Below are 115,343 nucleotides of genomic sequence, written 5' to 3'. Positions count from 1 at the left end.
AGAACGACGAAGAGGCTATCGGCGAACGGCAGATTGGCGAGATAAAGCGCCGTAACGGTCCAGAGCCTGATCATGCGCCGACCCGCACGATCTTCCGCCCGTCCACTCGCCAGAACACCGAGGCCCATATCACCAGCGCCCCGACCACATGCGTCACCACTTCCGCCATCGCCAGTCCGAGAAGCCCAAGCAGTGCCCCCAGACCGGCGCTCGCTCCAAAACCGACCAGCATGGCCAGCACGGCGGCGACAGCCACGACCCGAAAGCGGCCAAGCCCCTGCGCCGCCTGCCCCAGCGTCTGCGACAGCGCGCCGGTCAGCACCCCGACAGAAAAGAGCGCGGCCACCAGACCCGATTGCGCAAAGGCGCCGCTCATCAGCAAGAAGCAGGAGCTACCAACCAGCATCAAACCAAGCGTCAACGCGATCGCAAGCAACGTCGCCAACCGCTGCGCCTCGAAGCCCGCCCTCAACGTGGTATCACCCAACCGAAGGGCACGGACCATATCGGGAAAATGCGCGCGCCGCACGAACTCCAGGACCTGCGAGGCGGCCGCCGCGATCTGCCTGCCATAGACGAACAATCCCACCCCCGCCTGCCCCAGCACCGCCGCGCAGACCACGATCTGAAAGCGGAACGACAGCTGCCCGGGCAGTATCGCAAGGAGCACGCTCAGGCCCTCACGGGCAGTCGCGCCGCAATCTGCGACGGTGAACGTCACCACACGCATCTGGCAGCCCAGCCGCCAAAGCACAGCCAGTTGCGCAACGACCGCGAAGGCGTAACCAAGCGACAGCGCCACCCCGAGGATCATGCCCGCATCGGCCGAGGCTGATTGTGCACCCGCCGCGACCAGCGCGATGGCGGACGCGATATAGGCGAGCATCCCGGTCAACCCGCTGATGCCGCTAAGCCCCAGCCCATCGAAGATGCCCGCCGCGTTGAATGCCGAGATCAACAGCGCCGGAATGGCCGCCGGGACATAGCCCCGTGAAAACCCGTCTCCGCCGAACCATGCATAGCCAAGGCCAGCCAACGACACAGCGAACGCAACACCGAGCCGAACAGCCGAGGCCTGCCAGTAGCAGCGCCGTGTCACATCCAGGACCTCACCGTCCCCCGCCAGCGAAATCCGCCTCGCGACGACCACGGGCGCGCCGAAGTCGACAACCATCAATGCCAGGATCGCAAAGGAGAAATGCGTCGCGAACGCCGCCAGGAGATCGAGCGCGCCGCGATGGATCAACCATGTCTGCGCCAGGAATATCGAGCCCTGCCCGACTGCGAAGCTCACGATCAACAGCGCCGCGTTGGTCGAGCCGCGTGGCCTCCCGCCCATGGCGGAGAGCCTATCACACTGGGGAAAGCCGCTTCTCACGCAGCGCTCCGTAGAAGCTGGTTTTCGATCCACGCATAGGTCTTCTCCAGGCCGTCCATCAGGCTCTGCGTCGGCCGCCAGTGGAGGGTCTCTGCAATCAACCTGTTGTCCGATCTGCGGCCGCGAACGCCCATGGGGCCAGCGACATGCCGCTTGTGCAGCCGCTTGCCGGCGATCTCGCACACCATGTCGACGAGGCGGTTGATGCTCACCATTTCCTCGGAGCCGATATTGACCGGCCCGGCAAAATCCGAGTGCATCAGCCGGATCGTGCCCTCGATGCATTCGTCGATGTAGAGGAAGGAGCGGGTCTGCAGGCCATCGCCCCAAATCTCGATCTCACCGCCATGATCCGCCTGCGCCACCTTCCGGCAGATCGCCGCCGGCGCCTTTTCCCTGCCGCCGTCCCAGGTTCCCGATGGGCCGAAGATGTTGTGGTAGCGGGCGATGCGGCAGGTCATGCCGTAGTTGCGGGCATAGGACTGATAGAGCCGCTCCGAGATCAGCTTTTCCCAACCGTACTCGCTGTCCGGTGCTGCGGGATAGGCGGACGTTTCCTCGCAGTTCGGGTTGTCTGGATCAGCCTGGTTGACCGCGGGATAGACGCAGGCCGACGACGAGAAGAATACGCGGCCAACGCCGCGCCGGCGGCACAGATCGGCGACGTTGAGATTGATCGTTGCCGAATTGTGAATGATGTCGGCGTCGTGCTGGCCGGTGAAAATATAGCCGGCACCACCCATATCGGCCGCCAGCTGGTACATCTCGTGGAAATCGCGGTCGATCACCCGTTCGCAGACGTCGATCAGCCTCAGATCTCCAACGATGAATTCGTCGGCCACGCTTTCCTCATAATCAGGCAGTTTGAGATCGACGCCGCGAACCCAAAAGCCGTCGCGCTTCAGTCGGCGGACGAGGTGGCTGCCGATAAACCCTCCGGCGCCGCAGACAAGTGCAGTCTTCTCCAGCATGCAACGCCCCCAGCGCTAGATTGCCTGTTTCTCCATCTGATAGAGACCAGCGAAAATCGCCTCGAAACGGTCGGTGATCGGCTCGATCGCGAAATTGGCGCGGGCATAGGCAAGGCCGTTTGCCCCAAACCGGAGGCGCAGCGCGGCATCGCCGGCAAGCGCACGCAGATTGTCGATGAACGCCGCCGCATCACCAGGATCCGACGCAAGACCGGCACCGGCGCGCTCGATGAGCCGCCGGGCAAGGTTGTTGCGTGGCACGGAGGCCAAAACAGGCCGCCCGCAACCGAAATAGGTCAGCACCTTGGATGGCACGCAGAACGCCCCAGCCCCCTCTTCGATCATCGCGATCAGGATATCGGCTGACCCGAGCACATCGGGCAGATCGGCAAACGGCACCCACGGCTTTACGCGCAGATTGCGGACACCTTCCGCCGCCGCCTTGCGCGCCAGGCTTTCGGCAATCGCGCCCTCGGAATGAACGTCGATCGTAACAGGCAGCGCTTTCGCCGCCTGCAGCAGCAGATCGGGATTGTGCTTGTAGCCGAGCGTGCCGGCATAGACCGCCTCGATCTGGCCATCGCCTCTGCCGTTCTCGGACTGTTTCGGTCCGACCGATCGCATCTCATCCAGCGGCGCCCAGTTTTCGATGACGGAGAGCCGACCCGGCGCGATGCCGTTCTGCCGGAGATGTGGAACGAAATCGTCGGTGATCGCGACGACATGATCGCTTGCCCTCAGCAGACCGAATTCGAGCCGCTGATACCGTCGCGCCACCGCATTCCCGATCAGCGGAAACGCAGCGGGCAGGAAGCGGCCGATGGCCTCGCTGTAGATATCCTGCAGCCAGAACACGAACCGCGCTCCGCAGACGCGCGCGGCCTTGTGAATGACGGCCTGCGTGTCGAGCGGCGCATTGGCGGAAAGCACGATGTCAGGCCGAAACCGCCTGATCTCACCGGCCACCATCCGCCCGAACTCGATCTCTTGCGCCCTCCGCTTCAGGAGGCTCGATTTCTGGAACGGCTCGGACAATGAAAGGCCGGCAATACGAAACCCGGACGGATCATCCGGCCGCGCGGCAAGGTCACCCTTCGGCGTCTGGAAGCTTTCGGAATAGACGTGCAGAACCTCATGCCCTCGCCGCGCCAGCGCGCGCGCAAGCTGCACCTGAAACGGATGACCGGAATAATCGTGGACGAGAATGCGCCTTGCATGGACCATGCGTCGCTCTTCAACGAATGAGTGAAATCGCTATTTCAAATGCCTGCAATCAAGCGCCACGGAGAAAAATCGGGGCGCAGCCATGACGTGAATAAGGTTGCATTTATGAATGGATTAAACCTTTAGTAACGCAACCAGCATGTCAAGACGCCGTCACCGTTAAACGCCTGGATTGCACCTAAAGAGGTAGGCCAACGGGTCAACGGACACTGCTGAGACTACCCAGCATAGGCAGTGCGCCACAGCGGCTTGGCCTTGAAGCTGAACCAGCGGCGCTGGTCCTGCCCGTTCAGCACCGCGATCACGGGCGTGCCGCCGCCGACATTCCCCTTCAGCGCCGCCACAGCCTTTCGCGCGACGTTCTGCGGCGTCCGCGCCCAGCGCACCACGAAAAGCGCGACATCGCAGAGCCGGGCCAGATAAAGCGCATCCACCGCCGCCTCGACTGGCGGCGTGTCGATGACGACGTAATCGAAATGCAACCGCGCCCGAGCGAGAAGCGCCCGCACCCGCGCGCTCATCAGCAGCTCGTCGGTGGCAAACTCCGCCGGCCGCGCGCCCAGTATGACGGAGAGGTTCGTGGCGTGGTCGACATCCACCATACTGGCGAACCCAGGATCGGCCTCGCCGCGCAGCAGATTGACGAAAGCGGGCGTCGGCTCGCGATCGACATGGCGGTGAATGCTGGGCTTCCTGAGGTCGCAGTCGATGAGGAGCGTGCGCTTTCCGGCAAGCGCATAGGTCCGAGCCAGCGCGGTGGCGAGCGTCGATTTCCCCTCGCCCGGAAGGCTGGAGGACACCATGATCACGATGCCTTCCTCGCGGGCATCCTCCATCACGGGATGCCGGTTGAGAAGCGCCTGCTCGACCGACACCCGGATACGCCGGATCGATTCTGAAAAGACCGAGAGCGGCGCCGTCATGATCCGGTCGGAGAGCCCGCGCCCATGCGGCCGCTCCAGTTCGCCACCCTCCTCGTGCGGCACCACCGATGCCAACTGGATGTTCAGCACCGCCTCGACCTGGTCCTCCCCGGTAAATCCGCCAACGAAGAACTCCCGCAGGAAACCCGCCCCGATGCCGAAACCAAGCGCGACGAGGCTCATGACGGCAAGGATCGCAGCAACCCTCGGATACGATGGCTCGATCGGTGGCAACGCCTCGGAGATCACCCGACTGTCAGCCAGTTGCAGGCTGGCCTGCGCCTCGAAATCCTGCAGTCGCGTGAGGAGGTTCTGATATTGCGCCCGCGCAATCTCAGCCGATTGCTGCAGGCTGTAGAACTGCGTCAACGTCTCGGACGGTGTGGGCAGCTGCGGCGTGCTCGTAGGTGACGCGGCCGCCCGATTGAGTTGCGCATCGGCGACGCGCAGGCCGATATTGGCGTTCGTGAAGGCGTCGCGCATGCCGGCATTGGAGGCAAGGAAGCCATCCAACCGCCCTTCGTTGCTCGCAAGGCTGTCCTTGGCGGCGCTCACCCGTGCTTGCAGGCTGTTGCGGGCCGCGATCGTGCCCGCCACCTTGGCATCGACCTGATGCCTGATGTAGACCGAAGCCACCCGATTTGCGAGAAGCGCGGCCTTCCCGGCATCCTCGGATGTAACACCAACGGTAATGAGATAGGTCAGCCCCTCACGACGGACCCGGACCGCCTCCTTGAACGAGGCCAGCGTCTTGCGCTCGGCGTCATCGGTAGTGTGAGAGGATGCACCGCCGAAGCGAGCCAAGATGGCCGTAAGGTAGCCGGATCGGGATGCGAATTCCGGGTCATCAACCAGCTTCCCCTCGCGCACGACGTCGAGGAGCACCGCATCGGACTGCGCGATCCGCACCTCTCCTTCGACGCGCGCATTATCGGAAGCATTGGCGATTGCAGCACTATCCGGCGCCAACAGGTTCTTGGCGCTGGTGTCGACGACCACAAGCGCCTGCGCGGTATATCGCGGCGTCAACACCGTCAGGATGATAGCGGTGAGCGAGAGAATGGCTGCCGCGGTGGCCAAGACCACCCATATCTGGCGACGGAGAAGGCCCAAGATCATCCTGAGGTCGGCAATATCGCTCATACGAATGCATTCCTCGGAAAATGAGATCCTATACCCGCTCCAGTATCAATGATGAAAAATTACCACAGAAGATTGAAGGCATGACCCTAGATCAAAGTGGTAGCGCGCAGGAAGCCATCGGGCAGACCCCGAAAGGCCTGCCCGATGATTTGTCCTATCTATATGGCTCAAAGAGCGCCTTGATCGCATCGACCTCGTTCGGCCGGATCTCGTGTCCGCCGGGATGCCACACGGTCGTCACATCAGCCTTCTGGCGCTCATAGTAATCGGCCAGCGCCTTGGTAACCGGCACGGGGCTGATCGGATCGCGCTCGCCGGCGGTGATCAGCACCTTGCGTCCCGCCAGACCTGCGTTGGCCTTCGGCTGGAAGGGAATGAGCGGATGCATCAGCGCCGACGCATCGAACACCCCCTTCTCGATCAGCACGTTGGCGAGAATGTTGGCGCCGTTCGAAAAGCCAAGCCCGAGGATGGCTGACGCCTGGTGCTCCCTTGCGAGCTCGCTGACGTAACCAGCCATCTTGTCGGTCGCCCGCGCCAGATCGGCCATGTCGTAAACACCCTCGCCGGTGCGCTTGAAGAAGCGCGCGGCGCCGTATTCCGAGACATCGCCACGCGGCGAGACGATGGTTGCCTCGGGCAGGAGTTGCCGCACGAAGTCGAAGAACTGGTTCTCGTCTCCGCCCGTCCCATGCAGTGTAAAGAGAATAGGCTTGCCCGCAGCACCGGCATGCAGCCGGTGCACATATCCATGATCGGTCATATCGATATCCTTAGCTTATGCTTCCAGCGGTTCGAGGTGCTGTTCGAGCAGCGCGCGCAGATGCTCGTGCTGCGTCGGCAGCTTCAGCGCTTCGCCGAGATGCGCTGTATCCTCGTCCCGGTCGAAGCCCGGTTCGTTGGTGGCGATTTCAAACAGCACGCCGCCTGGCGTGCGGAAATAGATCGCCCAGAAGTAATCGCGGTCGATAACCGGCGTCACCTGATATCCGGTGTCCATCAGGGCTTTGCGGACCTCCAGCTGCTTCGCGCGGTTTTCGACGGCAAAGGCGACGTGATGCACCGAGCCCGCACCCGGAAGCGCCCGCGAGATGTTCGGCATCGTCTCAAGATCGATCAGATGCGCGCCGTTGCCGCCGGGAATGGTCAGGCGCTTGACGCCATCGCGTTCGTCCTGGACCTGATAGCCCATGAACTGTAAGAGTTCCGATGTCGCGCCGTCGTCGCGCAGCCGCATGGCAACCGAATGGAAGCCGCGGATCGCATGATCCTGATCAACGCCGCCATGCGTCCAGGGCAGACGGGTGTCATCCTTGACCTCGACCAGCGCGAAGCCGTCACCATCGGGACCGGCAAAGTTCAGCCGCTTCTCGCCGAATGTCTCCTCGGTCTTCAGACCCGTCACATTCAGCTTGGCGAGGCGATCGCTCCAGAAGCCGATCGAGCCCTCGGGAATGGAATAGACCGTCGTTCCGACTTCGCCGGTGCCCGGACGGCCCTGCGCCATCTTCGGGAACGGGAAGTAGGTCATGATCGTGCCCGGCGCGCCGTTCTCGTCGCCATAATAGAGGTGATAGACGTCGGGAGCGTCGAAATTGACGGTCTTCTTGACGCGGCGCAGGCCGAGCGCGTTGGTGAAGAATTGATTGTTCGTCTGGGCGTTCGCAGCCATCGACGTAACGTGGTGAAGACCCTTGATCTGGTCGAGCATTTGAGACCCCTTTCTGGCCCGCCTGGCGGGCTGTTCGATGGGTCATAGATGATCCTTATCCGGCCGTTGGAATAGTCCCAGCGACCGGAACGCATTGTCTACTTTTAGTGAACGACAAGGGGATGTCGTTCATCTCAAGCTATTCATCGGCAGGATTCTCGGGAAGCTGCCAGTCGATAGGCGAGCGGCCGTGTTTCTCGAGAAAGGCGTTGGCCTTGGAGAAGTGATGGCAGCCGAAGAAGCCGTTATGCGCCGAAAGCGGCGATGGATGCGGCGATTTGAGAACGAGATGTCTGGATGTATCGACGAACGCGGCTTTGCGCTGCGCATAGGCGCCCCACAATATGAAGACCACCGCATCGCATTCGTCGTTGACCTTGCGAATGACGGCGTCGGTGAAGGTCTCCCACCCCTTGCCCTGATGCGACGCGGCCTGCGCCTCCTCGACCGTCAGCACGCTGTTCAAGAGCAGAACGCCCTGCCGCGCCCAATGTTCGAGAAAGCCATGGCGCGCCGGAACGATACCGAGATCGGCCTGCAACTCCTTGTAGATATTGACCAGCGACGGCGGAATTCTGATGCCCGGCTGCACGCTGAAGCACAGGCCATGCGCCTGGCCCGCGCCGTGATAGGGGTCCTGCCCGAGGATCACGACCTTCACATCGTCGAGCGGTGTCAGATCAAGAGCCCTGAAATATTCCGATCCCTTGGGAAAAATCCGTTTCCCCATCTGCTTTCGCTCGATAAGGAAGTTTTTCAGGCTTTGCATGTAGGGCTGTTCGAACTCGGTGGACAAGGCGCTCTTCCAGCTGTCTTCGAGTGCGATGGTCTGTTCATTCATGCAATTGCCTCCACCGGCTCGCCAAAAACGAGCGACTAACTTGCGTCGAAAAGGGATTTGGCGGACATTTTACCGGTCGCCGGCCATCAAAGTTTACGAACTTTGAGTAGTCTGCTTTCAAAACACGGTCGAATTCAAGCGTTGCCGAGGGCTTATTCATAATGAAATTTGGGACAAGCGGGCTTCGCGGCCTTTCCGAGGATTTGAAAGGCCGGGCTTCGGCGCTCTATGCGACGGCGTTCGGGCGCTATCTCCTCGAAAGCGGCCGGGCGAAGGCGGGAGACCCGATCCTTATTGGACGTGACTTTCGCGATTCCAGCCCCGAGATATCAGCCGACTGCATCAAGGCGCTCGGCAAACTCGGCTTTGCGATGATCGATTGCGGCACCGTGCCGACGCCGGCGCTGGCGCTTTACGGCCTGCATCTCGGCGCCGCCTCGCTGATGATCACCGGCTCCCACATCCCCGCCGATCGCAACGGCATCAAGTTCTATCGGCCGGATGGCGAGATCGACAAGGCCGACGAGGCTGCGATCACCGCCGCCGCCGCCGATCTCGACCGCACCGGCTTCGAATGGCCGCTGAGCAACCGGCAAGCCGAGGATCGGTCGGCCGAGTGTCTCGCTCTCTTCACGGAGCGCAACGCCAGCCTGTTGCCCGCCAATACGCTTGCCGGCCTGAAGGTCGGCGTCTACCAGCACAGCACCGTCGCCCGCGATCTCATGGTCGACCTGCTCGAACACTTCGGCGCTCAAGTCACGGCCTTCGCGCGCTCCGAACACTTCATTCCTGTCGACACCGAAGCCGTCTCGGAAGAGACCATTGCACTGCTGAAGCAGGCAGCAACCGACCATGGCCTCGACGCCATCGTGTCTGCCGATGGCGATGGCGACCGGCCGCTGGTCACCGATGAAACCGGTACGCCGCTGCGCGGCGACCTTCTCGGCCTGATCGCCGCCAACTTCCTCGGCGCCGATGCCGTGGTGACACCGGTGACCTCCAACTCCGGCATCGAAGCTTCAGGATCGTTCAGCGTCATCCGCACCCGCGTCGGATCGCCCTTCGTGATCTCAGGCATGCAGGAGGTGATTACGTCGGGCAAGACCGGCGTCGTCGGCTTCGAGGCCAATGGCGGCACGCTGGTGGCAAGCGACTTCGAGCTCAACGGCACCACGCTGCTGGCCTTGCCGACCCGCGATTGCTTCCTGCCTGTTCTGGCGACGCTGGCGCAGGCAGCCGCAAACAAGCGCCCCTTGTCGGTCATCGCATCGGGCTACGGCCTCCCCTTCGCCGCCGCCGACCGGCTTGAGAACTTCCCGGTCGAGACCAGCTCCAAGCTGATGGCGCATCTGCGTGCAAGCCCCGCCAATCTCTCCGACTTCCTGCGGTCGATCGGCCAAGTCGAACGCACCAGCGACATCGACGGCCTGCGCGTGACGCTTGCCGACAAGCGCATCATCCACTTCCGTCCCTCTGGCAATGCGCCGGAAATGCGCTGCTACGTGGAAGCGGAGACGGAGAGCGCTGTCACCGACCTTCTTGCAGCCGGTCTCGGGCGCATCCGCGCCTGGGCAAGCGCAAACTGATCAACGATTAAAGACCATTCGAGGACACATCCAGATGACGCAGAAGATCGTTCCGGTAATCATGGCAGGCGGCAAGGGCACGCGTCTGTGGCCGCTGTCGCGCGCCGCCGCCCCCAAGCAGTTCATCCGCTTCATCGGCGACACGACGCTGTTCCAGGACACATTGCTGCGGGTCTCGGACAAGGCGCTCTATGAGCCGGCGATCGTCATCACCAACGAGGAGTTCCGCTTCCTCGTCGCCGAGCAGGCCCGCGAACTCGATATCTCGCTGTCAAGCATCCTTCTGGAGCCGATGGCGCGCAACACCGCCGCCGCCGTTGCCGCAGCCGGCGCGCTGGTGCGTGAACGCTTCGGCGAGAGCGCCATCATGCATGTGCTCGCCTCCGACCATGAGATCGACGCCGACCAGGTCTACTTCGACGCGGTACGCGCAGCGATCGCCGCCGCATCCGCGGGCAAGCTCGTCACCTTCGGCATAAAGCCGACGGAGCCCGCAACCGGCTATGGCTATATCGAAGGCGGCGAGGCGCTGCCGAGCGGCGCGCTGTCAGTCAAACGCTTCATCGAGAAGCCGCCGCTTGAAAAAGCCGAGGAGATGCTGGCATCCGGCGGCTTCTACTGGAACTCCGGCATGTTCATGTTCCCGGTCGCCAAGCTGCTGAGCGAGATGACCACGTTTGCCCCCGATGTCCTCAAGGCCGCAGGCGAAGCCATCGCTCGAGGCGTCAAGGATCTCGACTTCATCCGCCTCGACAAGGCGGCATTCGCTCAAAGCCCGGATATCTCGATCGACTACGCGGTCATGGAGAAGACCAAGAACGCAGCCGTCGTTCCCTCTCCCTTCCAATGGTCGGATCTCGGCAGCTGGGACGCGATCTGGAAGAGCGGCAATCCTGACGAAAAGGGCAATGTCGCCGCCGAAAACACCACTGTCGTCAATACCCGCAACTCGCTGGTCATGACCCACGGCGTGCATCTCGCGGTCAACGGCATGGACGACGTCGCCGTCATCGCCAGCGAAGATGCCGTCTATGTCGGCCACCTCAAGGACAGCCAGGACGTCGGCGCGATCGTCAAGATGCTGGCCTCCAAGCCGGCGACATCAAAGCTTACCGAGACGCACCCGACCTCCTACCGTCCCTGGGGCGGTTACACCTCGATCTTCAACGGCGACCGCTTCCAGGTGAAGCGCATCTTCGTCACCCCAGGCAAGAAGCTGTCGCTGCAGAAGCATCACCATCGCTCCGAGCACTGGATCGTCGTCAAGGGCACGGCTGAGGTCACGATCGGCGAGAACGTGCAGATGCTGCGCGAAAACGAATCGGTCTACATACCCCTTGGCGAAGTCCATCGCCTGGCCAATCCGGGCAAGATCCTGCTCGAGCTAATCGAAGTCCAGACCGGCTCCTATCTCGGCGAAGACGACATCATCCGCATCGTCGACGAGTTCGGCCGCAACTGAGCTCGTGGTTGTCTTGAACTTATAAAATTACCTCTGTAACACCATCATGGCCTTGCCATCAGGCAGGGCTGTGATCGGTGTTTGAGGAAATTTCCATGCGTATTGTGATGATCGGCTCGGGCTATGTCGGCCTTGTCTCGGGGGCCTGCCTCGCGGATTTCGGCCATCATATCACCTGTGTCGACAAGTCGGCGGCCAAGATCGATGCGCTAGAAGCAGGCGAAGTGCCGATCTTCGAACCCGGCCTCGATACCATCATCGCGCAGAACCGTAGCGCCGGACGTCTGGATTTCTCCAAGGATCTCGCAGCCCCCGTCGCCGCTGCCGACGTCGTCTTCATCGCGGTCGGCACGCCCTCGCGCCGTGGTGATGGCCACGCCGACCTCAGCTACGTCTATGCCGCCGCGCGTGAAATCGCCGCATCCGTCGAAGGCTTCACCGTCGTCGTGACCAAGTCGACGGTTCCCGTCGGCACCGGCGACGAACTCGAGCGCATCTTCCGCGAAGAGTTTCCCGACAAGGACATCGAAGTCGTGTCCAACCCGGAATTCCTGCGCGAAGGTGCCGCCATCACCGACTTCAAGCGCCCCGACCGCATCGTGCTCGGCACCGAGGAGCCGCGCGCCATCGAGGTCATGCGCGAAGTCTACCGCCCGCTCTATCTCAACGAAGCCCCGCTCTATTTCTGCGAGCGCCGCACCTCCGAGCTGATCAAGTACGCGGCCAACGCGTTCCTCGCCATGAAGATCACCTTCATCAACGAGATCGCCGATCTCTGTGAACAGATCGGCGCCGACGTGCAGAAGGTCGCCAAGGGCATCGGCATGGACAAGCGCATCGGCGACAAGTTCCTGCATGCCGGCCCAGGCTACGGCGGCTCGTGCTTCCCGAAGGACACGCTGGCGCTGGTCAAGACCGCGCAGGATCATGACAGCCCGATGCGGCTGATCGAGACCACCGTCGCCATCAACGACAACCGCAAACGCGCCATGGGCCGAAAGGTGGTCGCCGCCTGCGACGGTAACGTGCGCGGCAAGAAGATCGCCATCCTCGGCCTGACCTTCAAGCCGAACACCGACGACATGCGCGACGCGCCCTCGATCACCATCATCCAGGCGCTGCTCGACGGCGGCGCGGCGGTCCACGTCTACGATCCCGAGGGGATGGACGCGGCGAAAGACTTGCTCGGCCCGGTCGTCTACGGCAAGGATCCCTATGAGATCGCCGAGGGCGCCGATGCGCTGGTGCTGGTCACCGAATGGGAAGAGTTCCGCGCGCTCGACTTCAAGCGGCTGAAGACCTTGGTCAAGACGCCGGTGCTGGTCGATCTGCGCAACATCTATCCGATCGCCGAAGTCACCAGACACGGCTTCAGCTACTTCGCGGTCGGCAAGAAGAGCAAGGCATAACCAAAAGCAGGGCATGAGCATGCGGTATTTCATCACCGGAACGGCCGGTTTCATCGGCTTCCATCTCGCGCGCCGGCTGCTACAGGACGGCCACGAGGTCACCGGCTTCGATGGCATGACGCATTATTACAACATCAAGCTCAAGCATATGCGCAATGCCGCGCTTGCCCAGTTCCCGGCCTTCAAGCCGGTGACGGCGATGCTGGAGGATCGCGCCGCACTCGAACAGGCGGTAGCAGTCGCCAAGCCCGACGTGATGATCCATCTCGCCGCCCAGGCCGGGGTGCGCTACAGCAACGAGAACCCGCAAGCTTACTTGAACTCCAACCTGATCGGCTCCTGGAACATCCTGGAGATCGCCAAGAACACCGGCGTCTCCCACCTGATGCTGGCCTCGACCTCCTCGATCTACGGCGCCAATCCGACCGTTCCCTTCCACGAGACCGACCGCGCCGACGAGCCGCTCACCTTCTACGCCGCGACCAAGAAGTCTATGGAGCTGATGGCGCACAGCTACGCTCATCTCCACAAGATCCCGACCACGGCCTTCCGCTTCTTCACCGTCTACGGCCCCTGGGGCCGGCCGGACATGGCGCTCTTCAAGTTCGTCAAGAACATGCTGGAGGGCCAACCGATCGAGATCTACGGCGAAGGCAAGATGAGCCGGGACTTCACCTATATCGACGATCTCGTGGAGGCCGTTGTGCGTCTCTCGGCCGTCGTTCCCGCCGAGAGCAATCGCGTAGCATCGGAGAAGGTCGAGACGCTCTCGCATCAGGCGCCGTTCCGCATCGTCAACATCGGCGGCGGCCAGCCGATCAGCCTGCTCGACTTCGTCGAAACGGTGGAGAAAGCACTCGGCCATCCGGCCAAGCGCGTCATGCTGCCGATGCAGCAGGGCGACGTACCGCGCACCTATGCCAGCCCCGATCTCTTGCAGGCGCTGACCGGCTACACACCGAGCACCTCGCTCGAACAGGGTGTGGCGGCTTTCGTGGAGTGGTATCTCGAAGCGCGCGGCGAACTCGGCACCGCTGCCTAATCCTCAACCCGCGACCAGCGCCGAAAACTTGGCGTCAATCTCGGCAGCCGGCGCGGGCCTGCTCAGCGCAAACCCTTGCAGAGCATCGCATCCAAGCTTGGCCAGCGTCGCCGCATGCCGCTCGGTCTCGACGCCCTCGGCGATCACCTTGACGCCAAGCGCCTTGGCAATCTCGATGATCGACTTCACCACCCGCCGCTGCTCGTCGGACGTATCGATCGCATCCACCAGCTGGCGGTCGATCTTCAGCCGCGTCGGGCGCAGCCTGACGAGGCCGATCAGCGAGGCATGGCCGGAGCCGAAATCGTCGATCTCGATCTCGATGCCCATCAGCTTGATCCGGTCGACGCTCTGCATCATCTCGTCGTCGCAGTCGTCGAGAAAGATCGTCTCGATCAGCTCGAAAACGATCGAATTATCAGGGATATCAAGTGCTTCCAGATCACTGATCAAAAGCGGATCATAAAGCCGCTGCCCTGAAATATTCACCGAAATCCTCGGCACATCGAAGCCACGCCGCTCCCATTCGCGGCGGTCCCTCAGGACGTGCCGGAGGATCGAAGCGTCGATTTCGGCGGTCAGCCCATGCTCGTCGGCCACCTTCAGGAAATCCGCCGGCGCCAGAATGCCCCTTTCCTTGTGACGCCAGCGCGCCAGCGCTTCGAGCCCGACGATCTCCCGCGTGCGCGCGTCGAATTGCAGCTGGTAGTAGGGAACGATTTCGCCTGCCGTCAGCGCCAGCTTGAGCTCCTCGGCGATCCGCCGCTTGCCCATCAGCTCGTCCTTCAGCCGCTGCGTGAAGAACTCGATACGGTCGCGCCCGCTGCTCTTGGCCGCGTAAAGCGCCATGTCGGATTCGGCCAGAAGATTGGTATCGCCGCGATCCGCCGACCATGAAATGCCGATCGAACTACCCGATTGCAGCATCTCGTGGCCGAAGCGGATCTTCTTGCGCAACCGCTTCTGCACACGGCGCGCAATCTCCCGCAATTCGTCCATGCTTTCGAAATTGACGAGCACGATGACGAATTCGTCGCCGCCGATGCGCGCCGCCATCCCGGTTTCCGGCAGCACCGCGGCGATCCGCAAGGCTGCCGCGCGCAGCACCGCATCGCCGGCGGCGTGGCCGTAGCTGTCATTGATCTGCTTGAACTCGTCGAGGTCGAGATGCAGCACCGCCAGCGTCGAGACACTTTCGTCTTCGGCGAGCTCGGCGATCCGCTTGTCGAAGAAGCGCCGGTTCGGCAGGCTGGTCAGGTAGTCGTGCTCGGCCGCATGCTCGATGAGCGCTGTGCTTTCCTCAAGCGCCAGCGCGCGGGCCTCCGCGACCTCCCGCTGCCGCGCGGCTTCAGCGTTTAAAAGCACGTCGGCGGTCACATCCCATTCCGCACCGATGAATGAGGGCGCTCCTTCCTCGCTCACATAGAAATGCGCGCGCGAGCGGATGTAACGGATCTCTCCATTCGGCCAGATGATCCGGAACTCCGAATTATACTGGCCGCGCTTGGCGATGGCGTCGTTGAATTCCCGGGTGGCACGCGCGCGATCATCGGGATGGATCGCGTTCGACCAGATCGAGGTCGGCACGGGCCCGCTGCGCTGGCCCGTGCGGTAGAGGCGATGCATCTGCACGTCCCAGGAGATCTCGTTCGATCGCAGGTCATGCTCCCAGACACCGATCTGCGACGCATCGAGCGCAAGCTCCAAACGCCGTAGAAGATCTTGAAACTCCCGCTCAGAGCGTATGGAGTTCTTAGATGCCAAAGCCATTCATGCCTCACGCCACGTCAAAGCGAAATCCATCCCCACTGCCCGGCGGCAACCACAATCACCTACCAGTGATTGCCAAGTGTGACATTAATTAGAACACCCTAAAAATCTATCAATGATTGCATGCTGGCGCGCCAGCACTATTTATTGTTCGTCAGGGACCGTACCGACCATCAGGATTTTCCGCCTTCGCGGCCCGACTTCCGCTCCAGATGCAGCAGCAATCCGCTGTGATCCGTATCGCCATTGCCATCCTCGACGAACGCGGCAAACTCCGCGCGCACGGCCTCGGTCAGCGGCAAGGTGAGCGCCAGGCTTTTCGCCTCGGCGACGATATTGTTGAGATCCTTCAGCTGCAGCCTCGAAGGGCCGGCGCCGCCGAAATTGCGCTCCACCATACGTTGACCGTGGATCTCAAGAATTCGGCTCTCGGCAAAGCCGCCCCGGATCGCGCGGCGAAACGCCTCCGCCGACCCGCCACCGGCCTCAACCAGCATCATCGCCTCGGCCACAGCGCCGATGGTGATCGCCACGATCTGCTGGTTGCCGAGCTTTGCGAGTTGGCCGGTGCCGCTCGGCCCGACATGCGTCACCCGGCCGAGCGCGGAAAACACATCAGACAGAGCATCGACGACATCGGCGCTACCGCCCGCCATGATCGCAAGCGTACCGGCCGAAGCGCCGACGACACCACCGGAAACCGGCGCATCGAGATGGCGGATGCCGCGTTCACTGAGCCTCGCCGCATGATCCCGCGCCGCTTCAGGCGTGATCGAACTGCAATCGATGACGACCGCGCCGGGTGCGAGCGCCTGCGCGACACCTTGCGAAAACAGGACGTCACCAACAGCATTGCCATCGCTGAGCATTGTGAAGACAACCGACGCGCCCTCAACGGCCAAAGCCGCTGTCGTCGCAACTGCGGCACCATCGGCTCTCAGCACTTCGGCCTTGGCGATGTCACGGTTCCAGGCGGTGACGGCAAATCCGGCATCGAGCAGACGCCGCACCATCGGCGCGCCCATCAGCCCGGTGCCCAGAAACGCGATCGCCCGTTGTTGACTGCTCATCGGATACTGCCTTCCATTTCATCTTCTATATGCACGCGAATGATGTCTTCGAAGCTCGTCTCGGCCACAAAGCCGAGGCGCGTTGCCCGCTCCGGCGCGAAGGCCCGGGCCCAGCCGCCGACGATCCTCATAACCAACTCGTCCGGCTCCCGCCGGATCAGCGCCACCGCCTTGTCGCCCGCGATCGCACGCAAGGCCTCGATCTGCTCGCCGACAGAGGCGCTGACACCGGGCATGGTCAGGCTTCGCTGCGCGCCGAGCGGCTCGAGATCGATGCTGGCGGCGTGGATCAGAAAACCGACCGCCGAACGTGGCGACGCATGCCAGTGGCGCACCGTATCCGGCACCGGAAGGGTCGCCGGCTGTCCCGCCAGCGGCTCGCGGATGATGCCGGAGAAGAAACCGGAGGCCGCCTTGTTCGGCTTGCCCGGCCGGACACAGATCGTCGGCAACCGGATACCGACACCGTCGATGAAGCCGCGACGCGTATAGTCGGCGAGCAAAAGCTCGCTCATCGCCTTCTGCGTGCCGTAGCTCGTCAGCGGCGTCAGATTGAAATCGTCGGGGATGACATCGGGCATCGGCGCGCCGAAGACGGCGATGGAGGAGGTGAAGACCACGCAGGGACGATAGCCATCCTGCAGATGCGCCAGGCGGATCGCCTCGAACAGCGCCCGCGTCCCCTCGAGATTGATGCCGTAGCCTTTCTCGAAATCGAGCTCGGCCTCCGCCGAAACGATGGCCGCGAGGTGGAAGATGATATCCGGCCGCGACCCGACGATCAGCGCCGCCTGCCCCGGCTGCGAGATATCGGCCGCACTCGCATCCACCCGCCCGGCAAAGCCGACAGGTGCCGCCGGCGCCACGACATCGACGAGCGTCAGCCGCCCGATCGTCTGTCCGGACAGTTGCCCGTCGGACACCAGCCGTTCGGTGAGCTTGCGCCCGATCATGCCGGCAGCGCCGATGATTGCGATATGCATGGAACCTCCTCTTGTGACAGGCGGCGAAGCAGCAACCACCCGTATCCCCTCACAATTGATAGGGCCGCCCGCGCCGATGCAAGCTCAAAAAGCCATGCTGCATTGCAAACAAAATGCTGGACATATCCCGCCGGATCCGTGAACCCGGGCGACGAAACACGCAAGGATCCCCACGATGAAACTTCCCCCGCTCCCCTACACCTCGCTCGATTGGCATGCGCTTCCGGCCACCGAACACAAGGGCGAAACCGGAACGGCCACATGGAGAACGCTGAACAACGGCGATGTCCGCATGCGCATCGTCGAGCTCTCGCCGGGCTACCTGGCCGACCACTGGTGCGACCGCGGCCACATCGTCTACGTGCTCGAGGGAGAGGTGACGAGCGAGCTGAAGGACGGCCGCAGCTTCGTGATGAAGCCTGGCATGGGATACACGGTCTCCGACCACGGTGACGCCGCCCACCGATCCAGGACGACATCCGGCGCCAAGATGTTCATCATCGACTGACCGCTCCTTCAAAACAAAAAAGGGCGGAACTCGCGTCCCGCCCTTTGCTCTATTTATCTGTATCGGAAGCCTATTCGGCCGCCATCCGGATCACCTCGGCCCCACCGTGGCCGTTGTGGTCGTCGTCCTTGTGCTGCACCAGCGGACGGTTGCCCGCCAGCTTGCGGATCAGCACGTAGAACACCGGCGTCATAAAGATGCCGAAGAAGGTGACGCCGATCATGCCAGAGAACACCGCCACACCCATGGCGGCACGCATCTCGGCACCCGCGCCGGTCGAGACGACGAGCGGCACGACACCCATGATGAACGCCATGGACGTCATCAGGATCGGGCGCAGACGCAAGCGGCTGGCCTCGACCGCCGCCTGAACAGGCGTACGGCCTTCGAATTCCAGCTCGCGGGCGAACTCCACGATCAGGATCGCGTTCTTCGCCGAGAGACCGACAAGGACGATCAGGCCGATCTGGGTGAAGATGTTGTTGTCTCCACCGGTGAGCCAGACGCCCGTCAAGGCGGCCAGCACGCCCATCGGCACGATCATGATGATCGCCAATGGCAGTGTCAGGCTTTCATACTGGGCAGCCAGCACGAGATAGACGAGCAGCAGCGCCAGCGGGAAGACGAGCACGCCCGAGCTACCGGCCAGAATCTGCTGGTAGGTCAGATCCGTCCACTCGAAGCCGATGCCCTTCGGCAGCGTTTCGTCGGCGATCCGCTCGATGGCCGCCTGTGCCTGCCCGGACGAGAAGCCCGGTGCCGGACCGCCATTGATATCGGCGGCGAGGAAGCCGTTGTAGCGGGTCGTGCGTTCCGGTCCCGTCGTGGCATCGACCTTCAGCAGCGCCGACAGCGGGATCATCTGCCCCGAGGCCGAGCGCACCTTCAGTTGGCCGATATCATCGGCATGAGCGCGGAACTGCGCGTCTGCCTGCACGCGGACGCTATAGGTGCGGCCGAATGCATTGAAGTCGTTGACGTAGAGCGAGCCCAGATAGATCTGCAGCGTTTCGAAGACATCGGTCACCGACACGCCGAGCTGTTCGGCCTTGGCGCGATCGAGGTCAGCGTAGAGCTGCGGCACGTTGATCTGGTAGCTCGAGAACAGGCCGGCCAGCTCAGGCGTCTGATACGCCTTGGCGAGGAAAGCCTTGGTTGCTTCGTCCAGCGCGTTGTAGCCCAGGCCCGCCCGGTCTTCGAGCTGCAGCTTGAAACCACCCGTCGTGCCCAGACCCTGGACCGGCGGCGGCGGGAACATGGCGATGAACGCATCCTGGATCGCGCCGAATTTCTGGTTGAGCGTCATGGCGATCGCTCCGCCTGAGAGATCGGGCGTCTTGCGCTCCTCGAACGACTTCAGCTTGACGAAGACGACACCGGCGTTCGAGCCGTTGGTGAAGCCGTTGATCGAGAGGCCGGGGAACGCGATGGCGTGTTCGACGCCGGGCGTTGCAAGGGCGATATCGCTCATCCGCTTGATCACGTCTTCGGTGCGGTCAAGGCTGGCGGCGTCGGGCAGCTGCGCGAAGCCGATCAGGTACTGCTTGTCCTGCGCCGGCACGAAGCCGCCGGGAACGGCGTTGAACAGGCCATAGGTCGCACCGGCAAGCGCCAGATAGATCACCATGACGATGCTCTTGCGCGACACCAGCCCGCCGACACCCTTACCGTAGGCATTGGAGCTGGCGCTGAAAGCGCGGTTGAAGCCGCGGAAGAACCAGCCGAACACGAAGTCCATGCCGCGCGTCAGCCAATCCTTCGGCGCATGGTGACCCTTCAGAAGAAGGGCGGCCAGAGCCGGGGAAAGCGTCAGCGAGTTGATGGCGGAAATCACGGTCGAGATGGCGATCGTCAGCGCGAACTGGCGATAGAACTGGCCCGACAGACCAGTGATGAACGCCAGCGGCACGAACACCGCCACCAGCACCAGCGCGATCGCGATGATCGGGCCGGACACTTCCTTCATGGCCTTGTAGGTAGCGTCGCGCGGCGAAAGGCCGTTCTCGATGTTGCGTTCGACGTTTTCGACGACGACGATCGCGTCGTCCACGACGATACCGATCGCAAGCACGAGGCCGAACAGGCTGAGCGCGTTGATCGAGAAGCCGAACACATACATGACCGCGAAGGTACCGATGATCGAGACCGGAACCGCGATCAGCGGAATGATCGAGGCGCGCCATGTCTGCAGGAACAGGATGACGACGATGACGACGAGCGCGATGGCTTCGAGCAGCGTGTCGACGACCTTCTCGATCGAAGCGCGGACGAACTGCGTGGTATCGTAGACGATCTCGTACTTCACGCCTTCAGGCATTGCCAGCTGCAGCTCGTCCATGGTCTTGATGACCTGGTCCGAGATCGTGATGGCGTTGGAGCCGGGCGCCTGGAAGACGGGGATAGCGACGGCCGACTTACTGTCGAGCAGCGAGCGCAACGAGTAGTCCGAGGCGCCGAGTTCGACGCGTGCGACGTCGCGCAGACGCGTGATTTCGCCGTTGGCGCCGCTCTTGACGATGATGTTGCCGAACTCCTCGGGCGTCTGCAGACGACCCTGGGCGTTGACGTTCAGCTGGATATCGACACCGGTGAGGCTTGGCGACGCGCCGATCGTGCCGGCAGCCGCCTGCACGTTCTGGGCGCGGATGGCATTGGTGATGTCGCTCGCCGCCAGATTATGCTCGGCCGCCTTCTGCGGGTCGATCCAGATGCGCATCGAATAGTCGCCCGACCCGAAGATCTGCACCTGGCCGACGCCCTCGATGCGGGCAAGCCGGTCCTTGACGTTCAGGACGCCATAGTTGCGCAGATAGGTGATGTCGTAGCGATTGTCCGGCGATGTCAGGTTCACCACCATCATCAGGTCGGGCGAACTCTTGACTGTCGTGATGCCGAGCGCGCGCACCTCGGTCGGCAGGCGGGGTTCTGCCTGTGAGACGCGGTTCTGCACCAGCTGCTGTGCCTGGTCGGGATTGGTGCCGAGCTTGAAGGTCACCGTCAGCGTCATCACGCCGTCGGATGTCGCCTGGCTGGACATGTAGAGCATGCCCTCGACGCCGTTGATCTGCTCTTCGAGCGGCGTGGCGACGGTTTCGGCGATGACCTTCGGGTTGGCGCCGGGATAGGTGGCGCGCACGACGATCGATGGCGGAACGACTTCCGGGTATTCGGAAATCGGCAGCGATCGCATGCCGATCAGGCCGGCGACCACGATGAGGACCGATAGCACCCCGGCGAACACCGGGCGGTCAACAAAGAATCTGGAGATATTCATTTCAAAGCCCTCTCCGGGATGAAATTTGGGATGCAACGACCCTCTCCGGCGGTTGGGATACCGCCGGTAGGAACAGTCTGTGTATGAAAACCCCCTCTGGCCTGCCGGCCATCTCCCCCACAAGGGGGGAGAAGAATCGTGGCGGGCGCCGAGAAGCCCCTCCCCCTTGTGGGGAGGGGTTGGGGAGGGGTCTTAGCTCTTACTTGGCCGCGACTTTCTCTTCCATCTGCGGTGCGACCACCGCGCCCGGACGAATGCGCTGCAGACCGTTGACGACGATCTTGTCACCGACGGCAAGGCCGTTTTCGATCACGCGGTCACCACCCTCGGCAATGCCGAGCTGGACCGGCCGGTAGCTCACCTTGTTCTCGCCATCGACCACGAAGACGAACTTCTTGTCCTGGTCGGTGCCGATCGCACGTTCGCTGACGAGGATCTTGTTCTCGGCCTTCGGCTGGCCCATGCGAACCCGCACGAACTGGCCGGGGATCAGCTTGCCACCGGGATTGTCGAACACGGCGCGAACGCCGATCGTGCCGCTGGAGGCATCCACCTGGTTGTCGATCAGCTGCAGCTTGCCCTTGATCGGCGTGCCCTCATCGGCAAGCGTGCCGACTTCGACGGGGATCTGTTCAAGGGCCGGAACCGCGCCATTGGCGGCGGGAAGCTGGGCAAGCGCCTTGGCGACCATGCCTTCGCTGGCGCTGAAGCTGGCGTAGATCGGATCGACGGAGACGAGCGAGGCCAGCTCCGACGAGGTCGATCCGGCCGCAACCAGATTGCCGACGGTCACTTCGAGCTTGCCGACGCGGCCGGCAACGGGTGCCTTCACCTCGGTGTAGCCGAGCTCGAGCTGTGCCGAGCGAAGAGCAGCCTGCGCGGTGCGAAGACCGGCCTGCGCTTCGGTGAATGCGTTCTGCCGCTGGTCGAGATCGCTCTGCGAAATCGTCCGGTTGTCGGAAAGCCTGCGGCCGCGATCAAGCTCGATCTGCGCGAGATTGACCTTGGCTTCGGCCGAAGCCACCTGGCCCTCAGCCTGCGATACGGCCGCCTGGTAGGGTGCCGGATCGATAGTGAAGAGCAGGTCGCCGGCCTTCACCAGCGCACCTTCGCGGAAATGCACCGACTGCACGGCGCCGGCGACACGCGAGCGGATCTGCACGCGATCGACGGCTTCGAGCCGGCCGGAAAACTGCTCCCATTCGGTGACGTCGCGGCTGGCGACGACAGCGACGGTAACGGGCACGGCCGGCGGAGCGGCCTGTGCCTCGGCGGTTGCGGCAGTCGCGGTGCCGCTCATCGGCAATTCGAAAAACAGTGCTGCGGCTGAAACGGACGCAACAAGGCTCAGACCGGCGCCCACAAGGGCCCAGCGCTTCTTACTGGACGTCATTTGTATTCTCCTTACGGCCCCCACGGCCGAGTATTGATCAGGTCTTCAAAGGTACGGGTTGCCTTCGCATGTCACGAACGAAGCTTCCGAATTCTTGGGTGATGCTTTCGCGCCAACCCGGAGGCTTGTCGGACGTCCCGCCGTAAATCGAAGGCCAGCCTGCCCCGGCGGGAGAGACATGCTGACGAACTGGTACGCCGGCCTGTTTCAGGCGATCGGCGAACCCAAGCGTCTCATCACGAAGGGGATCGTCCTTCGCGGCGAAGATCAGTGCGGGCGCAACGCCCGAGATGCGTGAACAGAGGCACGGCGCCGCATAGGGATGGCAGCCGCCGCCGCTGAGATAATGGCTCCAGCCCGCGGCCCAGCGCTCCCGCATGCCGATGCTGTCGGCGTCGCGCATCGATGACGATCCCATGAACGGATCGACCAGCGGAGAAATCAGCACCTGGCCATCGAGGGCATCTGCGTAGTGGTCGCGAGCCTTGAAGGCCACGCTGGCGGCGATGTTGCCACCCGCTTCCTCGCCGGCAACCAGCAGCGCGGAGTTGCGGTCACCGAGACCCGAGGCGCGCTTGTTGGCCATGTAGGAAAACAGCGAGTAGCCGACTTCGAGAGGCTTCGGGAAGACACCGCCCATCGGAGCGTTGTAATCCGCGACGACCACGATGGCGCCGGCACGTGCGATCGCTTCGGCAACGGCATTGTCCTGCAGTCCCGAGGACTGGAAAGCACCGCCGTGGAAGTACAACACGATCGGCGAACCCTTACCGTATTCGGCGCCCTGATAGATACGCGTCGACACGGGGCCAATGGCCACCTTGTCAAACACCATGTCTTTCACTTGCACCGTCATCGTATCGATCCTTGCGTCGCGGGTGTAATGTTGCCGTTGCAACATATTGCCCAAGGCGACGGCTTGCAATTTCTGAAAAAAAGATATTGTTATTCCACTCACGGAATAAGAAGCCTCAATACGATTACACTGTTCCGGATTTCGAACAATACCGCACTGCAACCTACTCAGGTGAATTCCGATGGACCAGCTCTCGGCAATGCGCGCTTTCATTCGCGTCGTGGAGACAGGCAATTTCACACGGGCCGCCGACACGCTCTCGATGCCCAAGGCGACGGTGACCAACCTCATTCAGGGGCTTGAAGCGCATCTGCACACCAAGCTCCTCAACCGCACTACCCGCCGCGTCATGGTGACGACCGACGGCGCGCTCTACTACGAACGCGCGGCCCAGATCGTCTCCGAGATCGCCGAGCTCGATGGCAGCCTCACCAACTCGCAGGGGCTTCCGAACGGGCGTCTGCGCGTCGAGATGGCCGGCGCCTTCGCCGACTGGATCGTCGTGCCCGCGCTCTGCGATTTCTATCAGAAATATCCCGATATACGCATCGACCTCGGCGTCGGCGACCGCACCGTGGATTACCTCGCCGAAAACGTCGATTGCGCCCTGCGCGCCGGCACCCCGGCCGACCAATCATTGATTGCACGCCGTGTATCCGAGGTGGAACTCATCACTTGCGCCTCACCCCTTTATATCGAAAAATACGGGATACCGAACAGACCGGAAGACCTTGAAAACGATCACTATTCCGTAAGCTATTTCCGCGCAAAGACCAACCGGACGCTTCCGTTCGAGTTTCGCAAGGACAACGAGGAGTTGGAGATCAATCCGCGCTATCTCGTCTCGGTCAACGATAGCAGGACTTTCGTGACAGCAGCCACGAGAGGGCTTGGCATCGCGCAGTTACCGCGCTTCATGATCCGTAACGAGTTGGAAAACGGCGAGCTGATACAGGTGCTGCCGGAATGGAACCGCGAGCCGCTCGGGCTCTACATCGTCTATCCCCCGAACCGCCACCTCAGCAACAAGGTTCGCGTCTTCGTCGACTGGATGGTCAAGCTTCTGACCGACGCCAAGCTGGATGCCCGCTGACAGAACTGCGGCCCGCGAGGCGTTTACCTTCAACGGGCCGCAACCATATGTTTTGCCATTTCTTCTTTCACTCTCTGCCGGGTCACCAGGGAACAATGGCTCGGCAGTTATTGAGGTCTGATGCGTAGGATTGGAGGAGTCCCGCACATCCCTACATTGCTAATATAGACAATCATGATGCAAATGTAAGGGGATATTGCAGCCCCGCCGCTTCAAGGCGGAGCGTATCCCTATCTCCTTGCAGATACTGGCATTTTTCAGCGCGTGATATCCACAACAGCGACCCGCCGGAAGATGCGCGGCCCGAAGGCCGCCCTCCCCAAGACACAAATCAGATCATGCCGCCATTGGCGCGTAGCACCTGCCCATTGATCCAGGAACCATCGGGACCGGCCAAGAAGGACACGGCTGCGGCGATATCCTCGGGCGTGCCCAACCGCTCCAGCGGGTTCATCTTCGCCATCCGCGCAACCAGTTCGTCCGACTTGCCGTTGAGGAACAGATCGGTGGCCGTTGGCCCCGGCGCAATCGCGTTGATGGTGATGTTACGGCCGCGCATTTCCTTGGCCATGATCCCCGTCATCGTCTCGACGGCGGCCTTGGTCGCGGCATAGACGCCATAGGTCTCGAGCTTCAGCCCGACCACCGAGGTCGAGAAATTGACGATCCGGCCGCCATCGCGCATCCGCTTGCCGGCCTCGCGCAGCGTGTTGAACGTGCCCTTCAGATTGACGTCCATGATGCGCTGGAAATGCGCGTCGTCGGCATCCGCGATCGACGAAAGCGCCATGATCCCGGCATTGTTGACCAGCACGTCGACACCCCCGAATGCCGCCTCGGCCGCATCGAACATCCGCCGCACGGCCTCCGCGTCGCTGACATCGGCCTTCGCCGTCAGCGCCTTGCCACCGCGCTTTTCGATCGCGGCAGCCAGTTCCTCGGCCGGCGCGGCATTGCCGGAATAGTTGATCACGACGGTAAATCCGTCGCGCGCGAGCCGATCGGCAATCGCCGCACCGATGCCTCTGGAGGCGCCGGTTACGATCGCAACCCTGTTTTCCGATACCGTCATTGTCGTTCTCCTTGCTTGGAAGCGCGATATCGCGCCGTTGGAGAGAAGATGCCGCTTTTCTCGCGGCGGATAATCATCCATTATTCGCCATCACTATCCGGAAACAGAGAACAGATAGATGGACAGATTCGATGCCATGCGCGTCTTTTGCCGTATCGTCGAGCGCCGCAGCTTCACCGCCGCGGCCGAAGATACCGGCCTGCCGCGCTCGACGGTGACCGACGCGGTCAAGCAATTGGAGGCCCGCCTCGGCGTTCGCCTGCTGCAGCGAACGACGCGCCACGTTAGCCCGACACTCGACGGCGAGGCCTACTACCGCCGTTGCCTGTCGATCCTCTCGGATATCGAGGACGCGGAAGGCGCCTTCGCCGGCGCCAAGCCGAAAGGCCTGCTGCGCGTCGATGTGCACGGCACGCTGGCGCGCCATTTCGTGTTGCCCAACCTGCCATCCTTCCTCGAAGCCTATCCCGATATCGAACTCTATATGAGCGAGGGCGACCGTCTGGTCGATCTCGTGCGAGAGGGTATCGACTGCGTGCTGCGGGTCGGCATCCCCTCAGATAGCGACATGGTCGCGCGCCGTGTGACGATGCTGGAGGAAGTCACGCTCGCCTCCCCTTCCTATCTCGCCCGCTACGGAACGCCTGAGCATCCCGACCGGCTCGACGGCCACCGCATGGTCGGCTTTCACTCCAGCGCCACCGGCGCGCTGGTGCCACTTGAATTCCTCGTCGGCGGCCAGATCCGCAACATCACCCTGCCCGCGACGCTATCAGTCAACGCCGCCGAAAGCTTCCACGCGGCGGCACGGCTCGGCCTCGGCATCATCCAGGTGCCGCGCTATCATGCCCAGCGCTATATCGACAGCGGAGAGCTCCAGCCCATCCTGCAAGACTATCCGCTGACGAAAACGCCCGTCTCGCTGCTCTATCCGCGAAACCGCCAGCTCTCGCCACGCGTCCGCGTCTTCATCGAGTGGTTGACGAAGGTGTTCGCGAGGCAAACATAGTCATACGATCAAGACCTCGGCAAACCCATCATCGGGAGCGAAACCATGACCATCACAGACATATCAGTGAATGCACGCGAGGGCGGCTTTACCGTCATGTTCGGCGACAAGACCGGAAACAGCATTGCCGTGACGCTTTATAATGCCGCCACTCCCGGCCTGACCCGCGACAATGCCGTCTCCCACGCCCGCCATCTGCTTCTCGCGGCACACGACAGCTCGGCCGGCGACGGGCCGCACAGCAAGGATGCGGCGACACTGGAAGAGGAACTGGACGAAGGCCTCGAAGACACCTTCCCGGCAAGCGACCCGGTTTCCGTCACCGGCTCGTCCATCCCGCTGCATGATCCGAAGCCCGGCCGATAGACAAAATGGACGACAGGACAAGCGCGCTCGGCGCGGCATCGATTGCGGGCGACGCCCTCACCCGCTTCTTCGAGCGCGATGCAATCTCGGTCGCCCGCGACCTGCTTGCCTGCCGCCTCACCGTCGGCGGCATCGGCGGACGCATCGTCGAGACCGAGGCCTACTTCCCCGATGACGAGGCCTCCCACAGCTTTCGCGGCCCAACACAGCGCAACGGCGCCATGTTCGGCAGACCGGGCAATGTCTATATCTACCGCATCTACGGCATGCACTGGTGCCTGAACTTCGTCTGCACCCCAGGCTCCGCAGTGCTCATCCGCGCCATCGAGCCCGAAATCGGCATCGCCGCGATGATCGAACGCCGCGGCACCGATGCGCTCACGCAGCTCTGCAGCGGCCCCGGCAAGCTCTGCCAGGCCCTCGACGTCACCATCGCCCTCAACGATCGCCTGCTCGACCGCGAACCCTATTCACTCACGCCGACTGCACCGGAGCAGATCGTCAGCGGAAAACGCATCGGCATAACGAAAAATGCCGAAGCACCATGGCGCTTCGGCATTTCAGGGTCTCGCTATCTCAGCAAACCATTTCGCTGATCACTCCATCACGGCGCTGTGGTCCATAACAGGCGCCACCTTGGGCTTGCGCAGCAACAGCACCAGCGGAATGACCGCCAGCGACATGATCATCAGCAGCTTGAAGTCATCGATATAGGCGATGATCGTCGACTGCAGCGTGATCAGCTCGTTCAGCGCCGCGCGACCGGCGGCGGTGAGCGGGCTCATCCCCTGCGCGGCCGCCGCGTCGAAGGCGTGGTTGAACGGCGTGACATAGGCGGCGATGTTCTCGTGGTTCACCTGTGCATTTTCGACCAAAAGCGCCGAGACGATGGAGATCCCGACGCTCGAGCCGATGTTTCGCGACAGGTTGTAGAGGCCGGTGCCGTCGCCGCGCATCTCCGCCGGCAGCGTCGAAAACGCGATCGTCGTCAGCGGCACGAAGAGGAAGCCGAGTCCGGCGCCCTGGATGAAGCCGACAGAAACGATCGTCCACTGCGAGACATCGGGCGTCCAGCCTGTCATGTCGTACATCGCCCATGCCGTCAGCCCGAGGCCGAGCACGAGAAGCAGGCGCGTATCCACCTTGCCGATCAGCCGCCCGACAATGAACATGCACAGCATCGTGCCCATGCCGCGCGGCCCCATGCCGATACCTGCGGTGATGACGGGATAGCCCATCAGCGTCTGCAGGTAGGGCGTCATCAGCGCCAGCGAGGCGAGATAGGTGATCCCGATCACGAAGATGAAGATCATGCTGACGGAGAAGTTCCGGTCGAGAAACAGCTTCGGATTGACGAAGGATTTCTCCGCCGTCAGCGTGTGCACGACGAGCAGATAGAAAGCCGCGGCACAGATGATCGCCTCGATCATGATCTCGCCCGAGGCAAACCAGTTGAGCTGTTCGCCGCGATCGAGAAAGAGCTGCAGTGAAGCGATGCCGAGGCTCATCATCCCGAAGCCGAACCAGTCGAGCTTGGCGAGCGCGTCCAGCTTCGTCTCGGTGACGTAGATCATGATGCCGGCAAAGGCGAGCGCCCCGATCGGCACGTTGATGTAGAACACCCAGCGCCAGCTGATGTTGTCGGTCAGCCAGCCGCCGATGACGGGGCCGAGCACCGGCCCGACCATGACCGACACGCCGAACAAGGCCATGGCGGACCCGCGTTCTTCCGGCGTGTAGATATCGAGCAGAATGCCCTGCGACAGCGGCACCAGCGATGCGCCGAACAGGCCCTGCAACAGGCGGAAGCCGACGATCTGGTTCAGCGATTGCGCCAGACCGCAAAGCACGGAGGCCACGACGAAGCCGGTGATCGCCGTCAGCAGCACCTTCTTGCGGCCGAACTTGGCGGCAAGAAAGCCAGACGGCGGCGTCATGATGGCGGCCGCGACGATATAGGAGGTCAGAACCCAGTTGATCTGGTCGGCGCTCGCCGAAACGCTGCCCTGAATATAGGGCAGCGCCACGTTGGCGATCGTCGTATCCAGCGCCTGCATGATGACGGCCAGGATGACGCAAGCCGTGATCATGCCGCGGTTGGCGACCGGGACGAAGGACGCGGAGGCAGCGTTACTCATGATCTCCGCCCGAGCGGCCCAGAAGCTTGGACACGAAATCCGGCAGGCCGCGCGCGTGGCCGGTATCGACATCGACGACCGTGCTCATGCCGACGCGAAGCGGCGGCTTGCCGGCTGCATCCTCGATGCTGACGCGCATCGGGATACGCTGCACGACCTTGACCCAGTTGCCGGTCGTGTTTTGCGCCGGCAGCAGCGAGAAGCTGGAGCCGGAAGCCGGGCTGATGCTCTCGACCTTGCCCTTCCAGGTCACACCCGGATAGGTGTCGACATAGATGGTGGCCGTCTGGCCGGGCTTCACATAGGTAAGCTCGGTTTCCTTCGGGCTGGCGTCGATCCAAAGGTTGTTGGTCGCGACCAGCGAGAAGGCCTGCGTCGATGCCTCAAGATAGGATCCCGGCTGCAGCGCGTTGACATTGGTTACGATGCCATCGAACGGCGCGCGTACGACGCTGTGATCGAGCTGGCGCTGCGCGTCGTCGACCTTGGCCTTGGCTTCGAGATAGAGCGGGTTCTGCTCGGCCGGCTGGTCGGCATTGCCGCCGAGTTGGGCGAGCGTGGCAGCCGCCTGCGCCTTGGCGACGGCGACCTTCTGCTGGCCGGCCTGCAGATTGTGCTTTGCCTGATCGAAAGCGGTGCGGGTGGCCGCGGAGCTGTTCAGCAGGTTCTGCTGGCGGTCGAACTCGGTCTGGAAATACGGAATGTCAGCCTCGGCCTGGGTGATCTCGGCCAGCGACTGCTGGTAGCTTGCTTCCAGATTGAGGATCTGGTTGCGCACCGCGCCGAGCTGCGCCTTGGCGCCGTCGAGCGCGATCTTGAACACGTCCTGGCGGAGGCTGAACAGCACTTGGCCCTGCTTCACCGCTTCGTTTTCATGCACGTTGATCGTGTAGACGATGCCGGAAACGTCGGTCGTCAGCCCAACCATGTCGGACTTGATGTAGGCGTTGTCGGTCGACATCACCTGGCCGCCATTGACGTAGTAATAGCCACCAACCACGAGCGCGACGGGCAGCAGCGCAAACAGCACCGGCCGGGTCATGCTGCGCTTGCGGCGCGGGGGCGCGGTCACGGGTGGCGCGACGGCGGTGACAGGCGCCGGAGTGGACGATGGCGCCTCGGCGACGGTTTCCTCGCGAGGAGAAACCTCGTTCGTTTCGGCAGCAGTCTTGCCGGCAGCAGTATTGGCATCGGCGTCGGAAACGACGCGCAGGGGAGTTTTATCAGCCATGGTTGGTCTCGTTTTCGGCCAATGCCAGGGGGGTCCGGCAGGCCTGCACTAGGTTGGTCTTCATCTGCGACAGGATTTGGAAAAGCTGCTCCCGCTCTTCGGCGGAAACATCCTCCAGGGCTTCGCCTCGCGTCACATCGCCAAGTCCGCGCATTTCCGCCAAGAGCGGATGTGCCTCCTCGCGCATGTAAAGCAGCCAGATCCGGCGGTCCGTCGGGTGCTGGCGGCGCTCGATCAGCCCGCGCTCGGCGAGCTTGTCGAGAATGCGTACAAGTGTGATCGGCTCGATCTCCAGCATCTCCGCCAATCCGCCCTGATGTATCCCCTCATTGTTGGAGAGATACACCAGCGTCTGCCATTGCGACCGCGTCAGCCCAAGACATCTCGCCCGCTGCTCGAAACGCTTTCGAAGCAGACGTGCGACATCATGGAGGAGGAAGCCGAGGGTCGGATTGCTGTTCATTGAAGACTGCGCGAATAGTAAGCACACTTATAATGTGTCTAGATATATTGAGCAGGTGCAACATACAAGTCACCTCTGCTTGATTATTGCTAATGTGCGACCAAATTGTCGCACCCGGCTAACGAACGCCCTGCCGAAACCGGTAAGCGTTGGGGGCCCGCGATACCCTCCCTGATTTCATTGGTCTTGGAAATTTCAACCCACTGGGATTTGCTTTTCGTCAAGACACCCGTTTATATCGAAATCCAGAGGCTTACCGGGTGGGGACCTTCCCGGCCAATCGATCGCAACGGCATGCAAGTCGTGAGCGCTATCAGCGCCACGAACGTAAGACAGCATAGAAAATAGGCGAGCGACACACAGTCGCTCGAGTACCGCCTGACATGAAACGCATTCTTTCAGCATAGTCATGGCGGCGTGTTTGGCCGCCCGAATGGGGAGCCGCCATGCCTTTCTCGCTTCGATACGTCTTGGCCTTCAGCAGCGTCGCGTTCTTACCCTTCGCCTCATCCGCCCAGCAGGCCGCCGCTCCGCCTCCGCCGCCCGTGACAGTGGCCAAGCCCGTTGTGCGCGAGGTCGTCGATAACGACGAGTTCATCGGCCGCTTCCAGGCGGTTGACGAGGTCTCGGTGCGCGCACGCGTCGGCGGCTATCTGAACGAGGTCGATTTCACCGACGGCGCGCTGGTGAAGAAGGGCGACAAGCTCTTCGTCATCGACCAACGCCCCTTCGTCACCGCGCTCAACGAAGCCAACGCCGCGCTCGAAGTCGCCAAATCCACGCAGACCTACGCCGAAGCGCAGTTCAACCGCGCGCAGAGCCTTGCCACCAGCGGCAGCCAGTCGGTCTCGACACTCGACGATCGCCGCCGCGAATGGCTCTCCGCGCAGGCCAATGTTCGCGGTGCCCAGGCAACCGCCGACCGCGCGGCCCTCGACATGGAATATACGACGATATCGGCGCCGCTCAGCGGCCGCATCGACCGCCGCCTGATCTCCACAGGCAATCTGGTGCAGGCGGACCAAACGATCTTGACGACCATCGTGTCGCTCGACCCGATCGATTTCTACTTCGACGTCGATGAACGCCGCCTGCTGAACTTCGCCGATACGGCGCGCAAGCTCGGTAAGGATCTGCAACTGGGCGGCGGCGGCGTGCCTGTCACCGTGACGATCTCCGACCCGACCGCCAAGCCCTTCACCGGCAAGCTCGACTTCGCCGAAAACCGCATCGACAACGAAAGCGGCACCATCCGCATCCGCGCACGGCTGGCCAATCCCGACCTGATCCTGCAGCCCGGCCTCTTCGGCCGCGTGCAGGTGGAGGCGTCCAACAAGTACAAGGCGATCCTCGTGCCCGACGAGGCGATCGGTTCCGACCAGAACGAACGTGTCGTCTTCGTCGTCGGCACCGACGGCAAGGTATCGACCAAGCCCGTGCGCCCCGGCCCTAGGCTTTATGGCTACCGCGTCATCCGCGAGGGCCTTGATGGCACCGAGACGATCATCGTCAACGGCCTGATGCGCGCCCGCCCCGGCGCCACCATCACGCCGCAGATGACCGAGCTGCCGCAGGAACGGCGCGATACGCCGCCGGAAAACGCCGCGACGGAGACGCCACAATGAGGTTCGCTCATTTCTTCGTCGACCGCCCGATCTTCGCGGCGGTCATCTCGATCGTGCTCCTCGTCGTCGGCAGCATCGCCTATACGCAGCTGCCGGTGTCGCAGTATCCCGAGATCGCCCCTCCGACCATCGTGGTGCGCACCTCCTATCCGGGCGCCGACCCGCAGACCATCGCCGACACGGTATCCACGCCGCTGGAGCAGCAGATCAACGGCGTCGAGGACATGCTCTACATGTCCTCCTATTCCAGCGCCGATGGCGCCATGTCGCTGACCATCACCTTCAAGCTCGGCACCGATCTCGACAAGGTACAGGTGCTCGTTCAGAACCGCGTCTCGATCGCCCTGCCCCGACTTCCCGAAGAGGTACAGCGCCTCGGCGTCACCACCGACAAAAGCTCGCCCGACCTGATGATGGTCGTGCACCTTCTCTCGCCCTCGCACCGCTACGACCAGCTCTACGTCTCCAACTATGCCCGCAACCGCATCCGCGACACCCTGGTGCGCCTCGATGGCGTCGGCGACGTGCAGGTGTTCGGCGAGCGCCAGTATTCCATGCGCATCTGGCTGGACCCACAGAAGCTCTCCGCCTACGGCATGACATCGGATGACGTGGTCTCGGCCCTTCGCGACCAGAACGTCCAGGTCTCCGGCGGCAAGATCGGCGCGCCACCAGTCACCGGCAAGAACGCCTTCGAATATACGGTGAGAACCGACGGCCGCTTCTCCGACGTGCGCGAATTCCGCTACGTCATCGTCAAGTCGACAGACACCGGCCGGCTTGTGCAGCTGCAGGACGTCGCCCGCATCGAATTGGGCGCTCAGGACTATGTGACCAACAGCTATCTCAACAACGACCCCGCCGTGGCGCTCGGCATCTTCGCCCGCCCCGGAACCAACGCGCTCGACACCGCGCACCAGATCCAGTCGCTGATGAAGGACATATCCCAGACCTTCCCGCAGGGTCTGGAATACCGCATTGTCTACGACACCACCGAGTTCATCTCGGAATCGATCACCGAGGTCTATCGAACCATCGCCGAAGCCGCGATCCTGGTGGCGATCGTCGTCCTCGTCTTCCTGCAATCCTGGCGCACCGCGATCATCCCGATCATCGCCATCCCGGTCTCGCTGATCGGCACCTTCGCCGTGCTCCTCGCCTTCGGATTCTCGCTGAACATGCTGACGCTGTTCGGCCTGGTGCTGGCGATCGGCATCGTCGTCGACGACGCGATCGTCGTGGTCGAGAATGTCGAGCGCAATCTCGCCAAAGGCATGACTCCGAAGGAGGCCGCGCATGTGACGATGGACGAGGTCGGCACCGCCGTCGTCGCCATCTCGCTGGTGCTGATCGCCGTCTTCGTGCCCACCGCCTTCATCCCTGGGATCTCCGGCCAGTTCTACAAGCAGTTTGCCGTGACCATCTCGGTCACCACCGCGATTTCGGCGCTGAACTCGCTGACGCTGTCGCCGGCACTCGCCGGTATTCTGCTCCGAAGCCACGATCACCAGCACACGCGCAACAACATCGCCCTGCGTTTCGGGCGCGGTCTCGCGAACGGCTTCAACAACGGCTTCGATCGTCTGAGCCACGGCTATTCGTGGATCGTCAGGCACCTCGTCAGAAGCTGGATCGGTATCACCTGCTCGCTGCTCGTCTTCGCGGGCCTGCTCGGCGCCACCTACTTCATGATCACCAAGGTCCCGTCGGGCTTCATCCCGACCATGGACCAGGGCTACGCGATCGTCGTCGTGCAATTGCCTGATGGCGCGTCGCTGGCGCGTACCGATGCGGTGGTGAAGCAGGTGGGCGATATCGCGCGGACGGTCCCCGGCGTCGGCAATGCCGTGCAGTTCGCCGGCTTCAGCGGCGCGACCTTCACCAACGCCTCCAATTCCGGCGTCGTCTTCGTCCCCTTCAAGTCGTTCGCCGAGCGCGAGGAAGGCGGCGAGACCGCCAACAAGATCATCGGCGAGCTGTTTGGTAAGCTGCAGAGCATCCAGGAGGCCTTCATCATCGCCGTGCCGCCGCCATCCGTGCGCGGCGTCGGCAATTCCGGCGGCTTCAAGATGCAGATTCTCGATCTTGAAAACGCCGACATGACCCGCGTGCTCGGCCTTGCCCGGCAGATGATGGGCGCGGCCGCCACGACCGAAGGCCTGACCGGCGTCTTCACGACCTTCTCCGATGCCAGCCCGCAATATTATCTCGCCATCGATCGCGACAAGGCCCGTTTCCTGAACGTGCCGATCCCCAACATCTTCAACGCGCTGTCGATCAATCTCGGCGTCGCCTATGTCAACGACTTCAACGCCTTCGGCCGCGTCTACCAGGTCCGCGCCCAGGCCGACCGGCAATACCGCATGGACCGCGAGGACATTCTCGGCCTCAAGGTGCGCTCGGCGACCGGCGCGCTGGTGCCGCTCGGCACGCTGATGGATATCCAGGATTCCAGCGGCCCTGCCCTCGTCCAGCGCTACAATATGTATGTCTCCGTTCCGCTGCAGGGCAATCCGACACCCGGCACATCGACGGGCGACGCGCTGAAGAAGATGGAGGCGCTGGCGGCAAAGATCCTGCCGCCCGGCACGACCTTCGAATGGACCGAACTCGCCTACCAGGAAACCCACACCGGCAACACGGCGGTCTATATCTTCGCCCTGTCAGTCATCTTCGTCTTCCTGGCGCTCGCGGCCCAATATGAGAGCTGGGTGCTGCCGCTGGCGATCATCCTGATCGTGCCGCTGGCGGTGCTCGCGGCACTGATCGGCGTCTGGTTCCGGGGCATGGACAACAACGTGCTGACGCAGATCGGCCTGATCGTCTTGATCGGCCTTGCGGCCAAGAACGCGATCCTGATCGTCGAGTTCGCCCGCCAGGCGGAAGACGAAGGCAAGTCGCCGGTGGAGGCAGCCGTCGAGGCGAGCCATCTGCGCCTGCGCCCGATCCTGATGACGGCGTTCGCCTTCATCTTCGGCGTGCTGCCGCTTGCAATCGCCACCGGCCCCGGCGCCGAAATGCGCCAGTCGCTCGGCACGGCCGTCTTCTCAGGCATGCTCGGCGTCACGATATTCGGTCTGTTCCTGACACCCGTCTTCTATGTCGCGCTGCGTTCGTTCAGGAGAAAGGCCCGACCGGCGGAGACAGTGGAACCGGATACGCAAGCGCCGCCTGCTGAAGCCTCGTCATGAGGCTCGGCGAGCGAGTGTCGCCTGTTTCGAGCGGGAACCGGAGAGCAGCTTCCTCAGCGGCTTTTCGATGAGTTCGTAGGCTGCGGTTCCAAGAACCACGCCGGCAAGAACGCACACCGGAGCCATAACGGTGGCTGAGAGGCCGATCACCTGCCCCGCCTTGGCGACCACCGAGATCGCCAGCGTGTGCCATAGATAGATCGAGTAGGAGGCGTCGCCGAGATAGGTCAGCAGCGGCATGCGGCCGAGACTTCCGGCCGCCTCCAGCGAAACCATCCCGTAAACCAGCACCATCGCCAGCGGACCGCATATCCCGGCATTGAACTCGGCGCCCATCAGATGGATGGCGGCGAAGCCGGAAAGGGCAGCGCCCACGCAGGCAAGTCCCAGGCTGGTGCCGGCGATCCACCAGCGCAGCCACAGCTCGGCAATCAATACACCGCCGACGAATTCGAGAATGATCGGACGCGTGTAGGTGTAGAGCGCCGGCGTCGTCGGCTGCAGGATTTGCCCGGCCAGGAAGAAGCCGCCGAACAGTGCGAGCAGAAAGGCGAGACGCCATTTGCGCGGTAAGAACAGCGCGCCGGCGAAGAGGACGTAGAAGAAGATCTCGAAATTGAGCGTCCACCCCTGCACCAGCACCGGCCAGATGTCACCGGTGCTCGGGGAATGCGCGGGAATGAAGAACAGCGACGCAAGGATATGCGACGTCGTCAATTGCAGGTTCGGAAACAGCCCGGTCACGGCGCCGGCGATCATGATTGCTGTCACCAGCCAATAGGATGGCGCGATGCGGCGCAGGCGGTCGATGAGGAAGCCCTGCGGCGTCATCGGCCGGCGCTCGCTGATCACCCACATGATGAAGCCGCTGATGACGAAAAACACATCGACACCGGCAGCCCCGATGGCGAAGTGCTCGCCGGACTTCTCGGCCGCGTGAAAAACGACGACAGCAAGCGCCGCGAAGGCGCGCAGATATTGGATGCCGTAAAGGGTCTTCATCCGGTTTCCTCAAATGACCGGTCAGTGCCGGCCGACAATGCTGTTAAGTGCTAATGCATCAAAGGTTCGGGCTGCCGTGCCTGCCGCGCCCATGCCGCGACATCAAGCTGGCGGCGCACGCTCATCAGCTTTCCGGCGCAGAAATAGAACAGGAACGTCCCGACATTGTAGGGCGTCAGAATGTCGATCTCGACGAAGGAGCGGATCAACAGAAGCACGCAGATGGCAAACAGCAGGTAGGATTCATCGTTCCTGATGTCTTCGATCAGGCGACGGAGATGCCCCCACAGGATCTTCAGGAAAGTGAAAACCAGGATCGCCAGGCCGACGAGGCCGAGCTCCACCGTCGTTTCGATATAGGTATTGTGGAAGTGGAAGCCGCTGCGCGAGCCGATGAAGAACTCTTCCCAGAGACGCTCCGGCTCCGAAAAGCCCTGAACCCAATAGGCCTGGTAGCCAACGCCGAAATAGGGATTGTCGGCCGCAGCCTTGATCCCCTGCTGCCACAGATAGGTGCGGCCCGTCAGCGTCGAATCCTTGCCGAAGATCCCGAGCACGGCATCGACCGCGCCGAGATAGACACCGGCGACCGCAAGCACGATCACCGCGACCCCGCCGCCAATGACGAGCAGCTTGCGCTGGTCGGGCGTCAGCGTTAGCACGACACGCAGGCCGACCATCAGCGCCAGAACCACGACGGCGGTCAGGACCGAAGTCGCCGACTGGCACATCATCAGGCAATAGGCCGACAGCAAGCCGGAGACCCCGGTGACAGCCAGCCAAGATGGGCGGCGTTCGCCGAAGATGAAGACGGTCGCGAAGCAGGCGATCAGGCCGAGCGAGGCGTAGAACCCAAGCTGGTTCTTCGACGCGAAGGCGCCGACGAAGCTGTAGGTGTTGTCGATCACGTCCAACTCGTAGTGCCCGAAGAGCACTGAATAGACGAGCACGATGCCGATACCGGCGACCATGCCGAGCGTCAGCGTCTTGGCATCCAGCACCCTGACCGCGATCAGCGTGCAGAGCACCTGCGTGAAATATTGAATGGCGGCGCGCATCGACACGCTGGGCGCCGCCGACCAGAAGACCGATAGGAAGGCGATCGCCGCGAAAGCGTAGATCCAGATGTAGCGATTGTAGTTGCCGAGAACCTTGCGGTAATCGACCGCGATCAGCGGCAGCCAGAGCGCATAGTAAAGCAGGATCGACACCTGCCCGAACCGAAGCGAGTAGGCGAACGAAAAAAGCGAAATCGCCACGGCGGAAACGGCATAGGCCACATTCCCGCCGGGCTGGATGAGCGCCGACTTAGCGATACGCATACTGCCTCATTACCTCATGGCCAGTCCGGCGGTGACCTTGATCAGATCGCCGGGCTGCAACGCGGTGCTTTCCTGCACCGGGATTTCCTTCGGCTTGCCGTCCACGTCACGAATGACGGAGTAGGCAATGCTGGCGGCACCCGTCGACGTGTCGAAGCGGGCCGCGTCCGTGGATTGGGTCAGCGCTTCGGCCATCAGCGAGTTGCTCGTCGTGAGCTTCAGGTTGAGCTGGTCGAGCTGCGCGTCCGCACTCTGCTTTTCCTGGGCGAGCTGTGCGTCCCAGTCGTTGCGAAGCGTGATCTCGTCTTGGTTGGCCTTGCTGATATCCTGCTTGGCCTTGAGCGAGTTCGTGTCGATGTCGAGAAGCATCGCCTCGAGATCGGCCGCGCGTTGCTCGGCCGTCATCTTGCGGGCGCTGAGCACCAGCCCCTTCTCGGCGAGATCGTCGACCTTGTCGCGATCGGCCGTGGCAAGCTCCAGCTGGCGGGTCTGGGTCTGCGTCTTCTTGGCAAGCGTCTCGACTTCGCTCTGCAGCAGAGCCCTCAAGTCATCGAGTGCCTGAAGCTGCAGCGTCAGCCGCTTCTTGCGCGAGGTCATGAGCGCGTTCTCGCTGTCGACGAGCGCTCTGGCCTCCGGCTTGTCCTTCAGTTCGGCCGGAATCTCGAAACTATCCTTGTTGTCGATTTCGGCCTGAAGGCGAGCCTGCTTCACCAGAAGCCGCGCCCTGTCCGCCATGTAGACGACGGCGTCGCCCTTGGCGTTGATGAAATCGCGGGCGAACCGCTGGCCGGAATCGGCCCGGCGAAGGCCGCCGGCAAGGCTGACGGCCTTGGCGACGGTGAGGTTCGGCGCGAACGGAAACTCACCCGGCTTCTCCACGTCTCCGGAGAGATAGACAGGGCGGAATTCCGACAATTCGACGGATGCCGACGGCCGGTCCTTCAGGGCGAACTGCCTCTGAAGGGCCATGCCGATCTGCTTGGCGATGGCGTCGGTCGTCTGCCCGGAAGCAGCGAGATCGCCGACGAATGGCAGCGAGATGCTGCCGGACGGGCCAACCGTGTAGTCGCCGCTGACGACAGACCAGTCGCGGATCGTCCCATCCGCCGTCTGCCATTCGGCAACTCGAATCTTCACTTTATCCATGGTTCCAAGGCGGTAATCGTCCGCGCTGGCAATGAATGAGGACAGCAGGAATGCACTCAACCCGGCAGCGACTGCAACACCGGATCGAAGGGCACGGGATCGCCCAGCCTGACTGCCAAATAGACGTTCGTTCATATTTTTCCCCGTGTTTCGTCCCGACGGCGAGCCATAAGACGTGCTCGTCGGGCGTAAGGATGCCGTTAGTAGCTTCCGCGCTGAGCGCAGACGGCGGGAATGGTCTTTGCGATGATCGCAACGTCCCGGGCCATCGACCAGTTTTCGACGTAGTGGGTGTCGAAAGCGACGCGAGCGGCATAGGAGACGTCGTTGCGTCCGCTGACCTGCCAGAGACCGGTAAGGCCTGGGCGGGACTGCAGATAGAAGACGGCGGCGTGCTCGTACATTTCAAGTTCGTCTTGAACGACGGGACGCGGACCGACGACACTCATCTCACCGCGAATGATGTTGAAGAGCTGGGGAAGCTCATCAAGGCTCAGCTTGCGCAGCACGGCGCCAACGGCAGTCACCCGAGGGTCGTTCTGCAGCTTGCGCGTGGCGCGCCACTCATCCATGGCGGAAGGGTTGTTGCGCAGGTATTCCTGCAAAACCTTGTCGCCATTGGTGACCATTGTCCGAAACTTCAGGCAACGGAATTCCTGGCCGTTGTGGCCGATGCGGCGATGGCCATAGAAGGCCGGACCCTTGTCCGTGAGCTTCACAAGCAGCATCACCATCAAAAAGATTGGGCTCAGAAACAGAAGCCCGAGGCAGGCGGCGGACACATCGAATGCCCGTTTTGCGAAACCGCCTGTGGGCGGAAACGCGTTTTCGTGAACTGCGCCATAAAATGGCGAACTGTCCGATCTCGTCGCAGACTTCATAGAGGTAACTCCACTTATGTTTGCCGTTTGGTCGGTTAAGGCTCAGGACGCTTAGCTAGCGCTGACGAGTTGGGAGTGTATGAGGGGATTTTGTTTTTTTAAGCCACGTTTTTAAAACCGCTCGTTATCGAACGTTTTTGGAAACATTTGTTCAACTTTTTGTATTTCAGAGGTCGCTGAAACATATTTAGATTCCACCAAAGCGATCAAAACTATATTTGCAGACCGAAATAAAATGTCCTGTGACTTCTTGCCAATACACCCTGAACGAAGTTTACAGGGGCAACCCGCCCCGGTCGAAAGTTCTTGGTTACGGCCATCACTTCTCCAACGGACCTTTTTTTAAACTTGAACGGGGCCGTTTTATTGCATCGCAGCATCAATTTTGCGCCGCACTCACAAATCGTTTGAAATTAAAACTTTGTAATAAAAGTTGAATGCGAAACGCGGCCACTACACCTCAGCGGGTATCGATTGTGGCATAAACAAGAACGTGCATTGCCAAATTGGATGCAACCCTCGGATCGAAACCCAACTTTAACGACGTTTTCCGATTGCCGGGCGCACGGGCCGATAAGTGGCATTTTTACCAATACGCGGAACAAACCTTTAAGGTGACGCTTGTAGTTACTGAATACAGGCGCAAAAGACGTCTTCACCGCTTTAGTTACATGACGAAGTCCTGTAAAAAGAATCTACAAAATGGTCCTGGTGTGGCCGCGTATTCAATGGCTGTTCATTGAAGGGCACCATCTGGGGAGGCAACAAATGTATGCACCTCGCGTTTTTGTCAGCATGTTGGGCGCACTCGCCGTGTTCGCCGTCGCGACCTATTGGCTGAGCGGCTCTCTATCCGGCACCCTCATCAAGACCGTGATCTGTGCGATCCTGCTGCAGGCAGGCTATTTCGGCGGCGTGCTCTACCTCGTCTGGAAGGAAAGCAAGGAGCGCAACGGCGCCAAGCGCACGGCAGGCCGCGCCGAGGAAGCTGAAAAGCTGCACGTACCGCCTTTCAACAGCTCCGAGCCGTTCAATCGCTAAGCGCTGAGGGCAGCCCTGACTGCCCGTCCGCCGCTCACGAACCCACCCTTCGTAACATCATGTGAAGCGCTCTTTGTTGTCTGCTGCGCTGCAACGTCCTAGGTCTTGGGCGAAACAACGGAGGTAGAGCGTGGCTGAAACAGCTAGCATATGCGTCATCATCGCCGCCAAGAACGCGGCCGATACGATCGAAATCGCCGTCAGATCAGCACTTCTCGAGCCTGAAGTCGCCGAAGTCGTGGTCGTCGACGACGGCTCGAGCGATTCCACGGCGCAAGCCGCCGAACGCGGCAACGACGCCACCGGCAGGCTCAGGATCGTCAGGTTCGAGAAGAACAAGGGCCCGTCGGCCGCGCGCAATCATGCCATCGATATCTCCACAGCGCCGCTGATCGCCATTCTCGACGCCGACGATTTCTTCTTCGCCGGCCGCTTCTCGCGCATGCTCTCGGACAATGACTGGGAGTTCGTGGCCGACAACATCGCCTTCGTCGATGCCGACACGGTTGCCCAGGCGCCGCAGAAGCTCGATCGTTTCGCCGAAAACCCTCTCTATCTCGATCTGACGACCTTCGTGGACGGCAACATATCCAAGCGCGGCGTGCGCCGCGGCGAGATCGGCTTCCTGAAGCCCGTGATGCGCCGAAGCTTTCTCGACAAGCATAAGCTCCGCTATCGCGAGGACATGCGCCTCGGCGAGGATTACGATCTCTACATCCGCGCACTGGCGCTCGGCGCCCGCTACAAGGTGATCCACAGCTGCGGCTACGGCGCCGTCGTGCGCGGCAATTCGCTGAGCGGCAGCCACCGCACGGAAGACCTGCGCCGCCTTTACGAGGCGGACCGTTCGCTGCTGAAGGATTTCAAGCTGAAGCCGATGGCCGCGGACGCCGTGCGCCGGCACGAACAGCATATTCGCGCCAAATACGAGCTGCGCCACTTCCTCGACATCAAGAACCAGAGGGGCGCCGGCGCCGCGATCACCTATGTCGCGACGCATCCCTCCGCCTTCCCGGCGATCGCCGGCGGCATCCTCGCCGACAAGACCGAGCGCTGGCGCAACCCGGATGGGGTGGCGGTCACCTCAAGCGGCGACCGCCTTCGCTATCTGCTCGACGCGCCGGCGGAGTAAAGCATGTCGCGCAAAAGTGTGCCGCGGTTTTGCGGCACCGACATGCGATAAAGCAAAGAGCAGTTACTTCACCAGCTTGCCCGCAGCGAGCTGGAATGCGCTCTGGATCAGCCGCGGGTCCTGCACCAGCCAGCGGGCGAGCAAGCCGAAATCGGGGCGGCGGCGGCGTTTGAGCTGCCCCACCTGCCCCCACAGCGCCTGCTTGCGCGCCCGGCTCTTGTAGGACTGGATGGTCGCGATCTCGCGCGGCCGCGAGGCGAAGCGGCTTTCCAGCCTGTCGAGCGCCATCCAGGTGATGAACTGCTGCTTCAGATACTCCGGCGACGTGTTGTCGACGCCGTGGAAGATGTTGATCCCTTCGCCGCGCAGTGCGCCAGCATCGGCGCACAAGAGAACCTGCCTGGCCGCCAGCATGCAGTCGCAGAAGAACAAAACGTCTTCCGCCGCCAGTCGCAACGCCGCGTCGAAACGCGCGGTCTCGATCAGCGGACGGCCGATGACCATGCACGACATGTGCAGGAACGCCCAGTCGTTGATCATCACCCCCGCAATATCGGGAACCGATAGGATGTGGGGCGTCTCCATCAGCCGCTGCGCGCCGTCGATCTTCGCAAGCGCCGCGATCCCGAAGTGATAGTCGAACTCCGCCCCGCCCTCGATCGACGCCCAGTAGCAATCGCCGCCGAGCGTATCCATGGCCGTGAACGCGTTTTTCAGATGATCCGGGGTCCAGATGTCGTCCGAATCGAGAAACGCGACATAGCGCGTGTCGGCGCGAACATGATCGAGCCCGGTATTGCGCGCGCCGCCTGGCCCAGCGTTCGGCTGACTGACGACAGTGATTCGCGCCCGCTCTTCGGCGGTCAGCGGCGCAAGCTCGCTTGCCGGCGCATAGGGCGACTGATCGTCGACGACGATGATATCGAAGTCCTGAAAACTCTGCGCAAACGCCGACGCAAGCGCCCGTCTGAGGATGCCGTCATCCCGCTGGTAGAACGGAATAATGATCGTGAAAGTCGCCATACTCTCTCCCTGAGAGGTTCGAATTGGTGCTTCGGTCGGTGCCTTTAGCCGTGCCATCTAGGCCAGCTGCTGCACCGCACAAGCATCAGGGGCATTTCGGCCGAAATTTGTCAAAGGCGACAGGAAAACCGCTGGCGGCCCCTCGATCCGGAAACGCTCCATTCCGGATCAAACCGCCCCATTCCGACCATAAATGATGAACCACTTGCGGACGGCTACTGTAACATTTCCTCTCATTTGATAAAAACTTTCGTGCGCCGCACCACGTCTTTTGCGCCTAAACCAGTGAATATAATCATTTTCTTGAATGCACTGCTGACACTGGCTTCTGGCCGCGGCGAGAACACTTCAGCCGCGTATTTTTCGCGAGCCGTTACGGCAAGTAGTATCCGTTACGAAACGGCGTGATCGATCACTTTTGCTGCAGTGCCATATTTTCTTCCGTGAATTCGCCCTAACTTCCCTCGCTGCGGGCTGAAGTCTGCTCTGATTGAAACGGTTGCAAAGGGGAGCTGCGACCCAAAAGGGGTGACTGACAACGTGAATGTTGATACCAACGTGTCCTCACGGATCAACCTGATGCGGATTGTGCTCATTTCGGGCATCGTATTCGTACACATACCATTCGGCGACCAGACCAGTCCCTTTGTCGGGACCTATGGCGCCTTCGATTGGCTGAGAGTATTCCTGGCGGAAGCGCTGTTCAGGGTGGGCGTGCCCTGCCTGAGTGCGATTTCCGGCTACCTCCTGTTCCGTGGCGGCTTGGAGAATTTCAGCTACCTGAAAACGGTGCGCACGAAATCCAAGACCGTGCTCCTGCCATTCCTCTTGTGGAACGGCCTGTTCTTCCTGGCGATCCTGTTGGCGCTCGGCGTCGGCCTCGGCGACGGATACGTGCCAAACCCGTGGCAGGCCTCGGCGCGCGAGCTGATGACCCAGCTCTTCGCGGTCGAAGACTTCCCGGTCAACGTGCCGCTCTATTTCCTGCGCGATCTCTTCGTCTGCATCCTGCTGTCGCCGCTGCTCGCATGGCTGATCCGCCATGCGCCGCTGCTGACGCTTTCAGTGCTGCTCGTGGTCGCCGTGGTGCCGGAGGCATCGCTCTATATCGTCCTGAAGCGCTCGATCCTCTTCTCGTTCAGCCTTGGTATCTACATCGGCCTGAACAAGATCGATCTGAAGGCGCTCGACCGCTTCGCCACGCTTGGCGCAGTCCTCCTGCTCGCCAGCTGCGCGGCGCTTGCCACCGTCATCTACATGACCGGCCCGAGCCTGCCGGATTGGGTGCAGTTCCTGCGCAACACGCTCGCCATCTTCGGCACGCTCGGCTTCTGGCTCTTGTCGGCGCCGCTGATCGAGACATCGATCGGCCAGCGCCTGTCGAAAACCGGCAGCCTGAGCTTCTGGATCTTCTGCGGCCACTATCCGCTGCTGATCTTCATGTGGATCGTCTGGGGTAAAGCCGGGGTCAGCTTCTACCCTGCCTTCTTCATTCTCTCGCTGGCGATCCTCTTCCCGTTCCTGGTCTTCTCCAACGACCTGTGCCGCCGCATTGCCCCTCGCCTCTACGCCGTCATGACCGGCGCGCGGGCCAAGAAGCCCTATGAAAAGCCGGCCTCAGCGGGCGCGGCTCCTTCCAAACTCGTTACACAGCAAAGGTGACACATGACGACCAAAATCGCCCATGCGCGAAAACTTTGCCCCACACTCGGCATCATCGGCACGCTCCTCATCGGCGCCTCCTCGGCTTTCGCCCAGCAGGCAGCCCAGCAACCGAGTGCCCCCTCTTTCGTCGAGAACTTCGATAAGCTCGACCGCAGCGTCTGGTACATCTCCGACGGCTGGAATAACGGCCCGCATCAGAACTGCACCTGGTCGAAGAACCAGGTGAAAGTCGAAGGCGGCACGCTGCAGCTCTCCTTCGCCGAGGGTCAGTCGAAGGACCGCAGCTATCTCTGCGGCGAGATCCAGACCAAGAAGCGCTTCGGCTACGGCACCTATGAGGCCCGCATGAAGGCGGCCACCGGGTCCGGCCTGAACTCGGCCTTCTTCACCTATATCGGCCCGGCCGACAAGCAGCCGCATGACGAGATCGACTTCGAGGTGCTCGGCAAGAATTCCGGCCAGGTGCAGGTCAACCAGTACATCAAGGCCAAGGGCGGCAATGAGAAGCTGGTTCCGATCGGCGCCAACGCCGATGACGGTTTCAACGACTACGCCTTCGTCTGGGAGCCCGGCCGGCTGCGCTATTATCTGAACGGCAAGCTCGTCCAGGATGTCACCGATCCCTCGAAGATCCCGGATAGCCAGCAGAAGATCTTCTTCAGCCTCTGGGGCACCGACACGCTGAAGGATTGGATGGGCAAGTTCGCCTACACCAAGCCGACATCACTGGAAGTCGACCGCTTCGCCTACACGGCCCCCGGCGACAAGTGCCAGTTCCCTGAATCGATCGCATGCACGCTGAACTGATCGGCGCCGAAGGCGCACAAATGACAAGGAGTGCCATGCTCAAAGTCCTGTATCTCGTGCATGATCTCTCGGATCCCGCCGTCCGGCGGCGGGTGCTGATGCTGCGCGAGGGCGGCGCGGAGGTGACGCTGGCCGGCTTCCGGCGCGGCGAAAACCGCCTCGCCGAAGTGCACGGCATCACGCCGATCGAGCTTGGCCGCACCGCCGACGCCAAGTTTGCGCAGCGCATCGGCGCTGTCGTGAAAGCGATGAGCGGGCTGAAGGGGCTGCTGAAAACGGTCGACAAGCCCGACGTCATCATCGGCCGCAATCTCGAGGCGCTCGCGGTCGCCGATCGCGCCAATGCGATGTTCGGCGGCGATGTGCCAGTCGTCTACGAATGCCTCGACATTCACCGGCTGCTGTCGCGCAACGACATGGTCGGAAAGATCATGCGCGGCGCAGAAGCCCGTTTCGGCCGCAATGCGCAGCTGATCATGACGAGCTCGCCCGCCTTCATCGAACACCACTTCGCGCCACGCTCCGGCATCAGGGCCGAGACGCTGCTGATCGAAAACAAGGTCATATCAATCGACCAGACGGTCCAGCCGACCATCGCCCGCCCGCTGAAGCAGCCTGGCCAGCCGTGGAAAATCGGCTGGTTCGGCGCGCTGCGTTGCAGGAAGTCGCTGACCATGCTCGCCGAGTTCTCGCGCCTCATGGAAGGTCGCGTCGAGATCGTGCTGCGCGGCCGCCCCGCCTATTCCGAATTCGAGGATTTCGACGGCTTCGTCGCCAGCGAGCCCTATCTCCGCTTCGAAGGCCCCTACAAGAACCCCGAGGATTTGAGGGCGATCTACGACGACGTCCACTTCTCCTGGGCGATCGATTTCTTCGAGGAAGGCCTGAATTCCAGCTGGCTGCTGCCGAACCGGCTCTACGAGGGATGCCTCTACGGCACCGTTCCGATCGCGCTCGAAGGCACGCAGACCGCGCGCTTCCTGCGCGAAAAATCGATCGGCCTTGCTCTTCCGGATGCAAGCCCGGCGGCGCTGCGCACGCTGTTCGAAACCATGACCGGCGAGCGCTACCATGCGCTCAGCGACGCCGTCGCCTTGACCGATCAGAAAACCTGGCTCGCCGACCGCAGCGACTGCGAAGCGCTCGTCGCCAGCCTTTCCCGCCTTGTGCCTGCTGCCGTCGAGAGGGGCGACAGCAGTGCATCCGCACCGAAAACCGTATCTCCAGAAGGGTGGACAACCATGCAGCCTGATGCCAGTTCCAGCGTCTCCAGTCTCATAATCATCCCCTGCTTGAACGAAGAGAAGCACATCGAGCCACTGCTCGCCAAGCTGAGCCGTGAAATCGATCACATGAACGCCAAGATCGTCGTCGCCGACGGCGGCAGCAAGGATGCGACGCGCGAGATCGTCGCGCGCATCAGCATGTCCGATCCGCGCATCGTGCTGCTCGACAATCCCCGCCGCCTGCAGAGCGCCGCCACCAATCTGGCCGTCGCTACCTTCGGCCGCGACTACGATTATCTCATCCGCATCGATGCCCATGGCGACTATCCCGACGATTACTGCCGCCGCCTTGTCGAGGAAGCCGTCGCGACCCAGGCCGATTCCGTGGTCGTATCGATGGAAACGGTCGGCTTCGGCATGTTCCAGAAGGCCACCGCCTTCGCCCAGAACTCCAAGCTCGGCAATGGCGGCTCGAAGCATCGCGAGGGTGCCAAGGGCCATTGGACCAACCACGGCCACCACGCCCTGATGCGCATCGCCGCCTTCGAGGCCGTCGGCGGTTACGACGAGACCTTCAGCCACAATGAAGACGCCGAACTGGATTACCGTCTGAAAAAGGCCGGCTTTGGCATCTGGATGACCGACAAGACCCGTATGGTCTATTACCCTCGCTCCAGCGTCGCCACGCTATTCCGGCAGTATCTCGGCTATGGCCGCGGCCGCGCCAAGAACATCCTGAAGCACGGCAGCATGCCGAATGTTCGCCAGATGCTGCCGCTTCTGGTCGTCCCCGTCTTCATCGGCGCATTTTTGGCCGTGGTAAACTGGGCCGCCGTCATCCCGTTCAGCCTCTGGGCGGTCGCCTGCGTGGGCTACGGTTTCTGGATGGCGATCGGCCAGCGCAACCCTTACGGCCCGCTGGCCGCCGTATCGGCCATGGTGATGCACTTCGCCTGGTCGGCCGGCTTCTGGATGGAACTTCTGAGCTTCCGCGGCAGAAAGGTGGCGTCGTGAACCAGCCCCCCGAACAGACTCAGAAAGAGCAGACAAAAAAGCAGCAGACGAGACAATTGCAGATCGACATCGGCATCTGCACCTATCGCCGCGCGTCGCTTGACGAGGCGCTGCTGTCGCTCGCCGTCCTCGAGGTCCCTCCCGGCTCGCGGCTGCGCATCATCGTCGCCGATAACGACAAGACGCCGAGCGCCAGGGAGCGCGTCGAAGCGCTTCGTCCGCGCATCGCTCACGAAATCGCCTATGTGCATTGCCCGGCATCGAACATCTCGATCGCCCGCAACGCCTGCCTCGACAACGCCACCGGCGACTTCCTGGCTTTCATCGATGACGACGAGGATGCCAGCGAGGATTGGCTGGTCGAACTCCTCTCGACCGCCCGATCAACCAAGGCCGACGCCGTTCTCGGACCTGTCCGCAGCGTCTACGCGGACACCGCGCCGCGCTGGATGCGCGTCGGCGATTTTCATTCGACGCTCCCCGTCTGGGTCAACGGCGAAATCCGCACCGGCTATACCTGCAACGTCCTGCTGCGCCTCTCCTCGCAGAGCCTTGCCGGCCGCCGCTTCAATCTGGCGCTCGGCCATACCGGCGGTGAAGACACGGAATTCTTCAGCCACATGCATGAGGCCGGCGGCAAGATCGCCTTTGCCGAGAAGGCCTATGTCTACGAGCCCGTGACCGAAAACCGCGCCGATCTCTCCTGGCTCGCCAAGCGCCGCTTCCGCTTCGGCCAGACGCATGGGCGGCTGCTGCAGGAGACGGGTTCCAGTGGCCTCAACCGGCCGAAGCAGATCGCACTTGCCGCGGCAAAGGCCGGCTTCTGCTACGCCGCCGCCCTCGCCTGCGTCTTCTCGGCCGTGCCGCGCTACCGCTATGCCCTTCGCGGCGTGATGCATTCCGGCGTCGTCAGCGGCCTGCTCGGCGTGCGCGAAATCCGCCAGTACGGAACGGCGGAGGCCGCATGAAGCAAGACATGCCCGACGTCAGCTTTATCATCGCCGCGTATAATGCGGCGGCGACGCTCGGAAAGGCGATCGACAGCGCGCTTGCCCAGCGCGGCGTCACGGTCGAGGTGATCGTTGCCGACGACTGTTCGGCCGATGAAACCAGGGCGATCGCCGAAAGCTATGCCGACCGCAACGTCCGGCTGATCGCGCTCGCCCGCAACGGCGGCCCGTCGGCCGCGCGCAACGCCGCGATCTCGGCTGCCACCGGCCGCTGGCTGGCGGTGCTCGATTCCGACGACACGGTCGATCCCGACCGGCTGCGCCGGATGATCGATCGCGCCGAAAAGGCCGGCGCCGAAATCGCCGTCGACAACCTGCGTGTCATCAGGACCGACGGCACGCCGGCCGAAACCATGTTCGCCGAGAACGCGCTGGCGCAAATGCCGACGCTCACGCTTTCCGCCTTCATTCGCTCCAACGCCCTTTTTCAAACCACCCATAATTTCGGCTATCTGAAGCCGGTCTTTCAGCGCGCCTTCATCGAAAGCCATGCCCTTCGCTTCGACGAAAGCCTGAAGATCGGCGAAGACTATCTCTATCTCGCCAGCGCCATGGCGCTCGGCGGACGTTGCGTTTTCGAACCACTCGCCGGTTACGACTACAATATCCGCGAAGGATCGATCTCCCGCGTTCTTTCGCTTCACCACATCGACGCCATGATCGAAGGGGATAAGACCTTCCTTCGCAATCACACGCTGGATGCGGAAGCAGCCGCCGCCCAGGATTTCAGGGCAAAAAGCCTGCTTCGGGGAAGAGCCTTCCTCGTTCTCGTCCAGAATATCAAAGACCGGTCGATCCTCGGAACGATCAGGACAGCCTGGGGCACCCCATCCGCTGTCGGGCATCTCAGCATGCCCATCGCAGCACGGGCCAATCGCGTTATCGCGTCGCTCCGCAAACTGATTGGCCCGCAGGCCGACCTCACAGCCATCGATGGCACGACCCGTTCCCGCAAAGGATAGAGCCATGAACCAACGGAACCTCACCTTGCACAGCTCTCTGCCAAAAGCGCCCGACGACTCCGATTCCTTCATCGACATCGATCGCCTGATCGCCATCCTGATGCGCCGCATCGGCTCGATCGCGCTCTGCGTCGGGGTGACAGTGACGCTGGCGGTGATCTACCTGCTGTTCTCCACGTCGCAATATACGTCGATGACGCAGATCCTGCTCGATGACAGCATGACCAAGTACGCGCAGGACGCCACGCCGGTGGCGAACTCGCAGCAGGTCGACATGCAGATTGCCAGCGCGGTCGAAATCCTGAAGTCCAATCAGCTCGCTCTGCGCGTCGTCGATGCCGAGAACCTGCAGGACAACGCCACCATTCTCGATCCGCCGGCCTCCCCGGTTGGCCTGATCAAGTCGGGTGTCAAGCTGCTCGCCAGCGCCGTCCTTCCCGGCCGTCCTCCGGTTTCCGAAGACGACGCCCGCGCCGGCCGCCGCCAGAAGGCAGCCGCCCTCATTCAGGAAGCCGTCGCCGTCTCGCGCGTCAACCGAAGCGCGGTTCTCGCCGTTTCGTTCCGCTCGACCGACAAGCTGCTCGCCGCCCGTATCACCAAGGCCTACGCCACCGCCTATCTCAGCGACCAGCTAAACGCCAACTTCGACGCCACCGAAAGCGCCTCCGTCTGGCTGCAACAGCGCCTGACCGACCTGCGCGAGCGTTCGCAGCAGGCAGCGCTTGAGGCCGCCAATTTCAAGGCGAAGAATGGCCTGACCTCGGCCAATGGCGAGCTCATGTCCGAGCAGCAGCTGGCCGACCTCACCAAGCAGCTGATCGTCGCCCAGTCGGACGCCGCCAGCACCTCGGCACGCTACAACCAGTTCAAGCAGATCATCGATCTCGGCCCCGAGGGCGCGGTCAACAACGCCGCCATCTCGTCCGGCCAGGCCAACAATTCCGTCATCCAGGATCTGCGCACGCGCTACATCAATGTCAGCAAGCGTGAACAGGAAGTCACGACGAATTTCGGCGCCGATCATCCGCAGGCGGTCGCACTCCGTTCGGAAAAGGAAGATCTGACCCGCCAGATCTTCCAGGAGCTGCAGCAGCTGGCTTCGAACGCCCGCAATGAATTCGAAGTTGCCCGCTCGCGCGAAGCGTCGCTTCGTCAGAACATCGACCATCTGACCGGCAAGAACTCGGAGGCCGACAAGTCCATCGTTCAGCTGAACGACCTGGAACAGCGCGCATCTGCACTGAAGACGCTCTACGAATCCTACCTCGGCAAGTACGAAGAGGCCTCGCAGCAGCAGTCCTTCCCGATTGCCAAGGCGCGCGTGATCTCCGAAGCCGGCATTCCGGTCTCGCCGTCCAGCCCGAAGCGGACGATGACGCTTGGTCTCGCCATCGTTCTCGGCCTGATGGCGGGCGGCGGCCTGGTCGTCTTCCAGGAATTCCGCGAACGCTTCTTCCGCGTCGAGGGCGACGTCCGCACCATTCTCGGCCTGAAGTTCCTGGGCTACCTGCCGCTGGTCGGCAAGCCGCCGCGCGAACGCAAGATCTTCCGAAACCCGAGCCAGCTTGCCCCTGAGCCCGGAGATCCTGTCGGTGACGACGGCGCGACCTTCGAGCGCATCATGCGCGTTGTCCTGGAAGCACCGCGCTCGGTCTTCGCCGAGACACTGCGCAACGCCAAGCTCGCCAGCGACGTCATGTTCCAGGGCCGCTCCGACCGCGTCATCGGCGTCGTCTCGGCGATGCCGGGCGAAGGCAAGTCGACGACGGCTGCCAACTTCGCGGCACTGCTCGCCTCAAGCGGCAAGCGTACGCTCCTCATCGACGCCGACCTTCGCAATCCGGGCCTCACCCGCATGCTGAAGACGCCGCCGCAGCATGGCCTCGTCGAAGCCGTTCTCGGTGAAATCCCGTGGGCCGGCGCCGTTAAGGTCGACCCGGCCAGCAAGCTCGCGATCCTGCCCGTCGTCTCCAATGACAACCTGATGCACACCAGCGAACTGCTGGCCTCGCAGGGCATGTTCAACCTGATGGAAGCTGCACGCAAGATGTTCGACTACATCGTCGTCGACCTTGCGCCGCTCGGCCCCGTCATCGATGCCAAGGCCTTCGCGCCGCAGGTCGATGGCTTCCTGTTCGTGACCGAATGGGGTGAGACGCCCACCAACCTGGTGCGCGATGTCCTGAACGCCGAGCCGCAGATCAAGTCGAAGATCCTTGGTGTGATCCTCAACAAGACCGACATGGCCGAACTCGGCAAGTTCACCAACTTCGGCGGCACCGAGCGTTACCGCCACAAGTACACGAGCTACTACACCGAAGAGACGCCGAAGATGCGGGAAACCGCCGAAGCGGATGCCTGATCAGGTCGAGAAAAGGCGCACCTCGCCCTGCCATAACCGCGCGACAGTCAACCTGTCGCTGCGGTAGGCGCCGGTGTCGAGGTTGAGCCGCATCTCCTGCACGTCGGGCTGATCGACCGGCGTGTGCCCGTGCACGACGAGCTTCGGCAGCGGCAGATCGCTCTCGAAGAAGCGATGGCGGATGAAGACCAGATCGTCATCCTGCTGATTGTCGATCGACCGGGCCGGATCGATGCCGGCATGCACGAACAGCACCGCCGGCGTGTCGATCAGGATCGGCAGCGCGCGCAGGAAGTCGATATGCGCCTTCGGCAGCGAATCGCGGATGAAGGCATCGCGCTTCGAAGCCGTGCGAAACAGGCCCGGCATCTGGTTGGTATCGATGCCGTAGGAATGCAGGAGCGCTTCCGCACCGGTCATCATCCAGCTGTCGTAGGACATCTTGCCGTCGAGATAGTCGAGCATCATCATTTCATGATTGCCCGTCAGGCTGATGCGATCGAAATCCTCAGGCACCGGCTGCATCAGATGCGAAATCACCTGCGCCGACGCCGGCCCGCGATCGATGTAATCGCCGAGCGTGATGATAAGCTTGCGGCCCGGAATCTGCGATGCATCCTCGAAGATCGCCTGCTCGGCCTGTCGCAAGAGATCGAGCCTGCCGTGAATGTCCCCAATCGCGTAGATCGGCATGTCGCCGGGATCGAGCTGGAGCCGTGTGCGAGGGTTCGACGGCATATGGTACCTCATGCTGCATAATGTCATGGGTCGCGGAGGCTGCGCCTTTCATCAGGCAGCGGCAAACACGACCCAAGACAGCGCCCACGCGGGCAATGGAATGTCAGTAACACTCTTATTTCTTAAAAAACACGCGCTATCTTCGCGCAGCCACCCCGCGAAGACCATCCCCTCACCATATAGTGAGCATCCTATGAATCGACAGCACGGTCATGGGACAGGTCTCTCACGGCCGAAATCATCGGAAATGCTGGTGTAGGTACGAAATGCCGTCGGTCAGGCGACCGACATCGGCACCGTCTCGTCGCTCTCGGTCCACTTGTTGTTGCCGGATGCGACGAACTGCTCGAGCGTCATGTTGTCGAGAATATCGGCGATCGCGTCGCGCACATCGGTCATCGACCGGCGCACCTGACAGGTCTCGGGATCGGAACAGTCGTCGCAGGCTTCGAACGCGGTGCGGCTTGCGCAGCGGATCGGCGCCAGCGGGCCGTCGAGCGTACGGATCACATGGCCGATGCGGATTTCGGACGCCGGCCGCGACAGCGAGTAGCCACCGCCCGGCCCCTTCTTCGAGCGAAGGATGCCGACATTGCGCAGTTCGAGGAGGATGGTGTCGAGGAACTTCTTCGGAATATTGTTGCGGGCCGCCACATCGTTGATGAACGCGGTTTCGCCCGGTGCTAGCCGTGCGAGATCAACTAATGCCTTCAGGCCGTATTTTCCTTTTTTCGTCAGCATTCCGACTACCTTACGCTCCTCACGTGATCCCCTATCCGGCAGGGCATAGCGCCGAATCCGTGAAGAGACAACAAATGACATCGTTTATAGAGTATATATGGCGAAGTGTTGCCCTATGGCCCCTCGGAAGACGGCCTATCGACGGCTGGAGGCGACGTCGCGGCACCGGGATTGGGCCCATCGCTCTTGAAAACGGCAAAGGCGAGCCCGATCATCGCGATCACGAAGGCGGCCGCGCCGATCAGAGCCCACGCCGAAAGCCTGCGGCCTTCGCTGAGCATGCGCTCTTCCCTGTCATCCAGACGGCCGGGCCGTTCGGCGGCCTGATCCGCCGAACCTTGATTAGCCAGACGTTGATCATTCAGGCGATCGTCATGATCCGCCATGTCCTATCTCCAGCGGCTGCCGCGCCGGTCGTCAGATCAACGGATCACGACCCTGCGCGATGCTCCGGTTGAGCTCTTCGGCGATATCGCGCGCGTCCTCCCTGGAGAGCCCGACCAGGTCGCGCCCGTCGCTTGCCGCAGGCAGCGCGGTCATCGAATCCACGACCGTCCACCGCCCCGAGGGCTCGCGGCGGATCTCGTAACGCAACGGTTCGTCAGGACCATCACACTCCACGAGCATCTACCTCCGTAAGCTATGCTCTCTTATGTGTGCCACCGGCACGCTTCGGCAAGGATGCCGCCGCCAACTCCGTCAGTTCGCGACGTCGGGAACGTTGGCCTTCAGCTCCTTGATCCAGATCCGCGCATTGCCATCCGACGGCGCGCGCCAGTCGCCGCGTGGCGAAAGCGAACCGCCAGACGTGACCTTCGGCCCGTTCGGCGAGGCCGAGCGCTTGAACTGGCTGATCGTGAAGAAGCGGAAGAGGAAGGTTTCCATCCACTTCTTGATCACGGGAAGATCGAAGGCGCGGCGCTTGTCCTCGGGGAAATGCGGCGGCCAGACACCGGCGTCGACATCCTTCCAGGCGGAATAAGCAAGGAAAGCCACCTTCGAGGGCCGCAGCCCGAACCGGGTGGTGTAGAACAGCGCGAAATCGTGCAGATCGTAAGGGCCGATCTTGTCTTCCGTGCTCTGCATCACGCCGTTCTCGTCGGCTGGCACCAGCTCGGGCGAGATCAGCGTGCCCAGAATGCGTTCCAGCGTCGCCTTGGCGTCGGCGTCGAAATCGCCGGTGCGGATCACCCAACGGATGAGGTGCTGGATCAGCGTCTTCGGCACGGAGGCGTTGACATTATAATGGCTCATCTGGTCGCCGACCCCATAGGTCGACCACCCCAAACCGATTTCCGACAGGTCCCCTGTGCCGAGCACCAGCGCATTGCGCTGGTTGGCGGCGCGGAACAGGAAGTCGGTGCGCAGGCCGGCCTGCACGTTCTCGAAGGTCACGTCGTAGACCGGCTGCCCGCCGGAGAACGGATGCTTGAGGTCGCGCAGCAGCTGCAGCGCCAGCGGCTTGATGTCGATCTCTTCCGCCGTCACCCCGATGCTGCGCATCAGCGCCCAGGCATTCGACTTGGTCTCGTCGCCGGTGGCAAAGCCCGGCATGGTGAAGCACAAGATATCGGAGCGCGGCCAGCCGAGCTTGTCGTATGCCCGCGCCGCCACCAGCAGCGCATGCGTGGAATCAAGCCCGCCCGAGATCCCCAGGCAAAGCCGCTTGATCCCCGTCGAGCGCAGACGCTTCATCAAGCCCTGCACCTGGATGTTGAAAGTCTCGTAGCAATCCTGGTCCAGCCGGCTTTCATCGGCAGGCACGAACGGAAAGCGCGCGACATCACGCTCCAGCCCGATATCGCCCTGCGGCGCCTGGAACTGGAAGCCGATGCGTCGAAACGCCCGGTCGGGCGTGAGGTTGAGCGTCGCGGCATCGTTGAAGGTCCCGGTGCGCAAGCGCTCCAGCCGCAACCGCTCGACATCGATATCGGCAACGCACATCTGCGACGTCATCGGGAAGCGCTCGGTCTCCGATAGCATCGAGCCAAGCTCGTAGATGCAGGCCTGCCCGTCCCACGCCAGATCCGTCGTCGATTCCCCCGGCCCGGCGGCCGAATAGATGTAGGCAGACAGGCTGCGCGACGATTGCGAAGCGCAGAGCAGCTTGCGGGTCTCCGCCTTGCCGACGGTGATGTTGCTGGCCGACAGGTTGGTGAGGATGAGCGCGCCGCCGAGCGCACCGAAATCGCTCGGCGCTGCGGGCGCCCAGAGATCCTCGCAGATCTCGATATGGAAGGTGAAATCCGCCCGATCCTCGGCCGCGAAGATCATGTCGATGCCGAAAGGCACGGTCTCGCCGGCGATCCGGATAGCTTGGCCGCGCACCGTCCGCCCGGATGCAAACCAGCGCTTCTCGTAGAATTCGCGATAATTCGGCAGATGCGTTTTTGGCACGACGCCAAGGATGCGGCCGGCGTGAATGGCAACGGCGCAATTATAAAGTCGGCCCTCGTGCTGCAACGGCGCTCCGACCAAGAGAACCGGGGTGAGTGCCGCACTCGCCGCCACGATCTCGGCGATCGACGCATCCACCGCCTTCAGAAGCGCGTCCTGTCCAAGAAGGTCGTCGATGGAATAGCCAGATATCCCGAGCTCCGGAAACACCATAAGGCCGACACCCTGCTGATGGCCCTGCCGCGCCATGTCGAGTGTCGCCTTCGAATTGAAATCAGGATCGCCGACCTCGCAGATCGGCGTGCAAGCCGCCACGCGGACAAATCCCTGATCATATACCGAATAGAAATTCACGAATGCCTCCAGCAGCCAAGCGCTTCGCAAGGATCATTACATCCAAATGCGGCAGCGCAAAACCGCATCTCTTTGCAATGCTGCCCCCTGCCGAGCTCATTCTTGCAAACTTCTGGAACATGTCTCAACCGGAATTTCACCTAAAGTTGTACACATCGCGAATATATCGCGATCATCGGTGAAAAATTACAAAACTGTCATAAAACCATGAGGTCAGCGCCCTATAGCGACCGCGCGCGCCCTTCGGTTTTTCACCAACAGAGTTCTGAATGCCAAACCTCGCTCCCGTCCACGCTGGACTGCTCCGGGAAACTGTGCCCGGCGAGCGGCGCGTTGTGTTGACGCCCGAGGATGTCGGCAGCCTATTGACACGCCTGACCATCAGCTTCGAACGCGGCTGCGGCACGGCCGCTGGCTACGAGGATGAGGCCTATATCGCTGCAGGCGCACAGCCCGCCAACCGCGAGACGATCGCGCGCGACTGCAATCTCCTAGTCAGCATCCGCAAACCGCTGGACGTACGCGGCTTCGCCGGATCCCCGACCCTGATCTTCCTCGGCTCCCCGCTTGACGCCAGCGAGCCGGTAACCCGCAGCCTCCTGCTCGACCTCGCGCGCCTTGAAGGTATCGCGGACGCCGGCAGCATGGACGTGGCGACACGACAGGCGACCATCTGCGGCTATGCCGCGGTTCTCGAAGGCGCCCGCAAACTCGGCATCGGCCACCCGATGCTTGTCATGGACGGCTCCCAGGCGCGTCCGGTCAAGATGGCGGCGCTTGGCGCCGGCGCGGCCGCCATGCAGGCGATCGCCACGGCCAAGCGCCTCGGTGCCCTCACCTATCTCTTCGGCTTCACGGACGACGAACGCGAGCGCGCCGAACTGTTGGGCGCGAAATTCGTGACGATGGATCCGGCACTCAGGCATTCGCGCGCCTTTACAGGCGACGCCCTGATCGCCGCCAGCCGCAAGCAACTTGCCGGCCAGCTCCGCGAAATGCAGCTGATCGTATCCAGCACTGGCAGCGCGGCCGGCACCGCACCGATTCTGATCGACGACGCATCGCTTCCACTCCTGACGACCGGCACCGTTATCATCGATCTCGAAGCCGCCGCCGGCGGCAACTGCGCGATGACCAAGCCGGACGAAATCGTCGCCCGTAACGGCATCAGAATTCTCGGAACGACTACTTTAGCGAGTATCGACGCACAACAATCCAGCCGCCTGTTCAGCGAAGGCGTGCGCAGGCTGCTGGAGCGCGTGACGACACCAGACGGCCGCCTGCGAATTGACGGCAGAGACTTGTTGACCCGCCATCTCATTGGCGAGCGATTCGTCGGCGAAAGCGCCGCATCATGACCGAAGGACAACTGTAACTCGGTCATATTATTGCACTGCAGCACGATAGACGTGCATAAGCATTCCGCTATATATCATTGAGATGGTTCGATTTTTAAGATCGAGCCGCCGCCGACCCGTTGCCGCCGTCACAAAAGTTGCCTTTCTGCAACACCACCTTTTTGCATCGCAAATATAACGAATTATGACTGTATCTGTAATTGATACATTTAAGCCAAAATGTAATTTGCCGGTCACGGAGACATCACGTCCCCGTGAGGGCTTGTTTTGAAATTGGGGTAGGTAGAGCCGTTTTCGGCAACAGTGACCTGTGCCCAATCCTAAATAGATTGGACTCAACTATGACTATTCGTATGATGCTCATCAGCTCGGCAGCGGCTCTCGCAGCCGTCTCGGGCGCTCAGGCTGCAGACGCTATCGTCGCTGCTGAACCGGAAGCTGTAGAATACGTTCGCGTTTGCGACGCTTACGGCACCGGCTACTTCTACATCCCGGGCACGGAAACCTGCCTCAAGGTCAGCGGTTACATCCGTACCCAGATCAACGCCGGCCCGAACGCCAGCGCAACGACCGGCAACGGCTCGACCGTCGCCAACCGTTCGGACTGGGACATGTACACCCGCGGTCAGGTTCAGTTCACCGCCAAGAGCGACACTGAATACGGCCCGCTCACCGGCGTTATCGTAATGCAGACGAATGCCGACAACGCTTCGTCGCAGGCTGCTATCCTCGACTCCGCTTACATCGACATCGCCGGCATCCGCGCTGGTCTGTTCTACAGCTGGTGGGACGACGGTCTCTCGGGCGAAACCGACGACATCGGCTCGCCGGTTACCCTGCACAACTCGCTGCGTTACCAGTACGAAGCTGACGGCTTCTACGCTGGCATCAGCGTCGACGAGCTGGAAGACAGCCCGTACTACAACGGCGAAACCGCCAACAATTTCGGCGTTGCTGTTGGCCTCGGCGGCAAGGCTGGCGCCTTCACGTACCAGATCACTGCAGGCTACGACACCGACAACGAAGCTGGCGCCGTTCGCGCTATGGGCACCGTTGCCATCGGCCCGGGCACGCTCGGTCTCGCAGGCGTCTACTCTTCCGACCCGAACGCCTACTACAACAAGGCTGAGTGGGTCGTCGCTGTCGAATACGCTATCAAGGCAACCGACAAGCTGAAGATCACCCCTGCGTTCCAGTACTACGGCAACTACGGCATCGTCTCTGGCGAGTTCGACAAGAACAACGACGCTTGGAAGGCTGGCGTAACGGTCGACTACCAGATCGTTGACAACCTCTATGCCAAGGCAACCGTCAACTACCTCGACACCGACAAGGCTGACGGCGTAACGACGGGCTTCTTCCGTCTGCAGCGCGCATTCTAATACTCTTCGGGCGCCACTTTTCAATCACGCCGGATCCTCTGATCCGGCGTGAGCGAGAAATGGCGCCCGAATCAGGTGTTTCTGATCAGATTGACCTCCGATCAGTTTACGGAAGGTGGTTCGGTTTCCCTGCCGAGCCACCTTTTGCTATTGTGTGAATAGACTATTCCGCGGCGTCACGCCGACCGGCCGCAGGTGTGTCGGCCGCGTCAAGCTTGTGCCGCTCCCCATCGAGACGACGCAGTTCCGCGACGCTATCCGCGACCGTCATTGCTCCCAGCATGTCGACAACCGCCTGCTCTGCCCGGTCACAAAGATATTCCGATAGATCGCCGATATTTTCGCCCACCAGACCCGCATGCGGGATTTCGTGGCGCGTCGCCCAGAGCTTCCTGCTTCCCGTTACCGCTGCATAAATCTCGCTAAGCAGGATGTCTTTGCTTGGCCGAGCCAACCTGATCCCGCCCTTGCTCCCTGCCAAAGAAACGAGAATGCCGCTCTCCGTCAGCGGCGGCAGCAGCTTGCGCACGAAGCTCGCATTCGTATCCAGCCCCACTGCGAGCGACTGGCTCGTCGAGCGCATGTCGGCTTCGTCGTTGACGGCAACGCTGACGACGATCTGCATCGCCGTGGAGAAACGCGTATCGATCATGCTGATCTTAAGCCTTGGTTGAAGGCAGCAGGTGGCGGGGACACGGACAGCAGAGGCCACACGCTGCAGCGGTAGAAGCAGTGATATTTCCCCTGAAATTGCATTGTCAATAAAGCCGACGCTAAATCACGCTTGTTTGATACCCGGCTATCACACACGGAGGCTAAAGCCAGCCGATCCGTCGCAGCGCCCAGAGCGTCGCGATCGACGTGATCGTCACGAAACCGACGATGACGATGAACGCCCAGGTATCGTTGACCCCGGGTATCCCGCCGACATTCATCCCGAACAGACCGGCCACCACGCTCGGCGGCAGAAGCAGCGCCGCAAGCGCCGCCAGCCTGTTCGAATTGCGGGCGATGCGCTCGCTGATCACGGTCGACAAGTCGTCGTGCAGAATCCCCGTCCGGTCGCGGATCGCGTCGAGATATTCGATGAAGCGCATCAGCTTGTCGATCACTTCGCGCAGCCTCAGCTTGTCGCGTTCGAGCAGCCAGGGCGCGTCGTCATGCTCGATACGGTTCAGCGCGTCGCGCTGCGGCGCCAGATAGCGACGCAGCTGCACCGAACGGCGGCGCAAGAGCTTCAGGCGCTCGCGCACCTCGCTCGCTTCGCCGTGAAAGATCATCTCGTCGAGCTCGTCGACCTCCTCGTCCATTCCGTCGAGAACAGGTTCGAGATCGCGCACGAGCTTCTCGCCGATCAGCGCCAGAAGGTCGCCGCTGCGCTGCGGCCCCTTGCCCTTCTCCAGCGCCGCCCTGATATCGCGAAGTGCGGTAATGTAGTGCCCGCTGTCGCGCAGCGAGACGACGCGGTTGCCATCGACCCACAGATGCAGCGGCACGAGATCGAGCCCCGAATGCGGCTCCTCGGCCTCATCGGGAGCGGTGGCGCAAACGCCGCGCAGGATGATCAGCAATCCGTCATCGACTGGCTCGACGCGCGGCCGCGTCTCTTCCTCCAGCAGTGCTTCGGCCACGAAGCTATCGAAACCGCCCTTGGCGTTCACCCATTCGGCGGCCGCCGGATGATCGCGCTCCAGATGCAGCCAGATCACGCCATCGCCCGGCTTCCAGGCGCAGACGTCATCCATGTCGACCTGCCTGCAGCCGCCGCGCCCATCAAGGAGCAACGCGAAGCGTATCCCTGGTTCGACACCGTAGCTTGCCATCGGCGCACTTACAGTCTTCATTGCCGGTCCTTGCCCGCGGGGGTAACGGAAATAGAGCCAACTCTCTGAATATTAGGAGGGATTCTAACATGTCGCGGAAACGACGCAACATCAGCCTTGCCCGGTGGCGCAGGTCGGGTCCATAAGACGGCGAAAGCCCGCGCTGCCCGCGCCGGTCATCCACAAGCCACATGCCTCTGGTCGTGCAGTTTGATAATTATGTCGTAGACAGGCTCTACACGTCGCGTTTCTATCCCTAAAATCCGATCTCAATATTCAATCAGGGTCGCACTCAATGGCAGAGTTTCCTAAGCAGGCTAAGGTCGTCATCATCGGTCTCGGCGGCATCGTCGGCGCATCCATCGCCCATCACCTGATCGAGCGCGGATGGGACGACATCGTCGGCATCGACAAGTCGGGTATCCCGACCGACATTGGCTCGACCGCCCACGCCTCGGACTTCTGTTACACCACGTCGCACGACTATCTCTCGGTCTGGACCACCCAGTATTCGATCGATTTCTACGAGAAGATGGGTCACTACTCCCGCATCGGCGGCCTTGAAGTGGCGCGTACCGGCGACGACGCCTGGATGGAAGAGATCAAGCGCAAGCTGAGCTCCGCCAAGGCCTTCGGCACCCGGGCGCATTACGTCTCGCCATCTGAGATCAAGGAAATGTTCCCGCTGATCGAGGAAGATCAGGTCCAGGGCGGCATGTTCGATCCCGACGCAGGCCTCGTCATCCCGCGCTCGCAGACCGTTGCCGGCAAGCTGGTCGACGCCGCCGAGAAATCCGGCAAGCTCAAGATGTTCGGCAACACGCCGGCTCAGTCGCTGATCGTCGAGGGCGGCCGCATCAAGGGCGTCGTCACCCATCGCGGCACCATCATGGCCGATCACGTCATCGTCTGCGCCGGCCTCTGGGGCCGCCTGATCGCCGAAATGGTCGGCGAGGACCTGCCGGTCATGCCGGTCGATCACCCCCTCACCTTCTTCGGCCCCTATAACGAGTTCGAAGGCACGGGCAAGGAAATCGGCTACCCGCTGCTCCGCGACCAGGGCAACTCCGCCTATATGCGCGACACCGGCGACCCGAAGACGACCGAAGGCGGCCAGATCGAGTGGGGTTATTACGAAACCACCAACCCGCGCATGTGCCACCCACGCGAGCTTCTCGAAAAGCACGAGGCGCGCCTGTCGCCCTCGCAGCGCGACCTTGAGATGGAGCAGATCCTCGAGCCGCTCGAAAAGGCCATGGAATTGACGCCGATCCTCGGCGAACTCGGCTATAACGAGGGCCACTCCTTCAACGGCCTGCTGCAGGTCTCCGCGGCCGGCGGTCCCTCCTGCGGCGAGAGCCAGAAGGTGCGCGGCCTCTGGTATTGCGTCGCCATCTGGGTCAAGGACGGTCCCGGTTACGGCAAGCTGATCGCCGACTGGATGACCGACGGCCGCACCGAGATCGACCACAACTCGATCGATTATTCCCGCTTCTACCCGCATCAGCTGACCGAGGACTTCATCGCCGGCCGCTGCTATGAGGCCGCGCAGAAGATCTATTTCCCCGCCGTCCACACCCGCGAACCCTACGCGTCGGGCCGCAATGCCAAGCGCTCGCCTTTTTACGAGCGCGAAAAGGAACTCGGCGGCTACTTCATGGAGCTCGGCGGCTGGGAGCGTGCGCATGGCTACAAGGCCAACGAGCACCTGCTGGAGAAATACGCAGATCGCGTTCCCGTGCGCGAAAACGAATGGGACAACCGCCACTTCTGGCGCGTCTCCAACGCCGAGCATCTGGCGATGAGCGAGGATTGCGGCATCGTCAACCTCAGCCATTTCCACATGGTCGACCTCGAAGGCCCCGATCATGTCGAGCTGCTTGAGTGGCTCTGCGCCGCCAAGATCGGCGGTGACGCAAACATCGGCAAGGGTATCTACACCCACTTCCTCGACGACGAGGGCATGGTGCGCGCCGACTTCACCGTCATCCGCATGGCCGACCGCTGCCGCCTCATCAACGGCGCCGATGCCGGCCCGCGCGACTTCCACTACATGAAGCGCGTGGCAGAAGATCGCGGCCTCGACGTGACGATCACCGACGTCTCGGAAAAGTTCATCACGATCGGCATCTGGGGCCCGAATGCCCGCGACACGCTGAAGAAGGTCGTGGCAGACCCGGCAGCGCTCGACCCCGAGAACTTCGCCTTCGCGGCCATCAAGCCGATCGAGATCGCAGGCAAGACGGTCACCGCCTTCCGCATCTCCTATGTCGGCGAACAGGGCTGGGAACTGCACATGAAGTACGAGGACGGCCTCGCAGTCTGGGATGCGCTGCGCACCACCGGTGTCATGCCCTTCGGCGTCGAGACCTACGCCAACTCGCGCCGCATGGAAAAGTCGCTGCGCCTGCAGAACGGCGACCTGCTCACCCAGTACAACCTGCTGGAAGCCGATCTCGCCCGCCCGAAGGTCAAGGAAGCCGATTTCCGCGGCAAGGCCAAGCACCTGGAATACAAGGCCCGCGAACACCAACCGGCGATGCTCTGCACCCTCGTCATGACCGAAAACACCGACAGCAAGGGCGTCAAGCGCTACCCCGTCGGCTCCATGCCGGTCATGGATCCGGAAACAGGCACGTCGCTGGTCGACAGCCTCGGCCGCATCTCCTACACGACCTCGGTCGCCTACGGCCCGACCGTCGGCAAGAACATCGCGCTCGCTTACATCCCGCAGGAATACTGCCAGGTCGGCCGCAAGCTGAATGTCGAATATTTCGCCGAGACCTATCCGGTCGAAGTGGTCAGCGTCGGCTACAAGCCCATCTACGACCCCGAAAACCTGAAGCCGCGCACCTGATTTCAGGTCGAGCTTCGCAAAGCAAAACAGCCCGCGGGATCTCTCCCGCGGGCTGTTTCATGTCCAGTCTTATGGAAAAACCGGCAGCACTCTCGCGCTGCCGGCCTCTTATCCTAGTGCTTCTCGCCGCGAACGGCGGTCACGTCGGCTGCCGAAACAGTGGCGGCCTTGTTGTGCCAGCCGTCGCGCAGGAAGGTCGCGAGTGCGGCGACTTCCTCATCCGACAGGCGGTTTTCGTAGCCCTGCATGCGCAGCTTCATCGGGCGATCCGGCGTCGACGGCAGTTCTGCGCCGTGCAGGATCACGCTGATCAGGCCCTTGGGCGACTTGGCGTCAACCAGCGAGTTGCCATCAAGCGCCGGGAAGGTCTCGCCGGCACCCTTGCCGCTTACCATGTGGCAGGCAGCGCAGTTGTCGAGATAGAGACGCGGGCCGAGCGGCATGTCGGGCTTGGCGTCCGAGAGCAGCGTTTCGGTTGCCGTCACCTCTGCCTTCTCCGGCTGTGCGGCCGAAGCCGAACCACCCGCGCTACCGATCTTCTTCAGATAGGTGGCGATCGCGAGGTTGTCGTCGTGGCTCATGTACTGCAGCGAGTCGCGAACGACGAGCATCATTTCGCCGGTTGCCGACGAGTGAGCGTTGCGGGCGGTCGACAGATAAGCTGCCAGCTGCTCGGTGCTCCACGTCTGCGGACCACTTGCCGGGCCGCGAAGATCAGGGGCCGTGAAGCCATCGATCTCGCCGCCGGAAAGGAAGGCCTTCGACGAATTGTCGATGCCATCCTGCGCCATGAACAGATTGCGCGGGCTGTGGCAGGCGGCACAGTGGCCGGCACCCTCGACGAGATACTTGCCGCGGTTGAACTGCTCGTCCTCGCCTTGCTCCGGCTTGAAGCCGGCTGCGTAGCTGGCGGCCAGCCAGTTCCAGGCGCGCAGGCCGAAGCGCATGTTGAACGGGAAGGAAAGCTTGGTTTCCTCGACCTTGTTCGAGACAGGCTCAACCTCGTGCATGAAGTAGTCGTAGAGCGCCACGACATCTTCTTCCGACAGCTTGCGGTAGTTCTCGTACGGCATGGCCGGATAGAGATGCGTACCGTTGGGCGTCACGCCGTCGTAGAGTGCAGCGCGGAAATCGGCAAGCGTCCAGTTGCCGATGCCGGTGTCCTTGTCGGGCGTGATGTTGGTGGTCCAGATCGTGCCCATCGGGCTCTGGATGGCGCGGCCGCCGGCGAAGGGCTTGCCGCCCTCGCTGGTGTGGCAGGCCATGCAGTCGCCGGCGCGCATGACGTATTCACCTTGGCCCTTGGCCGGCTTGAAGTCGGCTGCGAGCTGAGCGGTCGGGCCGGTACGCTGCACCGGCACGAAGATGAAGGCGACAAGGGCGATGACACCGAGAACGACGAGTGTTCCGATGATGCGGAGAAAGGTTTTCATCTCTGTTCTCCTTATGCCAGCGGCCGCGGGTTGGGCAGGTAATCCTTGCGGATGTGATGCGCCGCCCAGTAGGCCAGACCGCCGACCATGCCGGTCGGGTTGTACTGCGTGTTCTGCGGGAAGACGTTGGCACCCATGACGAAGACGTTATGGCAATCCCAGGACTGCAGGTAACGGTTGAGAACCGAGGTCTTCGGGTCGTCGCCGGTGACGGTGCCACCGGTGTTGTGGGTGGTCTGGTAAGGACGGACGTCGAACATGGCGCCTTCCTTCTTGAAGCCTTCCTGCAGCGTCGTCGGGTTCATCGACTTGGCCAGCGGCTCCATCTTCGACTTCATGAACTGCGTCTGGCGGATTTCGTTATCGTGCCAGTTGTAGGTCATGCGCATCATCGGACGGCCGTGGCGGTCCTTGTAGGTCGGGTCGAGATCGAGATAGTGGCCGCGATAGGACATGACGGAGCCGTGGGCGCCGATGTTCATCGCGTGGCCGTACCATTCGCCGATGCCCTTCTTCCAGCCCGCACCCCAGCTTGGCGTGCCCGCAGGAAGCGGCATGGTGTGACCCGGCTGGCCGTTGGTCTGGCCGGCACGCCAGTAAGCGCCGCCGATAAAGCCTTCCTTGGCGAAGTCGATATTGTCGATGCCGAAATCGTCGATGCAGAAGCCGTTGGCGCCTGTGCCGATGAAGGGGTTGAAGTTCTCGTCCTTGAAGAACAGCGTGTAGCCACCGGTGATCTGGTAGGCATAGTTACGGCCGACGACACCTTCATTGGTGACCGGATCGTAAGGCTTGCCGATGCCGGAGACGAGCATCAGGTGAACGTTGTTCAGCGCAAAGGCGGTCAGGATCACCAGGTCGGCCGGCTGGAAGACTTCTTCGCCGGTCTTGTGGTCGAAATAGGTAACGCCGGTTGCGGTCTTGCCGTCTTCGGCCTTCTCGACGCGCAGCACTTCCGAGTTGACGCGGTATTCGAAGTTCTTCTTGCGCTTCAGGGCGTCGATGATCGCCGTCTGCGGCGAGGACTTCGAATAGTTGTAGCAGCCGTAGCGCTCGCAGAAACCGCAATGGTTACACGGGCCCATCTGCATGTTGTATTCGTTGACATAGTCCTTGGAGGCAATGCCGCCAGGGCTCGGGAACGGGTGATAGCCCGCCGCCTTCGCCGCATCGCGGAACTTCACGCCATCCCAGGTCGACGGCATGGCAGGCATCGGATAGTCGTTGGACCGCGGCGCCTCGAACGGGTTGCCGCCCTCGACGATCTTGCCGTTGACGTTGCCGGCCTGGCCGGAAATGCCCGCGACCTTCTCGAAGCGATCGAAATGCGGCTCGAGCTCTTCATAGGTCATCGGATAGTCCTGGATCGTCATGTCCTCGGTCATGACGCCTGCGCCGAACTTCTCGGTCACGTAGGACTTCAGGCGGTATTCCGACTGCATCGGACGCCAGTTGAGGCCGTTCCAGTGGGTGCCAGCGCCGCCGACGCCGGTGCCGAGCAGAAAGGTGCCGAGGCTGCGGTAAGGCAGCGCGGTCTCATCCAGCGAACGGCGGATAGTGACGGTCGTGTTCGCCGGCTTTTCCATCATGCCGTAACGGATGCCGTACTTCAGCTCGTCGATCATGTTCGGGTACTGGAAGTCGGGAACGGTCGCCTGATCGTGACCGCGCTCCAGCGCCAGAACCTCGAGGCCTTCATTGGCAAGCTCGATGCCCATGATCGCGCCGGTCCAGCCGAAGCCGACGAGAACGACGTCTTTTTTCTTTTCTGTACGTGCCATGATCGTTAGCCCCTTTCGCCGGAGATCGAGACGGGGCCAAGCGGATACTTGACGTTATGCTTGCCGACCCACTCCTTGTAGGAGCCGCGGGCGCCCGGAAAGCCGATATACTTCCAGGCAGCCATGCCATGGTTGCCGCCATACATCGGGTCGGAGAAGTAGCCTTCCTTGGTGTTGGCGAGCAGGATCGAGAAGAACTCGCGCAGCTCGGGCTTGATCTTCATCTCGTCCTTCTGGAGCGAGGTGAGCGCCTTGTCCTGGGTTTCGGCATCCAGCTCGGCAAAGATCTTGCCGTGGGTCTGCTTGCACCACTCGTCGAAAACCGGGATCGCCTGCTGATAGGTTTCCAGCGGGTTGAGCGGCGTCTGCCAGCCGCGCAGCGGGCTGCCGGCCGGCTCGTATGGACCGACCATGTACCAGTCGGAAGCCTTGCCGTAATCGCCGGCGAGCTGCTTGTCGATGAAAACGGGAACGCGCGTCTCAATCGCGCCGGGGCCGTCGCCCTCCGACGGAATCAGTCTCGCGACCGCAGCCATGACGAAGGCCCACTCCGTGGGCTTCAGACAGTCCGGCTTGTATTCGGTAAGCGCGGCGGGTTCGGGCTTGGTTTCGGCTTTCGCTGCGCCGGCAATGCCGGCAATGGCCGCGGTCGCCGCGGAAGCTTTCAGGAAGCTTCTGCGGGACGGCAGGCCCGGGAGGTCTCTCATGATTGGCTCCTTCACGACCGTGGGAGTCGGCCGCTCAAGTTTTGCTGAAGCGTCAATTCAGCGCAGGGCAATTTGACGCTTAGCGCCGTACGCCCGCTTGGCCCGGGTGACAAGCACCGGCCGGCGAAAACCGGTTCGATTTCCGCCACAATTGAGAATTATTTTGCACATGTGCAAAGTGAAGCGTTATATTTCTCTCACAAATCACCGTATTTCTGGAATATTTCACTCAGGTATAATGAGTTGACCAGATTGCGCGGTTCAACGCAAAACGCCCGCTCGAAACCGGGCGGGCGTTTTTCATGCGATACGGATGTCGTTCAGTTCGAACCGGAGGCCGCGACCAGTACCGGCTTTTCGCTGTAATCCCCAGGGAACAGCTGCTTCAAGGCTGCGACCTTCGGCAGGTCGTTGATGACGATGTAGGGGTAGGTTGGATTGTTCGTCAGGAAGTCCTGATGATACCCCTCCGCGGGATAGAAGCTCTTGCCCGGCTCGATCTTCGTCACGATGGCCGCGTCGAAAACCCGTGCCTGGTTCAGCTGGCTTATATAGCCCTTCGCCACCTTGGCCTGCTCATCGTTAGCGGGGAAGATCGCCGAGCGATATTGCGTGCCGGTATCGGGCCCCTGGCGGTTCAACTGCGTCGGATCGTGCGCAACGGAGAAGTAAATCTGCAGCAGCCGGCCGTAGCTGACCTTGCTCGGATCAAACACGACCTTGACGGACTCGGCATGGCCGGTATCGCCGCCGCTGACGGTTTCGTACTGCGCGGTATTCTTGGAGCCTCCGGCATAGCCCGACGTCGCGCTTTTCACCCCGTTCACGTGCTGGAACACGCCCTGCACGCCCCAGAAGCAACCGCCGGCAAAGGTCGCCGTCTCGCTGCCACCACCGGCCGGTTCGTCCAGAACAGGCGCCGGAATGACCCGCGCCTCTTCGGCGGATGACGGGGTGAAATACATAGCCAGGCCCGCGGCCAGCACGCCCGCCGCACCAAAGGCGACGATACGCATCGAGCGCCGTGTAGTCGAACCCTTATGATCAGTCATGATGGTCTCCTTTCAACCGAAGGTGAAGGCGTAGGCTTGTACGCCGGGATCAAGAAATCGGATTTCGAATGTGTGATCGCCAACGGCGCCCGGCTCGCGGATGAGCTGGTAGAGCCGTTGTGCGGTCACGGTGCCGTTGCCATCGGCATCGGTATCGGCTCCATGCCCGTCACCGGGCGGCTTGCCATCGACGGTCACCTGGAAGCGCACCGGCTTGCCATCAGCACCCGGACCGAGCACCAGATGCAGATCGCGGGCATGGAAGCGGTAGTAGATGCTGCCGTCCTTGTCGTTCAGCGCGGCCTGCTCGGAACCAACAGTCCAGTTGCCCGTCAGGCCCCATTCGTTGAGCCGCGGCGTCGCCGCGACATAGGTATGGGCGGCGTCGTTGACCGTGCCTTTCTGGTCGACGAAGTTTTCGGAGCGCTGCCAGCCGACATAGGTCTCCGGCGATTGCACATCCGCCTGGTTCGACGCGGCTTCCGCACCGGTCGCCTTGACGTCGACCATATCGGCGGCAACGTTGGCCTTGCCGGCCTCCGCCAGAAGCTGCTGGATCACCCGCTCGGAACCGTCGTAATCGCCCTCGCCGAAGTGATGATGGCGCACCCGGCCCTCGGCATCGATGAAGTAATGCGCCGGCCAATACTGGTTTTCGAAGGCGCGCCAGATGGCATAGTCGTTATCGATGGCGACAGGATAGGTGATCTTGAGGTCGCCGATCGCCTTCTTGACGTTGTCGATGTTCTTCTCGAATGCGAACTCCGGCGCATGCACGCCGATCACCACCAGCCCCTGATCCCTGTACTTTTCCGCCCAGGCGCGGACATAGGGAATGGCGCGCAGGCAGTTGATGCAGGAATAGGTCCAGAAATCGACGAGGACGACTTTGCCCTTGAGCGACTCCGCCGAGAGCGGCGGTGAATTGAGCCACTGTACGGCGCCATCCAGCGACGGCATCGTTCCTTCGACCGGAAGCGCTTCAGCGGCAGCCTTCTTCGGCCCGCCCTTCATCATCATCGCGTTCGAGCCGGCCATCATCGCATTGTTGCCGGACATCATGGCCGGAGCGTTGCCGGACATCATGGCCGGAGCGTTGCCGGACATCATCATCTGGTTGCTGCCACCAGTCATCGCGTCGCCCTTCATGACGACGGAGGCGGTGTTCTCCGCCGTCTGCTGCTGCGGATGCAGCTTGTCGATCAGGCTCTGCTCCAGCGTGCCCGTGCTGGCCAGCGAGGCCTGCGTGAGGAAACCGGTGTCGAGGCCGAGACCGATCGCCACCACAGCGGCCAGAACGGCAACGCCAAGCCCGCGGCGCACCCATTCACCGACGCCGAGCGACCGCTTCATCGCCTGGTACACCCGGCCACCGATCAGAAGCGCCAGCGCCAGCGACGTCGCCGCACCAAGCGCGTAGGCGAGCAGCAGCAACGTCGTGCCGACGCTCGCGCCCTGCAACGCCGCGCCCGTCAGGATCAGGCCGAGAACCGGGCCGGCGCAGGGTGCCCAGAGCAGCCCCGTGGCAACACCCAGCAAGGCCGACGCCGCGACGGTCGATCCGCCGCTTCGGGAACCGCGATCGGCCGATTGCGACAGTCGCGCCCCGAGCGATACCAGCGGCCGCGTCAGATAATCGGACAGAGCCGGGAAAAGCAGGATGACGCCGAAGACGGCGAGCAGGACAAGCGCCGCATAGCGGCCATACTCGTTGGCCTGCACCGCCCAGCCGCCGCCGAGCGCCGCCAGCGTCGCAACGGCCGCAAACGTCGCCGCCATGCCGACAAGCATCGGCAGCGTGCTGCGCAGAAACGGCTGGCCGGCGCGCGCGAAGACGAAAGGCAGCACCGGCAGGATGCAGGGGCTGACGATGGTCAGCACACCGCCAAGATAAGCGAGAATGAAGAGGATCATGACAGGTCCCGTTGATCAGGCCGAAGCCGGATGAAATGTCAAAGCGACACCGTTCAGGCAGTAGCGCAGGCCGGTCGGTTGCGGCCCGTCGTCGAACACATGCCCAAGATGCCCGCCGCAGCGGCCGCAATGAACCGCCTCGCGCACCATCCCGAACTGCGTGTCGCGCGTCGTGCCGACGACCTTGCTATCAAGCGGCGCCCAGAAGCTCGGCCATCCCGTGCCGCTGTCGAATTTGGTCGCGGATGCAAAACCGTCTTGCCCGCAGCCGGCGCAGGCGAAGTTGCCCTTGCGCTCTTCGTGAAGCAGGGCGCTGGTAAAGGGGCGCTCGGTCCCCTCCTCGCGCAGGACGGCATATTGATCCGCTGTCAGCATCTTCTTCCACTCGGCATCCGTATGCGTGACGGGAAAGGTCTCCGCGGCCGAAACCTTCGAACGACCCAGCACAAGCGGCAGGCCGATCGCGGCAAGGCCGGCACTGAAGAGCAGTCTGCGTCTATTCATCATCTCGTGGTCTCCTCGACGGTATGAAGTGTGTCTGACAGCAAGTACGGGCGGCGCAGCCATTTTGTTACGCGCCACACTCGAAATACAGCGCCCTCACCAAAGCGCCGGCTGCCGCATCAGCAGAGCAATATATTCAAGGGAATACAACGCCATACGAAAGCCAAACCCGCCTTCCGGACAAGCTGCGACTGCCAATTCACCAATATGTGATTGTCTAATGGACGCTTGTCTTGTCGGATCGAACGCTGCGTAGGCGAAATCCGAGGCGAGAAACGAGAAAGGCGCCAGCCTTGCAGCCAGCGCCTTTCGCAATAACGACGATGATGTTCCGGTCAGACCGGACGGTGCAGGAAGGCCGGCATGCGGGCGCTCTCAGACAGCGTCGAGAGATAGAGCCGCGCCGTGTCGAGCGCCTCGCGGATCGTCACGTCCATATCGAGATAGCGGTAAGTGCCAAGGCGGCCGACGAAGGTGACGCCCTCTTCCTTCTCCGCGCGCGTAACATATTGCGCCAGCTGCTCTTTCTCCTCGACCATCCGGATCGGATAGTAGGGAATGTCGTCGGGACCGCAGGCGCGCGAGAACTCGCGGTAGCAGACCGAACCCTGATGCTCCTCCCACGGCGAGAAATGCTTGTGCTCGGTGATGCGGGTAAAGGGAACCGAGGCGTCGCCGTAGTTCATGACCGCGCAGCCCTGGTAATCGCCATCATAGCTGAAGCGTTCGAAATCCAGCGTCCGATAACCCAGCCGCCCGGCTTCATAGTCGAAATAGCCGTCGAGCTGGCCGGAATAGAAGACGTGACTGGCATCCGCGTGCTCGGCGCGCTCGAACCGCGTGCTCAGCTTCACACTGATATTGGGATGGTCGAGAATGCGGCCGATCATGTCGGTGTAGCCATTCTCGGGCATGCCCTGGAATTTATGGAAGAAGTAGTTGTCGTCGTAGTTGAAGCGCACCGGCAGCCGCTTCAGGATCGAGGCCGGCAGCTCGGTCGGCGAGCAGCCCCACTGCTTCTCGGTGTAACCCTTGAAGAAGGCCTCGTAGAGATCCTTGCCGACGAAGCGCATGGCCTGCTCTTCGAAGGTCTGCGGATCGGTGATCGTCTTGTCGGCCTGATCCTCGATGAACGCCTTCGCCTCATCCGGGCGCAGCGTCTTGCCGAAGAACTGGTTGATCGTGTGCAGATTGACCGGCAGCGAATAGACGCGTTCCTTGCTCGTCGTCTTCACCCGGTTCTTGTAGGGCATGAAGGTCTGGAAACCGTTGACGTAGTCCCATACCTCGGCATCGTCGGTATGGAAGATGTGCGGTCCGTAGACATGCACCATCACGCCGGTATCGGCGTCGCGCTCGGTGTGGCAGTTGCCGGCGATATGGTCGCGGGCATCAAGGATCTCGACCTTGTGCCCCGCCAGCGCCAGCTCCCGCCCGATCACGGCGCCCGACAGTCCGGCGCCGACGATCACGATCTTTCCATTCCCCTGCATTCTCTAAAGCACCCGTTGCCTGTGGCCTTGCGGCAAGTTGAAACCCCTTGAGGATGGACCGGCGGCGTTAAGCCGTCGGCTCGGTCCACAGGCGCTTATCGATGGCGAGCGGCGCGTAGTCGTTCCACTGCGCGAGCTTCTCGCGGTAGTGGCGGCGATAGCTCGCATCATCCTCGAACTCGCTGAGGGTCTGCACGAGCTCGGCGCCGATCTCGTAATAGGCATCGAGGTTGCTGAGATCAGGCGTCGGCGTTTCGCCGCGCTCTGCCTCGCCCTGCATTTGCCAGAAGAGCTGTTCCAGACGGCGGGCGAGACCCGGGATGTCGCGCAGCGCACTTCCCTCGCGCTTGTCTTTCAGCGACTGGCGAATGGCGGCAAGGCTTGCACGATCCTTGAAGAAGCCGATGGCGCGCGCAACGTAATCGTCAGGTCCGCTGCAGGCGAGCTCCGGCACACCGGCGGCGGCCACGATGCTGTTGCAGAAGCGCGAGGCAAAGCTCTTGCCCGGAACCGTCAGGACAGGCAGCCCCATGGTGATCGCGTCGCCCGCGGTCGAATGCGCACCATAGGGGAAGGTATCGAGGAAGAGATCGGCAAGCGCGATGCGCGCCAGGTGATGCGCGTTCGGCGCCTTCGGCGCGAAGATGATCCGCTTGGCATCGATGCCGGCCTTGACGGCAGCCTGCACGAGGCGGTCATTGACGTCATCGTCGGCTGCGAGCAGCCACAGCACGCTGCCTGGCGTCGCAGCCAGAATCGTCATCCAGCGGGCAAAGCACGGCTCGCTGATCTTCTGCATGCCGTTGAAGCAGGCGAAGACGAAGGCATCTTCAGGCAGACCCGCCTGCGTGCGCGTTGGCTGCGCGGCGATCTGGCGCTTGCGATCGATCGGCTGGTTGCAGGCGATCCGCAGGACCTTCTCGGTATAGTAGATCTCGTTTTCAACAGGCACGATCGTCTCGTCGGCGATCATGTACTGGTGCACCGGGCTTCCCATCGAACCTGGATAGCCGCAGAAGTTGACGATCACAGGCGCCGGACGATAGGCGAACAGCTTCGTGCGGGCATGCTTGGTATAGCCATTGACGTCGATCAGGATGTCGATCTCGTCGTTGCGGATCAGGTTGGCGGCATCGGTATCGCTGAGCGCGCTGATATCGCGCCAGCCATCGACAGCCGCCTTGATCCGCTCCTGCGTCGCGTCATTGGTGCGCGGCTCGCCGCAATAGTAACCGAAGATCTCGACCGTCGTCTTGTCGTGCAGCTCCAGCACCTCGCTGAGAGCGAAGCCGACGGCGTGATCGCGCAGATCCGACGAGACATAGCCGACGCGCAGGCGCTGACCGGTGCCCGTCTTCACGCGAGCAGGCTTGCGCGGGAAGGCCGAAAGGTTCGGGCGACCCACGAGCGTCTTGTTGTAGCGATAGGCCTTGGCGAGCTGATAGAGCGGATCGTCGGCGTAGCAGGAGAGCGTCAGCGTCGACATCGCGTCGAGCAACTGGCGGGCGCTGACATGAATCGACGGCGTCAGGATCGGCCACTTGCACTGCCGCTGGCGCAGCGACGTCCAGTGCTGGCCGGCTTCCGGCCGGTTCGGCTGCAGCTCGATCGCCTGCCACAGCGTGGTTTCCGCCGCCTCCAGCACGCCACCGCCCTCAAGCACGCGGCCGATATGCTGAAGCGTCATCAGACGGTGCTCGATGCGCTCGCTGGTAATATCGCTGGTCATCTCGACATAGCTACGCCACTGCTCGACGGCCTGATGGCCAAGACCGCAATCCTCGAGCGCACGGCCGAGATTGATATGAGCAGGGCCGAAGCGCGGATCGATCTTCAGGCAGGCACGCAGCGCGCTGATCGCGCCGGCCATGTCGCCGGCATTGCGCGACACCACGGAATAATTGAAATAGGCGAGATGCAGCAGCGGATTGTTGTCGTTGAACGCGATCCACGTCTTGTAGAGCTCTGCCGCCTGCTGCCGCTGGTCGGCATTCGCAAGACCCTCGGCGATGGAAATCAGATCGCCAAGCGAAAGGCGCTGGTGACGTGCCTGCTCCAAAATGTTTGCGATTGGAGAGACTTGGCTCGATGCAATGGCGGTGTTCGCGTTCATGGACGTCCTACGGCAAGGCGGCCGGATGGCCTGAGGTCAACAGACGCCGGAAAGCGTCGGGCTTCTTGCTATCGGATAGAGCTTGCGTCGGGCTGGCTGATTGACCGGTGCGACAGCGTGAGAACGCCTGATATCAGGGCGGTTCAGCACAGCGCGCCGAAACGAAAAACGCCGCCCGATGTGATCGGGCGGCGTCCTGTTTTCTTATCGGGCAGTCAAGCCCGCCAAGCTGGCTTAGTTCGAGTAAGCAGCGATGATCGCATCGACCTGTACATCGCTCAGGCGCGATATCTGCGCCGAAGTCAACGCATGCGCCTGTGCACTGCTGAAGGCTGCGATGTCTTCGGTCGCAAGGGCCGACAGTGCCTTCGTGCTGATCGCGGCGATTTCATCCGTCGTGAACGTTGCGATGTCAGTCGGCGCCATGGCCCCCAGCTGCGCAGAGCTCAGCGCACCGATCTGATCACTCGTCAGGGCGGCGATCTGCGTCGAGGACATCGCATCGATCTGCGTGGTCGTCAGTCCCGCGACCTGCGACGACTTCAGACCGGCCACCTGCGTGGTTGTCAGTGCGACAATGTCAGCGGTGGTCAAGGCAGCGACCTGTTTGGAGTTCAGAGCACCGAGCTGCTCCGAGGTCAGCGCGCCGATCTTGTTCGTAGCCAGGCTTGCGATCTGGCCCGTGGTCAGCAGCGACACCTGCTTGGTGCTCAGGGCGGCGAACTGACCGGTGCTGAGCGCTGCCAGCGTATCGGTGCCCAGCAGCGACACGACCTTGGTGCTGATCGCGGCGATCTCGTCGGTCGAGAAGGTCGCAATATCGGCAGTCGACATCGCAGTGAACTCGTCGGCGGTCAACGAACCGATCTGTGCGCTTGTGAGAGCACCGATCTGAGCCGTGCTCATGACCCCGATCTGCGTGTTGTTCAGCGCTGCAACCTGGGTCGACGACAGAGCGGCGATGCTGGCCGTCGACAGAGCCGCTGCCGTGGCGGTGCCAAGGTTAGCGATCTGCTTCGAGGTCAGCGCGCCGACCTGATCGGTCGTCAGCGTCGCGACGTTCGCGGTGGTGATTGCGCCGATCTGGTCGTTGCTCAGAAGAGCGACCTGCTTCGACGAGAGGGCGCCGACCTGTGCGCTGGTCAATGCCTTCATGTCGTCGGTGGTCAGACCGCCCAGAGCCTTGGTGCTAATCGCGGCGATCTCGTCGGTCGTGAACGCTGCCACGCCCGCAGACGACATCGCACCCAGCTGAGACGAGTTCAGAGCACCAACCTGATCACTTGTCAGGGCGGCGATCTGGCCGGAGCTCATCACACCGATCTGCGCGGTGTTCAGTGCCGCGACCTGTGCCGACTTGAGGCCGGCGACCTGTGCGGTCGTCAGAGCCTTGGCGGCATCCGTGCTCAGGCCGGCGACCTGCTTGGAGTTCAGAGCACCCAGCTGGTCGGTCGTCATCGTCGCGATGTTCGCCGTGGTGATCGCACCGAGCTGATCGTTGCTCAGAAGAGCAACCTGGCTCGAAGACAGAGCGCCGATCTGGGCGCTGGTGAATGCCTTGAGATCGTCAGTTGTCAGGCCGGCGATAGCCTTGGTGTTCAGGGCGGCGATTTCGCCGGTCGTGAACGCTGCCACGCCGGAGGAGACCATCGCACCCAGCTGAGACGAGCTCAGTGAACCAACCTGATCGCTGGTGAAGGCCGCGACCTGTGCCGAGGACATGACCTCGATCTGCGCCGTCTTCAGCGCCGCAACCTGCGACGACGTCAGACCAGCCACCTGCGTGGTTGTCATGGCAGCAACGTCGGCCGTGGTCAGGGCAGCGACCTGCTGCGAGTTCAGAGCGCCCAGCTGCTCCGAGGTCAGGGCAACGATCTTGTTCGTTGCCAGGCTTGCGATCTGGCTCGTGGTCAGCAGCGACACCTGCTTGGTGCTCAGAGCGGCGAACTGGCCGGTGCTGAGTGCAGCCAGCGTATCGGTGCCGAGCTGCGACACTACCTTGGTGCTGATCGCGGCGATCTCGTCGGTCGAGAAGGTCGCGATATCGGCGGTCGACATCGCCGTGAAATCGTCGGCGCTCAAGGAGCCGATCTGTCCACTTGTCAGCGCACCGATCTGAGCCGTGCTCATGACCCCGATCTGCGTGTTGCTCAGCGCTGCAACCTGCGTCGACGACAGAGCGGCGATGCTGGCGGTCGACAGAGCCGCTGCCGTGGCGGTGCCAAGGCTGGCGATCTGCTTCGAGGTCAGGGCGCCGACCTGATCGGTCGTCAGCGTTGCGATGTTCGCGGTGGTGATCGCGCCGATCTGGTCGCTGCTCAGCAGCGACACCTGCTTCGACGAAAGGGCACCGACCTGGGCGCTGGTAAAGGCCTTCATGTCGTCGGTGGTGAGACCGGCAATAGCCTTCGTGTTCAGGGCTGCGATCTCGTCGGTCGTGAATGCTGCCACGCCGGAAGATGCCATCGCACCCAGCTGGGCAGAGCTCAGCGCACCGACCTGATCACTCGTCAGCGCAGCGATCTGGGCCGAAGACATGACGCCGATCTGGGTCGTGCTCAGGGATGCGACCTGCGTCGACTTGAGGGCGGCGACCTGTGCGGTCGTCAGAGCCTTGGCGGCATCCGTGCTGAGGCCAGCGACCTGCTTCGAGGTCAGGGCACCGATCTGATCGGTCGTCATCGTCGCGACGTTCGCGGTCGTGATTGCACCGATCTGGTCGTTGCTCAGAAGTGCGACCTGCTTCGAGGAGAGAGCGCCGACCTGTGCGCTGGTCAATGCCTTCATGTCGTCGGTGGTCAGACCGCCCAGAGCCTTGCTGCTGATCGCGGCGATCTCGTCGGTCGTGAAGGCTGCAACGCCCGCAGACGACATCGCGCCCAGCTGAGACGAGCTCAGTGCACCAACCTGATCACTCGTCAGGGCAGCGATCTGGCCGGAGCTCATCACACCGATCTGCGCCGTGTTCAGTGCCGCGACCTGTGCCGACTTGAGGCCGGCGACCTGTGCGGTCGTCAGAGCCTTGGCGGCATCCGTGCTCAGGCCGGAGACCTGCTTGGAGTTCAGGGCACCCAGCTGGTCGGTCGTCATCGTCGCGACGTTCGCGGTCGTGATTGCACCGAGCTGGTCGTTGCTCAGAAGAGAAACCTGCTTCGAGGAGAGCGCACCGACCTGGGCACTGGTGAAGGCCTTCATGTCGTCGGTGGTCAGACCGGCAATGGCCTTGGTGTTCAGGGCTGCGATCTCGTCGGTCGTGAACGCTGCCACGCCGGAGGAGACCATCGCACCCAGCTGAGACGAGCTCAGTGAACCAACCTGATCGCTGGTGAAGGCCGCGACCTGTGCCGAGGACATAGCGCCGATCTGCGCGGTGGTCAGTGCAGCAACCTGCGAGGAGTTGAGGCCAGCGACCTGCGTCGTCGTCAGGGCGACAACGTCGGCGGTGGTCAGGGCAGCGACCTGTCGCGAGTTCAGGGCACCGAACTGCTCCGAGGTCAGCGCGACGATCTTGTTGGTTGCCAGGCTTGCGATCTGGCTGGTGGTCAGCAGCGACACCTGCTTGGTGCTCAGGGCGGCGAACTGGCCGGTGCTGAGGGCTGCCAGCGTATCGGTGCCCAGCTGCGAGACAATCTTGGTGCTGATCGCAGCGATCTCGTCGGTCGAGAAGGTCGCGATATCGGCGGTCGACATCGCAGTGAACTCGTCGGCGGTCAAGGAGCCGATCTGTCCGCTTGTCAGCGCACCGATCTGAGCCGTGCTCATGACACCGATCTGCGTATTGTTCAGTGCTGCAACCTGCGTCGACGACAGAGCGGCGATGCTGGCGGTCGACAGAGCCGCTGCCGTGCCTGTGCTCAGGTTGGCGATCTGCTTCGAGGTCAGGGCGCCGACCTGATCGGTCGTCAGCGTTGCGATGTTCGCGGTGGTGATGGCGCCAAGCTGATCGTTGCTCAGCAACGACACCTGCTTCGACGAGAGAGCGCCGACCTGCGCACTGGTCAGTGCCTTCATGTCGTCGGTCGTCAGGCCGCTCAGGGCCTTGGTGCTGATTGCTGCGATCTCGTCGGTCGTGAACGTTGCGACATCACCGGTGGCCATGGCAAAGAGCTGTGCGGAGCTCAGCGCGCCGATCTGATCGCTCGTCAGGGAGGCGATCTGGCCGGAGCTCATCGCATCGATCTGCGCGGTGTTCAGCGCTGCAACCTGCGTCGACTTGAGGCCGGCGACCTGCGCCGTGGTCAGGGCTGCCGTAGCGGCGGTCGTCAGAGATGCGACCTGCTTCGACGACAGGGCGCCAAGCTGCTCGCTTGTCAGCACGGCGATGTTTGCGGTGGTGATCGCGCCAAGCTGATCGCTGCTCAGCGCTGCAATCTGGCTCGACTTCAGAGCAACGATCTGGCCGCTGCTGAGAGCCTTAAGGTCATCCGTCGTCAGGCCGGCAATGGCCTTGGCGCTGAATGCAGCGACTTCATCGGTCGAAAACGTCACGATGGCGCTTGTGGAGAGCGAGCCCAGCTGTGCAGAGCTGAATGCAGCCGCCTGCTCGGTCGTGAATGCGGTAACCTGTGCGGTCGAAAGAGCCTTGAGCTGGTCGCTGCTGAGCGCAGCAATCTGCGTCGTCTTCAGGCCTGCAATCTGACCCGTCGTGAAGGCTGCGATGTCAGCGGTATCCATCGCGTTGAGCTGCTTGACGGTCAGCGCGCTGACCTGATCGGAGCTCAGCGAGGCGATCTGCGCGGAAGAGAGGGAAGCAACGGCGGCGGTCGAAAGCGCTGCCATCTGGCTCGTAGAGAAGCCACCGAGCTGAGCCGACGTCAGAACGGCCAGCTGATCGACCTTCAGGCCAACCACGGCGCTCGTCGACACCGCACTGATCTGCTCGGACGTAAAGGCAAGAAGATCTGCCGTTTCAAACGCGGAAACCTGGGTCGAGCTCAGCGCCTTGATCTGATCGGTTCTCAGAGCCGCAACATCTTCGGTCGTGAGGTTCGCGATCGCGGAAGTGAAGAGTGCCCGGATCTGATTGACAGACAGAGAAGAAACAATGGAAGTCATGGACGAGCGCCCCTCGCGTTAGCTGATCAAAAGACATCATCCCGCTCCGTCGGTCAGACGCGCACAGCCGCACTTAAGCCGGCCACACGGCGTCGTCGGCATCGACGATCCGGGTTTCCTGTCGGAACAAAATTGGGTCAAACTAAACATGGCTCGGACGAGCCAGCGCAACGGGAGGACATCATGCGCCCAGAGCCAAAGCGACTCTGATCCCTACGCCAGTGAACGCGAACTTCTTAACCCCGGCACCGTTTACCAGCGTCCATCATGGACCCACCGGCCAACCGCACTCCTCGGTAGAGCTATCGCGAGCAGTAAAACTCTTATTCGGCAGTCTTTAATTTCGAGTTAACATCGACCGTAGCTGAACTGCACTTCTGTTACAGATTCGGTCGCCAAAAGTCTAAATCGCCACTTTTCATATCCAATTGGCACACCACGCATTTTTATAAACCGAAACAGAAGGGTCTACTGGCGATTGCAACAATGATTGCATGCACCAATGCGGACTCAGCGTATCAAATAGAAAAAATAGAAATGGACAGAGAAAAGCTCCTCAATGAACATGATTTGCTTCATTAAGAACAAGATGATCAATTAGAAATATTACAGAAATGACAGCGAATCATCATGAATTCGCAAGTCACCTGCCGATTGAAGCCGCCGGATAATAAATATCGGCACAGCGCTCCAGCAGCATCGCCCCGTCAGCGGACAATAATTTCCGACCATTTTTGGGGTCTTTCCGACAATCGAGAGCCCGATGGCGCCCTGGATGGTGCAGTGCACACCAGCTCACCCCCAAGGCAAGCCCGGCACAAGTAAAATGGCGTTCATGGACCTATAGGGTGATAGGGACGAATAGAATGCGACTGTCTATATTGATTAGAGGCCACAACTATCTTGAGAAGGATCGTTTCGGCCTGCCGATGGACGGGCGGGACAATGCCGCGTCCCTGCTTGAAAACGTGATCGCGCCGATCCGCGCGAAAAACCCCGACGCCACGGTCTATCTGGCGACATATGAAAGCCCGGCGCTGGCCGAACTGCAGGAAAAATTCGCGCCATGCGAATTGATCCTGCTCGATCCCAACGGAAGCTCGCAGGCCGAAACCTACAAGGAAGCGCTGAAGTACATCTTCGAGAAGACGGAATATGACGCGCTGGTCGTCGTCCGCTTCGATCTGGCTTTCAAAAAGCCGTTCGACGCATGGAACCTGAAGATCGACATCAACAGCATCCATTTCACCTGGAAGGAATACCGCGACTACTGGCGCGATCACCGCCGCGTCGGCGATGCGATCCACGTGATCGGCAAGGCCGCCATTCCCGCCTTCCACAACGCGCTGATCATGAACCAGCTGTCCAACCGAGGTCATCTGCACCTGATGTACTATTATCTGCGCACGATGCACGACAATATGAAGTTCATCGAGGACGGTTACTTCGACACCAACACGCTGTTCGCCAACCCCGAATGCGACAACCCGCTCTACACGGTTTTCAACCGGCCGCGCCTGACCAGCATGGCCGGCAGCACCGGCATGATCCTGCAGGAAATCCGCGCGGAATAACGCGCAAGCCTGGTAACAAGAACGCCCGCATCGAGATCATCGATGCGGGCGTTCTGCTTTATAGGACTATGTTGAAAGTATAGCGCTCGCGAAACCATCCGCGAACGCTCTCCCCCAGGTCAATCAGACCAGATACTTGTCGTTCTTGGCGCTCGGGATCTTCACGACGGTCACCGTCGCATCGGTGAGCGCCTCGAACTGGTTGACCTGGCCGGGCTCGATATCGATGATGCTTCCCGCTCCCCACACCTTATCTATCATCCGCACCGTGCCGGAGACGACGAGCGTGATCTCACGCGCGATCTTGTGATAATGCGCCGCATCCTTGTCGCCGGCGACGTAATGCTTCACGCCGACCTCGAACGCATCCGTCTTGACGACCGTGGGGTCGAAGTCGCCGATGAACCAGCCGCCGATCATGTCGTCGAGGGTGAGTGGCTTATCGCTCATTTGTCACCTTCCGTGACGGACAGCTCGATCAGCTGGCGATCCGACTTGATGGGATGGAAGTCCTTGGCGTTGATCGGGAAGATCCCGATCTTCTTCCCATCGAGCACCATCTCGTTATAGACGGGGCAGACATAGAACATGTTGTTGTGCCGCGCGTCCTTGCGGATCGCGTTCTTCGCCGCGCGCACGAAATCGCGCCCCTGCCGGAAATAGTAGAAGCCGGCCGTCGCGTTGTCGCTGATCGGATGCTTCTCGGCCGCCTCGACAACCATGTTCTGCTCGTCGAGCCGGACGAAGGAGTAGCGTGGATGCACGGACTTGAAGGTCATCGTGCCGCCATCGAGCTCGCGCTCCACGAAGTTCTGGATGACGCCATCGAAGGGGACGGTCAGGAATTCGTCGCCATTGAGGATCAACAGCGGCTGATCGTTGTCGATGTAGCCGGCGGCGAGCAGCGCCGTGCAGGCGGCCCCTTCCGTCTTGTCCTCGACCGAGACCACAGCGGCCGCCGGCGACAGCAGGCGCACGACCTCGTCGAGGTGGTAGCGTGCCAAGTCCTTCTTCTGCATCGCCACGATGATGCGGTGGCCGGGGATCTTGGCGCATTCGGCCAACTGTCGCTGCACCAGGGGTACGCCGTTGATTTCCACCAGCGCGGTCGGATAAGCCTCCATCGCCTGGATGCGAGGCTCGCCGGCTATCAGGATCAGAATATTCATCGCAAGCTCATCAACCGTGGATTTTTCGAATGGTCTCGGTGATCGCGGGATAGTTCACATCCGCGATATCGTTCACCACCATGACATGCGCGCCGGAACCCTTGGCCGCCTTGATACCGTTCTCGTTGTCCTCGACGATCAGGCATTCCTCGGGCGTCAGGCCCATCATGGTGATCGCCTTGGTGTAGATCTCCGGGCTCGGCTTGCCGTGCTTGACGTCCTCGTTGCTCAGCTGGAACTCGAGGTAACCATCGAGTGCGGCTCGCGACATCATCAGCGACACCGTGCTCTTGATCGAGTTCGACGCCACGGCGAGCCGGTATCCGTCTTCCCGCAGCCGCGCCAGCGCGTATTCCTGCTTGAAGGTCGGCTTGCACTTGGTGTGGATCATCTCGGTCGTGTAGAGCTGCTTCATCTCGTTGATGAAGCCATGCAGCGCCTCGGGAAGCCCGCGCGTCGTCGTCAGGATCTCCAGCTTGCGCCGCGTCGGCAGGCCGTCGAAGATCGTCAGGTGCTCGTGCAGCGGAATGGTGTATCCGAAGAGCTCGAGCGCCCGGTTGAGCGCCTCATAGTGCCATTCGCGTGCGTCGATCAGCACGCCGTCCATGTCGAAGATAATCGCCTTAAGCGTGGTCATGCTGCGTCCCGGCCAGTCAATATCAGTTGCGCGCGCTCCGGAAAGTCGGTGCAGACGGAAAGCCCATCCCGCTCGTTGAGCCCCGAAGACACCAGCCACTGGAGAAATGGTTCATATTCGTCGTGGCGACCGTGAAGATCCGGCGCCACCAGCGTCGCCTGCTTGCCGTCGGCGAGAATGCGCTCGATCAGCGCCGCGTCATACCAGCGCCCCGGCAGGAAGTTGTCGATCCACACGCCGGTCACACCGGGATCGTCGTAGAGCGACGCCTCGCGCTCATATTCGCTGAGACGCGTGAACGAGACCATCTTGCGCTTCACGCCCTGGATGAGATCCGGGACCGACGCATCGAAGAGGAAATAGTTGTTGTAGCCTTCGCTCGACAGAACCTCCGCCAGCATGTCGTGCAGACCATCGGCCTTGATGTTCAGCGCCAGCAGCGGCGAGCCGTGTTGTTTGGCAATCCGGAGGAACTCCGCAAAGGAGATTTCTCCTCCGCGCGGAATGTCGTGCGAGATGACGATCGAAGGCGCGCCGTCCGCCTGGCTGTCGCGCACGTCGGTCTCCGTGCCGAAGCCGAGCGAGAAGGAGCGAACGAAGGCCTCGACCGAGTTCTTCTCCTCAGGCGTCTTCCAATAGCCGCGATGGCTGAGAACCTCGATCATACCGCAGCCCCCAGCGACCGCGTCACATCGACGGACAAGGGCAGGCTCTGGAAATGCGTGAGATCCTCGGGCACGCCGAGACCATACATTCCCGCATCCACCGAGCCGATCGAATAGGCGCCGATCTTCGAGCCGTCCTCGATCATGAAATTATAGACCGGCGCCACGTAGAACTCGCCATTGACGCGGAAGTCGCGCTCGATCATCCGGTCCGCATAGGAAACGAAGTCCGAGCCCTTGCGGAAATTGTAGATCCCAACGGTCGCGTGATCGGAAATCACCTGCTTCTCGACGACGTTGTCGATATAGCCATCGGCGCCGAACGAAACGAAGCTCCACTTCGGATCATCCGCCGTCATGGTCATGATCATCCCGTCGAGATCGCCCATGGCCCGAAGATAATCGTCGATATCGACGTCGATATACTGGTCGCAATTGGCGATCATCATCGGCTGATCGTTGTCGATCTCGTCGCGGGCGAGCAGCACCGTGCAGGCGGCACCCTCGGTCACCTGCTCGACGAGGAAGATCTCGCAGCCCGGCGCCCAGGCCCGCAGGTTCTCGCCCAGCCCATGCTCCCTGACATGGGCTGCCTGGCAGATGAAGATGAAGCGATGCTCCACGGACGGGCGAAGGTTTTCGATCACCAGCCGGATCATCGGCACGCCGTGCACAGGCAGCAGTGGCTTGGGGAGAGTATAGCCGGCCTTGGCGAAGCGGCTTCCTTGCCCTGCCATTGGTACGACGATGTTCAACATTGCGTATATCCCGAATTGTATCAGCTTACACCGTGAGGCGACCCTTAGCGGTCGAAGCTGGCGTCACGCTGTCCCGGATGGGCCAGAAGCCCGGCTGAGCAAAGAAACTTGCCCGAAATGAAACGACCCGCGCGGATCGCTCCACGCGGGTCGTTTCATGTATTTTTATTCAGCGTCTGCCAGACGCCTGCTGGAAATATTTCACAGGCTCCCGGCTGACCTGAAGTCGATCTCAGGATTTCTTCGTGAAGACACCGAGATTGATCAGCTGTACGCGCCGATTGTTCGATCCTGTCGTATCCGTGCCCGGAATCGGCATGTATTCGCCGACGCCGACCGCATAAAGCCGCTGCGGATCGACCGCGAAAGTCGTGGACAGAGCCTCCTTGATGGCAGCCGCCCTCTGCTCGCTGAGATCGAGATTGTGCTTCTCATCGCCCGTCGAACTCGAGTGCCCGACCACCAGGAATTTATAGTCCCAGAGGTTCGGATGATGCAGCGCATCGGCAAGCAGGCCGAGCGTGCGGTAGGAACTCGGCTGGATCGCGACGGAATCATTCTCGAAATTGATCTCGACCACCATCTGCGGCAGCTTGGCGATACGCTTCCAGTTCGGCAACTCCGACATCTGCTTGCTACCGCCGCTGATCGCCTCCTGCCTCAGGATCTCGAGATCGATGGCTGGCGCAGCGGAGGTCAGCTTGCCAAGCCCCTTGACGATGCGCTCCTGCGACACTTCCTGCGCCGATGCCAGGGCGGGAACAAGGACCGCCGCCGCCGCGACAATGATTGCTTTCGAAAGAACCCGCTTCATCATCTTATCTCCATCCCGCATTGGTGATCGTCTGATTGCATTCGTCGCTGACGCGCGGCTGCTTCTTGATCAGGCAGGCAAGCACGAAGCCGTCTCCCTTGATGCCGTTGCAGCTCTTCGACATGTCGCGCTGGCAGACGCGTTCATAGGCCGTCTGCGCCTGTTCGCGCGTCGTGATCGACTGGAAGACGGTGCCAAGCGAAGCCTTGCAGCTCGGCGAAACCTTGGCCGCGTTCTGCTGCAGGCAGTCGGCGATGCGGCCGCTGCCGAGGTTCAGTCCCTTGCACAGTTTCTGGATGTCGGTGCCGCAATCGCTCGCGAGCTTCGTCACCGCATCCGCATAGCTCAAGGTCTGCGCCGACGCTCCCCAGGCAAGGCCCATGGAGACACACGCAACGGCCGTTATCAGAATCCCTCGTCTTGATCTTTTCATCCTATCCGTCCCTGACTGGTCACATCGACGGGCGGGACGATGGCATGATGTCGCGCGAATGAAGCGTATATTACCGTAACGCACATCGGCCTCGGCGGGCCGGAAATGGAGCCGTCACGTGATCGTAAGGAGGCCCGGATCGATCTCGACGGCCAGCATTTGAAGCCTTTTCCGGGCCATTCCGGGCCGCAGCCGTAACATACCGTATCTTACAGCCACCCCCGCGTATCATACTGCCTTCGCTTCTCCATCCGCCCTATCATCTTATGAGGATGAACTTGGAGGACGTAGAGATGACATCGACGCAGACATCCGCACCCCATTCCATGGCCAGCGCCGAAGAACTGCGCAAACGCGCCCTTGAGCTCCAGATCGCCGAGATGGAGCGCGACGAGAAGATCAAGGCACGCGAGGCTGAGAAGCATGCCGAGTTCGTCGAGGACTTCTTCCGCAAGCATATCGACGAGAAGGAACGCGCGATGATCAAGCGCCTCGTCATGAAGGCCGCCGCGGACGGCAAGTACGAAGCGATGATCTACAGCTTCCCCTCGAGCTTCTGCGACGACGGCGGCCGCGCCATCAACAACAGCCTTCCAGGATGGCAGAAGACGCTTCAGGGCAAGGCGAAGGAGCTTCTCGACCTGTTCGAACAGCTTGCCAAGCCGCAGGGCTATGGCCTGAAGGCCATGATCATCGACTTTCCAGGTGGCATGCCCGGCGATGTCGGCCTGTTCCTGACCTGGGAACCCCCGGTCAAATAAAGCCCCGGGAGGGGCTGCGAGCACTCATCGATTTGACGGGTGGCGGTTGTTTCTGACAACCGCCACCCGAATGCATTTCGGCCTATTCGGACACGACCGACCAGTTGTTGTCGGGATTGAAGGTCTTGATCGCTGCCGCCTTCTTCTCCGTCTCCGGCCCGAGATCGCGCTGGTAGATGACGCTCATGCCATTGGCGATGAATGTCTGCACACCCGTCACCCTGTACTTGACCGGCCAGGCGATCACCGCGAAGCCCGCCGTCATGTGACCGTTGACGATGTAGCTCTGCTTGCCGCCGAGCACGTTGTCGCCCTGCCCCGTCAATATCCGGTAGTGATATCCGAAGTAGCCCTCGCCGCGTTTGGCCTTGCCGAAGGCGGCGGTCTCGATCAGCGGACCTGCCGGGCTATCCTCGTCGCCGGGGCCTGCCTGCCAGTACAGACCGTCCCGCTTGCCGGGCGAACTGATCAGCTTCTGCGCATACTCGTAGATGCCAGAACCAGTCCGATCCTCCGAGGCATAGATGTGCTGGGCGATGACGAAGTTATGGATGGTCTCGATCGTCGCGAGCTCGTTTTCGCCGATGCGGCGGTTGACGATCTCCTCCAGTCCGGTGCGCGTGTCGAACGTCCACTTGTCGTCAGCCCCCTTCGTCAACGGAAACGGCAGCGGCCAGAGCCTGTCGCCGATCTCGACGATCTTGCGCCCATCGAGATCCTCGAGTTTCATCAGCCGCGACGCACCCTCGCGGATCAGCGCGTAGCTGACCATGGCCGCGTTGTTGTCCTTGAGCTTGTCGGCCTTCAGCCCGAGCAGCTCCGCAAGCCCATTCAGATCGTTCGCCGCCAGCACCGCCTTCAGCTTGTCGAGCGCCATGTCAGGCGTGTCGAAAGACGGTTGCGGCGCCTTGCCGATGAACTCCGAGAGGGCGGTCTGCGCCATAGACGAACTTGCGAACGTCAAGGGCAGGACCACGCCAACCAGCAAACGCATCAACTTCAGTCGCAATGCCATGGTTGCCTCCATTGGCTCTGGAAACCCGGTCAGATCCTATCGTCTTCCACCACCGCCACCGCCGCGCCGTGGCGGCGGACGCGAATGACCGCCACCGCCACGCCCGGCTCCACCGGCATAAGACCTGGGTGCCGGGCGGCTCTGCGCCCGCGGCGCACCGCGCTGACCGCCGCCCATGCTCTGGCCGCCACGTTGTGACGCAATGGCTTCGCGCCGGCCGGATGATTGCGGGTTGCCGAGCGCGTTGGGCTGCCGTGAACGGTTGTCCGGCCTCGCCGCCATCTTCGGCGCGCCGGAATTCTTCTTCACATTGCCCTTCGATGGACGATTGGCCCCGGCATTGCCGGGACGCGCATCCGGACGAGACGCATTCGCAGGACGGTTCCCGGCATTCGGCCGGTCCGCCGGTCTGTTGGCGATGCCCGGCTTGCCGTTGGCCTTCAGGCCGTTGACGGTTCCCTTGCGGATGTCGTCGGCGCGCGCGGCCGGGTTGCGCCCGCCTGCCCCCAAATCCGCCCGGCGGTCGCCGACCTGGTTTTTCAGCTGATTGCGCTTGTCGCCTTCGAGGCCGGATTTGATCGCCGTGCGATCCAGATTGGCGAACTGGCTCTTGTCGATGCTGAGCTTGCTGCGATCGACCTTCGTCCAGTCGACATCGTTCCACTTCACCTTGCCGTTGAAATTCCGGTCGTTGAAGCAATTGTTGCAGTCGATATCGACATCGCCGTTCCACCGGCCGCCCCAGACCCCCCAGTCGTCCCAGTTGACGATCGCCGCCCAGGCGACGCCGGTGACAGCACCCGCGAAGAACGCGGCGCCCGGATAATAGTAGTTGTCGTAAGAGCTTGGATAATAGGAGATCGGCTCGGCGGCGTAGCCGGGCTCGTAGAGCATCTGCGGCTCATATTGCGGGATGTAGACCTTCTTAGGATCGGTCGGGCGGATCACCACGTTGTTGTTTTCGGTGACGACGGTCACCTTGTCGTCCGTCTTGATGATATTCTTCGCCACCGCCTCGTCGCGCAGCTGCTGGATGGCAACGAGCACATCCTTCTGCTGGTTGGTCAGCGCATCGCCGAGCTTTTGCGTCCAGTCGAGATCGTCGCTCATCATCTTCACGATGTCGGGATAGTTCAGCAGCGAAATGACGCTGCCATCCCAATCATCCTTGGGCTTGAGATCGGCGTTCTTTTTCTTGGAGTCCAGGAAGCGTTGCGCCTCGATGATCTGCAGCGGGAAAAGCGACGCCGCCGAAATCGCGGCGACCAGCTCGTCCGGATAGAGCGCGATACGGGCGACCAGTACCTCCAGCTCATCTTCGGACAAGAGGTCGGCCGTGGCTGCAGGCGCGGCAGGCGCCGGCGCGGCAGCGGGAGCCGCCGCCGTTTGCGCGAACACGAAGGATGGCTCCTGCATGGAGATGAGCGCCAGCGCCGTCAAACCAGTTGTCAGGCCAGCGGTTAGTCTGAACGATCTTGATTTCATGACGCATCGACCTTTCCGTGCAAATGGCGATGAATGCTGCTCTCGGCGCGCTCCGGGGTCCGGGCCACGTCCGGGCGCTCAGGAGCGCTTGAGCGATACGACGTTCGATTGCGACAGCGCCTCGCCGATTTCGCTGAGAAGCGCTTTCTCCAGTTCCTTGTATTCCTGCCGACGCGCCTCCCGTTCCGTGCGCGGAAGGTCGTCGAGGTGGGCCAGCGTCTCCAGGATCACCGCGAGGTCCTCGCACATGCTGCGGAACGTTTCGCTCACCTGGTAGAGATGCCGAACCCTCTTGGCCTTCTCAGGGAAATGGACCTCGGCGACGGCGAGAGCGGACAGTCGCGGTACATTGCTTTCTCTCCAGCTCATCGCACGCCCCCACCGCCGATCTCCCCCCAGGAAGACCAGCCGATTATAGGGCGGTTGAGCGCGGACGCAGACGTAAGATACGCGAAGATACGCGGCATCCGCGATCCGTGCGGTTGACGATTGACGGACGCGGACCACGTCAAGTCGCGCGCCATGGTCGACGATCGGCGATGTCGCGCACGACAGCGAAGAGCCCCTCGCCCGTCCTCGATCCGATAGATGTTACGTGATGCTACGGGCATCGCCGTCCACGCAGGTCTATTGTTTTTGCGTATTCCCCGCACCCGCTGAGGTCGACCATTCGTTGTCGAAAGGCAAAAACCGTGTTCCTCGACTATTTCGCACTGGGCGTTCTGTTCTTCGTCGTGATCACGCTGTTCTACGCGGTGATCGCGATCCACGACATCCCGCACCTGATGGCAAAGGCCAGAAACCATCCGCATCAGGATGCGATCCATGTCGCGGGATGGGTGAGCCTGTTCACCCTCCATGCCATCTGGCCGTTCCTTTTCATCTGGGCAACGATCTACCGCGAGGATCGCGGCTGGGGCATCCGCAGCGATGGAAAATTGTCGCCGGCGCAGGAAGCCAACGCTGAAATCGCACGCCTGCATGCCCGCATCGCGGAACTCGAAGGCCAGTCGGAAGGCCAGACATCGGAGAAGGAGAACGCCTGATGGACCTGCTTCTCATACTGACCTACGCGGCGCTCTGCTACGCGATCTTCAAGATCTTCCGCATCCCGGTGAACCAGTGGACGCTGGCCACATCGGTTCTCGGCGGCATCTTCCTGATCGGGACGCTGTTGCTTTTGATGAGCTACAATCACCCCTACACCAGCGACGCCCGCATCTACTTCACTTCGGCGCCCGTCATCCCGACGGTCGGCGGCCAAGTAATCGAGGTGCCGGTAACGCCTAATGCACCGCTGAAAAAGGGCGACGTCCTCTTCCGCATCGATCCGCGCCCCTATCAGTTCACCGTCGACCAAAAGACGGCGGCGCTCGCCGAGGCAAAGCAGACGGTGCTGCAATTGAAAGCAGCACTCGACGCCGCCAACGCGGCCGTCACCGGCGCCGAAGCCTCCAGGGATCGTTCGCTGCAGGCCTTCGAGAAATTTCAGGCATCCAACGAAAACGCCAAGTCGAGCGGTCGTGGCGCCGTCTACTCCGAACTCGAAGTCGAAAACCGCAGGGGCCTCTACCTGACGGCCGAGGCCGCGGTCGATACCGCCCGCGCCCAGGCCACGCAGGCAAAACTGGCTTATGAATCGGAAATCAACGGCACCAACCCCACCGTTGCCCGCCTGCAGGCCGAACTTGCCAACGCTGAATACGAGCTCGATCAGACGACGGTCCGCGCCCCCAGCGACGGCTACGTCACCCAGGTCTTCCTGCGCCCTGGCATGATGGCAAACCCGCTGCCGCTGCGCCCGGTCATGGTCTTCATCGACAGCCAGGACCAGATGCTGGGCGCCGCCTTCATCCAGAACTCGCTGCAACGCGTCAATGTCGGCGACGATGCCGAGGTGGCCTTCAAGGCGGTCCCAGGCAAGATCTTCAAGGCCCGCGTGCAGGGGATCATCGACGTGATGGCGCAAGGTCAGTTGCAGCCCTCCGGCGCGCTGATCGATCCGCAATCGCCCGAACGCGCAGCCCCCGGCCAGACTATCGCCAGCATCGAGCTCCTTGAGAGCACCGAGGGCTACCAGCTACCCGGCGGTGTCGTCGCCGAGGTGGCCGTCTACACCCACCACTGGCACCACGTCGCGGTCCTGAGAAAGGTGCTGCTGCGGATGAGCAGCTGGATGAACTACGTCTTCCTTGAACACTGAGGGGAGAAGGCCGGTCCCGCTCTTGCGGGTGGGGCCGGCACGAACATGGGAATGCCGATGACGAAGTGATAAGGAGCCCACGGTGATAGGCAGTCTTCCGATGTTGCGAGGCCTGAGCGGTTTCAGCAGGGATTGGCTGAAGAGCGATATCCCGGCCGGGCTGTCGATTGCAGCCGTTGGCCTGCCGAGCGCCATCGCCTATCCGGCCATTGCCGGCCTGCCGCCGGAAACGGGCATCTACGCCAGCATCGTCGCGCCGATCGCCTATGCGATCTTCGGACCCTCGCGGCTCCTTGTCGTCGGCCCGGATGCGGCCACCATGACCGTGCTTGCCGCGGCCATGGGCACGATCGTCGCCGCCTACCCCGCCGGCACGCCGGTCGATCGGGTCGCCATTGCGGCGGCACTCGCGCTTGGCGTCGGCATCTGCTGCATCGCCGCCAAGCTGCTGCGCCTCGGCGTTCTCGCAAGCTTCCTCTCGCGACCTATTCTCGTCGGCTTCTTCGCCGGCGTGTCTCTGTCGATCCTCGTCGGCCAGATCGGCCGTTTCACCGGCGTGAAGATCGAATCCGACGGGCTCGTCCCGCCGCTGGTCGAGATCGCTGGCAAGAGCGGCCTGATCCACTGGCCCTCGCTGCTTCTCGGCCTTGCGATGTTCGCGCTGCTGTGGCTCGTGCGTGCCTTCCAGCTCAAGATTCCAGGGCCGGTGCTGGTCGTCGTCCTCTCGGTGGTGCTCTCGGCCATCTTCGATTTTCAGGGGCGCGGCATCGCCGTCGTCGGCGATATCCCGAGCGGCCTGCCAAGCTTCTCGCTGCCCGCGCTCCACCAGATGCCACTCGACAAGATCATACTCGGCTCCGCCGCGATCTTTCTGGTGAGCTTCGGCGCGGGCATCGTGGCGGCCCGCAGCTTCGGCTCGCGCACCGGCGAAGAGGTCGATGCGAACCAGGAGCTGATAGGCCTCGGCGCGGCCAACATCGCGCCGGGGCTGTTCGGCTCGTTTCCGATCAGCGTTTCGGATTCCCGCACCGCGATCAACCTGTCGACCGGCGGCGTCTCGCAGGCGGCCGGCCTCGTCTCGGCGGCAACGCTGATCGCGGCCCTCGTCTTCCTGCACAGCGCGCTGCGCATCCTGCCCATTCCGGCGCTGGCCGCGATCCTCGCCATGGCGGCGATCAGCCTCATAGACGTCCACGAACTGCGCAAGATCTGGCGCATCAGCCGCATGGAGTTCATCTTCGCGCTGATCGCCATGTGGGGCGCCATCAGCTTCGGCGTGCTCAACGGCGTCATTGTCGCGGTGGCCGCAACGCTGGTCTATCTGCTGCGCCAGACGATGTTTCCGCGCGACGGCCTGCTCGGCCGCATCGAAGGCCGGCACGGCTTCTTCGACCTTGCCCGCCACCCCGAAGCGCGCCCTGTCGACGGCGCCGCCGTCTTCGCGGTGCAGGGCAGCATCCTCTTCTACAACGCCGATTACATCAGGAACCGCCTGACGTCAGTGGCGCGAAACCTGCCCGCCGAGACCCGCTGCCTCGTGCTCGATGCCAGCGCGATCACCCATATCGACAGCACGGGCGCCACCGCGCTCGAGGCCGTGGCCGAGATCCTCGCCAAGCGCAACGTCACCTTCGCCGTCGCCGATCTCAGCGAGGAGAGCCGCGGCATTCTGAGCCGCGCCGGCGTCATCAGGACGATCGGCCCGGACAACATCTTCAACGGCAGGGAAGAAGCGCTGCGCGCGCTGATCGGGAATTACGACCAGACAGTCACGACATCGGCAGGCACGACATCGGCAGGCAGCACGGTTTAAGAGCACGGAGGGAGAACCATGGACGAGATACTGGAAACCAAGGGGCACGACCCGGAGCCATCGGCAAAGTCCAACGGCAAGGACAAGAAGAAAAAGAAGGCGTGGGATTACGACAAGCAGATCGCCCGCCTGCAGGTGGAGCTGGCGCATCTCCAGGCGTGGGTCAAGAAATCCGGCGCCCGGGTGGTCATCGTCTTCGAAGGCCGCGACGCCGCCGGCAAGGGCGGCATGATCAAGCGCATCACCGAGAAGGTCAGCCCGCGCGTCTTTCGCGTCATCGCGCTGCCCGCCCCCACCGAACGCGAGAAATCGCAGATCTACATGCAACGCTACATCAACTACCTGCCGGCCGCCGGCGAAGTCGTGATCTTCGATCGCAGCTGGTACAACCGCGCCGGTGTCGACCGCGTCATGGGGTTCTGCAGCGAGAAGAAGGTGCAGCGTTTCCTCGAGCTCGCGCCGCGTTTCGAGGCGGCGATCGTCGAGAGTGGCGTGACACTGCTCAAATACTTCCTGACCGTCAGCGAAGAGGAGCAGGAGCGCCGCTTCCGCCGCCGCATCGACGATCCGGTCCGGCAGTGGAAGCTGAGCCCGATGGACGTGGAGTCCTACCAGCGCTGGTGGGACTATACCCGCGCCTATGACGAGATGCTCCGGATGACCGACAGCAACCACGCCCCATGGTGGATCGTCCCCTCGGACGACAAGAAGCGCGCCCGGATCAACTGCATATCACACATTCTGCAGTCCATCCCCTACGAGCGCATCAAGTTCGAGGAGCCCGATCTCGGCAAGCGCCAGAAGCGGCCGTCGGACTTCATCGAGGACGGCAGCGTTCGCCACGTCGTGCCCGACACGACGCAGTAACCAGACGCGCAAGGGGGCTCGCGGCGCGGGTTATGACGATGGACCAGACGAACGACGTGGGCATGGCGGCAAAGGACGCCGGACAGATCTCGATCGAGGCAAGGGTCAGCGACCTTGTGCGCCTCGGGATCATCGGCCTTTTCGCCTATTGGACGGTGCTGCTCATCGCGCCGTTCGCGCTGATCGTCGTTTGGTCGGCCATCCTTGCCGTCGCGCTCTACCCGATGTTCAACGCGCTCTCGCGGCTGATCGGCAACCGGCCGGTGATTGCCGCAACAGTCATCGTCGTCGCCTGCCTCGTGCTGATCATCGCCCCCGTGGCGCTCGTGGCGGTCAATTTCGCCGACGCGGTGGAAGGGCTGGTCGGCAAGCTACAGGCGGAGAGCTTCGCGCTGCCGGCAGCACCCGAGAGCATTCGCGCATGGCCGGTCATCGGCGAACGCCTTTACGCCGGCTGGAACAAGGTGGCCGGCGATCTCGCCTCCAACATCATCGAATATCAAAAGCCGATCCTGCATGTGATGGGGATCGTGGTCGCCAAGCTCGCCTCGATCAGCGGCGGCGTATTGAGCTTCGTCGCCTCCGTTATCCTCTCCGGCTTCTTCCTCACCCAGTCGACGCGGCTCGCCGAAACCATTCAGGTTCTGGCAAGCCGCATCGCCGGTGACCGGGGCGTCGGCTTCGCCAAGCTCGCGGGAACGACAGTCAGGAATGTCTCGCGCGGCGTCATCGGCGTTGCTTTCCTGCAGACGCTGATGTGCGGCCTGTGCTTCGCCTTCTTCGACCTGCCCGCACGGGGCGCACTGACCTTCATCATCTTCATGCTCTGCGTGATGCAGCTGGGCCCGGGGCTTGTCCTCGTGCCGGCGATCATCTGGGGCTGGCTCTCATGGCCAACATCGGTCGCCTTGGCGCTCACCGTCGTGGCGGTACCGATCATGCTGGTCGACAACGTGCTGAAGCCGATCCTGATGGCGAAAGGCCTCTCTACGCCGATGCTGGTGATCCTGATCGGGGTTATCGGCGGCACGCTATCCTATGGGCTGCTGGGCCTGTTCCTCGGGCCGATAGTGCTCAGCGTGTTCTACGAGCTGCTGCGCGCCTGGGCCTGGCCGCCGCGAGACAGCACGGAAACAAAGCCAATTGCGCCGGTTGATTGAGCCGGGACGCATGACAGCTGAACGATCTCATCCCTGAGATCTGAGCCCGCCGGAGCAATAGAGGATAACCTCCTGCTCGATCTCATGACAAAGTTCGGAATACTCCGCGATCAGACTTTCCTGCATCGGCAGTTCGCTGCGAAACCGGTCGAGCGCGTCGGCGGCGAGTGCGTAGGACTCGAACATGTCACCGAGCGCTTCCGTGGGCACACCTGCCAGAACATGCCGGATATCCGGCAGTCTGAGCATCAGCCTCCTCCGTCCGCGCTCCCGGTTCATGGCTTACCTCCGCATTCACTACTCCTTGTACGAATCCTTGAGGGTGTCGGATTGTTCCGCGATGCAGCAAATATCGCTTTTTATCGACAAACAGCCATGATGAGGCGGGTGGGCGGCCGGATTACTCCGGCAGCGCGGTCTGCCGGAAGAAGGTGACGATGGCCTCGTCGGGCACGCCGAACCATGTCGTGAACAGCTCCACGAAATCGGCCGAGGCGTAAGTCTGGCTGAGCGCGCGATCGACGGCGAGACGGAAGTCTTCGTCACCGCGCGCCAGTTCCAGCCCCAGCGGCTCATAGGTGAAATGCCGCCTCAGCACCACGAGATTGCCGGCATTGTCGCTGCGGGCGGCCGCATCCATGAGAAGCGGCATGTCGCCGAACAGCGCGGCCGAACTGCCGTCGACGACACGTTCGATACCGATCGCGTAGCTTTCCACCGGCACCGATGTCGCCGCCAGCTGGAAGGTCTTGATCCGGTCAGCCAGCCAGCGCTCGCTGGTCGTCCCCGCGATCGACGAGAAGGTCTTGTGCTCGAGGATGGTGCGAGCCGGAGAGCCGCGCCAGATCGGCCGGCTGGTGGGCTGCCCATAGGCCAGAACCTCGGTCAACGCCAATGGCGCGCTCTTGCTCAAGACCACGCCCGTGCCGCTCGGAAAGATCGGCAGCGAGAAAGACACCTCGGCGCGACGCGTGAGCGTGATCGGCTCGGCACCGCAGACGAGATCCACCGTCCCGTCCTTTATCGCCGGCTCCCGCCCCTTGTCCGTCAGCGGCACCCATTCGACATTCAGCTGCGGCAGGTTCAGCGCCGTCTTCAGGCTGTCGGCGATCTTGCCGCAAAGCGCGACCGCGTAGCCGCCGGGTGCCGCCTGCTCGGTCTTGAACGAGAACGGCCGGGCATCCGGTTCATAGCCGAGCTTCAGCGAACTGCTCGTCTTGATGCGATCGAGTGTCTGCGCCTCGGCGGACGACAGCGCCATGGAGGCGGCCGCGCCGGCGAGGATCGACGCGGTCAGCAATGTCTTCAAACGCTTCTTCTGTTGCATGACGCATCCTCCCCGGAACTATTCTGCCGCCGCGACACGGTTCAGGCCGCTCGAAAAGCGCGGCGCGATCCGGCCATAAATGATGAAGCTGATACCCGTGACCAGCATGCCGCCAAGCACCGCGTCCTTGCCGGAGGCATAGATCGCGAACACGCTATAGAGCATGCCGAGCGTGGCGATGATGGAGTTCAGCCGGTACTTCGCCGGCGGCACGCCCGCCTTCTTCATCATCACGAAGAGAGCCGAAAGCGCCACGATGTAAGGCAGCACGTTGGTGACGACCGCGAGGTTGACGAGGGCCGAGAACTGCTCATTGAGCGTCGGCGAAATGGTCATCAGGGCAAGCCCCGTCTGCACGATGCCGAGGATGATCATGCCCTGCACCGGCGCCCCCATCTGGTTCACCCGAGAGAAGATCGCCGGGAACATCCGCTCCTGCGCCGCCGTGCGCGCCGTCTGCGCGATGGTGAACTGCCAGCCGAGCAGCGACCCGACGCAGGCAAGCACCGCGAGTGCCATGATGATCGAGCCGATCGTCGGATTGAACATGGTCGCATAGGCAAGCGCGAAGGGACCGGTCGAGGCCGCGAGATCGGCGTTCGGCACGATGCCCTGGATCACAGTCGTCGACAGGATGTAGATGACGGCAGCGCCGAGCGTGCCGAACATACAGGCAAGCGGCACGTCACGCTTAGGATTTTCGACGGCATCGGAGTTCTGCGCCGCGGACTCCATGCCGAGGAACGCCCAGAGCGTCAGCGAGATGCTGGATCCCATGCCCTGCGCCAGCGTCAGCCCCTTCGGATTCCAGGCGGCGCCAAACGTGCTCGAACTGAACCAGAACCATCCGATGATCGACAACAGACCGACCGGAATGATGACGCCCCACACGGTGATCGACCCGATCCGCCCGGTGATGCGCGGGCCACCGAAATTGGCGGCCGTAGTGAGCCAAAGGAGCGCGATCAGCGCGACGCAGGTCATGACGGGCGTCGAGGTCAGCACCGGAAAGAAGCCCGCGAGATAGCCCACCGCCGAGATGCCGATCGCGACATTGCCGATCGCCAGCGACAGGAAATAGAGGAAGAAGACGAGGAAGTAGCCATCCTTGCCGTAGGCATCCTCGGCATAGGCAGACATGCCGCCGGGCCGCTGGTTGAACAGCCCGGCCTGCGCGAAACCGTAGGCGATCGCCATCGAGCCGAGCGCGGTGACGATCCATGAGAGCAGCGAGATGGCGCCGACCTGCGCCATGTTCGCCGGCAGCATGATGATGCCCGACCCCATCATGTTGACGGCAACGATGAAGGTCAGCTGCATCAGGTTCATCTTCTTCTTGGCCGTGGTATCGGCCGCAGCATGCATTGTGTGATCGGTCATGATGACACTCTCCCCTCGCCCTACTCGCGCACGACATATGTGTGGAACTTGATGCGCCCATCGATCCGTTCCTGGAACACGCCCTGGACTTCGTAGTTGAAGCCCGGGAAGCGGTTGAAGGACTCCTCGAAGGCCAGGAAATAATCGCGCATCGGCCGCGCCCTGTTGTCCCAGCGCTCTCCGGGCACGATCACGCCGATGCCGGGCGGATAGATCAGCGCCAGCGTCGCCGAGATGCGCCCGGCGGCTTCCGACAGCGGCACGTAGTCGACATTGTTGGCGACCAGCGCCTCGTAAGCCTGCTTCGACGAGATCGCCGGCTCCGGAAAGCTCTCGGAGCGGAAGCACAGGCGCTGCAATTCCTTGACGCCGGCGGAGCGATAGAAGCTGTGCATCTCCTTGCAGACCTGCCGCACCGTGTAGCCCTGATAGCGCTCGTGATTGGCGGCGAAGACGGTCGGCAGCACATCCTGCAGCGGGGCATCGCGATCCCACAGGTTCTTGAATTTCACCAGCTTGGCGACGAGCGTGTTGAGCTTGCTTTCGTCTTCGGCCGGCGTCAGCAGGAAAAGCAGGCTGTTGAGATCGCACTTCTCCGGCACGACGCGCTGCTCGCGCAGATAGTTGGCAACGACGGTCGCCGGGATACCGAACTCGCGGTACTCGCCGGTCTTCCGGTCGATACCAGGCGTCAGAAGCGTCAGCTTGTTGGGATCGACCATGGTGTAGCCCGGCGCATAGCCGGCATAGCCATGCCACGTCGCCTCGGGATCGAACCGCCAGCACTGCTGCTCGCGCTTCAGCACATCGGTCGGCACATCCTCCCACCTTATGCCCGTGAGGTCGCCGGTGTGTTGGGACCCCGTGACGGAGATCTTGTCCGGCACGAAGGGATCGAAGAACCATTGCTCGTCGGCGCTCGTCGCCTTGCTCTCGTAGTGCTGGACGAAGCCGCGCAGCTTCTTGCGCACCTCGATCCCGAGACCGATGCAGCGATCCCAGAGCATCTCGCCGGCCTTGCCCTCATGCACCTTTGCATTGACGTCGAGCGAGGCGAACAGCGGGTAGAAGGGCGATGTCGAGACATGCATCAGCAGCGATTCATTGAAGCGCTTGTGCTCGATGAAGCGGCGCTGGTCGCTGATATGTTCGTCGCGCTTGTGGATCTGCGACGCCTGCGAGAAGCCCGCCCCCTGCTTGTGTACCGACTGCGTCGAAAACAGGCCGGGCATGTCGGGCTTGAGATCCTTGAGCCGCATCGGGCTATGGCCCTCGAACAGCGGATGGAAGGCGTTGTAGCCGATCCAGGCCTCGTCCCAGAGCACGTAGTCGCAGAGATGACCGATATTCTCCATGACCTGGCGGACATTGTAGATCGTGCCGTCATAGGTGGCGAGCTGGATGCAGGCGAGCCGGAAGGGGCGCTCGGCATTGGCCCGGCTCTTGTCCGCCAGAAGCGGATGGGCCGCGATCTGCTGTCGCAGCCAGCCCTCGTCCCACGCCGCCCAGTCGACGGCGCCGATCATGCCGAAGGAATTGCGCGCCGTCGGCAGATAGATCGGGATCGCCCCCGCCTGCACCAGCGCGCCCTGGTGCAGCGACTTGTGATTGTTGCGATCGAACAGCACGAGATCGCCGGCGCGCAGCACCGCGTTGGTCACCACCTTGTTGGAGGTGCTGGTCCCGTTCAGGATGAAATAGGTGCGATCCGCCCCGAAGATCCGCGCCGCCTGCTTCTGCGCCTCGACGGCGGGACCTTCGTGGATCAGGAGATCACCGAGATCGACGTCCGCATTGCAAAGGTCGTTGCGGAAGATGCTTTCGCCGAAATACTTGAAGAACAGCTGGCCGGCCGGAGACTTGCGATAGAACTGCCCGCCCTGGTGGCCGGGGCAATCGAAGGCGATATTGGCTTCGCCGTCATAGGCCATCATGCCCCCGAAAAACGGCGGCAGCAGCGATTTGCCGTAGTTGATCAGGCTGGAGACGATCTGCTTGGCATAGAAGGCCGGCGTCTGCTGGCCGAGATAGACGAAGCCATCCACCTCGCCCGCCATCTCGACGACGTCCATGTCCGCAATGCTGAGCGTATCCGCCATCGCCCAGACCGGCGTACGGAAACCCGCCTCGCGCAGCGAGCGGAGAAAGCCGCGCGCATAGGGAAGCAACCCGCCTTCCACGGAGCCGATATAGGCGCCCACCGACGCGTCTTCCGAAACGTCGGCCGTATAGTCATCGCGGAGCTCGACCTCGAAATTGTCTGCCGCGAGCTGCGCCAGCAGCTCCTGCACTTGGCGGTTGTCGCGATCGACGACCGCGACGATCTTCAGCATCTTGTTGAACGGTATCGCAACCGTCGGGGATTTCACGTCGCGCGGGATCATTGGACCGCCCCCTCCGCCACGCAATCGACGAGGTAGCGGCGGCCGTTGCTGCCGGCCTCGAAGCGCAGGCCGTGAATATCGGTCTCGAAGCCCGGGAATTTGCGGTCGAAGTCGCGCGCGTAAAGCAGGTAATCCTGGATGGATTTCGTCGTTTCGGTGATCCGCTCGCCCGGCATGATCAGCGGAATACCCGGCGGATAGGGAACGATCATCACCGCCAGGATGCGGTTCATCAGCTTGTCGATCTCGACGCTCTCGATCCGCCCCTTGACGAGGTGGTCATAGGCGTCGGCCGGCCGCAGCGCCATCTCGGGCAGCACCGTATACATCTCACGCTGCGCCTTCGGCACATCGTCCTTGCGGTAGATGGCGTGAACCTGCTCGCAGAGATCGCGCAGGCCCATGTTCCCATAGGCCTCGGGATGCGCGGCGGCCAGTGCCGGCAGCGCGCGCGTCAATGGCGCGTTGCTGTCGTAGAGATCCTTGAAATTGATGAGCTCGGTGACGAGCGTGCTCCACTTGCCGCGCGTGATCCCCATCGAGAACAGCACGAGGAAGGAGTAAAGCCCGGTCTTTTCGATCTCGATCCGGCGCGAGGAGAGGAACTTGGTGATGACGGCCGCCGGTATCCCGTGCTCCCGCATCGTCCCATCCGCCGAAAGCCCCGGCGACAGGATGGTGACCTTGATCGGATCGACCATCACGTGGTTTTCGGCAAGCCCGGTAAAGCCGTGCCAGGCGTCGCCCGGCTTCAGCACCCACTCCGCATGCGTATCGCTCGGCGTCTCCTCCGCGATCGTTGGTTCCCACACGTCGAACCACCAGCTCTGCCCCATCTGACCGCGCACCGCGTTCATCGCCCGGCGGAAGCTGATGGCCTCGTCGATCGTCTCCTGCACCAGCGCGCGGCCGGCCGGCTGCTCCATCATCGCCGCGGCCACATCGCACGACGCGATGATGCCGTATTGCGGCGAAGTCGAGGTGTGCATCATGAAGGCCTCGTTGAAGCGCGTGACGTCGAGCTTCTTGTTTTCGGCATGCTGGATGTGGATCATCGACGCCTGCGAGAAGGCCGCGAGAAGCTTGTGCGTCGAATGCGTGGCGAAGGTGATGGCGTTCTGCGAGCGCGCCGGCTGCGTCGAGGAAATGCCGTGGAAGCCATCGTAAAACTCGTGAAAGTTCGCATAGGCGTACCAGGCCTCGTCGAAGTGCAGCACCTCGACTGAATCCTTGAGCGACACCTTGATAGCGTCGACATTGTAGCAGAGGCCGTCATAGGTGGAGTTGGTGATCACCATCAGCCGCACCTTGCCGCTAGTCTCCCCCGCAAACGGGCTGACCGCGATCTTCTTTGCGATCGCCTCGGGCGTGAACTGATCCTTGGAGATCGGCCCGATGATGCCGAGCCCGTTGCGCGAAGGAATGAGATAGATCGGCGTCGCGCCGGTCATGATCAGCGAATGCAGGATCGACTTGTGGCAGTTGCGGTCGCAGAGCACGAGATCGCCGCGCCCGACCATGCCGTGCCAGATGATCTTGTTGGCGGTCGAGGTGCCGCCGACGACGAAGAGAGACTCATCCGTGCCGAAGATGCGCGCCGCGTTGCGCTCTCCCTCCGCGATCGGCCCGACGTGATCCAGAAGCGACCCGACACTGCCGACCGACACCGAGATATCCGACCGCAGCGTATTCTCGCCGAAGAAGGTGTAGAAGAGCTGCCCGACCGGGCTCTTGCGGAAGGCGACGCCGCCGCCGTGGCCCGGCGTATGCCAGGAATACGCCCCCTCCAACGTATAATCCATCAGCGCCTTGAACATCGGAGGCGGCAGCCGGTCGAGATAGTTGCGCGCCGCCTGCACGATGGCGCGGGCCATGAACTCGGCGGAATCCTCAAACAGCCGCAGGAAGGCATTGGCATGGCGCAGCACGCTGGCCGGCACGTCTTCGGCCGTCGTGTCGTCGCCGAACAGGAAGATCGGCAGCCTGTCGTTCTTGCGGCGCTTGGCGCTCAGGACCTCCTCCAGCACCTGCCAGCGCGACGCCTTGTCCTCCGTGCCATCGACGGAAACCAGCCAGGCCGACTCGGTGTTGAAGATATGCACCAGCCGCCGCGCATCCTCATAAGTGACGCCGGAGACGACACGAAAACCCTCCGCCTCGATGGCAGCAGCCAGATCGCGCATCCCGCGGCCGGCGGCACTCTTGCCGTCGAAATCCTCGTCGATGACTGCGATCGGAAATGACTTGTGGAATTCCATGCGCCCCTCCAGAACCCAAGTTTGGACAGCGGCTGTCATGCCGCTGTGTGCGTCTCAGATTGGGCGGATGGTACACGGCAGGTTGCGGACCGTCGTTGATTGCAGTCAACGTGAAGGCAAAAGCATACAGCTAAGAGAAACGGTGCCTATTCGGCCCATTCGGCATCGGCGGTAAAGGCGATCGTTAGCCAGCGATTGGCCCCCTCGCCGCCGATCCGGTCGCCGATATCGTCGCGCAGCGCGTCCCACTCCTCGATCGTCTTGGCGGGTAGTCCCTCCGGAACGATGAAATAGAGCTCGACCTCGGTCGCCCTGCCGACGCGCGCGACATAGGCGCGATAGGAGAGGAAGCCAAGGCGCTTGACGGTGTCCGACGCCACCTGGTCGACATGCTCCTGCAGATCGACGGGCGCGATCAGCAGCACCTCGCTCAGCGCTTTCAAGATCGTGCAGATAGGCAGCGGGATCATGACGAGGCACACGAGGCCGAGCACCACGGGGTCGACATATCGGGCGATCCAGGCCATCGGCGTCGGCAGCACCGCGAGACCGATCACGAAGGCGACAAGCAACGCAAACGCGATACCGCCGGACATGATCCAGGCCTTGATATCGAGCGCGATGAAATCGGACTTCAGGCTGCGGTTCAACGCAATGCCGATCGACGCCATGACCACGCAGACGACAAGCGTGGCGCCGGAATAGACGATCGCGGCGCCGAAATGCAGCTCATGCCCGCCATTGATGACGCTGATGACGGCATTGATCAGCGCGTAGACGGCCACCGTCATCAGCAGGCAACCGTTGAGCAAAAGCACGATGGGCTCCAGATGCCAGAAGCCCATGGTGAAGCGATTGCGGATGCGGCCGGACTTGGCATTGCTCTCCGCCGACCGCACGATCAGGCTCGACACCCAGAGCGCAAGCCCGGTCATCGCCGCATCGGCCAGCGAATAGACGCCGTCGAAGGCGATGGAAAATGAGCCCGATATGATGCCGAAGACGATGCCGAGAGCCGCCACCACGACGGTCGCTACGATCGATATGGTCAAAAAGCGCTGCTCGTTCCGCATCACTGTCTCCGCTTGTCTGCCCATCTCATTTTAGCGCGTTCACACGAATGGTGAAGGCTTCAGGCGTGGCGGCGTACTACGCATTGATCCGGATTGCGAGCCCTGCGGATTGGGAAGAGGATGCCCGTGGCCGCACAAGCCGGGACGCTATCCCGGACCATCCGACGGCTATCGTCCACAGCGGTGAACCGATCTTCGGGAGGGATTTCATGACGACCTCGCAGAACGGCAAAAGCCTCGGGCTCGCCGCCTGTACCGCCATCGTCGTCGGCAACATGGTCGGGTCTGGCTTCTATCTGTCGCCGGCCGCGGTCGCCCCTTATGGCAATCTGGCGATCCTGGTGTGGATGATCATGGGTTCAGGTGCGATCTGCCTTGGTCTCACCTTCGCGCGGCTTGCCGGCATGGTGCCGGCCGTTGGCGGTCCCTACGCCTATACGCGGCTTGCCTATGGCGATTTCGCCGGCTTTCTCATCGCCTGGGGTTACTGGATTTCGATCTGGTCGTCGCTTCCCGTCATCGCCATCGCCTTTACCGGCGTGATGATCGATCTCTTCCCCGCGCTCGGCAACCGGCTGACGGCAACGATCCTGACGCTCGGCGTCATCTGGACGATCGTGCTCGTCAACCTGCGCGGCGTCCACGCGGCCGGGCTCTTCGCGCAGGTGACGACCTATGCCAAGCTCATCCCCTTCGGCGCCGTCGCCATCATCGGTCTCCTCTATATCGACACCTCGCATTTCGCCGAATTCAACCCCAGCGGCCAGTCACTGCTGCAATCCTTCGCGGCCCTGGCGCCGCTGACCATGTTTGCCTATCTGGGTCTGGAATCGGCCACCGTTCCCGCTGGCGATGTCCGAGACGCGCGCCGAACAATCCCCCGTTCGACCGTGCTCGGTATCTCCATCGCCGCGGCTCTTTATGTGCTTGGCACCGTCGTCGTGATGGGCGTCGTGCCGCGCCCGCAACTCATCCACTCCGTCGCCCCCTTCTCGGAAGCGGCGGGGCTGATGTGGGGGCGTGGCGGCGAACTGGCAATCTCGATCGCGGTGGTGATCTCCTCGATCGGCGCGCTGAACGGCTGGACGCTGCTGATGGGCCAGGTGCCGATGGCCGCCGCCCGCGATGGATTGTTTCCGCCGCTCTTCGCCCGCCTCTCCAGCCGCGGCGTGCCTGCCATCGGCATGGTGGTCTCGGCCACCTTCGCGACCTTGCTCGTCCTCGTGCAGGCGGTCGGCTCCGATAGCTTTGCGGCGGTCTACCGGCTGATGGTGGGGCTGAGCACGATGACCGCAGTCGTCCCCTACGCCTTCTGCGCGCTCGCCGGCACCCTTGTCGCCTCGCGGCTGAGCAACGGGCAAAAGACGCCCCGCGTCACCGTCATCGAATTGATCGCCTTCCTCTTTGCCATGTTCACGCTCTATGGCTCGGGCGCCGAGCCGGTGCTCTATGGCATGGTCCTCCTGATGCTCGGCATTCCCGTCTATGTCTGGCAACGGCGAAACGGCGATGTCACGCGCACGCAAAGCGTCGAAACGCAAAACGGGGCGCCGATACGCCCCGCTGCCTCGCTATAATCCTCGTGCTACTTCGGGTCCGCCCATTCAACCGTGCCAGCTTAGCCCACCGAAGCGGCCATCGATGATCGTGCCCAGCTCGCCCCGCACCATGCCGGCAATATCCGCAAGCGCCCCGATCGCCGCCGCCTTGCCCGTCGTCTCGGCGAAATGGCAGGCGGCATCGACCTTCGGCCCCATGGAGCCCGCCGGAAAGTCGAACTGCTTCATGTCGCCGGGACGGGCCTTGTGGATCGCCTTTTGCGACGGCTTGCCCCAATCGAGGCAGACGGCCGGTGCGTCGGTCGCCATGATCAGCAGATCGGCGCCGATCTCGCGCGCCAGCAGCTCCGAGCAGAGGTCCTTGTCGATGACGGCTTCGACGCCAACCAGGTGGCGCTCCTTGCCCTTCTCGTACATGGTGGGAATCCCGCCGCCGCCGGCGCAGATGACGATAGTGCGCTGCTCGAGCAGCCAGCGCACCGGCCGGATCTCGAAGATACGCTTGGGAAGCGGTGAGGCAACGACCCGGCGCCACTTGTCGCCATCCTGCTTGAACACCCAGTTCTTTTCAGAGCGGATGCGATCGGCATCCGCCTTCTCGTAAACAGGGCCGACGAACTTCGTGGGGTTCGTAAAGCCCGGATCGTCGGCATCGACCTCGACCATGGTGAGCAGCGTCGCCAGCGGCTGCTCGAAAGGCAGCACATTGCCGAGTTCCTGCTCCAGCATGTAGCCGATCATCCCCTCCGTCTCGGCACCGAGCACGTCGAGCGGATAGGCCTCGTCCGGCTTGTAGGCGGCGCCCTGCAGCGCAAGCAAGCCGACCTGCGGACCATTGCCATGGGTGACGATGAGCTGATGCTCGGCGGCCAGCGGCGCAATCGCCTCGGCCGCCACCCGCGTGTTGCGTCTCTGAACATCCGCGGTCATCGCTTCCCCGCGCCGGAGAAGAGCGTTGCCGCCAAGCGCGATGACGATCCGCATCCTAGTCTCCCAATGTCGCGACAAGCAGCGCCTTGATCGTGTGCAGCCGGTTCTCCGCCTGCTCGAAGGCGACGTTGGCCTCGGATTCGAACACCTCGCCGGTCACCTCCAGGCCATTGCTCATGCCGTAATCCTCGGCAATTTGCTTGCCCAGTGTGGTCTCCGTGTCGTGGAAGGCCGGCAGGCAATGCATGAACTTGGTCTGCGGATTGCCGCTCGCCTTCATCAGCGCTTCGTTGACCTGATAGGGCGTCAACAGCTTGATGCGCTCGCGCCAGACATCCTTCGGCTCGCCCATCGACACCCAGACGTCGGTGTGAATGAAATCGACGCCCTTCACCGCCTCCATCGGATCGTCGGTGATCAGAAGCCGCGCGCCGGATCGCTCCTGCAATTCCCTCGCGATCTTGATGTATTCCTCGGCCGGCCACAGCGATTTCGGCCCGCAGATCCTGACATCCATGCCCATCAGGCAGCCCACGATCAGCAGCGAATGGCCCATGTTCGAGCGCGTGTCGCCGATATAGGCGTATTTGATGTCGGCGATCGGCTTGTCGGCATGTTCGCGCATGGTCATCACGTCGGCGATCATCTGCGTCGGATGGTATTCGTCCGTTAGGCCATTATAGACAGGCACGCCGGCATAGCGCGCCAGCGTCTCCACCCCCTGCTGCGCCGAACCCCGATATTCGATCGCATCATACATGCGGCCGAGCACGCGCGCCGTGTCCTTGAAGGATTCCTTGTGGCCGATCTGCGAGCCGGACGGATCGAGATAGGTCACGTTCGCCCCCTGGTCCGAGCAGGCGACTTCGAAGGCGCACCGGGTGCGCGTCGAGGTCTTTTCGAAAATCAGGCAGATCTCCTTGCCCTTCAGGTGCTGCTGCTCGGTGCGGGCATATTTGGCCCGCTTCAGATCGCGCGCGAGATCGAGAAGATAGCGGAATTCGCGTGGCGTATAATCCTGCACGGTCAGAAGCGAACGGTTGCGCAGATTGAAGCTCATGGTCTTGCTCCGTAGGGCTGTTTCAGGATGTCTGCTATCAATAGGCGGGGTCGCGCCAGATCGGGCATGTCATGCAGTGCCCGCCGCCACGACCGCGGCCGAGTTCGGAACCGCGAACGGTGATGACCTCGATGCCCGCCTTGCGAAGAAGCGTATTGGTGTAGGTGTTGCGGTCGTAGCCGACCACGACGCCGGGCTCGAGGGCGACGACGTTGTTGCCGTCGTCCCACTGCTCGCGTTCGGCCTGGTAGGCGTTGCCGCCTGTTTCCACGACCCTGAGCTTGCCGACTCCAAGCGCCTTGGCGACGATATCGAGCATCGGCTCCGTCTCCGGATGAATGTCGAAATTGCCGTCGTCATCGGTCTGCACCATGCTGTAGCAGCGGATCTGATCGACGACCTCTGCAAAGAGCGTCACCACATCGCGGTCGCAGAAGCTGAAGACCGTGTCGAGATGCATGGCCGCCCGGCTCTTCGGCATCAGGCAGCCGATGACCCTGGTAACCGCCTTGTTCTTGAACAGAGCGCGCGCCACCTGGCCAACCGCCTGATAGGTGGTGCGCTCGCCCATGCCGATCAGAACGGTGCCGTTTCCGATCGGCATGACGTCGCCGCCCTCGATCGAGGCGTTGGCGAAATCCTCGTCGCTGTCGCCCCACCAGATCTTGAAATCGCCGTCGCGGAACGTCGGATGAAACTTGTAGACCGCGCGCTGGATCAGCGTCTCGGGCTGCCGCGCCGGCCAGAACATCGGATTGCAGGTCACGCCATTATAGATCCAGCAGGAGGGATCGCGCTGGAACAGCGTGTTCGGGATAGGCGGAATGACGAACTCGGTCTCCGACAGCGCGCTCAGCATCAGCGTCTTCGCCTTGACGTCGGGAAGGTCGGAGATCGCGATGCCGCCGATCATGAAGGCCGCGAGCTGTGTCGCCGGCATCTCGTCGAGCCAGGGCCGCACCGCCTCGGCGATCTGCGAGCCGAGAACATTCGGCGTGATGCGGCGATCGAGCACGAAGTCGCGCGCCGGCTTGTCCACCAGGGTCTGCGCCAGCATGTCGTGCAGCTCGAGAACCTCGACGCCACGCTCCTGCATCTTCAGCACAAAGTCGTAATGATCCTTCTGCGCCTCGTGAACCCAGAGCACGTCGTCGAAGAGAAGATCATGGCAATTGCCCGGCGTCAGCCGCTGATGGGCGAGCGACGGTCGGCAGACCATCACCGTTCTGAGCTTCCCGACTTCCGAATGAACCCCAAAACCGCGCATCGCGCTCTCCTCCAAGCTGCCTGGGATAGCGATCGCCCTGCTACCCATGGATGGGATGAGCCTAACGGGACGGGTTCGGCCGTGTCATTGATCGCAAACAATGCGCTAAGCGGTATTGCTGGTCAGGAGGCCATCGCGAAGGCCGCGGTCATTCCACGTAGAAGACGAGGTTGCCGTTGCGCGCCCGCGTGACCCACTCGATATCATCAGGCGTCAGCTTCTTCGCCTTCAGCTGTTCGACCAGCCACTTGTTGGATCGCGCAGCCGCCCGAACGGCTTTCACCTCATCCGGCTTGCCCGGCTGATGCAGCGCGCCGGTTTCGATCGCCGTGCGATAGCTGACGACCGAGAACCGCTTGCCGTGATAGATCTTCACCGCATCGGGCAAGTTTTCGGCCCAGTTCATGCGCCGATATTCCTTGCGATCCTGTTGCGCACCGACAGGTGCCGCCATCACGGCGGCGATCGCAATACCTGTCGCAAGAACCAGCTTTCTCATCGTAGGGGCTCCATCGAGAATTGGGGGCGCGAATTGGGGAAAGTCCCGCGATGATAGGCCGTCCGGGGATAACCGGCATTGAGCCGGATCAACGCATCCAGACGCTTGAGACGTCCGACATCAATGTTTTCAACGTGTCGGCTACCACAGATGTTACGCGATGCTACGCCTGAAGAGCGCAGTGTAGTGGTAATATACAGTCAGTGAGAGAGTGGACAGGGGAACCGCGCTCTCGCGCTTTCGTTGCATTTGAGGGAGAGTTTACTCGATGGCGAATGACCTGACCGTGCACCTCGTCGACGACCAAGAGATACCGCGGCGATCCCTGACGTTCCTGCTGATATCCTCGGGCTTCGCGGTTCGCGCCTATGAGAGCGCGTCGGCGTTTCTGGATCAGTTGCCCGTCTCCGGCAGGGCATGCCTCGTCAAGGTCACGCGGATGTCCTGCACGGACGGGCTGCAACTGCTGGAGCGACTGAATGCGCTCAACGCAAACATCCCCACGATCCTCGTCGGCGGCGACGGAGACGTGGAGACGGCCGTGCAGGCGATGAAGGCGGGTGCGGCCGACTTCATCAAGAAGCCGTTCGAGGACCAGGCGCTGATCGCCGCGATCAACCAGGCCACATCGCGTCGTACGCCCCCCTCGCCCACACCAGTCGACACCGAAATGGTCGCCAATCGACTGCGGCAGCTGACCGAGCGCGAGCACCAGGTTCTGGCCGCTGTTCTTGATGGTCTGCAGAACAAGATGATTGCCTTCAACCTCGGCATTAGCGCGCGAACGGTCGAGGTTCATCGCGCCAACGTCATGGCGAAAATGGAGGCGCGCAACCTCGCCGAACTGCTGCGCATGGTCTTGACGTCAGGCGGCATGCCGCAACCCGCAGCACCTCGCAGCCCGGCTCTACCAGCGGTACCGGTCAGGCTACTTTAAGCTGCGTTCGACAAAGTCATTGAAACCACACATGGTTATGGGATATGCTCCATTAGTAGAGACTAAAGATGATTGCGTGATCGTGTCGGAGGGGCATCATGAGTAGCGCAAAGGTCGAGTTTTCGGGCGAACCAGGACCTAAACCGGACGATATCCTCCAGCAACTCGAGCGTGTTCTCGCCAGCGACGAGTTTCATTCCCCCGAGCGTGGCCGGAAGTTCCTGCGCTTCGTGGTCACCGAGACCCTGGAGGGACGCGCCCAGTTCCTCAAGGCCTTCACCATCGCCAATGAAATCTTCGGCAGGCAGAGTTCGTTCGACGCACAGAACGACCCCGTCGTCAGAATAGAAGCCGGTCGCATTCGCCGTGGCCTCGAGCGCTATTATCTCGTCGCCGGGCAGTCCGATCCGATCGTGATCACCATTCCCAAGGGCGGCTACGTCCCGCATTTCGACTATGCCGAGCCATCGCATCCATCCGCCGCTCCGGCCCCTCGTTCCGAGCCCGCGACGGCACGCGCACCGGCCGATCGCAAGACGAGAGATACCAGATCATTCGCCGCTTTTGCCTTTGGCGCCACACTCCTGATCGCCGCGACAGCCGGTTACCTCCTTTGGCCGGCGGGCTTGCTAACCGGCCGGGCCGGAACGCAGCAATCCCCGGTCGCGGATACCTCCAACCCGATGATCGTCGTCGAAAACTTCCAATCGGATGGAGAAGAAGGCGCCACCGCCGATATCGCCCAGGGGTTGAGGGACGAGATCATCGGTCAGCTCGCAACCTTCGACGACATCATCGTCGTCGCCGACCCATCGAGGGCCAAGGACGGCAACCTGCACGGCTTTGCCTTGCAGGGCAGCGTGCAGCGCGATGGCAACAGGCTGCGCTCCATATCGAGGCTGATCCGGCGCTCCGATGCTGCTGTCATCTGGGCGAACAATTACGACGCCGATCTTGGCGCCAAGAGCATCCTGCAGATCCAGGCCGATATCGGACAGGATATCGCGGTGTCGGTGGCCCAGCCCTATGGCGCGATCTTCGTCACCGATACCGACAAGATCGCCGAACCGTCCTTGAGCGAAATGGGCGGCGCCTACGACTGCACGCTCGCCTATTACAGCTATCGCCGGGGAATGGACGCAAAAAGCCATGCCGCCGCCCGCGATTGCCTTCTTCGCGCAACCGCGCGCTTCCCAAACAACGCGACATCCTGGGCACTGCTATCGCTTGTCTATCTCGATGAAATCCGGTTCCGCTACAAGCTCGGCGCGCGGCCAACACCCGACACCATGACGCTGGCGACGAAGGCAGCGGAGCGCGCCACGGCAATCGCTCCAAACAATACCCGCGCGCTGCAGGCGGCGATGCTGGTCAGCTTCTTCACCAACGATATCGACAAGGCGCTGAAACTCGGCGCCGCCGCCTATGCCGCCAACGCCAACGACACCGAGGTCGCCGGCGAATACGGCCTACGGCTGGCCATGTCCGGAAAGTGGCAATCCGGCTGCGAACTCGTCTCCCGCGCCGTCAACAAGGATGCCGGCCCCAAGGGATATTACGAAGTCGGCATGGCGCTTTGCGCCTTCATGCGTGGTGACCTGCAGGCGGCCGAGCTTTGGTCGCGTATGTCTGACCTGGAGTACAACCCGATGCACCGCCTGGTTCTGCTCTCCATCCTTGGAGCGGAAGGCAAGACCGAAGAAGCCGCGCAACTGAGAGACTGGCTGAACGCCCACGCGCCCGAGATGATGAAGAACGTCCGGGATGAGCTGTCTCGACGCATGCAGCGCCCGGAAGATCTGGAGCGGATGCTGACCGGCCTGCGCGCGGTGGGCGTCGGCAACGAGATGGCCGGCCTCAGCCCCGAGCGCCCGAACGTAAACGGCCCAAAGTGAACCGACAGAGCGTGATCGGCCAAGCGGACATTGCTAACGCCGCTGCGATGCATCCTTGATTTCACTGATCGTGGCAATGTCCTTGACCACACGCGTCCCGATCGCGTCCTGCAGATCGAAGACGTTCTGGCCGGTCGTATCGTGATCGAACCGCTTGGCCCATATCACCCGTCCGTCGGCGCTGCGGATCAACCGCAGCTGCACATGCAGCGCATCGTCCTCGAAGGTAACATTGCCCTGTAAGGCAAACACCGCATTCCCCGCCTCGTCCGCGGGAGAAGAACCGGCGGGCGTCATGACCATGACGCCATCGAGCTTCGTCAGCTGCGAGATGATCTGGTCGTTCAATCCCCTGGCGATCTCCGCGCCGCCTGAGGGGGCGCCGAGGACAGCCAGCGGCTCGACGATCACACGCGCAGCGCCTGCCTGATCCCGCGCCGCCGCCGGTCGGTTGGGCGCCGGCGCAAGATACTCCTCAAGCGGACGAATGAGCGCCAGCATGGCAAGCGCCGCGAAGACGGCGGGAACACCGACCGGCACCAGAAGATCGCGATAGCCAAGCTTGCGCGCGTTCCGCCCCGGCCGCGCCGGGCCGCTCGCCTCGCCGGAACTGGTGCCCGGCCCGTTCTCCGCCCCCTCAGCCACCGCTCGCCGCTCGAAACGCGGCGCGTAGTGCCCCTTCGGAATGGTGATATGCACGGGGTCGCCGCTTCCGCAGACGAGGTAATAGCGCTCCAGCGCACGCCGGATGCGCCCTGCCTCGATCCTGACAACAGGATCGCTCTGCGCATCGAAATCCGCGCCGCGACCGAACACCGCCTGCGCGATATTATAGGCGGTCAGCCGTTCGGCTCGACCATCGACCGCCTCTTCGACGATATAGCGCAGAAAACGACGGCCGCGATCCGGCGCCTGGAACTCGCGACTTCTCAATATCCGCTCGAGCTGCTCGATGATCTCGGCACGGTTCTGTTCGGCGTCGCGATTCTCGCCGTCGCTCGCTGCCATCGATCCCTCCTGCGGAAAGACCCGGTCGTTTTGTGGGGCTTGGCGGTTATACACCCCGAGCGCGAGGAGAGCTTCCGTAGCACTACGTAAGGGGAATTTCGAATGTGCTGCACCGCCTGATTTGCTTATTCTGTGGGGAATGGAGGGAGATACGATGTTGCATGTTCACGATCTGCGACAGGAGCCTATCCAAGTCCCCACGCGCCCGCCCGCCTTCGAGCCTGCCGCCCATGCCGACCAGACGATCAGGCTGAAACAGGACCAGATCGTCTATAGCGAGGGCCAGAAAGTGCTCGCCTTCTACCAGGTGGAGGCCGGCGCGATCAGGATCTACCGGCTCATGCCGGACGGGCACCGGCACATCTTGTCCTTCTGCGCCAAGGGCGATTGGTTCGGCCTCGAACAGGGCGACTGCCGTGCCGACTTCGCCGAGGCCGTCTGCGAGGCAAGGATCCGCCCTTTCGCCACGGCAGCAAACAGCACACCCACGGGCAGCCTGCTCAACATCGCGCTCGCCAATCTGGCAAAGGCGCAGTCGCGGCAGCTGGCGATGATCGAGCAGAGCGCCTTGAAGCGCGTCGCCGTCTTCATCGAGGAGATGGCCGAACGCCACCCCGGCGAGAGCGAATTCGACCTGATGATGTGCCGCAGCGACGTCGCCGATTATCTCGGCCTGACCATCGAAACCGTGGCCCGCTCCTTCACCAAGCTGCGCGAGAGGCACATCATCCGGCTCAAGGGCAAGCTGCAGCGGCGCGTGCAACTGATGGACAGGGACGCGCTCGCCGCCCTCGCGCTCTAGGCCAGATCGCAAACGATATCGCACCAGAAAAAAGGAGGTCTCGATGACAGATGTTGCGCTTCGACGTTCCGCCAAACGCCTCGTGTCGGCATTGCCGCTAGCGGCCACCACAATCGCCCTGCCCTACCTTGTCGGCACAGCCGCCGCTTACGCCGCCGATGATCCCTTGAAGAGCTTCCCCATCGTCATCCACTGCCAGCAGAAGGATACGACCCACATCTTCTACCTCTCCAGGGTCACCGACGCAGGCCTCGCAACCTACGTCGCCTCCGATCGCATCGCCGGCACCATCTCGCTTGACGGCCAAGCCAAGGCAGTCGTCGGCGGCGAAGGCGGCGGCAATTGCGTCGGCAAGACACTCGCGGATTTGAGAGCCTCCCATCAGGCTTATGATTTGAAGCCGCAGTGACATCGACTACAAGACTGCATCCGCCCTCGCTGCCGGCGACTGGCGACCGGCCGCCGGCTTCCGGCTTGCCCTTTCGGGGTCGTCAGCGTTAGTCTCAGCCGACCATCGCAGCGATCCTTGCGCTAGGACATGCTCCTGACGAGTATCGCGCCGATGCGCACGTGGCTTGCGAGGAGACGCCGATGGACGCCCCGACAATCGTCATCGACTATGCCGGGATCATCCAGACCTCGCTGGCGCCAGTGTTTCTGCTGGCGGGCACGGCAGCCTTCGTCGGCATCTACGCCACCCGGCTCGGGCGCGTCTCCGACCGGCTGAACGAGGTTGTCGCGAAGAATGAGCCCGACGACAAGCGAGAGCGGCAACTGATATACTTGCGGCGGCGCACGCTGGTGCTCGAAATCGCCGTTATCCTCGGTGTCATCGCCGGCATCTGCACCTGCTGCGCGATCCTCAATCTGCTGTCCGGCGCACTTGCCATCCGCATTCGACCGCTGAACCTCGTCTGGTTCTTCGGCAGCGCCATCGTCGCCCTAATGCTCTCGCTACTCGCCTTCCTGATGGAATTGCTGTCAGCCGGTCGCAGCATCCTGCTGCAGATCCGCGACAATCGGCGCCCTAAGGCGGGTCGGTAAGTCTGTCGTGTTTGTTCTGGAAAGAATGTTGGTTGCGGAGGCAGGATTTGACCCTGCGGCCTTCAGGTTATGGTCCTGAGGACGACGAGCTACCATCGCCAGGGAAGATGAAGTCTTCCCGCCAGCGATAACGTCGAGGTTCTGAAAAGAATGTTGGTTGCGGGGGCAGGATTTGAACCTGCGGCCTTCAGGTTATGAGCCTGACGAGCTACCGGGCTGCTCCACCCCGCGCCAGCGCAAAGCCTTCGGCTTTGTCGCGTCCGATTAAACCCTTTGGGTTTACCGGTACTACCGGAGCAAAACCCTATGGGTTTTGTTCCTGTAAGGGACGCACCTTGTTTCAGGTGCTTGACCCATTCATTTTGCTCTGCATTTGGGCCTTTGGAAAGCAGAAAGGACCGCTTTAGGCGGCCCTTTTGTTTCGGCCTTGGCCGTTTTCGATCAGAGAAGATTTTATGTTGCGTTTAGCAGACCTGGCAGCGACCGACTCTCCCGCGTCTTAAGACGAAGTACCATAGGCGCAGGGGCGTTTCACGGCC

The 115,343-nt window shown here is 62.2% G+C and carries 95 protein-coding genes and 1 tRNA gene (1 of these 96 running past the window's edge); 35 read left to right on the top strand and 61 right to left on the bottom strand.

From position 1 onward, the window contains the following. From ACIQUB_RS00480 to ung, 8 genes are all read right to left on the bottom strand, one after another. On the bottom strand, positions 1 to 74 hold the 5' end (the start) of the coding sequence (locus tag ACIQUB_RS00480) for a hypothetical protein (RefSeq protein WP_113235261.1). 1,252 nt of this gene lie to the left of the window's left edge; the window shows 74 of its 1,326 coding nt (coding positions 1–74); the start codon lies at positions 72 to 74; its stop codon lies off the left edge, out of view. Continuing rightward, a complete protein-coding gene (locus ACIQUB_RS00475; protein ID WP_113235259.1) occupies positions 71 to 1,339 on the bottom strand; it encodes a hypothetical protein in 1,269 nt (422 codons plus the stop codon). The genes ACIQUB_RS00480 and ACIQUB_RS00475 overlap by 4 nt, the downstream gene beginning before the upstream one ends. 35 nt (positions 1,340 to 1,374) lie before the next feature. Further along, the gene (locus ACIQUB_RS00470; RefSeq protein WP_113235257.1) at positions 1,375 to 2,349 is read right to left on the bottom strand and encodes an NAD-dependent epimerase/dehydratase family protein; all 975 of its coding nucleotides are present in this window, start codon (positions 2,347 to 2,349) and stop codon (positions 1,375 to 1,377) included. Between the two features lie 15 nt (positions 2,350 to 2,364). Then, positions 2,365 to 3,573 (bottom strand): glycosyltransferase family 4 protein, encoded by a 1,209-nt coding sequence (locus ACIQUB_RS00465; RefSeq protein WP_113235255.1) that lies wholly within the window; start codon positions 3,571 to 3,573, stop codon positions 2,365 to 2,367. A 218-nt stretch (positions 3,574 to 3,791) separates the two neighbouring features. After that, complete coding sequence (locus ACIQUB_RS00460; protein ID WP_113235253.1) at positions 3,792 to 5,639, bottom strand: Wzz/FepE/Etk N-terminal domain-containing protein; 1,848 nt, start codon at positions 5,637 to 5,639, stop codon at positions 3,792 to 3,794. Positions 5,640 to 5,793: 154 nt separating this feature from the next. Beyond that, the gene (locus ACIQUB_RS00455) at positions 5,794 to 6,402 is read right to left on the bottom strand and encodes an alpha/beta hydrolase (protein WP_113235251.1); all 609 of its coding nucleotides are present in this window, start codon (positions 6,400 to 6,402) and stop codon (positions 5,794 to 5,796) included. A gap of 15 nt (positions 6,403 to 6,417) precedes the next feature. After that, positions 6,418 to 7,350 carry a VOC family protein gene (locus ACIQUB_RS00450; RefSeq protein WP_113235249.1) on the bottom strand — a complete coding sequence of 311 codons (933 nt, stop codon included), beginning with the start codon at positions 7,348 to 7,350 and terminating at the stop codon, positions 6,418 to 6,420. Between the two features lie 139 nt (positions 7,351 to 7,489). Continuing rightward, positions 7,490 to 8,191, bottom strand: coding sequence for a uracil-DNA glycosylase (ung, locus tag ACIQUB_RS00445; RefSeq protein WP_113235247.1), 702 nt, complete (start codon positions 8,189 to 8,191; stop codon positions 7,490 to 7,492). Between the two features lie 161 nt (positions 8,192 to 8,352). Between ung and ACIQUB_RS00440 the strand changes: the two genes are divergently transcribed. From ACIQUB_RS00440 to ACIQUB_RS00425, 4 genes are all read left to right on the top strand, one after another. Next, on the top strand, positions 8,353 to 9,777 hold the full coding sequence (locus tag ACIQUB_RS00440; protein WP_113235245.1) for a phosphomannomutase: 1,425 nt from the start codon (positions 8,353 to 8,355) through the stop codon (positions 9,775 to 9,777). A 34-nt stretch (positions 9,778 to 9,811) separates the two neighbouring features. Further along, a complete protein-coding gene (locus ACIQUB_RS00435; protein ID WP_113235243.1) occupies positions 9,812 to 11,239 on the top strand; it encodes a mannose-1-phosphate guanylyltransferase/mannose-6-phosphate isomerase in 1,428 nt (475 codons plus the stop codon). Between the two features lie 95 nt (positions 11,240 to 11,334). Further along, positions 11,335 to 12,648 (top strand): UDP-glucose/GDP-mannose dehydrogenase family protein, encoded by a 1,314-nt coding sequence (locus tag ACIQUB_RS00430; RefSeq protein WP_113235241.1) that lies wholly within the window; start codon positions 11,335 to 11,337, stop codon positions 12,646 to 12,648. A 19-nt stretch (positions 12,649 to 12,667) separates the two neighbouring features. Further along, positions 12,668 to 13,690: an NAD-dependent epimerase/dehydratase family protein gene (locus ACIQUB_RS00425; protein ID WP_113235309.1), complete on the top strand. Its 1,023-nt coding sequence runs from the start codon at positions 12,668 to 12,670 to the stop codon at positions 13,688 to 13,690. A gap of 3 nt (positions 13,691 to 13,693) precedes the next feature. Here ACIQUB_RS00425 and ACIQUB_RS00420 read toward each other — a convergent pair whose 3' ends face one another. The 3 genes from ACIQUB_RS00420 to denD form a co-directional block, all read right to left on the bottom strand. After that, positions 13,694 to 15,460, bottom strand: coding sequence for a putative bifunctional diguanylate cyclase/phosphodiesterase (locus ACIQUB_RS00420; protein WP_402928236.1), 1,767 nt, complete (start codon positions 15,458 to 15,460; stop codon positions 13,694 to 13,696). Between the two features lie 173 nt (positions 15,461 to 15,633). After that, the gene (locus ACIQUB_RS00415) at positions 15,634 to 16,530 is read right to left on the bottom strand and encodes an NAD(P)-dependent oxidoreductase (protein WP_402928234.1); all 897 of its coding nucleotides are present in this window, start codon (positions 16,528 to 16,530) and stop codon (positions 15,634 to 15,636) included. Next, positions 16,527 to 17,513, bottom strand: coding sequence for a D-erythronate dehydrogenase (gene denD, locus ACIQUB_RS00410; protein ID WP_113235237.1), 987 nt, complete (start codon positions 17,511 to 17,513; stop codon positions 16,527 to 16,529). The genes ACIQUB_RS00415 and denD overlap by 4 nt, the downstream gene beginning before the upstream one ends. Positions 17,514 to 17,688: 175 nt before the next feature. Between denD and ACIQUB_RS00405 the strand changes: the two genes are divergently transcribed. Next, positions 17,689 to 18,021, top strand: coding sequence for a DHCW motif cupin fold protein (locus ACIQUB_RS00405; RefSeq protein WP_018897047.1), 333 nt, complete (start codon positions 17,689 to 17,691; stop codon positions 18,019 to 18,021). A gap of 70 nt (positions 18,022 to 18,091) precedes the next feature. Here ACIQUB_RS00405 and ACIQUB_RS00400 read toward each other — a convergent pair whose 3' ends face one another. The 3 genes from ACIQUB_RS00400 to ACIQUB_RS00390 form a co-directional block, all read right to left on the bottom strand. Continuing rightward, complete coding sequence (locus tag ACIQUB_RS00400) at positions 18,092 to 21,295, bottom strand: efflux RND transporter permease subunit (protein ID WP_113008356.1); 3,204 nt, start codon at positions 21,293 to 21,295, stop codon at positions 18,092 to 18,094. A gap of 199 nt (positions 21,296 to 21,494) precedes the next feature. Continuing rightward, positions 21,495 to 22,688 carry an efflux RND transporter periplasmic adaptor subunit gene (locus tag ACIQUB_RS00395; RefSeq protein ID WP_113235315.1) on the bottom strand — a complete coding sequence of 398 codons (1,194 nt, stop codon included), beginning with the start codon at positions 22,686 to 22,688 and terminating at the stop codon, positions 21,495 to 21,497. A gap of 37 nt (positions 22,689 to 22,725) precedes the next feature. Continuing rightward, positions 22,726 to 23,544, bottom strand: a complete 819-nt coding sequence (locus ACIQUB_RS00390; RefSeq protein ID WP_402928228.1) for an alpha/beta hydrolase fold domain-containing protein — start codon at positions 23,542 to 23,544, stop codon at positions 22,726 to 22,728. Between the two features lie 181 nt (positions 23,545 to 23,725). On the opposite strand from ACIQUB_RS00390, the gene ACIQUB_RS00385 reads away from it, so the two are divergent. Beyond that, the gene (locus tag ACIQUB_RS00385) at positions 23,726 to 24,637 is read left to right on the top strand and encodes a LysR family transcriptional regulator (protein WP_402928225.1); all 912 of its coding nucleotides are present in this window, start codon (positions 23,726 to 23,728) and stop codon (positions 24,635 to 24,637) included. Positions 24,638 to 24,968: 331 nt separating this feature from the next. On the opposite strand, the gene ACIQUB_RS00380 is transcribed toward ACIQUB_RS00385, so the two are convergent. Continuing rightward, entirely contained in the window at positions 24,969 to 25,709 is a 741-nt protein-coding gene (locus tag ACIQUB_RS00380; RefSeq protein ID WP_113235318.1) for an SDR family oxidoreductase, read from the bottom strand. A 118-nt stretch (positions 25,710 to 25,827) separates the two neighbouring features. On the opposite strand from ACIQUB_RS00380, the gene ACIQUB_RS00375 reads away from it, so the two are divergent. Genes ACIQUB_RS00375 through ACIQUB_RS00365 form a run of 3 tightly spaced genes read left to right on the top strand, consistent with a single transcriptional unit; the run spans position 25,828 to position 27,680 of the window. After that, positions 25,828 to 26,718 (top strand): LysR family transcriptional regulator, encoded by an 891-nt coding sequence (locus ACIQUB_RS00375; protein ID WP_113235319.1) that lies wholly within the window; start codon positions 25,828 to 25,830, stop codon positions 26,716 to 26,718. Positions 26,719 to 26,763: 45 nt separating this feature from the next. Continuing rightward, positions 26,764 to 27,084, top strand: coding sequence for a hypothetical protein (locus ACIQUB_RS00370; protein WP_113235320.1), 321 nt, complete (start codon positions 26,764 to 26,766; stop codon positions 27,082 to 27,084). Positions 27,085 to 27,089: 5 nt separating this feature from the next. After that, positions 27,090 to 27,680 carry a DNA-3-methyladenine glycosylase gene (locus ACIQUB_RS00365; protein WP_113235321.1) on the top strand — a complete coding sequence of 197 codons (591 nt, stop codon included), beginning with the start codon at positions 27,090 to 27,092 and terminating at the stop codon, positions 27,678 to 27,680. On the opposite strand, the gene ACIQUB_RS00360 is transcribed toward ACIQUB_RS00365, so the two are convergent. Genes ACIQUB_RS00360 through ACIQUB_RS00350 form a run of 3 tightly spaced genes read right to left on the bottom strand, consistent with a single transcriptional unit; the run spans position 27,681 to position 30,916 of the window. Further along, positions 27,681 to 29,222, bottom strand: a complete 1,542-nt coding sequence (locus ACIQUB_RS00360; protein ID WP_402928220.1) for a DHA2 family efflux MFS transporter permease subunit — start codon at positions 29,220 to 29,222, stop codon at positions 27,681 to 27,683. Further along, entirely contained in the window at positions 29,215 to 30,453 is a 1,239-nt protein-coding gene (locus ACIQUB_RS00355; protein ID WP_113235323.1) for an HlyD family efflux transporter periplasmic adaptor subunit, read from the bottom strand. Before ACIQUB_RS00355 ends, ACIQUB_RS00360 begins: the two co-directional genes overlap by 8 nt. Continuing rightward, positions 30,446 to 30,916, bottom strand: a complete 471-nt coding sequence (locus ACIQUB_RS00350) for a MarR family transcriptional regulator (protein ID WP_113235324.1) — start codon at positions 30,914 to 30,916, stop codon at positions 30,446 to 30,448. The genes ACIQUB_RS00355 and ACIQUB_RS00350 overlap by 8 nt, the downstream gene beginning before the upstream one ends. 446 nt (positions 30,917 to 31,362) lie before the next feature. Between ACIQUB_RS00350 and ACIQUB_RS00345 the strand changes: the two genes are divergently transcribed. Next, a complete protein-coding gene (locus ACIQUB_RS00345) occupies positions 31,363 to 32,541 on the top strand; it encodes an efflux RND transporter periplasmic adaptor subunit (protein ID WP_113235325.1) in 1,179 nt (392 codons plus the stop codon). Then, positions 32,538 to 35,732, top strand: a complete 3,195-nt coding sequence (locus tag ACIQUB_RS00340; protein ID WP_113235326.1) for an efflux RND transporter permease subunit — start codon at positions 32,538 to 32,540, stop codon at positions 35,730 to 35,732. The genes ACIQUB_RS00345 and ACIQUB_RS00340 overlap by 4 nt, the downstream gene beginning before the upstream one ends. Here ACIQUB_RS00340 and ACIQUB_RS00335 read toward each other — a convergent pair. The 4 genes from ACIQUB_RS00335 to ACIQUB_RS00320 all read right to left on the bottom strand — a co-directional run bounded on the left by ACIQUB_RS00335 (position 35,727) and on the right by ACIQUB_RS00320 (position 40,083). Further along, on the bottom strand, positions 35,727 to 36,734 hold the full coding sequence (locus ACIQUB_RS00335; RefSeq protein ID WP_113235327.1) for an acyltransferase: 1,008 nt from the start codon (positions 36,732 to 36,734) through the stop codon (positions 35,727 to 35,729). The two genes, ACIQUB_RS00340 and ACIQUB_RS00335, sit on opposite strands and share 6 nt — an antisense overlap. 50 nt (positions 36,735 to 36,784) lie before the next feature. Then, complete coding sequence (locus ACIQUB_RS00330; RefSeq protein ID WP_113235328.1) at positions 36,785 to 38,056, bottom strand: O-antigen ligase; 1,272 nt, start codon at positions 38,054 to 38,056, stop codon at positions 36,785 to 36,787. A 9-nt stretch (positions 38,057 to 38,065) separates the two neighbouring features. Continuing rightward, on the bottom strand, positions 38,066 to 39,337 hold the full coding sequence (locus ACIQUB_RS00325) for a polysaccharide biosynthesis/export family protein (protein WP_113235329.1): 1,272 nt from the start codon (positions 39,335 to 39,337) through the stop codon (positions 38,066 to 38,068). A 65-nt stretch (positions 39,338 to 39,402) separates the two neighbouring features. Next, a complete protein-coding gene (locus ACIQUB_RS00320; RefSeq protein WP_018897030.1) occupies positions 39,403 to 40,083 on the bottom strand; it encodes a sugar transferase in 681 nt (226 codons plus the stop codon). A 768-nt stretch (positions 40,084 to 40,851) separates the two neighbouring features. Between ACIQUB_RS00320 and ACIQUB_RS00315 the strand changes: the two genes are divergently transcribed. Together ACIQUB_RS00315 and ACIQUB_RS00310 are read left to right on the top strand one after the other, a co-directional pair. Next, positions 40,852 to 41,124 carry an exopolysaccharide production repressor protein gene (locus ACIQUB_RS00315; RefSeq protein ID WP_113235330.1) on the top strand — a complete coding sequence of 91 codons (273 nt, stop codon included), beginning with the start codon at positions 40,852 to 40,854 and terminating at the stop codon, positions 41,122 to 41,124. A gap of 130 nt (positions 41,125 to 41,254) precedes the next feature. Beyond that, a complete protein-coding gene (locus ACIQUB_RS00310) occupies positions 41,255 to 42,256 on the top strand; it encodes a glycosyltransferase family 2 protein (RefSeq protein WP_113235331.1) in 1,002 nt (333 codons plus the stop codon). Positions 42,257 to 42,319: 63 nt separating this feature from the next. Here ACIQUB_RS00310 and ACIQUB_RS00305 read toward each other — a convergent pair whose 3' ends face one another. Beyond that, a complete protein-coding gene (locus ACIQUB_RS00305) occupies positions 42,320 to 43,279 on the bottom strand; it encodes a glycosyltransferase family 2 protein (RefSeq protein WP_113235332.1) in 960 nt (319 codons plus the stop codon). A gap of 540 nt (positions 43,280 to 43,819) precedes the next feature. Here ACIQUB_RS00305 and ACIQUB_RS00300 point away from each other — a divergent pair. The 6 genes from ACIQUB_RS00300 to ACIQUB_RS00275 all read left to right on the top strand — a co-directional run bounded on the left by ACIQUB_RS00300 (position 43,820) and on the right by ACIQUB_RS00275 (position 52,325). Continuing rightward, positions 43,820 to 44,941, top strand: coding sequence for an acyltransferase (locus ACIQUB_RS00300; protein WP_402928208.1), 1,122 nt, complete (start codon positions 43,820 to 43,822; stop codon positions 44,939 to 44,941). A 3-nt stretch (positions 44,942 to 44,944) separates the two neighbouring features. Beyond that, positions 44,945 to 45,751: a glycoside hydrolase family 16 protein gene (locus ACIQUB_RS00295; protein ID WP_113235333.1), complete on the top strand. Its 807-nt coding sequence runs from the start codon at positions 44,945 to 44,947 to the stop codon at positions 45,749 to 45,751. Between the two features lie 1,241 nt (positions 45,752 to 46,992). After that, the gene (locus ACIQUB_RS00290) at positions 46,993 to 47,991 is read left to right on the top strand and encodes a glycosyltransferase family 2 protein (protein WP_026282735.1); all 999 of its coding nucleotides are present in this window, start codon (positions 46,993 to 46,995) and stop codon (positions 47,989 to 47,991) included. 56 nt (positions 47,992 to 48,047) lie between these two features. Next, a complete protein-coding gene (locus tag ACIQUB_RS00285) occupies positions 48,048 to 48,959 on the top strand; it encodes a glycosyltransferase family 2 protein (RefSeq protein ID WP_113235334.1) in 912 nt (303 codons plus the stop codon). After that, positions 48,956 to 49,963, top strand: coding sequence for a glycosyltransferase family 2 protein (locus tag ACIQUB_RS00280; protein WP_402928204.1), 1,008 nt, complete (start codon positions 48,956 to 48,958; stop codon positions 49,961 to 49,963). The genes ACIQUB_RS00285 and ACIQUB_RS00280 overlap by 4 nt, the downstream gene beginning before the upstream one ends. Before the next feature lie 4 nt (positions 49,964 to 49,967). After that, entirely contained in the window at positions 49,968 to 52,325 is a 2,358-nt protein-coding gene (locus tag ACIQUB_RS00275) for a polysaccharide biosynthesis tyrosine autokinase (RefSeq protein WP_113235336.1), read from the top strand. Here the strand turns inward: ACIQUB_RS00275 and ACIQUB_RS00270 are convergent, their stop codons facing one another. From ACIQUB_RS00270 to ACIQUB_RS00250, 5 genes are all read right to left on the bottom strand, one after another. After that, positions 52,326 to 53,063: a metallophosphoesterase family protein gene (locus ACIQUB_RS00270; protein ID WP_113235337.1), complete on the bottom strand. Its 738-nt coding sequence runs from the start codon at positions 53,061 to 53,063 to the stop codon at positions 52,326 to 52,328. Between the two features lie 276 nt (positions 53,064 to 53,339). After that, positions 53,340 to 53,804: an Rrf2 family transcriptional regulator gene (locus ACIQUB_RS00265; RefSeq protein WP_047513971.1), complete on the bottom strand. Its 465-nt coding sequence runs from the start codon at positions 53,802 to 53,804 to the stop codon at positions 53,340 to 53,342. Between the two features lie 113 nt (positions 53,805 to 53,917). Further along, the gene (locus tag ACIQUB_RS00260; RefSeq protein ID WP_113235338.1) at positions 53,918 to 54,190 is read right to left on the bottom strand and encodes a hypothetical protein; all 273 of its coding nucleotides are present in this window, start codon (positions 54,188 to 54,190) and stop codon (positions 53,918 to 53,920) included. Between the two features lie 31 nt (positions 54,191 to 54,221). Further along, positions 54,222 to 54,431 carry a hypothetical protein gene (locus tag ACIQUB_RS00255; protein ID WP_111564081.1) on the bottom strand — a complete coding sequence of 70 codons (210 nt, stop codon included), beginning with the start codon at positions 54,429 to 54,431 and terminating at the stop codon, positions 54,222 to 54,224. 72 nt (positions 54,432 to 54,503) lie between these two features. Beyond that, complete coding sequence (locus ACIQUB_RS00250) at positions 54,504 to 56,555, bottom strand: NAD(+) synthase (RefSeq protein WP_113235376.1); 2,052 nt, start codon at positions 56,553 to 56,555, stop codon at positions 54,504 to 54,506. 269 nt (positions 56,556 to 56,824) lie between these two features. On the opposite strand from ACIQUB_RS00250, the gene ACIQUB_RS00245 reads away from it, so the two are divergent. After that, entirely contained in the window at positions 56,825 to 57,913 is a 1,089-nt protein-coding gene (locus ACIQUB_RS00245; RefSeq protein ID WP_402928197.1) for an NAD/NADP transhydrogenase subunit alpha, read from the top strand. Positions 57,914 to 58,254: 341 nt separating this feature from the next. Continuing rightward, entirely contained in the window at positions 58,255 to 59,295 is a 1,041-nt protein-coding gene (locus ACIQUB_RS00240) for a porin (RefSeq protein WP_113235340.1), read from the top strand. Positions 59,296 to 59,458: 163 nt separating this feature from the next. On the opposite strand, the gene ACIQUB_RS00235 is transcribed toward ACIQUB_RS00240, so the two are convergent. Beyond that, entirely contained in the window at positions 59,459 to 59,947 is a 489-nt protein-coding gene (locus ACIQUB_RS00235; RefSeq protein WP_113235341.1) for an Rrf2 family transcriptional regulator, read from the bottom strand. A 163-nt stretch (positions 59,948 to 60,110) separates the two neighbouring features. Beyond that, entirely contained in the window at positions 60,111 to 61,139 is a 1,029-nt protein-coding gene (locus tag ACIQUB_RS00230) for a CorA family divalent cation transporter (protein WP_113235342.1), read from the bottom strand. A gap of 274 nt (positions 61,140 to 61,413) precedes the next feature. Here ACIQUB_RS00230 and ACIQUB_RS00225 point away from each other — a divergent pair, with 274 nt between their 5' ends. Beyond that, the gene (locus tag ACIQUB_RS00225) at positions 61,414 to 63,975 is read left to right on the top strand and encodes an FAD-dependent oxidoreductase (RefSeq protein ID WP_113235343.1); all 2,562 of its coding nucleotides are present in this window, start codon (positions 61,414 to 61,416) and stop codon (positions 63,973 to 63,975) included. Between the two features lie 113 nt (positions 63,976 to 64,088). Here the strand turns inward: ACIQUB_RS00225 and ACIQUB_RS00220 are convergent, their stop codons facing one another. The 9 genes from ACIQUB_RS00220 to ACIQUB_RS00180 form a co-directional block, all read right to left on the bottom strand. Continuing rightward, the gene (locus tag ACIQUB_RS00220; RefSeq protein ID WP_113235344.1) at positions 64,089 to 65,408 is read right to left on the bottom strand and encodes a cytochrome c; all 1,320 of its coding nucleotides are present in this window, start codon (positions 65,406 to 65,408) and stop codon (positions 64,089 to 64,091) included. Between the two features lie 11 nt (positions 65,409 to 65,419). Then, the gene (locus ACIQUB_RS00215; RefSeq protein WP_113235345.1) at positions 65,420 to 67,189 is read right to left on the bottom strand and encodes a GMC family oxidoreductase; all 1,770 of its coding nucleotides are present in this window, start codon (positions 67,187 to 67,189) and stop codon (positions 65,420 to 65,422) included. A gap of 5 nt (positions 67,190 to 67,194) precedes the next feature. Beyond that, the gene (locus ACIQUB_RS00210; RefSeq protein WP_113235346.1) at positions 67,195 to 67,896 is read right to left on the bottom strand and encodes a gluconate 2-dehydrogenase subunit 3 family protein; all 702 of its coding nucleotides are present in this window, start codon (positions 67,894 to 67,896) and stop codon (positions 67,195 to 67,197) included. Between the two features lie 320 nt (positions 67,897 to 68,216). Next, the gene (gene msrA / locus ACIQUB_RS00205; RefSeq protein ID WP_402928190.1) at positions 68,217 to 68,948 is read right to left on the bottom strand and encodes a peptide-methionine (S)-S-oxide reductase MsrA; all 732 of its coding nucleotides are present in this window, start codon (positions 68,946 to 68,948) and stop codon (positions 68,217 to 68,219) included. Positions 68,949 to 68,960: 12 nt separating this feature from the next. Continuing rightward, entirely contained in the window at positions 68,961 to 70,862 is a 1,902-nt protein-coding gene (locus tag ACIQUB_RS00200) for a cytochrome c biogenesis protein DipZ (protein WP_113235348.1), read from the bottom strand. Between the two features lie 15 nt (positions 70,863 to 70,877). Beyond that, complete coding sequence (gene msrB / locus ACIQUB_RS00195; RefSeq protein ID WP_113235349.1) at positions 70,878 to 71,369, bottom strand: peptide-methionine (R)-S-oxide reductase MsrB; 492 nt, start codon at positions 71,367 to 71,369, stop codon at positions 70,878 to 70,880. 332 nt (positions 71,370 to 71,701) lie between these two features. Continuing rightward, entirely contained in the window at positions 71,702 to 72,859 is a 1,158-nt protein-coding gene (glf, locus tag ACIQUB_RS00190) for a UDP-galactopyranose mutase (RefSeq protein ID WP_402928186.1), read from the bottom strand. 67 nt (positions 72,860 to 72,926) lie between these two features. Further along, the gene (locus ACIQUB_RS00185; RefSeq protein ID WP_113235351.1) at positions 72,927 to 74,972 is read right to left on the bottom strand and encodes a glycosyl transferase; all 2,046 of its coding nucleotides are present in this window, start codon (positions 74,970 to 74,972) and stop codon (positions 72,927 to 72,929) included. A 234-nt stretch (positions 74,973 to 75,206) separates the two neighbouring features. After that, positions 75,207 to 80,027, bottom strand: a complete 4,821-nt coding sequence (locus ACIQUB_RS00180) for a hypothetical protein (RefSeq protein ID WP_113235352.1) — start codon at positions 80,025 to 80,027, stop codon at positions 75,207 to 75,209. Between the two features lie 866 nt (positions 80,028 to 80,893). Between ACIQUB_RS00180 and ACIQUB_RS00175 the strand changes: the two genes are divergently transcribed. Further along, the gene (locus tag ACIQUB_RS00175; protein WP_162737353.1) at positions 80,894 to 81,601 is read left to right on the top strand and encodes a hypothetical protein; all 708 of its coding nucleotides are present in this window, start codon (positions 80,894 to 80,896) and stop codon (positions 81,599 to 81,601) included. Between the two features lie 123 nt (positions 81,602 to 81,724). Here ACIQUB_RS00175 and ACIQUB_RS00170 read toward each other — a convergent pair whose 3' ends face one another. From ACIQUB_RS00170 to ACIQUB_RS00140, 7 genes are all read right to left on the bottom strand, one after another. Then, a complete protein-coding gene (locus ACIQUB_RS00170; protein WP_113235354.1) occupies positions 81,725 to 82,051 on the bottom strand; it encodes a hypothetical protein in 327 nt (108 codons plus the stop codon). Further along, positions 82,048 to 82,770, bottom strand: coding sequence for a glycosyltransferase family 2 protein (locus tag ACIQUB_RS00165; RefSeq protein ID WP_113235355.1), 723 nt, complete (start codon positions 82,768 to 82,770; stop codon positions 82,048 to 82,050). Before ACIQUB_RS00165 ends, ACIQUB_RS00170 begins: the two co-directional genes overlap by 4 nt. A 10-nt stretch (positions 82,771 to 82,780) precedes the next feature. Further along, a complete protein-coding gene (locus ACIQUB_RS00160; protein WP_047514019.1) occupies positions 82,781 to 83,407 on the bottom strand; it encodes an HAD family phosphatase in 627 nt (208 codons plus the stop codon). Then, the gene (locus ACIQUB_RS00155; RefSeq protein WP_402928179.1) at positions 83,404 to 84,072 is read right to left on the bottom strand and encodes a phosphodiesterase; all 669 of its coding nucleotides are present in this window, start codon (positions 84,070 to 84,072) and stop codon (positions 83,404 to 83,406) included. The genes ACIQUB_RS00160 and ACIQUB_RS00155 overlap by 4 nt, the downstream gene beginning before the upstream one ends. Beyond that, positions 84,069 to 84,830: a glycosyltransferase family 2 protein gene (locus ACIQUB_RS00150; RefSeq protein WP_113235356.1), complete on the bottom strand. Its 762-nt coding sequence runs from the start codon at positions 84,828 to 84,830 to the stop codon at positions 84,069 to 84,071. Before ACIQUB_RS00150 ends, ACIQUB_RS00155 begins: the two co-directional genes overlap by 4 nt. Positions 84,831 to 85,062: 232 nt before the next feature. After that, complete coding sequence (locus ACIQUB_RS00145; protein WP_113235378.1) at positions 85,063 to 85,644, bottom strand: OmpA family protein; 582 nt, start codon at positions 85,642 to 85,644, stop codon at positions 85,063 to 85,065. Between the two features lie 4 nt (positions 85,645 to 85,648). Next, a complete protein-coding gene (locus ACIQUB_RS00140; RefSeq protein WP_113199440.1) occupies positions 85,649 to 86,077 on the bottom strand; it encodes a hypothetical protein in 429 nt (142 codons plus the stop codon). 326 nt (positions 86,078 to 86,403) lie between these two features. On the opposite strand from ACIQUB_RS00140, the gene ACIQUB_RS00135 reads away from it, so the two are divergent. Continuing rightward, entirely contained in the window at positions 86,404 to 86,838 is a 435-nt protein-coding gene (locus ACIQUB_RS00135) for a hypothetical protein (protein WP_402928721.1), read from the top strand. An 82-nt stretch (positions 86,839 to 86,920) separates the two neighbouring features. On the opposite strand, the gene ACIQUB_RS00130 is transcribed toward ACIQUB_RS00135, so the two are convergent. The 3 genes from ACIQUB_RS00130 to ACIQUB_RS00120 all read right to left on the bottom strand — a co-directional run bounded on the left by ACIQUB_RS00130 (position 86,921) and on the right by ACIQUB_RS00120 (position 89,707). After that, the gene (locus ACIQUB_RS00130) at positions 86,921 to 87,853 is read right to left on the bottom strand and encodes a DUF2950 domain-containing protein (protein ID WP_113235379.1); all 933 of its coding nucleotides are present in this window, start codon (positions 87,851 to 87,853) and stop codon (positions 86,921 to 86,923) included. Between the two features lie 36 nt (positions 87,854 to 87,889). Then, positions 87,890 to 89,338, bottom strand: a complete 1,449-nt coding sequence (locus ACIQUB_RS00125) for a DUF3300 domain-containing protein (RefSeq protein WP_113235357.1) — start codon at positions 89,336 to 89,338, stop codon at positions 87,890 to 87,892. A gap of 78 nt (positions 89,339 to 89,416) precedes the next feature. Next, on the bottom strand, positions 89,417 to 89,707 hold the full coding sequence (locus tag ACIQUB_RS00120) for a hypothetical protein (protein ID WP_113235358.1): 291 nt from the start codon (positions 89,705 to 89,707) through the stop codon (positions 89,417 to 89,419). 323 nt (positions 89,708 to 90,030) lie between these two features. Between ACIQUB_RS00120 and ACIQUB_RS00115 the strand changes: the two genes are divergently transcribed. From ACIQUB_RS00115 to ACIQUB_RS00095, 5 genes are all read left to right on the top strand, one after another. Beyond that, a complete protein-coding gene (locus ACIQUB_RS00115; RefSeq protein ID WP_047514037.1) occupies positions 90,031 to 90,384 on the top strand; it encodes a DUF3302 domain-containing protein in 354 nt (117 codons plus the stop codon). Next, the gene (locus ACIQUB_RS00110) at positions 90,384 to 91,541 is read left to right on the top strand and encodes an HlyD family secretion protein (RefSeq protein ID WP_047514040.1); all 1,158 of its coding nucleotides are present in this window, start codon (positions 90,384 to 90,386) and stop codon (positions 91,539 to 91,541) included. The genes ACIQUB_RS00115 and ACIQUB_RS00110 overlap by 1 nt, the downstream gene beginning before the upstream one ends. An 82-nt stretch (positions 91,542 to 91,623) precedes the next feature. Continuing rightward, positions 91,624 to 93,354, top strand: coding sequence for a SulP family inorganic anion transporter (locus tag ACIQUB_RS00105; protein ID WP_402928171.1), 1,731 nt, complete (start codon positions 91,624 to 91,626; stop codon positions 93,352 to 93,354). 18 nt (positions 93,355 to 93,372) lie between these two features. Further along, positions 93,373 to 94,221 (top strand): polyphosphate kinase 2, encoded by an 849-nt coding sequence (ppk2, locus tag ACIQUB_RS00100; protein ID WP_047514045.1) that lies wholly within the window; start codon positions 93,373 to 93,375, stop codon positions 94,219 to 94,221. 38 nt (positions 94,222 to 94,259) lie between these two features. Continuing rightward, positions 94,260 to 95,381: an AI-2E family transporter gene (locus tag ACIQUB_RS00095; protein WP_113235380.1), complete on the top strand. Its 1,122-nt coding sequence runs from the start codon at positions 94,260 to 94,262 to the stop codon at positions 95,379 to 95,381. Between the two features lie 27 nt (positions 95,382 to 95,408). Here the strand turns inward: ACIQUB_RS00095 and ACIQUB_RS00090 are convergent, their stop codons facing one another. The 6 genes from ACIQUB_RS00090 to ACIQUB_RS00065 form a co-directional block, all read right to left on the bottom strand. Further along, complete coding sequence (locus ACIQUB_RS00090) at positions 95,409 to 95,660, bottom strand: hypothetical protein (RefSeq protein ID WP_113235360.1); 252 nt, start codon at positions 95,658 to 95,660, stop codon at positions 95,409 to 95,411. Between the two features lie 121 nt (positions 95,661 to 95,781). Further along, positions 95,782 to 96,708: an amino acid ABC transporter substrate-binding protein gene (locus ACIQUB_RS00085; RefSeq protein ID WP_113235361.1), complete on the bottom strand. Its 927-nt coding sequence runs from the start codon at positions 96,706 to 96,708 to the stop codon at positions 95,782 to 95,784. 18 nt (positions 96,709 to 96,726) lie between these two features. Beyond that, a complete protein-coding gene (gene potE / locus ACIQUB_RS00080; RefSeq protein WP_113235362.1) occupies positions 96,727 to 98,088 on the bottom strand; it encodes a putrescine-ornithine antiporter in 1,362 nt (453 codons plus the stop codon). A gap of 20 nt (positions 98,089 to 98,108) precedes the next feature. Beyond that, positions 98,109 to 100,472 carry an ornithine decarboxylase gene (gene speC / locus ACIQUB_RS00075; protein WP_113235363.1) on the bottom strand — a complete coding sequence of 788 codons (2,364 nt, stop codon included), beginning with the start codon at positions 100,470 to 100,472 and terminating at the stop codon, positions 98,109 to 98,111. Further along, entirely contained in the window at positions 100,469 to 102,730 is a 2,262-nt protein-coding gene (locus ACIQUB_RS00070; protein WP_113235364.1) for an arginine/lysine/ornithine decarboxylase, read from the bottom strand. Before ACIQUB_RS00070 ends, speC begins: the two co-directional genes overlap by 4 nt. Positions 102,731 to 102,876: 146 nt before the next feature. Beyond that, positions 102,877 to 103,803 (bottom strand): cation transporter, encoded by a 927-nt coding sequence (locus tag ACIQUB_RS00065; RefSeq protein WP_113235365.1) that lies wholly within the window; start codon positions 103,801 to 103,803, stop codon positions 102,877 to 102,879. A gap of 209 nt (positions 103,804 to 104,012) precedes the next feature. Here ACIQUB_RS00065 and ACIQUB_RS00060 point away from each other — a divergent pair, with 209 nt between their 5' ends. Further along, on the top strand, positions 104,013 to 105,380 hold the full coding sequence (locus ACIQUB_RS00060; protein WP_113235366.1) for an amino acid permease: 1,368 nt from the start codon (positions 104,013 to 104,015) through the stop codon (positions 105,378 to 105,380). A 27-nt stretch (positions 105,381 to 105,407) separates the two neighbouring features. Here the strand turns inward: ACIQUB_RS00060 and arcC are convergent, their stop codons facing one another. From arcC to ACIQUB_RS00040, 4 genes are all read right to left on the bottom strand, one after another. Beyond that, positions 105,408 to 106,346 carry a carbamate kinase gene (gene arcC / locus ACIQUB_RS00055; protein WP_112980756.1) on the bottom strand — a complete coding sequence of 313 codons (939 nt, stop codon included), beginning with the start codon at positions 106,344 to 106,346 and terminating at the stop codon, positions 105,408 to 105,410. 1 nt (position 106,347) lies between these two features. After that, a complete protein-coding gene (locus ACIQUB_RS00050; RefSeq protein ID WP_113235367.1) occupies positions 106,348 to 107,352 on the bottom strand; it encodes an ornithine carbamoyltransferase in 1,005 nt (334 codons plus the stop codon). A 37-nt stretch (positions 107,353 to 107,389) separates the two neighbouring features. Continuing rightward, positions 107,390 to 108,619, bottom strand: a complete 1,230-nt coding sequence (gene arcA / locus ACIQUB_RS00045) for an arginine deiminase (RefSeq protein ID WP_018896898.1) — start codon at positions 108,617 to 108,619, stop codon at positions 107,390 to 107,392. A gap of 148 nt (positions 108,620 to 108,767) precedes the next feature. Then, positions 108,768 to 109,118 carry a hypothetical protein gene (locus ACIQUB_RS00040; RefSeq protein ID WP_113235368.1) on the bottom strand — a complete coding sequence of 117 codons (351 nt, stop codon included), beginning with the start codon at positions 109,116 to 109,118 and terminating at the stop codon, positions 108,768 to 108,770. 268 nt (positions 109,119 to 109,386) lie between these two features. Here ACIQUB_RS00040 and ACIQUB_RS00035 point away from each other — a divergent pair, with 268 nt between their 5' ends. Both ACIQUB_RS00035 and ACIQUB_RS00030 read left to right on the top strand, forming a co-directional pair. Next, entirely contained in the window at positions 109,387 to 110,055 is a 669-nt protein-coding gene (locus ACIQUB_RS00035) for a LuxR C-terminal-related transcriptional regulator (RefSeq protein ID WP_113235369.1), read from the top strand. A 98-nt stretch (positions 110,056 to 110,153) separates the two neighbouring features. Next, the gene (locus ACIQUB_RS00030; protein WP_402928160.1) at positions 110,154 to 111,950 is read left to right on the top strand and encodes a hypothetical protein; all 1,797 of its coding nucleotides are present in this window, start codon (positions 110,154 to 110,156) and stop codon (positions 111,948 to 111,950) included. Between the two features lie 33 nt (positions 111,951 to 111,983). On the opposite strand, the gene ACIQUB_RS00025 is transcribed toward ACIQUB_RS00030, so the two are convergent. Next, positions 111,984 to 112,958, bottom strand: a complete 975-nt coding sequence (locus ACIQUB_RS00025) for a hypothetical protein (protein WP_113235371.1) — start codon at positions 112,956 to 112,958, stop codon at positions 111,984 to 111,986. Between the two features lie 154 nt (positions 112,959 to 113,112). On the opposite strand from ACIQUB_RS00025, the gene ACIQUB_RS00020 reads away from it, so the two are divergent. The 3 genes from ACIQUB_RS00020 (at position 113,113) to ACIQUB_RS00010 (ending at position 114,804) form a co-directional block, all read left to right on the top strand. Then, positions 113,113 to 113,760 carry a helix-turn-helix domain-containing protein gene (locus ACIQUB_RS00020; protein WP_113235372.1) on the top strand — a complete coding sequence of 216 codons (648 nt, stop codon included), beginning with the start codon at positions 113,113 to 113,115 and terminating at the stop codon, positions 113,758 to 113,760. A gap of 43 nt (positions 113,761 to 113,803) precedes the next feature. Further along, a complete protein-coding gene (locus tag ACIQUB_RS00015; RefSeq protein ID WP_402928156.1) occupies positions 113,804 to 114,169 on the top strand; it encodes a hypothetical protein in 366 nt (121 codons plus the stop codon). Positions 114,170 to 114,351: 182 nt separating this feature from the next. Then, positions 114,352 to 114,804, top strand: a complete 453-nt coding sequence (locus tag ACIQUB_RS00010) for a DUF2721 domain-containing protein (protein ID WP_113235373.1) — start codon at positions 114,352 to 114,354, stop codon at positions 114,802 to 114,804. Positions 114,805 to 114,958: 154 nt separating this feature from the next. On the opposite strand, the gene ACIQUB_RS00005 is transcribed toward ACIQUB_RS00010, so the two are convergent. Continuing rightward, positions 114,959 to 115,035, bottom strand: a tRNA-Met gene (locus ACIQUB_RS00005). Between the last annotated feature and the right edge of the window lie 308 nt (positions 115,036 to 115,343).

This window comes from Rhizobium sp. NPDC090275, from assembly GCF_044772225.1.
Lineage (GTDB): Bacteria > Pseudomonadota > Alphaproteobacteria > Rhizobiales > Rhizobiaceae > Rhizobium.
This window is presented reverse-complemented; position numbering and strand designations above follow the sequence as displayed.

Bases quoted from the DNA above. Each gene is read 5' to 3' on its own strand.
- ACIQUB_RS00290 (WP_026282735.1), top strand. From the start codon at position 46,993: ATGCAGCCTGATGCCAGTTCCAGCGTCTCCAGTCTCATAATCATCCCC.
- ACIQUB_RS00325 (WP_113235329.1), bottom strand. From the start codon at position 39,337: ATGAACGAACGTCTATTTGGCAGTCAGGCTGGGCGATCCCGTGCCCTT.
- ACIQUB_RS00415 (WP_402928234.1), bottom strand. From the start codon at position 16,530: ATGAGCAGTCAACAACGGGCGATCGCGTTTCTGGGCACCGGGCTGATG.
- ACIQUB_RS00145 (WP_113235378.1), bottom strand. From the start codon at position 85,644: ATGAAGCGGGTTCTTTCGAAAGCAATCATTGTCGCGGCGGCGGCGGTC.
- ACIQUB_RS00400 (WP_113008356.1), bottom strand. From the start codon at position 21,295: ATGAATATCTCCAGATTCTTTGTTGACCGCCCGGTGTTCGCCGGGGTG.
- ACIQUB_RS00240 (WP_113235340.1), top strand. From the start codon at position 58,255: ATGACTATTCGTATGATGCTCATCAGCTCGGCAGCGGCTCTCGCAGCC.
- ACIQUB_RS00420 (WP_402928236.1), bottom strand. From the start codon at position 15,460: ATGGCTTTGGCATCTAAGAACTCCATACGCTCTGAGCGGGAGTTTCAA.
- ACIQUB_RS00160 (WP_047514019.1), bottom strand. From the start codon at position 83,407: ATGACCACGCTTAAGGCGATTATCTTCGACATGGACGGCGTGCTGATC.
- ACIQUB_RS00470 (WP_113235257.1), bottom strand. From the start codon at position 2,349: ATGCTGGAGAAGACTGCACTTGTCTGCGGCGCCGGAGGGTTTATCGGC.
- ACIQUB_RS00085 (WP_113235361.1), bottom strand. From the start codon at position 96,708: ATGCAACAGAAGAAGCGTTTGAAGACATTGCTGACCGCGTCGATCCTC.
- ACIQUB_RS00185 (WP_113235351.1), bottom strand. From the start codon at position 74,972: ATGAACGCGAACACCGCCATTGCATCGAGCCAAGTCTCTCCAATCGCA.
- ACIQUB_RS00390 (WP_402928228.1), bottom strand. From the start codon at position 23,544: ATGACGGTGCAAGTGAAAGACATGGTGTTTGACAAGGTGGCCATTGGC.
- ACIQUB_RS00235 (WP_113235341.1), bottom strand. From the start codon at position 59,947: ATGATCGATACGCGTTTCTCCACGGCGATGCAGATCGTCGTCAGCGTT.
- ACIQUB_RS00165 (WP_113235355.1), bottom strand. From the start codon at position 82,770: ATGAATATTCTGATCCTGATAGCCGGCGAGCCTCGCATCCAGGCGATG.
- ACIQUB_RS00125 (WP_113235357.1), bottom strand. From the start codon at position 89,338: ATGAAATCAAGATCGTTCAGACTAACCGCTGGCCTGACAACTGGTTTG.
- ACIQUB_RS00040 (WP_113235368.1), bottom strand. From the start codon at position 109,118: ATGAGAAAGCTGGTTCTTGCGACAGGTATTGCGATCGCCGCCGTGATG.
- ACIQUB_RS00315 (WP_113235330.1), top strand. From the start codon at position 40,852: ATGTATGCACCTCGCGTTTTTGTCAGCATGTTGGGCGCACTCGCCGTG.
- ACIQUB_RS00455 (WP_113235251.1), bottom strand. From the start codon at position 6,402: ATGACCGATCATGGATATGTGCACCGGCTGCATGCCGGTGCTGCGGGC.
- ACIQUB_RS00380 (WP_113235318.1), bottom strand. From the start codon at position 25,709: ATGACGGTATCGGAAAACAGGGTTGCGATCGTAACCGGCGCCTCCAGA.
- ACIQUB_RS00460 (WP_113235253.1), bottom strand. From the start codon at position 5,639: ATGAGCGATATTGCCGACCTCAGGATGATCTTGGGCCTTCTCCGTCGC.
- speC (WP_113235363.1), bottom strand. From the start codon at position 100,472: ATGATCCCGCGCGACGTGAAATCCCCGACGGTTGCGATACCGTTCAAC.
- ACIQUB_RS00350 (WP_113235324.1), bottom strand. From the start codon at position 30,916: ATGAACAGCAATCCGACCCTCGGCTTCCTCCTCCATGATGTCGCACGT.
- ACIQUB_RS00385 (WP_402928225.1), top strand. From the start codon at position 23,726: ATGGACCAGCTCTCGGCAATGCGCGCTTTCATTCGCGTCGTGGAGACA.
- ACIQUB_RS00010 (WP_113235373.1), top strand. From the start codon at position 114,352: ATGGACGCCCCGACAATCGTCATCGACTATGCCGGGATCATCCAGACC.
- ACIQUB_RS00440 (WP_113235245.1), top strand. From the start codon at position 8,353: ATGAAATTTGGGACAAGCGGGCTTCGCGGCCTTTCCGAGGATTTGAAA.
- ACIQUB_RS00245 (WP_402928197.1), top strand. From the start codon at position 56,825: ATGCCAAACCTCGCTCCCGTCCACGCTGGACTGCTCCGGGAAACTGTG.
- ACIQUB_RS00135 (WP_402928721.1), top strand. From the start codon at position 86,404: ATGGCCAGCGCCGAAGAACTGCGCAAACGCGCCCTTGAGCTCCAGATC.
- ACIQUB_RS00255 (WP_111564081.1), bottom strand. From the start codon at position 54,431: ATGCTCGTGGAGTGTGATGGTCCTGACGAACCGTTGCGTTACGAGATC.
- ACIQUB_RS00465 (WP_113235255.1), bottom strand. From the start codon at position 3,573: ATGGTCCATGCAAGGCGCATTCTCGTCCACGATTATTCCGGTCATCCG.
- ACIQUB_RS00405 (WP_018897047.1), top strand. From the start codon at position 17,689: ATGAAACTTCCCCCGCTCCCCTACACCTCGCTCGATTGGCATGCGCTT.
- ACIQUB_RS00260 (WP_113235338.1), bottom strand. From the start codon at position 54,190: ATGGCGGATCATGACGATCGCCTGAATGATCAACGTCTGGCTAATCAA.
- ACIQUB_RS00050 (WP_113235367.1), bottom strand. From the start codon at position 107,352: ATGAGCTTCAATCTGCGCAACCGTTCGCTTCTGACCGTGCAGGATTAT.
- ACIQUB_RS00155 (WP_402928179.1), bottom strand. From the start codon at position 84,072: ATGATCGAGGTTCTCAGCCATCGCGGCTATTGGAAGACGCCTGAGGAG.
- ACIQUB_RS00330 (WP_113235328.1), bottom strand. From the start codon at position 38,056: ATGCGTATCGCTAAGTCGGCGCTCATCCAGCCCGGCGGGAATGTGGCC.
- ACIQUB_RS00030 (WP_402928160.1), top strand. From the start codon at position 110,154: ATGAGTAGCGCAAAGGTCGAGTTTTCGGGCGAACCAGGACCTAAACCG.
- denD (WP_113235237.1), bottom strand. From the start codon at position 17,513: ATGCATATCGCAATCATCGGCGCTGCCGGCATGATCGGGCGCAAGCTC.
- ACIQUB_RS00175 (WP_162737353.1), top strand. From the start codon at position 80,894: ATGCGACTGTCTATATTGATTAGAGGCCACAACTATCTTGAGAAGGAT.
- ACIQUB_RS00120 (WP_113235358.1), bottom strand. From the start codon at position 89,707: ATGAGCTGGAGAGAAAGCAATGTACCGCGACTGTCCGCTCTCGCCGTC.
- ACIQUB_RS00340 (WP_113235326.1), top strand. From the start codon at position 32,538: ATGAGGTTCGCTCATTTCTTCGTCGACCGCCCGATCTTCGCGGCGGTC.
- ACIQUB_RS00230 (WP_113235342.1), bottom strand. From the start codon at position 61,139: ATGAAGACTGTAAGTGCGCCGATGGCAAGCTACGGTGTCGAACCAGGG.
- ACIQUB_RS00320 (WP_018897030.1), bottom strand. From the start codon at position 40,083: ATGAAGTCTGCGACGAGATCGGACAGTTCGCCATTTTATGGCGCAGTT.
- ACIQUB_RS00225 (WP_113235343.1), top strand. From the start codon at position 61,414: ATGGCAGAGTTTCCTAAGCAGGCTAAGGTCGTCATCATCGGTCTCGGC.
- ACIQUB_RS00035 (WP_113235369.1), top strand. From the start codon at position 109,387: ATGGCGAATGACCTGACCGTGCACCTCGTCGACGACCAAGAGATACCG.
- ACIQUB_RS00025 (WP_113235371.1), bottom strand. From the start codon at position 112,958: ATGGCAGCGAGCGACGGCGAGAATCGCGACGCCGAACAGAACCGTGCC.
- ACIQUB_RS00265 (WP_047513971.1), bottom strand. From the start codon at position 53,804: ATGCTGACGAAAAAAGGAAAATACGGCCTGAAGGCATTAGTTGATCTC.
- ACIQUB_RS00095 (WP_113235380.1), top strand. From the start codon at position 94,260: ATGGACCAGACGAACGACGTGGGCATGGCGGCAAAGGACGCCGGACAG.
- ung (WP_113235247.1), bottom strand. From the start codon at position 8,191: ATGAATGAACAGACCATCGCACTCGAAGACAGCTGGAAGAGCGCCTTG.
- ACIQUB_RS00425 (WP_113235309.1), top strand. From the start codon at position 12,668: ATGCGGTATTTCATCACCGGAACGGCCGGTTTCATCGGCTTCCATCTC.
- ACIQUB_RS00130 (WP_113235379.1), bottom strand. From the start codon at position 87,853: ATGGCATTGCGACTGAAGTTGATGCGTTTGCTGGTTGGCGTGGTCCTG.
- ACIQUB_RS00140 (WP_113199440.1), bottom strand. From the start codon at position 86,077: ATGAAAAGATCAAGACGAGGGATTCTGATAACGGCCGTTGCGTGTGTC.
- ACIQUB_RS00090 (WP_113235360.1), bottom strand. From the start codon at position 95,660: ATGAACCGGGAGCGCGGACGGAGGAGGCTGATGCTCAGACTGCCGGAT.
- ACIQUB_RS00200 (WP_113235348.1), bottom strand. From the start codon at position 70,862: ATGATCCTCTTCATTCTCGCTTATCTTGGCGGTGTGCTGACCATCGTC.
- ACIQUB_RS00365 (WP_113235321.1), top strand. From the start codon at position 27,090: ATGGACGACAGGACAAGCGCGCTCGGCGCGGCATCGATTGCGGGCGAC.
- ACIQUB_RS00150 (WP_113235356.1), bottom strand. From the start codon at position 84,830: ATGTTGAACATCGTCGTACCAATGGCAGGGCAAGGAAGCCGCTTCGCC.
- msrA (WP_402928190.1), bottom strand. From the start codon at position 68,948: ATGACTGATCATAAGGGTTCGACTACACGGCGCTCGATGCGTATCGTC.
- ACIQUB_RS00375 (WP_113235319.1), top strand. From the start codon at position 25,828: ATGGACAGATTCGATGCCATGCGCGTCTTTTGCCGTATCGTCGAGCGC.
- ACIQUB_RS00170 (WP_113235354.1), bottom strand. From the start codon at position 82,051: ATGAGCGATAAGCCACTCACCCTCGACGACATGATCGGCGGCTGGTTC.
- ACIQUB_RS00270 (WP_113235337.1), bottom strand. From the start codon at position 53,063: ATGCCGTCGAACCCTCGCACACGGCTCCAGCTCGATCCCGGCGACATG.
- glf (WP_402928186.1), bottom strand. From the start codon at position 72,859: ATGCAGGGGAATGGAAAGATCGTGATCGTCGGCGCCGGACTGTCGGGC.
- potE (WP_113235362.1), bottom strand. From the start codon at position 98,088: ATGACCGATCACACAATGCATGCTGCGGCCGATACCACGGCCAAGAAG.
- ACIQUB_RS00295 (WP_113235333.1), top strand. From the start codon at position 44,945: ATGACGACCAAAATCGCCCATGCGCGAAAACTTTGCCCCACACTCGGC.
- ACIQUB_RS00180 (WP_113235352.1), bottom strand. From the start codon at position 80,027: ATGACTTCCATTGTTTCTTCTCTGTCTGTCAATCAGATCCGGGCACTC.
- ACIQUB_RS00370 (WP_113235320.1), top strand. From the start codon at position 26,764: ATGACCATCACAGACATATCAGTGAATGCACGCGAGGGCGGCTTTACC.
- ACIQUB_RS00395 (WP_113235315.1), bottom strand. From the start codon at position 22,688: ATGACGTCCAGTAAGAAGCGCTGGGCCCTTGTGGGCGCCGGTCTGAGC.
- ppk2 (WP_047514045.1), top strand. From the start codon at position 93,373: ATGGACGAGATACTGGAAACCAAGGGGCACGACCCGGAGCCATCGGCA.
- msrB (WP_113235349.1), bottom strand. From the start codon at position 71,369: ATGATGAATAGACGCAGACTGCTCTTCAGTGCCGGCCTTGCCGCGATC.
- ACIQUB_RS00070 (WP_113235364.1), bottom strand. From the start codon at position 102,730: ATGGAATTCCACAAGTCATTTCCGATCGCAGTCATCGACGAGGATTTC.
- ACIQUB_RS00275 (WP_113235336.1), top strand. From the start codon at position 49,968: ATGAACCAACGGAACCTCACCTTGCACAGCTCTCTGCCAAAAGCGCCC.
- ACIQUB_RS00280 (WP_402928204.1), top strand. From the start codon at position 48,956: ATGAAGCAAGACATGCCCGACGTCAGCTTTATCATCGCCGCGTATAAT.
- ACIQUB_RS00065 (WP_113235365.1), bottom strand. From the start codon at position 103,803: ATGCGGAACGAGCAGCGCTTTTTGACCATATCGATCGTAGCGACCGTC.
- ACIQUB_RS00435 (WP_113235243.1), top strand. From the start codon at position 9,812: ATGACGCAGAAGATCGTTCCGGTAATCATGGCAGGCGGCAAGGGCACG.
- ACIQUB_RS00210 (WP_113235346.1), bottom strand. From the start codon at position 67,896: ATGAGAGACCTCCCGGGCCTGCCGTCCCGCAGAAGCTTCCTGAAAGCT.
- ACIQUB_RS00360 (WP_402928220.1), bottom strand. From the start codon at position 29,222: ATGAGTAACGCTGCCTCCGCGTCCTTCGTCCCGGTCGCCAACCGCGGC.
- ACIQUB_RS00475 (WP_113235259.1), bottom strand. From the start codon at position 1,339: ATGGGCGGGAGGCCACGCGGCTCGACCAACGCGGCGCTGTTGATCGTG.
- ACIQUB_RS00345 (WP_113235325.1), top strand. From the start codon at position 31,363: ATGCCTTTCTCGCTTCGATACGTCTTGGCCTTCAGCAGCGTCGCGTTC.
- ACIQUB_RS00305 (WP_113235332.1), bottom strand. From the start codon at position 43,279: ATGGCGACTTTCACGATCATTATTCCGTTCTACCAGCGGGATGACGGC.
- ACIQUB_RS00430 (WP_113235241.1), top strand. From the start codon at position 11,335: ATGCGTATTGTGATGATCGGCTCGGGCTATGTCGGCCTTGTCTCGGGG.
- ACIQUB_RS00450 (WP_113235249.1), bottom strand. From the start codon at position 7,350: ATGCTCGACCAGATCAAGGGTCTTCACCACGTTACGTCGATGGCTGCG.
- ACIQUB_RS00220 (WP_113235344.1), bottom strand. From the start codon at position 65,408: ATGAAAACCTTTCTCCGCATCATCGGAACACTCGTCGTTCTCGGTGTC.
- arcC (WP_112980756.1), bottom strand. From the start codon at position 106,346: ATGCGGATCGTCATCGCGCTTGGCGGCAACGCTCTTCTCCGGCGCGGG.
- ACIQUB_RS00215 (WP_113235345.1), bottom strand. From the start codon at position 67,189: ATGGCACGTACAGAAAAGAAAAAAGACGTCGTTCTCGTCGGCTTCGGC.
- arcA (WP_018896898.1), bottom strand. From the start codon at position 108,619: ATGCGCGGTTTTGGGGTTCATTCGGAAGTCGGGAAGCTCAGAACGGTG.
- ACIQUB_RS00020 (WP_113235372.1), top strand. From the start codon at position 113,113: ATGTTGCATGTTCACGATCTGCGACAGGAGCCTATCCAAGTCCCCACG.
- ACIQUB_RS00355 (WP_113235323.1), bottom strand. From the start codon at position 30,453: ATGGCTGATAAAACTCCCCTGCGCGTCGTTTCCGACGCCGATGCCAAT.
- ACIQUB_RS00335 (WP_113235327.1), bottom strand. From the start codon at position 36,734: ATGAAGACCCTTTACGGCATCCAATATCTGCGCGCCTTCGCGGCGCTT.
- ACIQUB_RS00015 (WP_402928156.1), top strand. From the start codon at position 113,804: ATGACAGATGTTGCGCTTCGACGTTCCGCCAAACGCCTCGTGTCGGCA.
- ACIQUB_RS00110 (WP_047514040.1), top strand. From the start codon at position 90,384: ATGGACCTGCTTCTCATACTGACCTACGCGGCGCTCTGCTACGCGATC.
- ACIQUB_RS00060 (WP_113235366.1), top strand. From the start codon at position 104,013: ATGACGACCTCGCAGAACGGCAAAAGCCTCGGGCTCGCCGCCTGTACC.